Consider the following 114,695-nt stretch of genomic DNA (forward strand, 5'->3'; position numbering starts at 1 on the left):
GCTGCTGCAGCAGCTTCAGGCCGGCGCCGTCCTGCATGACCACCTTGCGGCCGAGCAGGTCGATGCCGTGGATGCCGTGCGTGCCTTCGTGAATGGCGTTCAGACGGTTGTCGCGGTACTGCTGCTCGACGTCGTATTCGGTCGTGTAGCCGTAGCCGCCGTGAATCTGGATGCCGAGGTTGTTGGCTTCCAGGCACCACTGCGACGGCCAGCTCTTGGCGATCGGGGTGAGGACCTCGAGCATCAGCTCGGCCTCGTCGCGCTCGGCGCCGGTGAGGATCTTGATCTGGTCGACCAGCCGTGCACAGTACAGGCCGAGCGCCAACGCGCCTTCCACGTAAGACTTCTGGGCCAGCAGCATGCGCTTGACGTCGGCGTGCTCGATGATCGGAACCTGCGCGCGCGACGGGTCCTTGTCGCCCACCGGACGGCCCTGGGTGCGCACCTTGGCGTACTCCAGCGACGTGAGGTAACCGGCGTAGCCGATGGCGGTGGCCATGGAGCCGACGGCGACACGGGCCTCGTTCATCATGTGGAACATGTAGGCCAGACCGCGGTGCTCCTCGCCCACGAGGTAGCCGACCGCACCGGCCTCAGCGGCGGGCTGGTGGCTGCCGTCACCGAAGTTCAGCAGGGCGTTGGTGGTGCCGTGGTTGCCCATCTTGTGGTTGAGGCTGACGAGCGCGACATCGTTGCGGGTGCCGTCGGTCAGGAACTTCGGCACGACGAACAGCGAGATGCCCTTCACCCCGGGGCCGCCGCCGGGCACCTTGGCCAAGACCAGGTGGACGATGTTCTCGGACAGTTCGTGGTCGCCACCGGTGATCCACATCTTGGTGCCGGTCACCCGGTAGGTGCCGTCGGCGGCCTTGACGGCCTTGGTGCTGATGTCGGCGAGCGAGGAGCCGGCATCCGGCTCCGAGAGGCACATGGTGCCGAAGTAGCGACCCTCGAGCATCGGGCGCACCCAGGTGTCGATCTGCTCTTCGGTGCCGTACTCGGTCAGCAGGTTGGCATTGCCGACGGTGAGGAACGCGTACGAGAAGGTGGCCGGGTTCGCGGCGCGGAAGAACGCGGCCGAGGACTGCGCAACCACGTTGGGCAGCTGCATGCCGCCGACGCGCTCGTCGAACGAGCTGGCCATCAGGCCCGCCCCGTTGAAGTCGTCCAGGGCCTGCTTGATCTCGTCGATCAGCACCACGCGGCCGTTCTCGTCGACGAACGGCGGGTTGTGGTCGGCCTTCTTGTTGTGCGGCGCGAAGCGCTTGGTCGCGATATCGGCGCTCAGATCGAGGACGGCGTCGAAGGTATCCCGCGAATGCTCGGCGAAGTGCTCATGCTTGGTGAGCTCGACGACATCGAGCCACTCGTACAGCAAGAAGTCCAGGTCGCGCCGAGACATGAATTCAGTCACTGAGTTCTACCTTCCAATGCAGCCAGACATTAGCAGTCGCTCATTTCCTAAGCGATTGCTAATATCGCCTATCGGCCAGGCCCATGTCAACTGTGTGTACGATCACGTGCACATGAAGACCGACCGGACGACCGATTCGGCCGCAGCCGAACGCATCCGGCGCGCGGCCATCGAGGCGTTCGCCGAGTCCGGTTACGGCGGCACCTCCACCCGCCAGATCGCCAAACGACTCAACATGAGCGCGACGGCCATGTACCCGCACTACCGGTCGAAAGAAGAGCTCCTCTACGCCATCGCACTGGAGGGCCACGGCAGCTTGCTGGCGACGCTGCGCGCCACCGACGACGCCACCGCGCCGAGTGCCGAGCGCTTCCACACGGTCGTCGCGGCATTCGCCACCTGGCACGCCGAGAACAGCAAACAGGCCAGGGTCGTGCAGTACGAACTGCACGGCCTCACGCCGGCCCACTACCGCACCATCGCCCCGCTGCGGCACCAAGTCACGGCCGTGCTCGCCAACATCATCGAAAGCGGTATGGCGACAGGCGAATTCCACGTCGACAACCTTGACGATGTCGTCATGGCGATCTCGTCGCTGTGTGTCGACGTCTGCCGGTGGTTCCCCTCGCGCATCCACCGCGATCCCCACAAATTGGGCGAAATCTACGCCCAGGTCGCGGCCCGCCTGGTGCGCTGACGACCGCCCCTCCCCGCCTGCCGAATGACCCTAGGGCACCCGGTTTTTCGGCCTCTACCTGCCGTAACCGGTCGGTGACCCGCTGCCGTCGTGATGTACTTGCTGCCGACGACAGGAGGCCCGATGGTCAACCCTCCGCTGGAGGACCGCAATGAGGTCGTGACGGCGGCCGACGATGGCCCGACCGGCCCGTCCACCACAGCCGCCGCGCCGGCGCCCGAGGTCCGGTTGCGGCGCGTGCGCGGCAGATTCAGCATCCAGTCGAAGCTCATCGCGATGCTGCTCGGGGCCAGCATCGTGTCGGCTGCCGTGGTGGGATTCATCGGCTACCAAACCGGGCAGGCTTCGTTGCGCAACGCGGCCTTCGATCGGCTCACGCAGGTACGCGAGACCCAGTCCCGGCAATTCGTTGTTCAGGTCTCCACGCTGAAGAAGGCTCTTCTCGTCTATACCAGCGGACCGGCGATGGGTGAAGCAGTGCAGGCGTTCGGCGCCGGCTTCAACGAATTGGCCAATGCCCCAATCGATCCCGCTCAACAGCAGAGCATCGTCAGCTACTACAACAACGAACTCATCAACCCGATCGAGCGGGCGACGGGCGCCAAACTCAATCTCGATGTGCTGTTGCCGTCGTCCAACGCGGCTCGGTATCTGCAGGCTCGCTACACCGTTCCCGCCGCGCGGCCCGACGGGCCGGTTCCCGGCCCTGACCCCAGCGCGTGGGCGGCCGCCGCCAACCGCTACGACCAGTTCTTCGAGAAGATCGTGAGCCTGTTCGGCTACGGCGACGCGCTGCTGATCGACCCGGCAGGCAACGTCGTCTACTCGGCGAAAAAGCGTGCCGACCTGGGCACCAACGTCTTGTCCGGGCCGTACGAGCAGGGCAATCTGCACGAGGCCTACGCGAAAGCCATGGGCGCCGATCGGGTCGACTACGTCTCGGTCACCGACTTTCAGACCTATCACCCAGCCGGCGACCATCCCGTCGCGTGGATGGGCGCGCCCGTGGTGGCAGGCGGCCGCACGGTCGGCGTGCTGGCACTGCAGCTGCCGATCACCGGCATCAACGCACTGATGACCTTCAACGGGAAGTGGCAGGAGAACGGCCTCGGCGCCACCGGCGAAACCTACCTCGCCGGTGCCGACGACCTGATGCGGTCGAATTCGCGCCTGTTCGTCGAGAACAAACAGAAATACCAGCGCGATGTCACCGCGGCCGGAACGCCGGCCGAATTGGCCGAGCGGGCGGTGCGCCTCGGCGGCACGACCCTGGTGCAGCCCGTCGGCGGGGACGCCACCCGAGCGGCGCAACGCGGCCAGACCGGCGCGCGGATCACCACCGATTACCTCGGCCAGGAAACCCTGCAGTCGTACGCGCCGGTGACCGTGGGTCCCGACGTGACATGGACGATCGTCGCCAAGATCGACACCGCCGAAGCGTTTGCGCCCGAACGGGTCTTCACCAGAACCATGGGTGTCGCGGTGGCGGCCATCGTCATCCTGGACTGCCTGGCGGCCATGGCCCTGGCGCAGTTGTTCGTACGACCCATCCGCCGACTCGAGGCCGGCGCACAGAAGGTCAGCCGGGGCGAGTACGACGACGTGATCCCGGCGCGCACCCGGGACGAATTCGGTGATCTCACAAAGACTTTCAACGACATGAGCCGGCTACTGGGCATCAAGGACGATCTACTGCGCCGCGAACGCCAGGAGAATGCGCAGTTGCTGCGGTCACTGATGCCCGAGGCGGTCGCCGAACGGTATCGCCAGGGCGAGGAGACCATCAGCGAGAGCCATCAGGACGTCGCCGTGGTGTTCGCCGATATCGACGGTCTGGACACCCTCGCCGGCGAGCTGCCGTCCGACGAATTCCTCAGTGTGGTCAACGAATTGGTCCGCCAGTTCGACGACGCCGCGGCACGCAACGGCGTGGAGCCCATGCGCATCCTGCGCAACGGCTACACCGCCAGTTGCGGCCTGAATGTGCCCCGACTGGACAACGTCGAGCGGACCGTGGCGTTCGCCATCGAGATGCAACGCATCGTGGCCCGCCTCAACGCCGAGGACGATCTGCAGCTCGGCTTCCGGGCCGGTATCGACACCGGCCAGGTCACCAGCGGCCTGGTCGGCAGCACCACGATGATCTACGACATGTGGGGCAGCGCGGTCGACCTCGCCTACCAGATCCAGGCCGGTGGCGGCGAACCCGGCATCTACATCACGTCGCGGGTGCGCGACGCCGTCCATGACACTCATCGGTTCACCCAGGCGGGGCAGTTCACCGTCGGTGACGCGGAGGAGCCGGTCTGGCGGCTGGTGGGACGGCGGTGACCATGTACACGTCGGGGCCATCGTGGTTCTTGTGGGTCGCCGTCATCGCCATCGGCCTGCCGGCCAGCCTGATCGTGCTCACCGAATGGCGCCGGTCCCTGTTGCGCCGGAACAGTCCGCTGGCGGCGCCCGTCGGACTCTTGCGCACCTACGTGCTGCCCGTCGTGGCAGTGCTGTTCCTGTTGCTGAAGGTGGCCGTCGTCCCCGCGCGCGACATGCCCATCCGGATCGTGGCCACCGTGTTGGTGTTCCTGACACTGCTGCTGGTGTTGTCCGGCCTGAGCAACACCATGTTCGCGAACGCCCCAGAGACGTCGTGGCGGAGCCGGATGCCGCGGATCTTCGTCGACGTGGCCCGCATGGTGCTGATCATCCTGGGGCTGGCGGTGATCTCCCGCTACATCTGGGGCGCCAACGTCAAGGGCGTGTTCACCGCGGTCGGCGTGAGCTCGGTGGTCATCGGTCTCATGCTCCAGCACTCCGTCGGCCAGATCGTGTCCGGTTTGTTCATGCTGTTCGAGCAGCCGTTTCGCATGGGCGACTGGCTGGACACCTCGGCGGCCCGCGGCCGCGTCGTCGAGGTGAACTGGCGGGCAGTCCATATCGAATCCAGCACCGGTGTGCAGATCACCCCCAACTCGGTGCTGGCCGGCACGTCCTTCACCAATCTGAGCCGGCTGGCCACCTCGCACACCACCGTCACCACCACGTTCGCCGCGACGGATTCACCCGACCAGGTTTGTGCGACCCTCACCCGGATCGCCACCAACCTGCCGCACCGCGGCGACGACGTCGAGCCGTCGACGGTGCCCATCGGCGATCACAAGTACCGCACCACCATCGGCCTGAAGTCCCCCGGTGACGACGACGCCGTGCAGGCGACGTTCCTGCGCTGGGCCTGGTACGCCGCCCGGCGCGACAAACTCCATCTCGACGGCGTCGCCGACGACTACTCCACACCGAAACGTCTCGAGGAGGCGCTCGACGAAGTCGCCGCACCGGCATTGCGGCTGAGCCAGAGCGACCAGCAGGCCCTGGTGCCCTACGCACGCCTGATCCGTTACGGCACAGGCGAACTCATTCATGCGCCCGGTGAGGTTCCGAAGACCGTCACGGTGCTGGTCGCCGGGCGGGTCCGGCTGACGGTGCCCGCGCCCGACGGGTCCGTCACCGCGGTTCGCAGCCTCGACAAGGGGGCGCTCCTCGGCGTTGCCGCGTTCACCCACCAGGCCAACCTGGCGTACGCACACGCCCTCGACGAAGTCGTGCTGCTGCAGATCGAACACGACGAGATTCAGCGGCTGCTGTCCGACCGCCCGCTGCTGTCCCGGGAATTCGGCCGCCTCATCGACGAACGTCGTACCGAGGTGCAGTCCGCGCGCACCGCGGCGAAGAAGGCGATCCGGGCTGCTGCCGGTCAAGACATCGTGCCCGCAGTCGTGGCCCCTGGCAGTCAGAGAGCGGCACCCCGTTAGCTTGCGGCCACGCCCAACTCCCCGGCCAGCTCGCGCCGCAGTACCTTGCCCGTCGGCGAGGTCGGCAATTCGTCGCGGAACACCACGCGGTCGGGCGTCCGGGAACCGCGCAGTGCCGCCCGCACGTACTCGCGTAGGGCCTCCGGGTCAGGTGAGGTATCTGCTTCCGGGACGACGACCGCGACGATGATCTGGCCCCACTCGGGGTCCGGCACACCGACCACCGCGACGTCGCACACCTCGGGATGTTCGACGAGGACGTCCTCCAGTTCCGCGGGCGCGATGTTCTCTCCCCCGCGGATGATGGTGTCGTCGGACCGGCCGTTGATGAACAGGAAACCCTCGGCATCCAGCCAGGCGAGGTCGCGCGTCGGGAACCAGCCGTTCTCATCGAGCACCGACCCGATGTCGGTGTACTTGCCCGATACCTGCTCGCCGCGGATGTAGAGCTCACCAATCTCGCCGCGGCCCAACGGCTTACCGTCTTCCGCCCGGATCTCCACCTCGATACCCGGCACCGGCCTGCCCACCGAGCCCAGGCGCCGCTTCACGTCGGGGTCCGGTGATTCGTGCGCGTCGCGGTGATCCTCGGGGGTCAGGACGGCGATGGTCGAACTCGTCTCCGTCAGCCCATAGGCGTTGACGAAGCCGACCTCGGGCAGCAGCTCGAGGGCTCGGCGGACCAGTGGCAACGGCACTTTCGATCCGCCGTACGCCAGATTGCGCAGGCTGCCCGGCGCGGCGGCGCCGCGCACGAGTTCGGCGACGATGCGGTCCAGCATGGTTGGCACCACCGTTCCCGACGTGACCTCTTCGGCTGCCGCCAGCCGCAGCCACTCGGCTGCGTCGAACTTGGGCAGGTACACCATCTTCCGGCCGGCGTACAGGTTCGACAGGGCCGCGCTCACACCCGCGATGTGATACGGCGGCACACAGATCAACGTGGCGTCCTGCGCACCGGCCGAGTCGAATTCGACGGTACCGGTCACGTAACTGGTCAGGTTGTGATGAGAGAGCTCGACGGCCTTCGGCTTGTTCGTCGTGCCCGAGGTGAACAGCACGATGGCGACGTCGTCGGGGTCGGCGAATTCGGCGGCCGCCTCGGCGGCCGCCGCCGCGGCCACGAAAGCCTTCGATTCCATTGCGCGGCCGCATGTCTCGGCGACGTCGGCGTATTCCTCGTCGTAGACCACCAAAGGATCCGGTAACCGCGCGATGAGCTCGCGCAGTCCGCCGGCACTGAGCCGGTAGTTCAGTGGCGTCAGCGGACGATTCGCCCGCCCCGAGGCGAAAATGAGCAGGGGCAGCATGGCGCCGCCAGTCCCGATGTAGGCGACGCTGCCGGCTCCGGATGCCGCGACGACGCCGCCGCCGCCATCGGCGAGGCGGTTCAATTCAGCTGTCGTCCAGCGGGTTTCGCCGGAGACGACGGCGGCACGGTCCGGGTTGGCCGATGCCGCCATATCGAGCAGAATCGCAAGGCTCAACGAGGACTCCGTTTAGATAGGATCGAACTTCGAAATCAGCCAATTGCTACCGCTTTTGGCCATGGTCACCCGAACGCTGCTGGCCGCCAGGCTCGGCTGCGGCCGTTCGGTACTGCGCGTTTCCTGGTCGATGAACAGCAGCACGACGGCCGAGTCGGGGCGCAGCTCGGAGACCGCCGATTGCACGACGGACGCGGTCGTCTTCACTCCCCGTTGCTTGGCGGCCGGTGCCACGATCTGCTGGCTGAATTGGCTGTAGTACGTGAGGAAGTCGCCGGTGAGATGCGACTTGGCGGCCGAGAAGTCCTTGTCCAACGTGTCGGGCGAGTAGGACAGCAGGGATACCGCCCCGGCCGACGCCGCGTCGATCACGGTGCGTTCGGCGGCGGCATCGGTCTGCTTGTCGGGCCGGTACTGGGTCCAGTACAGCGACCCGGCCAGCGCCCCCGATGCGACAACCAGCAGGGCCAGGACGATCGGCAGCCACCACTTCTTGATGGTCACGTTCTTGACACTCACGGTACGAACTCCACCTTCGCCATCTTGAGCACGCCACCGTCACGGTTCACCGTGACCTTCAGCCGCCACGCGCGCGGATCGTTCTTCGCGCCCGCGGAATTGGTGACCTCCGAGGTCGCGGCGACGAGAACCACCGCGGAATCCTCGGACATCGACTGCATCGCGGTGAGGTTCACGGTGCCTTTCGTCACGACCTTGGACTCTTGTACGACCTTGACGAAATCTGTTGCCCGCGAACTGAAATCGGCTTTGAATTCACCGGTGGAGCTGTCGAGGATGCGCTGCACACCCTCTTTGGCGTTGTTGAAGTCCAGCGACGTCATGTTGACCACGCCCAGCCGGGCCGCCGCGGTGAACTCGTCGGCCCGCTGCCGGTTGGCCTCGACGCCGCGGTGGTGCCAGATGATCGCGGCGCTGATCCCCAACAGCGCGAGGATCAACAGTGCGACAAATCCGGCCGCGAGCATTCGGCGGAGAGACCGCCGCCGGGGCAACTCGTCGCTCGGCTCGGCGTCTGCCACCAGCTCGGCGTCGCCGTCGGTCTCGGCATCACGCGTCTCGGCATCACGCGTCTCGGCGTCGCTCTCGTCGGCGTCGCTCTCTTCGGCGTCAGCAGTCTCGATCGCGCCGACCGGCACGTCGTCGGCAACCGCCGTCTCCTGCGCCTGCCTGCGCAGCCGGATGGCTCGCGCACGCGCACGCGCCGCTTCGGCAGCCGCCTCGGCGGCTTCAGCTTCCGCCTCGGCTTCCTCGGCCAGGATCGCCGGATCGTCGTTCAGTGCGTGGGCTAGCTCGTCGGCCATTGCGCTCTTCGGGGTCATGAGTCGGAGTCCAGTGCCGCCGACTCGACGGACTCCGTTATGCCTACCACTCGCCGTGGGCACGTCACAGCCGGACTCGCGGTGGAGTGCCACGCCGACATCCGTCGTCGCCGCGCCGTGACCACATGGCGACCTCCTCCTCCGAACAAAACATGCGAACGACGTTATCAGAAACGGTAATACTATTGCCACAACTGCGCATCATCAGCGTCGTTTAGGGCCACTCATCAGCGAGAATATCATTCTCGCCAGTTGTCGAATTGTGATCTGATCAGGTATGCGCGCGACGCTCCAACAGCGGGCCGGCCATCGCAACCAGGTCGTCTTTGGTGACCTTCCCGGTGGCGTTCTGCGGGAGCTTCTCTACGAACTCGATGAATCGCGGCGCCTTGTACCCCGCCATCCGGTCTCGACCCCATGCGATCAACTGCTGTTCGGCCACCGGCGATGCCGGGACGACAAAGGCCATGCACACCTGCCCCAGCCGGTCGTCGGGAACACCGATGACCGCAACCTGGTTCACCGCCGGGTGTTCCAGCAGATAGCCTTCGATCTCCGCCGGATACGCGTTGAAGCCGCCGACGATGAACATGTCCTTCTTCCGGCCGATGATGCGCAGCCGGCCGCCATCGTCGAACGATCCGAGGTCACCGGTGTGGAGCCAGCCGTCGGCATCGACGGCTTCCGCGGTGGCGACCGGATCGTCGAGGTATCCGGCCATCACGGTGTAGCCACGGACGAGCACTTCTCCATCGTCCGCGATGCGAACCTCGACGCCGTCCGAGGGCCGGCCCACCGTTGTGGCGATGTCCTCGAACGAATCCTCCGGCCGGGACATCGTGGCCGTGCCGCACTCGGTGAGCCCATAGCCTGTCGCGAGCGTCTGGAACGGCAGCTCGTGCAGGACGCGACGCACCAACTCCACCGGGATGTCAGCGGCGCCCGTGACGCCGGCCCGCAGCGTCGCGAGCCGGGCCTTGTCCGGTACCGCGAGCAGCGAGTGATACAGCGTCGGCGGCCCCGGAAGCATCGTGATGCGTTCCCGTTCAACGAGTTCCACGACACTGTCGGCATCGAAAACCGCCACCGGCAGGATCGTCGCGCCGCGGATCAGCGCGGCGATGATCCCTGCCTTGTAGCCGAAAGTGTGGAAGAACGGGTTGACGATCAGGTACCGGTCACCTTCGCGGAGGTCGACCCTGTCGCACCATTCGGCGTACTGGCGCAACGTCTGCCGGTGGTTCATCATGACGCCCTTGGGCCGGCCGGTGGTGCCTGACGTGTAGATGATGTCGGCAATGTCGTCGCCGTCGATGTCGTGGCACTCGAAAGGTTCTGCGCCGTCGAGGAATCCCGATTTCACGTCGATGGTCGGCACCCCGGCGGGGACCGCGAAATCCTGTCCGAGGAAGCCGTTCTCGATCAGCACCGCCTTGGCTCCGCTGCGGGTGATGATGTCGGCCGCCTCCTCGGCCTTGAACCGGGTGTTGACCGGGACCACGACTCCTCCGGCCGTCACCAACCCCAGCGCGGCGAACACCCAGTTGGCCGAGTTGGGCGCCCAAATGGCGACGCGGTCACCTTTCGTGACGCCGAGCGCGTGGAACGCCCCCGCCGCACGTCGGATGCGCTCCGCCAGTTCGAGGTACGACAAGCGCAGCGGCCCGTCGACCAGTGCCTCGGCGTCGCCGAACCTGTCCGCGGTGCTCAGCACCATCTCCGGAATCGTGCGCCAGGTCATGCCCGAAGTCCCTGTCGCACCAGGAATTTCTGCACCTTGCCACTGGCGGTCCTCGGATAGTCCGCCACCTCGTGCAATTCTTCGGGCCACTTCTGGCGCGCCACACCGGCATTCGAGAAGTGCTCGCGCACGTGCTGCAGTGTCGGCAGGACATGGCCGGGCCGGACCCGCACGACGGCAGCCACCCGCTCACCGAGCCGGTCATCGGGCGCGGCCACCACCACAGCGTCGGCGATGCTCTCCATACCCAGCAGTACCTCTTCCACTTCCACCGCGCTGACGTTCTCACCACCACGGATGATGACGTCGGATTTGCGGTCGGTGATGGTGAGATAGCCGTCGTCGTCGAGGAATCCGATGTCGCCGGTGCGGTACCAGCCGTCGTCGTCGAACGCCTTGGCGGTGAGTGCATCGTCGGTGTAGCCGAGGCACAGGTCCGGGCCGCGGCTGAAGATCTCGCCGTCCTCGTTCAGCCGAATCTCGACACCGGGCCGCGGGTCACCGTCAGTGAACAGACGCTTGGCCTCGGGCGCGCTCGGATGCGTCCCCGTGATCGACGGGTGTTCGGTGCTGCCGTACGCGCGGTAGACGAAGACGCCGAGATCCGCCAGCCTGCGTGTCACCGCCGCCGGGACCGAAGACCCGCCAAGGCCAACGGTTTTCAGGAGCGATCGGTGTTCGTCGGTGCAGTCGGGATGGTCGAGCAGGCTGGTGACGAAATACGGCGGTCCGCCGCCGACCGCCAGTCCGTCGCGTTTCATCAACGCCAGCACCTGACCGGCGTCCCAGCTGTCGCAGAGGTTGATGGGCCGCCCCTCCAATACCGGGATCAGGAACGCCCCGACCATGCCGATGAAGTGGCCGACGGGTGCGACGGTCAATTCCTTGCCGCGCTTGGTGGGGTACCCGGCGTTGAGTTGGCGCGTCTCGCAGACCAGCGACTGGTGGCTGTGCACAACACCTTTGGGGTTGCTGGTCGTGCCGGAGGTGTAGGCGATCAGCGCGGGCGCCGCTGGATCGACAGCAAGCGTGCCCGCCATCGGTTCTTCTGCGAGCAGGTCGTCGAAGTCGCGGCCCACCACCCCGACGATCGGCACGTCTGCGCACAGATCGGCGTGGTACGCCGGGCGTCCGTCGTTGTCGGCGGTGATGAAGACGCGCGGAGCGGCATCGGCGAGGATGTGCGCCAATTCGCGGCGGCCGTAGAAGTGCACGATCGGGACGACGACCGCGCCGAGGAACGCCGACGCCCAGAACACCGCGGCGGCTTCCATCCAGTTCGGCAGCTGGAAGGCCACGACGTCGCCGGGGCCGACGCCGCGTGCCCGCAGTCCCGCTGCGAGCCGGCGGGCGACGCGTTCAGCTTCGGCGTAGGTGCCCGACCATCCCCGGACGACGGAGTGGATTTTGAAGTCGGCGTCGGGCGCGGCCCGCAGCCCTGCGGCCAGCAGGTCACCGACGGTTTCGGTGGTCCACCACCCGTTGTCTCGGTAACTGGCGGCGAGACCGGCGGGGACGGTGCGGTTTACGGGGCTACGAAGACCAGTCATGACACTGGGGATCGTATTCTCCAAAATAGAGAATGCCAATATCAACGGTTGAGCGTTGACTCTGAAAAAACTTTGGTCACTTTGTTTGCGCTGGTCACAGTGGCTAACTAGGGCCACATTCGCCACAGCGAATTGTCGGTGATTCGAACTAGTGTTCGATATATGGGTAGTGATCAGGCCGTCATCGAGCAGGCGTACATCGCGTACGAAGCTGCAGCGGTGCGGATCGCGTCCCTGGACCACACCGGCCTGGACGTGCGCACCCTGTTGGAGCTGCAGTCGCGCCGCGAAACGGTGAAGTGCGCGGCCGAAGCGGTCGATCACCACATCCTGGCCGCGGCCCAAACCCAGGCCACCGCCAAAGACATCGGGGCCAAAGACTGGCCCGAGGTGTTGCACATCCGGCTCCGCATCAGCCGCGACGAGGCCCGCCGCCGGGTCCGCGATTGTGATCATCTGGGTCCACGGTCGGCGATTACCGGCGAGCCGTTGGGCCCGGTGTGGGAGCTGGTCGCCGCCGTCCAGGCCGAAGGCGCCATCAACATCGAGCACGTCGCGCAAATCACGGCGTTCTTCGCGAAGGTGCCGTTGTGGGTGGACCCGGTTACCCTCGCTCAGTGCGAACGTGACCTGGTCGCCGCCGCCCGGTACAAGACGCCCGAAGAACTTCGGCGCGCGGCCAATGATCTGCTGTACAGGTTGGATCAGGACGGTCCCGAACCCGATGACACTGAACGGGACCGCAAACGCGGCATCAGCCATGGCAAGCAACGATCCGATGGGACCTCGGACGTCGCCGGGACTTTGACTCCCGAAGCGCGGGCGTATTGGGATGCCATCTACGAGAAGTGCGCTGCGCCGGGCATGTGCAACCCGGCTGATGAGACACCCTGCTACTCAGGGACCCCGACGGCTGAGCAGATCGCGGGCGACACCCGCACCCTGGCTCAGCGTCAGCATGATGCGCAGATGTGGGTGGCCCGGATGGCCCTGACTTCCGGCATGCTCGGCGAGCACAACGGCCTGCCGGTCTCGGTCGTGGCCACCACCACCCTGCAAGAGTTGCAGCGCGGTGCCGGGGTCGCGGTCACCCATACCGGCAGCACGCTGCCCATTGCGGATTTGATTCGGATGGCGTCACGGTCGTACTGCTACCTGGCGGTGTTCGACCAACACACCAACATTCCGCTGTATCTGGGCCGCACCCGCCGCACCGCCACGCCCGGGCAGCGCATCATGCTGTTCGCCCGGGATCGGGGCTGCACCAAACCGGGCTGCACCGCCCCCGCCTCGCGCTGCCAAGCCCACCACGCGGTCTCCAACTGGCGCGACGACGGCCAGACCGACATCACCGACCTGACCCTGGCCTGCGGCTGCGACAACGTCCTGGCCGACACCGGCGGCTGGAGCACCACCATGAAAAACGGCCGCGCCCACTGGACCCCACCACCACTACTGGACGTCGGCCAACCCAGAACTAACCAATATCACCACCCGACGCTCTACCCACCCGAGGGCGAAGACGGTGAAAGCGACAGTCCGACAGGCTGATACGCGCCAGATGGCGCTTCGCGACACGGTGCCTCACCGCGGCGCCGACTAGCCGACTGGTTGGAACTCCAGATGCAGTTCGGTGAGCCCGCGCATCTGCCACGTCGGTTCGTAGCTGTAGCGCCGGCCACCTTCCGGCCCGTGGTGCTCCTCGCAGATGCGGATGTCGGCCATCCGGTCGAGAATCCGGTTGAGCGAGATGCGGCCCTCGGCCCGCGCCAGCGGGGCGCCCGGGCAGGAATGGCTCCCGCGGCCGAACGCGATGTGTTCGCGCGCATTGGGCCGGTCCAGGCGAAACTCATGGGGCCGCTCGAACTTTCGCTCGTCCCGGTTGCTTGCCCCAGGCAGGAGCATGACCATCGACCCCGCGGGCACCTTGGTATGGCCGACGGTGGTGGAAGTGCGTGCCATCCTGAAGTGACACTTGACCGGGCTCTCCATGCGCAACGCTTCCTCGACGAAAAGCGGTATCAGGTCCCGGTTTTCGCGGAGTAGCTTCTCGATATCCGGGTTTTCACCGATCACCTGCATCCCGAAGCTCAGCAGCTTCGTGGTGGTCTCCTGGCCGGCGGCGAACACGAACGTCGCCAGCCGCACGACATCGATGATCTCGGGCGTCGAACCGTCGGGGTATTTCGCCTGCGCCATCTCGGTCAGCACGTCCGCACGCGGCCGGCGGCGACGCTCGGTGATGTAGCTGGTGAATTTCTCGTCGAGCCACTCCAGTGGATTGTGGGAGCGGGTGACGGTGTCATCCGTGATGTCGCCGACCATCTGGGTCCCGTTCACCGCCCGGAACTCGTCGTGGTCGGAGCGGGGTATACCCAGCAGGTCGGCGATCACCAGCCCGGAGAACGGCCGCGCGTAGTCGGCGAGGAACTCGCAGGAGCCGCGAGCGACGAACCGGTCCAGCAGTTGGTCGGACAGCTCCCACATGAAGTCTTCGTTCTCCTTGAGCCGTTTGGGCGTCAGCAGCCGGCTCAACAGGCCGCGGGTCCGGGCGTGCAGCGCACCGTCCTGCGTGACGATGTGCTCGCTCATCGGAATCTGGTCGCGGTACGCCTCCAGCAGCTCGCTGATGTCGTCGCCTTCGGGCTGAAAAGGTAAGCCGGAGAACGGACCTGCCACCGAAACACACGAGGAGAACGCACTGTCCTTGTAAACGGCGAGGGCTTCGGAGTGGCCGGACACTGTCAGCACGCCCTGGTTGGGTTGGTCCAACACAGGGCATTTCGCGCGCAGCTCGTCGAAATACGGATACGGATCGTCGACCAGCTCTGGATCGGCGAAGAAATTGGTCGAGTCGAGATTGCTCATCAGAGGCTCCTGGTTGATTTCAGCCGAACAGCACGGGCAGAGCGGTCGGCGACCGGAAGACCTGCCCACGGATGTGTGGGTCCTCGGCCGCCGGGTCCAACCGCAGATCGGGCAGTCGGTCGAACAGCAGATTCAGCGCCACGCGCATTTCCAGCCGGGCGAGATGCATACCCAGGCAGACGTGCGCGCCGTGCCCCCAGGAGATGGGAGTGCGGGCCTGCCGGAAGATGTCGAAGCTATCGGGATCGGCATAGCGGTCGTCCTGCCGGTTGGCGGCCCCGAGCATCGGCATCACCGACGAGCCCGCCGGAATGTCCACTCCGCCAAGCACAGCGTCGCGGGCGGCGACCCGCGTGATGGTCAGCAGCGGCGCCTCCCAGCGCACCGCTTCCTCGATGGCCTGTGGGATCAACGCTCGGTCGGCCCGTACGGCGTCGAGCTGGTCCCGGTGTGTCAGCAGTCCGAGCAGCAGGTTGCCCAGCGACCGGTAGGTGGTCTCCACACCGGCGGGCAACAGCAGCCGCAGGAACGAGAAGATCTCGTCGTCGTCGAGTTTCTCGCCGTCGATCTCCGCCGCGGCCAAGCTGCTGATCAGGTCATCCTGTGGGTCGGCGCGACGGGCAGCCAGGATGGGCGCGAAGTACTCTTCGAGCGCCTTCGAGGCGGCCTTCCCGCGTTCGGGGTTGATGGTGAAGGACAACAGCGAGATGGACCATCGCTGGAACTGCGGATAGTCCTCCTCGGGCAGTCCGAGCAGGCCGGCGATGATGCGGGTCGGATAGGGAAAAGTGAAGTCCTTGACCAGGTCCACCCTGCGGTCGCCGGCGAAACCGTCGATCAGTTCGTTGCCGACCCGGCCGATCAGGTTCTCCTCCCACCGGGCAAGTGCCTTCTGCGAAAAGGCCTTTGACACCAGCGCCCGGTGCCTGCCGTGGTCGGGCTCGTCCATGCCCAGCATCACTCGCTGACCGAGCACCTCCCCGAACGCCTGGATCACGATGGCCGACGAGAAGGTCTCGTTGTCACGCAGCATCGTGGCGATGTCCTCGTGGCGGTACACGATGAAGAGCGGCTTGCCTTCTTCGCCTGGCATCACCGACATGTCGATGCGCTGGATGCCCTCCTCACGGCGCAGCCTCGCCATCTCGGTGTACGGATCGCGGACGTTGCCCGACACGACGTCGTCGAACGAGCCGAAATCCTCGAGGTCGTCGAAAAGCTGCATGGGTCAAGCTCCTTGGGCTGGATAGGAGACGGACTTGATCTCGGTGTATTGGTCGAATCCGGCGGTCCCGTTCTGCCGGCCGACGCCGCTGGCTTTGTAGCCGCCGAAGGGCGCCTCGGCCCCGTATGCCGACGTCCCGTTGAGGCCGACGAAACCGACCCGCAACCGCCGCGCGACGGCCACCGAATGCTCGACGGATCCGGACATCACGTTGCCGGCGAGGCCGTACACGCTGTCGTTGGCGATGCGGATCGCGTCCTCTTCGTCGTCGAACGGGATCACCGCGAGCACCGGCCCGAAGATCTCCTCCTGCGCGATTGTCATCGCGTTGTCGACGTCGACGAAAAGGGTTGGCCGGACCCAGAAACCCTTGTCGAATCCGGCGGGCGGCTCGGTCCCGCCGACCAGACAGGTGGCCCCCTCGTCGATGCCCTGCTGGATGTAGCCGAGCACCCGGTCGCGCTGCTTGGCCGAGATCACCGGGCCGCACAGGGTGGCGGAGTCCTGCGGATCACCAGGAGAGACATTCTCGTAGATCGCCTTGAGGATCGCGACCCCCTCGGCGTAGCGGCTGCGCGGGAGCAGCATTCGCGTCGGGTTGGCGCAGCCCTGTCCGGCGTGCATGCAGGGTGCGATGCCGATGGCGCAGGCGAGCCCGAAGTCGGCGTCCTCCAGCACGATGGTGGCCGACTTCCCGCCGAGCTCAAGGAACAGCCGCTTCATGGTGGCGGCGCCCTTCTCCATGATCCGCCTGCCCACCGGTGTCGAGCCGGTGAACGAGATCATGTCGACTTTCGGCGACAGCGTGAGCTCTTCACCCACCAGGTGATCGGAGGCGGTGACGACGTTGACGACGCCGGCGGGGATGTCGGTCGACTCGGCGATCAGCCGGCCGAGCCGGGTGGCATGGAACGGGGTGTCCGGTGCCGGTTTCAGGACGACGGTGTTGCCGGTGGCCAACGCCTGCGCCAGTTTGTGGATGCTGACCTCGAATGGGAAGTTCCACGGCGTGATGGCGCCGACGACGCCGACGGACTCCCGCCACACCTTGCGCGTGGTCAGCTGCCCGGTCAAGGCGACGAACGCGTCACCCAGGTTGGTCTCCCAGGGGTACTCGTCCATCAGCTCGATGGGGTATTTCAGGGCGTCGGCGAGCGGGGCGTCCAACTGCGGGCCGTACGTGATGGCGCGCGGAGCGCCGGCTTCGAGGATGAGTTCCTCACGCAGCGCTTCCTTTTCGCGTTCGAGCGCATCATTGAGTTGTTGCAGGCACCGCTTGCGCAACTCGAGATCGGCCGACCAATCGGTCTCGTCGAACGCCCGTCGGGCGGCGTCGATGGCGCGCACCATGTCGGCTGTCGACGCGTCGGAGACCTCCCCGATCACCTCTTCGGTGGCCGGGTTGATGTTGGCGAACGTACCCGCTTCACCGTCGACGAGCTTGCCGTCGATCAGCATGCGCGACTCAGACATGTTTCGGGATTCCCATCGCCAGTCGGATGATCCGATGCATCAGGCGGCTCGGCAGTATCTTGTTGGAGATCACCAGCATTCGGGCATCGAGACCGACGGGGTGTTTGACGAAGGGTGCCTTGTCCCCCAGTGCCACCGCGAGTCCGCGCGCGAACCGTTCGGGCGGCTGCGCCAGCCGCATCGCGGCCCGGCCACGCTTGTCGATGTTGCGGTGGTGCGGAGCGTATGGGCCCTCGAAGTCACGGTGATCGGTCGTTCCGGCGTCGGTGATGATGTCGGTGTCGAACGTGCCGGTGACCAGGACGGTGACGCCCAACCCGAACGGTGCGACCTCGCCGGCCAGTGACTCCGCCCAGCGCTCGAGGGCACCTTTGGCCGCGGAATACGCTGCGATGGCGGGCATCCCGCGGACCCCGCCCTGGCTGGAGATCACCACGATGCGGCCCTGGCCCGCCGCCCGCATCGACGGCAGCAAGGCCTTGGTGAGTACCACCGGACCGGTGACATGGGTGGCCAGCATCTGATCCCACGATTCGATCGGCGTCTCTTCGACCATCCCGGCAGCGGCGATTCCCGCGTTGTGCACCAGCGCATATGGCGCGCCGACGGCGTCCTCGATGAGTTTGGCCGCCGCGGCGATCGACGCCCGGTCCTGCAGATCGAGTGGCACACCGATCAGGCGCGGGTCGTCCTCGGGCGCACCGGTCGCCTCCCGCAGTCGTGGCATTCCACTGTCCGGGGTCCGCATCGCGGCGACCACCCGCCAGCCGTCTCGGTACAGCCGCACAGCGGAGGCGAAGCCCAGGCCCCGGGAGGCTCCGGTGATGACGACGGTCCGCTTCACATTTCCCGTCGCTTCGCTCGCCCCCGGCTCAGCCATGTTGTCCCTGCTCCGCGCACCGATTGCTCGTCGACCCCAGCTGGACGTCCGGGCGGCCGTCGGGCTGCCCCGTCATCCAGGTCGACATGATGCCGACCCCATACGGCCCCTGCTGCCCGTTCTCTTCGTAATAGCCTTGCGGGTCATAGACTTTGGCCTCGGGATACGGCCAAGGGCAGGCCACCGACGTGGCGAGACCCGACATGCGGATGGCCGTGAACCCGGCGCCATAGCAGAAGTAGGCGATGTTCACGATCACGAACATGACCGTGAACATCCCCAGTAGCGGGCGGCCGGCGAACAACCGCGCCCGCTGCGCCAGCTTCTCGGCCACGGTACGGCCGGTGTCGTCGCGGTAGACCAGGATCCCCGCGGGAATCATGACGAAGGTGACCATCGTCGACTCCCACAGCAGCGGAAACTGGAACGTCGTGCCGGTGAAGATGGAGCCGAACGGGATCACCTGCGAGTAGATGTACAGCCCGGTGCGGACCAAGGTGAGCTCGAGCATCATGTCGAACAGGAAGCCGACGACGAAGATGAACCCGGCCAGCGTCACCAGCGGGTGGCGCCAGACGAACGAGTCGACGGGCTTGCGGGCCTGAATCTTTCGCAGGATCCACACCGCCGGGAAGTACGGCCCGAACTGGAACATGACGTAGCCCAGGACGATGAACGGTTCGACGGTCGGCGACAGCGATACCCAGGGCCAGTCCTCGGGCCAGTGCCACAGTGCCGGGTTGTAGACCGCATACGGCGACCAGTTCATGTACGGGTCCTGCCACACGATGGCCGTGGTGATAAAGGCCATCAGCACGATCGGACTGCCCGGGTTACGCCGCCACGCCCAGACGCAGACGGCGATCAGCGCCGGCACCGAGAAGATGGTGAAGGCCTCCCACACGGTGATCCAGTGGCTGAAGCCGAACAGGAAATCGACGGGACGGGGCGCGCCCTCCACCTCGGGGTTGCGAATGCGCGGTGACACCGCGCCCCGGCGCGCGTAGTGGGCGATCACCGCGACGAGCACGACGATGACGGCCGACCACACCCAGGGCCACGGTGAACGGCTCTGCCGCGGAGCGGGTTTCGTTTCCAGTGCGGTCATGCGTCACTCCTCACCGAAGCGGTCGACAAGATGCGAATTGATGCCGTCGGCATCGAGTTGCCGCGCGACGAGGTAGCCGGCGCCCATCCAGGCTCGGCGGGTCCATTTGCCGAATGACACGCGGGTGCCGGGCGCGCCCGCGGCGGCGGGCATCATCTTGACGCGTTCCAGCGCCTCTTTGACGCCACGGGGGCTCAGCGGGTGGGCATCGGTGAAGGCGCGGAGCAAGGCGGTCGCGACGTCGCGGTTGACGACAGGAACGCAGTACTGGGGCCTACGACCGTAGGCCTTCTCGTAATCGTCGAGGAAGCGCTGACCGACGGGGTTGGCCTCGTCGTACTGATCGACGCCGGTCCATCCCATGAACGCCTGCCACATGATCGGGTTGATCCACGCGTTCTGGAAGGCGGTGCTGGTGTATCGCGGCGGGTCCCAGTCGAGGGCCTGCAGCGCCGCGTTGAGGAACACGATGCCGAATCCGAAACCACAATGCACCAGCGCATCCGGCTTCGCGTCGTGCATGGTCTTCACGACCTCGTGGATGTTCTGCGCCGTCTGGGCGATCTTCGCCTCGGCGATGATGCGAATACCCTTGCGCCGGCAGGCATCCCGGAAGTGCTTCAGATAGGTGTCACCGACCAGCGAGTGCTCGATGAGCACGCCGACCTCCCGGTGTCCGGCCTTGGCCAGCTGATCGGCCCAGAAGATCGGTTCGTCCGTCAGCGAGCCCTGCGGAAACGAGAACGTCCATTCGCCCAGCCAGTCGTCGCTGCCGCTGACGCTGATCGCGGGAATCCGGAACCGCTCCTCGATGGCTTCGCGGGTGGGTACCGCGTTGTCGGAGATGTGCGGCCCGAACACCGCGAGGCACCCCTCGTCGACGAGTTCACCGAAGGCGTCGACGACAGTCTTGACGGTGCCCTTGGGCAGGCCCTCGACTTCCTTGTAGATGATCTCGACCGGGCGGTCGATGACGCCTTCTGCCAATGCCGCCTTGAACACGAGCTCGAACGACTGGGAAAGGTCGTCCTTCATCTCTTTCGGATAGGCGTCGGGCAACCGAAAATCCATCAGGTAGCCCAATTTGATGGGCTGCGCGGTGCTCTCGTACGACATGAGACCTCCATTGGAACCAGCCAGGAGATATTGAACCTAATATTTGTTCTGAAACTAGCTGAGCACTTGCTCAGCGTCAATCACCCCACCTACGAATGGGTCAATCGCGCAGGTAGACGTCGATCATTTCGCCGAGACCCCGCCCCACTATCGGGTCATCGGTGAGCGGGCCGGCGATGGCCGCCCGCGCGGCCTCGTGCGCCGTCAGGCCCTCGGCGATCAATCGTCCCGCGGCGATGAGCACCCGGGTGGACGCCACCTCACGCAGCCCAGCAGTTTCCAGCCGGCGGATCGCGTGTGCGAACGCGACCAGCCTCCCCGCGGCATCACTGCCGACCCCAGCTTCGTGCGCCACGATCTTCTCCTCGACTTCGCCCGCGGGAAAACCGAATTCGATGGCGACCAGCCGTTGCCGAGTCGAATCCTTCAGGTCCTTCAGCACGCTCTGATAGCCCGGGTTGTAGGACACCACCAGGCCGAAACCCGGTGCGGCCTCGAGGGTCACGCCGAGTCGCTCGATGGGTAGCTGCCGTCGGTGGTCAGCCAAGGGGTGCAGCACCACGGTGGTGTCCTGCCGCGCCTCGACCACCTCGTCGAGGTAGCAGATGGCGCCCTCCCGCACGGCCCGGGTGAGCGGTCCGTCGACCCACTCGGTCTCGCCGCCCCGCAACAGGAATCGCCCGACCAGATCGGCGGTGGTCAGGTCGTCGTGACAGGACACCGTGATCAGCGGACGGCCCAGGTCGTAGGCCATCGCCTCGACGAAACGGGTCTTCCCACATCCGGTCGGACCCTTCAGCACGACCGAAAGACCTTGCCGGAAGGAGGCTTTGAAAACCTGTTCTTCGTTGCCGACTGCCACGTAGTAGGGCCGGGCTCCTGCCGTCATGCAGGCATTCCTTTCGGGTCGGGAACTTCGGGGATCCGCCGACGCACGTCAGCGGAATGCAGTGCCGAGCGCAACAGCGGGCCGATCGTGGCGCTGAGCTGATCGAGTCGCGGCAGCGTCGCGTGCGCTGCGCTGCCGAAAACCCTGCGCAGTTCCTCGGTGTCGGTGCCCGCGCCGACCGTCAGGCACAGGCAGCCGATCCCCTGGCGCCGCGCTTCGGAGAGCGCACGGCGGGCGTCGGCCGCCCCGTAGGCCCGCTCGTAGCCGTGGTCGTAAGCCAGCCCGTCGGACAGCACCACCAGCAGTCGTCGTGCGGTACCGCCATCGCGCTTCAGCACCGCGGACCCATGCCGGATCGCCGCACCGAGCCGCGAGTAGGCGCCGGGGCGCAGACCGTGCAACCGGCGCAGCACCACCGCGCTCACGTCGTCGCCGAAACGCTTCACCGGCATCATCCGCACCGCCGAACGCCCCTGCGACTGAAAGGCATACAGGGCCACGCGATCACCCAGGTCGTGCAGCGCGACCATCAGCGCGGCGGCCGCGGCCCGTTGGTGTTCGTGCACCGTCCGACCCGCGGTGCCGGGCTGCCCGACCGAGCCCGACGCGTCCAGCAGCAGCAGAACCGACAGGTCGCGGCGGCGGCGGAGGCTGTCGATGTACACCGCCTCGTCGGGTGCGGACCCCGCCAGGAACTCCGCCTGGGCCTCCACTGCCGCGTCGATGTCGATGTCGTCGCCCTGCGGCTGACGGCGACAGCGATCAAGTCCAACGCCGAGGCGCGCGAGCGGCCGGCGCAGGCCGTGGGTGTCGGGCACCGGAGGCATGCCGGTTTGGTCGGGCTCAGGTTCGGCTTCCTGGACGGTGCACCAGTCTGCCCGGTAGCCGCGGCGATGGATGTCCCACTCCGGATAGCTGAATCCACAAGCGCCCCCGGCACTCCCCTCCTCGGCCGCGGTGGCCATCGAGACCACGGCACGGCCGCCGCCGGCAGGCCCGGACCGGACCCGGTGTGTCGGCGTATCGGCGCCAGGCATCCCACCGTCGCCGAGCTTGCGCGCCATCGACAGCATCTTGGCCAGCAATTTGCCCAGTCCGCCACCACCACCGACAGGGCTGGTGAAGATGTCGATCACGTCATCCGCGTCTTCGTCGGCATCATCAGGTACATCGACGAGTTGGGGTTGCCGCCCGCCCCGCGGAGCGTGGTGTCCGTCCGCGTTCTTGCTCGCCGCCAGGACATTTCGCACCTTGACGGTGCCGAAGACCGCGGGTGGCTCGGCGAGCGGTTCACGGCCCAGAGCCAGGGCCAGCGACGCCTCGGGCGAGTCGCCACGTGCGGCGATGTCGGTGTCGATGAGGGCCCGCACCGTGGGTGGAAGCAGACCTTCGATCTGCGCCAGCGCCCGGTGCCCTTCGACGGCCAGATACCGGGTGGCCACCGTGGTGCGCCGACCGATGCGGCGCACGATATCGGGTTCCAGGCTGCCGGCCGCCAGCAGTGACGACTGCACCGCGAGCGCGCAGCGGAGGTCGTGCGCATTGGTGGACGCATCGACGAATACGGTGTCGCCGTCGGTCCAGGCACGCTGTCCAGGGGCGGCTGCCACCACGTCGACGGGGCGGCCTGCCAGAGCGGATGCGAACAGGCCGAAGCGGCGTAATCCATCACCGGTTGCGTCGTTGTCCGCGAAATCCGTCATGCCTCGCCAATACCTTGACCAAATATCTGTTCCACCATAGAGTCCGGTTCCGAGCACCGTCAATCGATTTGGCAGAGGCGCCGCGAATTCATCAGGAGCAGAACGTGATTGACTTTGCAGGACAGGCCGTCATCGTGACCGGCGCCGGCCGCGGATTGGGCCGGCTATATGCCCTCGAGCTGGCCCGCCGCGGCGCGGCAGTCGTGGTGAACGACCTGGGCGGCTCGATGCGCGGCGACGGCTGCGATCCCCGCGTGGCCGACGATGTCGTCGCAGAGATCAGGGACGCCGGCGGGCAGGCGGTGGCGTCGCACGATTCCGTCGACACGCCGGCAGGCGGTGCCGCGATCGTCGCGACAGCGGTTGAGAAATTCGGACGGCTGGACGCGGTGATCAGCAACGCGGGTATTTTCAACAGCATTGCATTCGAGGATCTGTCGGCCGACGACTGGCGCCGGATGCTGAGTGTGCACTTGGACGGCGCTTTTTACCTGAGCCAGCCTGCTTATCGCGTGATGAAGACCCAGGGCTATGGACGATTCGTCTTCGTTTCTTCATCCGGCGGCATGTTCGGCCAGCCGATGGAGGCGCATTACGCAGCGGCCAAGGCGGGCTTGGTGGGGCTCTCCAATGTCATCGCGATCGAGGGCGCCGCACATGGCATTCTCTCCAACACCGTGCTGCCGTTCGGCTTCTCGCGCATGGTGACCGAGACCGTCGGCGACCCGAAAGCGCTTGAGGAGACCGGCTTCCTGAAGCTGATCTCACCGGAGCTGGTGGTGCCGATCGCGGTCTTTCTGGCCAGCCGGGCTTGCGCGGTCACCCACCACAACTACTCGGCGTGTGCGGGACGCTACGCGCGGGTGTTCGTCGGACTGGGCGAGGGCTGGTTGGCCGGCACCGATGTGACACCCGTGGTCGAGGACATGGTGGCTCATCTCGACGAGATCAGCGCCACCGAACCGTTCGCCGTACCGGAATCGATCTTCGAGGAGGTGTTCGGGGTCTGCGACCGCTTGGGCGTCAAGGTGTTCTAGACCGTGATCAGAGCCGGACCCCGAACTTCCGTTCCACGCTAGATTGTGTGGAGCGCGGCAACCGATCGCGCACGTCCGGAGGGAGGGTTCTGCTGACTCACGCATATGACGACGGCAGCCGCCGGACCGAAATCCTCCAGACCGCCGCGGCGCTGATCGCGTCCACCGGACTGCGTACCTCGCTGCAGGAAATCTCCACCGCCGCAGGCATTCTGCCCGGCAGCCTGTACCACCATTTCGAGTCCAAAGAAGCGATCCTCGTCGAGCTGATCCGGCGCTTCCACGCCGATCTCGATCGGATCGGCGCTGACGCCCAGGAGCGGCTCGACGGACCCGACGCCGCACCGTTCCCGGAGAAGATCGTCGCGCTCGGGTCCGCCATCGCGCGGTGCGCCGTACAGCACGGTGCCGCACTCCAGATGTCGTTCTACGAATCCCCCAGCGACAACCGCGAACTCGTCAAACTGCTCGGCGAGCCACACACCGCCGTCCAACAGGCCATGCTGAACACCCTGCGCGCCGGAAAATGGGCAGGCTACCTCCGGCCGGAGATCTCCGACCTGCCCACGATTGCCGACCGTATCTGCCAATCGATGATGCACGTCGGCCTCGACGTGATCCGGAACAACGCGTCGCCCGACCAGGCCGCCACGGTGATGTGCCGGATCATGCTCGGCGGCCTGGCCGGCCGGCTGCCCACCGACGTCGAACTCGACCGCTCCCCTGCCCTTGCCGTCGCCGAGGCCGCGATCGAAACCTGGTCGGACGAAGGGGTTTCGGAAGACTCCAATGGCAGCGCCCGGGCCATTCACGTGCGCGCCGTGGCACGCGCCGAGTTCGGTCGTCGCGGTTACGAAGTCACCACGATCCGGGACATCGCGTCGGCGGCCGGCATGGGGATCGGGACCGTGTACCGCTTGATCGGGTCGAAGGAGGAACTGCTGGCTTCGATCATGGCGTCCTTCGGCACGAAGGTGGGCGACGGATTCGAGCGCGTCCTGCGTACGGAGGCGACGCCGGTGCAGAAGCTCGACGCATTGAGCTGGATCAACATCAACGCGCTGGACCGGTTTCCGGACGAGTGGAAGATTCAGCTGGCCTGGATGCGGCAGTCGCCCCCGGACACGCCCGCCATCGGCCTCGCGTTCACCACCCGCATGCGGCAACTGAAGAGCCTCTTGTCGGACGGGTTGCGCGCCGGGGACATCCGCATCGAGAGCCCGAATCGCGGGCTGCTGGCTCGCTGCGTCATGGACGCCCTGTGGATGCCGCAGAACATCGTCGCCGCCGGCGGCAAACGCGCGGCGCTCGTCACCGCGCGCGACACCATGGTGCGCGGCATCGCCGTCCGCGACTCCTGAGCTCCGCCATCTGCCCGCTACCGATGCTGCGGTGATGCTATTCTCTGAAATGGAGAATGCCACTATCAGTTAGGTAGCGAATGCAGGGCGAGCGCAGCGACGGGTCATGTTCGGTGAACGTGGAGTTCGACGGCGGGTTGGCAGTACTGACCATCGACCGCCCGCATGCCCGAAACGCCATTTCGCTGGACACCATGGATCAGCTGAACGCGGCGTTGGACACCGTGGCCGAGGCCCGGGTGCTCGTGGTCAAGGGCGCGGGCGACCGCGCCTTCGTCTCCGGCGGCGACCTCAAGGAGCTCGCGGCCATCACCACGCATGACGGTGCCGCCGAGATGGCATGGCGGATGCGCGCGATCTGCGATCGGTTGGTGCACTTCCCCGGGCCCGTCATCGCGGCGCTCAATGGCCACGCGCTCGGCGGCGGCGCGGAGTTCGCCACCGCAGCCGACATCAGGCTGGCGGCCGACGACATCAAGATCGGGTTCAACCAGGTAACCCTGCAGATCATGCCGGCGTGGGGCGGTGCCGAACGCCTCGCTGCCATGGTGGGTACCGGCAGGGCGCTGCTGCTCGCGGGTACCGGAGAAATCCTCTCCGCTGGCGACGCCGAACGAATCGGCTTGGTGGACAAGGTCTTCGAGCGGTCACATTTCGAGGACGGCTGGCGCCAGGTGGCCCAGGCCCTGACCGCCGCCCCGGTACGCGATATCAAGCGCGTCGTCCGGGGACTGCCGCCCGCCGACGCCGTCGACGCCTTCGCCCGACACTGGGTTTCGGACGAGCATTGGGCGGCTGTCGACAACCGCACCAAACCGGTGCAGAGTCTTGACGCAGGACGCTCAGCCTGAAGGGAGCCTTCGTGTTTCGTCTGCTGCTTGCCGCGACGACGGCCGGCGCCGCGGCGCTCGGCGTCGCTTCCTCGGCCGCTGCCGCGCCACCGCCCGCCCCCACCGGCTGCATCATCACGGGTTACATGCTCCCGATGGGCTGCGATCAGACGACGGCGGCAGCCAATGGGGTTCCACGCTGGGGCAACGCCTGCAATGACCGCAACAAACTAGCGTGGGACGACACCGATGTCGGCACGGTCATCGGCACCATCCTGTGCGACGGCAACGTTTGGACTCGTATGGGCCAACCGCCCCAGGGGGTACACGCGGCGGGCTCCCCTTGCGGAGTCGACGACGACGTGCAGCCGTTCGAATTCTCGGCCACGCCCGACAACCACCTGGTGGTGTGCAACTGGATGCAGCCGCCGGAAACGCGGACCTGGGTGCCGTACGAGAAGAAATGGTCGAGTTACTGAGCCGATTCGGCCAGCCGTGCGCGTAGTTCGCGTTTGAGGACCTTGCCGTAGCTGTTCTTGGGCATCTCGTCGACATACACGTACCGCTTGGGCCGCTTGAAGCGTGCGATGCGGTCGAGCAGGTACGCATCCAACTCGCCGGCTGATGCAGTACCGACGATGAACGCGACGACGACCTCGCCCCACTCGGCGTCGGGCGCCCCGACCACGGCAGCCTCTGCGACGTCGGGGTGTTCCAGCAGCATTTCCTCGACTTCGCGCGGATAGATATTGCTGCCGCCACTGATCACGACGTCCTTCGACCGATCGCGCAGCGTCAGGTAGCCGCGACCGTCGAAGGACCCCATGTCCCCCGTGTACAGCCAACCGCCCCGCAACGTGTCGGCGGTCGCAGCGGGGTTGTTCCAGTACCCGGCCATGACAACGTCTCCGCGACAGACGATTTCGCCGATCTCACCGGTGCCTGCGCGCGTGCCGTCCGGCCGCAGCACCGCCACCTCCACACCTGAACGGGCATGGCCGACGGAGCCGAGAATCGCGTCGTCACCGGATTCGTGGTCGGCGCGACGGAGGCCGGTGATCGTCATCGGCGCTTCCCCCTGGCCGTACAACTGGGCGAACACCGGGCCGAACGCGGCCATCGCCTTCTTCAGCCCGTCGAGGTACATCGGCCCGCCGCCGTAGATGACGGCACGCAGATTGCCGGGCCGCGCACGGCCGGTGCCGACGAGACGCGCCACCATGGTCGGCGCGAGAAACGCACTGCTACCGGGGTGGTGGTCGCTGAGGTCCAGGAACTCGTCCGGGTCGAACGCGCCGGACTCGGGTACGACCTGACGCGCGCCGCGCAGCACGTACGGCGGAATGTAGAGCCCGGAACCGTGCGACATCGGCGCCCCGTGCAGCAGGCTGCAGTTCTCGTCGGGATCGTCGAGATCGGCCAGGTGGGCGAGCGTCATCGCCATCAGGTTGCGATGGGACAGCATCGCACCTTTCGAGCGTCCCGTCGTGCCGCTGGTGTAGAACAACCAGGCCAGTGCCGCCGGGTCGGTGTCCGGTGGACTCACGGGCGGAGCGGACAACCTCCGCGAATAGTGTTCGGCGCCGATGACTTCGACCGGACGCTCGAGTCGGGCCGCGATGGCCGGTGATGCGAAGGCCAGTGACGCGCCGCTGTCGTCGAGGATCTGCGCCATCTCGCGGGCGTGCAGTTTGTAGTTGATCGGGACCGCCACACATTGCGCTGCCCAGATCGCGAACAACAGCTCGACGATCTCGGGGCGGTTCTCGCTGGCGATCGCGATCCGCGCGCCGGGTGGACCGAGGCCGGCGGCCAGGCGTAATGCGCGCTCCCGCAACTCCTTCCACGTGTGTAGCTGAGACAGCCCGCGATACACCGCGCCGCGGTCACCGAACCGGGCGGCCGCGGAGTCCAGCAGTGCGAACATGTTCACGGCGCGACCCACTCCGAGTCCAGCGCACGATCCGACAGGTACTTGGTGGAACTCCACCCGCCGTCGACGACGATGGTCTGACCGTTGATGAAACTGCCCGCGTCCGAACACAGGAACGCCACGGTGCCGGCGATGTCCTCGACCCGGCCGAGCCGTTGGTGCGGCGTCATCTCGACGTTGATCTTGCGGAACCGCTCGTCGTCCAACCGGTGCGCGACCATCGGCGTCACCGTGACGCCGGGCGCCACTGCGTTGCACCGGATTCCCTGCGCACCGTACTGGCACGCGATGTGCGTGGTCAACGCGGTGAGCCCGCCTTTGGCCGCCGAGTACGCGCCGCCGCGCAGCCCACCCACCACCGCGAAGGTCGACGTGACATTGATGATCGCCGACCCCGGCGCCAGCTGCGGGATCACCTCGCGGGCCAGGCGGAACGGCGCGCGCAGCATCAGATCAAGTGCCTGATCCAGCGCCTCGTCGTCGGTTTCGTGCAGCGGTTTCGGGCTGCCGACCCCGGCGTTGTTGACCAGGAAGTCGACGCGGCCCCACCGACTCAGCGCGGCCTCGACGATGCGGGCCGGCGCATCGTCGTCCGTGAGGTTCACCGCGACGGTGGCGATGCGGCCGGGGTTGCTCTGTCGGAGCTCCGCCAGACGGGTTTCGTCCCGGCCGGTGCCGAGGACGGCCATACCGGCCGCGGCCAGCGTTGTCGCGCAACCGAATCCGATCCCGCTACTGGCGCCTGTGACGATCGCTACCTGCATGTCAGCCTCGCTCTGATCTGGTGCTTGAGGACCTTGCCCGCGTCGTTTTTCGGCAACGCATCCCACGTCTCGACCTGCTCGGGAATCTTGAACCGGGCGATCCCCTTGTCCGCGAGGAAGGTTCGCACCTCGGCGAGCCCCGGCCGCGGACCGGAGGACGGCACGATGACCGCGCAGGCACGTTCCCCCGTCCGTTCGTCGGGCAACCCCACGATGGCGATCTCCGCGATTCCGGGGTGACCGATCAAGATGTCCTCGACTTCTTTCGGCGCGATGTTCTCGCCGTTACGGACGATGAGGTCTTTCGCCCGCCCCGTCACCACCAGGCAGTCGCCGTCCCAGCGGCCGAGGTCCCCGGTGCGGAAATAGCCGTCGCCGTCGTGGGATTCGTCCTCGCCGTGCCGATAGCCCAGAAGCATCTGGGGCCCTCGCACCCGGATCTCGCCGTCGATGAGCCTGATGTCCGCGATCCCCGGGCGACCGTCGGTGTCCGCGGCGGCGTCGGGATCGCCGAGCGCCCCGACAGTCGTAACCGGAACCTCGGTGGAACCGTACACGCGGCTGACTTTGGCGCGGTCGAAATAGGCCGTGGCCCTGCGGATCAGCGATGGCGGCACGGAGGCGCCGCCGCAGATGAAGACCTTCAGATCGGGCAGACGCGTGCCGGCGCGCTCCGCGGCGTCCAGAATCTGCTCGAGGAACGGCGTCGCGCCGGCCAGGTGGGTGCAGCGCTCGGCGACCATGAGGGCCACCGCGTCGTCCGCATTCCAGCGGTCCATCAGGACGGCGGTGGTGCCGAGCAGGAGCGGGCACTCGAAGGCGTAGATCGAGCCACCGATGTGGGCGATCGGCGAAGGGACGAGGAACGTGTCGCCCGGCTCGATCAACCAGTGGTCCCGAATCTGGCCGATCAGCGCACCGATCGAATCATGGCTGTGCAGCACACCTTTCGCCCGTCCGCTGGTACCCGAGGTGTAGAGCAGCAGAGCAGGGTCGGCGGGTGCGACGGCCGGGAGATCGCCCGGTACCGCGCCGGTCATCGGCGCATCGCCCCGCACCACCACGATCTCCGGCGGGGTGTCCATCGCCGCCGTCACCCGGGCCAGCATGGCGACATAGTCGTGGCCGCGAAACTCTTCGGGGATGAAGATCATCCGGCAATTCGCGTCGGCGAGGATGAATGCCAGCTCATGGTCGCGCAGCGACGGCAGGATCGGGTTCACCACCATCCCTGCGAGCAACGCGCCGAGGTAGACGACGGCGGCCTCAGACCAGTTCGGCAGCATGAACGAGACCACGCTGCCGCGCGGCAGACGTCCGGCAAGGTGAGTGGCGAGCCCACGGGCCTGGTCGTGCAACGTGGCACCGGCGACGCGGTGCGTGCCGTCGACCAGGACGGTTCGGTTGTCATCCGCGAGTTCGCGGAGCCCATCGATGACTGTGTGCATCACCGTCTCAGCTCTTGACCCGCCGCATCGTCATCGAATGCCGGTACCGTGCTGCCGGATGGGTGTTGACGGTGACCTGAGCGACGTCGCCATCCGAGGTCCGGTAGGTACGCCGCATCCGCAAGGCGGCGGTCCCGGCCTCCACCTTGAGGTCCGCTGCCAGCTCCGGAGTGACGACCACCGCCGAAATCTCCTGGTGCACTTCGGCAATACTCACCCCGAACAGATCCTCGATCAACGGGAAGATCGGCCCCGAGTGCCGGTGCAGCAACCGGCCCACCGCGGCGAACTCCCGGTTGACGTAGTACTCGGTGCGGCAGATCGGCGCGTCGTGTCCGCTGCGGAAACCAGCCACGGCCAGCCACTGCGAACCGGCCACCAGACCGGTCCTGTTCTCGAGGTCAGCGTCGATGGTGACCATGGCGGTGGACGTGATCTCGAACTGCGCACCCTCGGCGAAGGCCAGCAGATCGTCGATCGACATCACGTCCTGCGCATAGGCGCTCGCCGTCGACCTGGGCACCACCAAGGTTCCGGCGCGCGGCTTCGACTCGACCAGATTGTCATCGCGGAGTCGTCGCAGTGCCTCCCGAACGGTGTAGCGGGACACCGCGAATCGTTCACAGAGCTCGTGTTCGGTGGGCAGTTGAGAGCCGACGGGGTACACCCCGTCGACGATTTCCTTACGCAGGGCGCGGGCCACCTGCAGATAGCGGTGTTCGGTGGCCGGGGCGGTCATGGGCGCTCCGGACGCAGCGCCAGCACGCTGCCGTCGCCGTCTGCCGAGACGTAGAGCGTGCCGTCGGGCCCGACGGCGATGCCCGCGAACGGGCCCTGTGGCCCGGAGAACGGCGGCAACCCTTTGAGTGGTTTCGGTTCGACGCCGGGTGGCGCACCGATGGGCAGATCTGCGGCAATGATGTTGCGGGCCTTGCTGGTCAGATCGAACATCACGACTTCCTTGGCGCCGGCATCGACGAGGTAAAGCTGCCCGTCGGCGACGTCGATGCCCTGCGGACACCCCAGCCCGTCGACCACGATGTCAACAGCTGCACCCTTCACTTTCACGACCCGGCCGGCTGCCGACTCCGCGACCAGCACTCCGCCGTCGGGCGCGAGCGCCACCCCCACCGGGTCGAGCAGTCCGGAGGCGAGGACCTCGACCGCCCCGGCCGCCACAGCCAGCACGCGACCGGTACCGAGTTCGGCGACGATGACGGCGTCGCCGTCGACCGCGACACCGTACAGCTGATCGAATCCGTCAGCCAGCACCTCGGTTTCGGCGCGGGCGGGCGCGTACCGGCTGATCTGACCGCCGGAGGTGGTCACCACGAACTCCCCCGCACCGCACAGCGCCAGTCCCCGCAGGAAACCGGGGTAGCCCGGCGAGAACAGCATCCCGACCGTCTGCAGCGCGCCATCGGCGCCGACGCCGTACAGGTACGTGCCGTCCGCGACATACAGTGTGCCGTCAGGCCCGACCGCGAGGTCCAAGGGCCAGTTCAAACCGCCCGGCAGCAGTGCGTGGGTGCCGCCGCCGGGGAGAATCTCGGTGATCTCACCGGTGAAATTTGAGGCGAACAAACGATTTCCGACGAAGGTCAGGTTGTCCAGTCCTGGTGTCAGCTGCGCCAGCACCTGTTTCTCACTGCTACGAGGATCGATCCGCAGCACCTGTCCGCTGGCCACCTGGGTCGAGACGAGGAAGCCGTCGGCATCGAACTTAACGGCGTCGGGCACCCCGAGACCGGCCGCAACCCGCTCGGGTTCACCGCCATTCGGATCGACCCGCCAGATCTCGTTGGCGGTGAGCACCGGGAAGTACAGCATCCCGTCCGGCCCGACCTCCATCGCGTTCGGTGACGGCAGGTTCTCCAGCACGACCCGTACCACGGCACCGCCCCGATCGAGTTCCAGCAGCCGCCCGCCGTCCCGGCATTCGTTGACGAACAACCGGTCCTGATGCACGGTGATGCCGTTCGCGCTGGGCAGGTCGTCCCGGAGCACCCGGGTCCGGCCTGCGGTGTCGAGCACGCTGACCCGGCCGTCCATCACCTCGGTGGCATACAGATTCCCGGCTTCGTCGAACGCGACGTCGTCGGGCGCGATGATGTCGCCGCCCTTCGCGGCCACGGTCCGCAGCTCGCCGGTGACCGGATCCAGCGCACTGATCTGACTGCCGGTCACCTGCGCGACGTAGATGCGCCCATCGGGGCCGGTGCGCAGGCCATTGGCACCGAAAAGCCGACTCGGCGCGGTCACGCGGTCCAGACGCCAGCCCTGCGCAACGCTCGGCTCCGTCGCGATGTAGCGGCTCATGAGCGGCGACGCTATCAACTCGCAGTAGTCCAGACAATAGGGCGACATCTTCGCGCCGAACCTCTTGACGAGCCGATTCTCCCTGCGGAATAGTGTTCTCCAATATGCAGAACACGCTATGTTGTCCGGACAATTAGTATGTCGGCCACAGAACTCCTGAGGTTGGACGGCCGCGTCGTCGTCGTCTCCGGCGCCGGCGGCGGTGGCATCGGCACCACGGTGACCCGGATGACTGCCGAAGCAGGAGCGACGGTGATCGCCGTCAGCCGTTCGCAGGCGAACCTCGACGAGCACGTCGCGCCATTGGCGGCCAACGGCCTCGCGGTCATCCCCGTCGCCGCAGATGTGTCGACCGACGCCGGTATCGCCGCGGTCATCGACCAGGCGCGTCGGACCGACGGCGACCTGCACGGCCTGGTGAACGTCGCGGGCGGCGCCGACCCGCACACCTGGATGCCCTCGACACGGGTAACCCGGGCAGATTGGCGAGAGTTGTTCACCCGCAATCTCGAGACGGCGTTCTTCATGAGCCAGGCCGTGGCCAACGAGCTACGGACCGCAGGGCGTCCGGGGTCCATCGTTTCGATCTCATCGGTCAGCGGCATGAACACCGCGCCCTTTCACATCGCGTACGGCACGGCCAAAGCGGCGGTCGTGGCGATGACCAGAACCATGGCGGTCGAGCTCGCGGCACACGACATCAGAGTCAACGCCGTCGCCCCCGGCGTCACCCAGACCGCCGCCTCGGCGACCTATGTCGACGACGACCCTGGCCGCGATCGCGCGGCCATCGCGATGGGCCGCCGCGGAAACGCCGAAGAACAGGCCGGCGCAATCCTTTTCCTGCTGTCGGACCTGTCGAGCTACATCACCGGCCAAACCCTGCTGGTCGACGGCGGCCTCAATCTCAAGTGGAGCCACCTCGGCCCCGACCACACCTCGCTGTTCCTCAAGGACGAGACCTTCCGCACGACGATCAAGGAGATGTGATGGAGGAACTGTCACAGCCGACAACGATCGGCGTAGCCGCCTATGTCAGCCCCGAGTATGCCCGCGCGGAGCGGGATCGGTTGTGGCGCAAGGTCTGGCAGCAGGTCGGACGGGTCGAGGAACTGCCGGAGATCGGCAGTTACCTGACGTACGACATCCTCGACGACTCGATCATCGTGGTCCGCACAGAAACCGGGAATTCATCCTCGTCATTCACTGCGCACCACAACGTCTGCATGCATCGCGGCCGCCGGCTGATCGACACCCCCGAGGGCGCGAAGAACACGAGCGGACGCACCCCCAAGAGCTTCGTGTGCGGATTCCACGGCTGGACCTACGGGCTCGACGGCGCGTGCACGCACATCCGCGAACAGGATGACTGGCAGGGTGCGCTGACCCCACAGAACACGCACCTGGCGCCGGTGCGTGTGGACACCTGGGGCGGCTGGGTGTTCATCAACATGGACGCCGACTGTGAACCGTTGGCGGACTACCTCTTTCCGGCAGCCAAGATTCTCGACCCGTTCCGGCTGGACAACATGCGCTACAAGTGGCGCAAGTGGCTGAACTTCGACTGCAACTGGAAAGTCGCGATGGAGGCCTTCAACGAGACCTACCACGTTTTCACCACCCATCCGGAATTCAACCGGTTCGGTGAGTTCAAGGGGTGGGCCAAAGCGCAGGGCCGGCACAGCAACATCGGCTACGACGCACCGAAGGGTCTCGACGAAACCAAGTCCAAGATCCGGCTCGGCATCGGCGACCCGCGCATCTCGACCGCCGAAATGCAGGTCTACACAATGGAAGAGACCAACGCGACGACCACGCAGACGCTCGTGGACGCCGCCAAGCGCCTGGTCGACGAACTGCCGGAGGACACCCCGGCCGACAAGGTTCTCGAGCACTGGCTGTCTTCAGCGCGCCGCGATGACGAGGCGCGTGGGGTCGTCTGGCCGACGATCCCCGCCGACGTGCTGGGCCAGAGCGGCACGGCGTGGCAACTGTTCCCGAACTTCCAGATCGGCCAGGGGCTGACCAGTGCGTTGTGCTACACGGCCCGACCGGATCCGACCTATGACCCGAACAAGTGCATCTTCGAAGTCGCGGTGTTCGAGCTGTACCCGAAAGGCGAAGAGCCGCAGACGCAATGGGAGTACACACCGAAGGACAGCCCGAACTGGCTGTCGGTGCTGCCCCAGGACTTCTCGAACATGGCCGCGGTACAGCAGGGCATGAAATCGGCGGGTTTCCCCGGCACCAAGCCCAACCCCTACCGCGAACGCAGCACCGTGAATCTGCACCACCAGCTCTCGAAGTACATGGGCACCGGAGAACCACAGGAGTTGCGATGAACCAGCCGTGCGGTCCCACCCAGACGCCCGACGTCGACATCGACGCGATGCGCGAGAAGTACGCACAGGAACGCGCGAAGCGAGTTCGTCCCGAGGGTTCAGCCCAATACCTCGAAGCCGCTGGGGATTACGCCGACTTCTCGGACACCGATCCGCACACCCCCGTGACCCCGCGCGCGCCGATCGACGCGGAGCTCGAGGTGGTGATCCTGGGCGGCGGGATCGCCGGACTCTTGGCAGGGGCCTACCTGACGAAGGCCGGCGTCGATGACGTGCACGTCATCGAGGCAGGCGGCGACTTCGGCGGAGTGTGGTATTGGAACCGCTTCCCCGGAATCCAATGCGACAACGACGCCTACTGCTACATCCCGCTGCTGGAGGAACTGGACTTCATGCCGTCGAAGAAGTTCGCCGACGGCGCCGAAATCCTCGCGCACTGCCAGCACATCGGGAAACACTTCGGGCTGTACGACGGTGCCCTCTTCTCGACGCAGGTACGCACCGTGTGCTGGGACGAGGACATCAAGCGGTGGCGGCTGACCACCAACCGCGGCGACGACATCCGGGCCCGCTTCGTCGTCATGACCCAGGGCTCCTACAACCGGCCGAAACTGCCGGGCATCCCCGGCATCAAGGACTTTCAGGGGCACGTCTTTCACTCCGCCCGTTGGGATTACGACTACACCGGCGGTGACGCGAGCGGTGGGCTCCACAAGCTCGCCGACAAGCGCGTCGCCCTGGTCGGCACCGGTGCGACGGGCGTGCAGCTGGTCCCGCACCTCAGTCGGGATGCCCGGCACCTCTACGTCTTTCAACGCACGCCGTCGTCGGTCGACTTCCGCGGCAACGAACCCACCGATCCGGCGTGGGCCGAGTCGCTGCAGCCGGGCTGGCAGGCCGAGCGCAAACGCAACTTCCACCGGTGGTCACCCTTCGAGGGCGTGGTGTTCGACGCGGCCGACCAGGTGTGCGATTTCTGGACCGAACTCGGCCGCAATCTGACGGCTCGCATCGCCGCAAGCCCTGACCCCACCGCCCTCGGCATCGAACAGATCATGGCGATGCGGGAAGAGGAGGACTACAAGATCATGGAACGGCTGCGCCGCCGCATCGCCGACCTGGTCGACGATCCCGGCACCGCAGAGGCGCTGAAGCCGTACTACCGCTTCATGTGCAAGCGGCCCACGTCCAGCGACGAGTACCTCCCGAGTTTCAACCGGCCCAACGTCACGCTGGTCGACGTTGCCGAATCACAGGGTGTGGAACGGCTGACCCGGACCAGCATCGTCGCGAACGGTGCTGAGTACGAGGTGGATTGCGTCATCTTCGCCAGTGGCTTCGAGATCTCGACCGAGATCAGCCGCCGCTACGCGATGGATGCGGTCGAGGGCCGCGATGGGGTATCGCTGTTCGACCACTGGCGCGACAGCTACCAGACGCTCCATGGAATGACGAGCCGCGGCTTCCCGAACCAGTTCCACACGGGTTTCATCCAGGGTGGCGTGTCGGCGAACACCACCGCGATGTTCGAGCAGCAGGCCGAGCACATCGCCTACATCATCGCCGAGGCCATCGACCGCGGCGCCGCCACCGTCGAACCCAGCCAGCAGGGCCAGGACGCGTGGGTGGCCACCATCCGGGAGCTCGCCTTCGACAACACAGCCTTCGACAACAGTTGCACGCCAGGCTATTACAACAATGAGGGCCGCGGCTTCGGCGACGCCACGCGCTCATTCCTCGGCGAGGTCTACACGCCCGGCTTCTACGCGTTCGACGATCTGCTGAAGGCGTGGCGGGACGCCGGCGACCTCGACGGCCTGGTGCTGGGAAATTAGATGTCCGACTTGAGATTCGACGGTCGCGTCGCCGTCGTCACCGGTGCGGGACGAGGGCTGGGGCGCGCGTACGCCCTGCTGCTCGCCTCGCGCGGAGCCAGCGTCGTCGTCAACGACTCCGGCGGCACCATATCGGGTCACGGGGTCGACGAGGGTCCGGCCCACGACGTGGTGCGGGAGATCACCGCCGCCGGCGGCATGGCTGTCGCGTGCACCCACTCGGTGGACAACCCGACCGGTGGCCGGGCCATCATCGATGCCGCGCTGGCACGCTACGGACGCCTCGACATCCTGATCCACAACGCCGGTAACGTCCGGCGGGCGCGGCTACGGGACATGACGTCCGACGACTTCGACGCGGTGCTCGACGTCCACCTGCGCGGTGCGTTTCATGTTGTGCGGCCGGCCTTTCCGGTGATGTGCGATGCGGGCTACGGCCGCATCGTCCTGACTTCGTCGATCGGCGGACTGTACGGAAACCACGAGGTGGCGAATTACGCTGCCGCCAAAGCCGGTGTGATCGGCCTGTCGAATGTCGTTGCGCTGGAGGGGGCTGCCGACGGGGTCAACTGCAACGTCGTCGTGCCCGCCGCGGTCACGAGGATGGCCGATGGCATCGACACGTCGGCCTATCCCCCGATGTCACCCGAACTCGTGGCCCCGGTCGTCGGCTGGCTGTCCCACGAATCCTGCCCGGTCACCGGAGAAATCTTCGTCGCACTGGCCGGCCGCGTGGCGCGGGCCGTGGTCTCCGAAACCCCCGGGGTGTACCGGCCGTCGTGGTCCATCGAGGACGTGGCGGCGCAGTCGGCCACCATCCGGCACGCCGGTGATCCGGTGAGCTTCCCCGTCGTCCCCGACGGACACGGCGATCACATCCGCTACAGCTTCGCGATGGCCGCTCATGGCTAGCGGGCCGGCCCGTGGACCGGCCCGTGGACCGGCCAGTGGACCGTTGCACGGCCTACGCGTCGTCGACCTCACCGCCATGGTGATGGGGCCCTACTGCACGCAGATCATGGCCGACATGGGCGCCGACGTCATCAAAGTCGAACCGCCGCAAGGTGATGACACGCGTTTCATCTCGGTGGGTCCGGCACCGGGCATGAGCGGGGTGTTCGTCAACGTCAACCGCGGCAAGCGCAGCGTGGTACTCGACCTGCGCACCGACGCCGGCAGGTCGGCGCTGCGAGCACTGTGCTATACGGCCGATGTCTTCATCCATTCGATGCGCGCCAAGGCGATCGCCCGGCTGGGCTTCGGATATGACGACGTGGCCGCGCTCAATCCGCGCATCGTGTACACGAATTGCTACGGATACGGGCGCCGCGGACCGGACCGCGACCGGCCCGCCTACGACGACACCATTCAAGCCGAATGTGGGCTGCCCGCCGTCCAGGCGCAGCTCACCGGACAGGCCGATTACGTCGGCACCATCATGGCGGACAAGATCGCCGGGCTCACCGCGCTCTACGCCACCACCATGGCGCTGTTCCACCGCGAACGTACCGGCGAGGGGCAGGAGGTCGAAGTGGCGATGTTCGAGACCATGGCCTCCTTCATGCTCGTCGAGCACGCGAACGGCGCCATGTTCGACCCACCCCTCGGCCCCGCCGTCTACCCGCGCACCGTGGCACCCAACCGCCGTCCCTACCGCACCAGCGACGGCGAGATCGCCGCGCTGATCTACAACGACCGGCACTGGACGGCATTCATCGATGCCGTGCAACCGCCGTGGGCCAGCGACCGGTACGCCACGCTGGAACAACGCGCCCGAAACATCGACACGGTGTACGGGCTGGTGGCCGAGACCATGAAGGAACGCACGACCGAAGAATGGCTGAGTCTGTTCCGCGCCCTGGAAATCCCGGCCGCACCGCTGAACTCCCCCGACGCATTGTTCGACGACCCCCATCTCAACGCGGTGGGCCTGTTTGAAACGGTGGACACCCCACACGGCCCGGTGCGCTTTCCCGGTGTCCCCACCTGGTTTTCCCGCACCCCCGGCCGCGTCGCAGGTCCCGCACCAATGTTGGGTGCCGATACCGACGAGGTGTTGAGCGAACTGTGAGCAGCCACCGATGACCATGGATTTCGAGATGGGCGCCGACGCAGACGGATTGCGCCGGAAACTCCGCGACCTGGTGAAAGAGCATGTGCCGGACGACTTCCTGGGCGCCTTCACCGATGATCCGACGGACCTCGCGGTGGCACAACGGTTCTGCCGTGTGCTTGCCGACCACGAGCTGCTGTGCCTGGCCTGGCCGGAGGAGTTCGGCGGTCGTGGCGGTTCGGTGTGGGAACAGACCGTGGTGCGCGAGGAGATGTGGGCGCACCACGAGCCGCGGGGTGCCCAGTACATGGGCGTCAACTGGGTCGGCCCGATCATCATGCGCCACGGCACCCAACAGCAACGGCAGCAGCACCTTCCGCCGATCGCCCGCGGCGAGGTGATCTGGTGCCAGGGTTTCTCTGAACCGGAGGCAGGCTCGGACCTCGCGTCGCTACGCACCACCGCACGGCCCGACGGCGACGGCTGGCGGATCACCGGGCAGAAGATCTGGACGTCCTACGCCACCATGGCGCAGTGGTGTTTCCTGCTGGCGCGGACCTCCCGTCAGGAGAAGAAGCAACAGGGACTCACGATTTTCCTTGTCCCCATGGATGATCCGGCGATCCAGGTGCGACCCATCCGCACCATGCTCGGGCCCCACCACCTCAACGAGGTGTTCATCGACGAGCTTCGGGTCACCCCCGCCGACGTGCTCGGCACGGTCGATCACGGCTGGTCGATCGTGCAGGACGTGATGTCCTTCGAACGGGTCGGCATCGCCCGTTACGCACGGTGTGAGCGGCTCCTGGCGGCGGCGCCGACGGCCCTGGGTGACCGGTGGCAGTCGCTGCCGGATGAGTTGCGCAGCAGGTGGGTCCGCATGATGACGCACTGCCGACGGGCCCGCCTGATGGCGTACCGGGTGGTCGCTCTTCAGGCCACCGGACAGGTGCAACCGCGCGATGCGGCGGCATACCGCATCGCCGTCACCCGTCTGGACCAGGACAGCGCCGAGGTGCTGACCGATCTGGCCGCCGAGGTGACCGATGACAGCACGTACACCCGGTGGTTCAAGGCCGAGGTGGCCGACCACTGGCGCTACTCGCAGGCGTCGACGGTGTCGTCCGGAAGTATCGAGATGCAGCGCATTCTGCTGTCCCGCGCCTTGTTGGCGGCAGGATGATCCTCGATGTCGACGAACAGGCCGCAGAGTTCGGCCGACAGGCGCTTCGGGCGTTCGAAGCGGCCGGCGGCGACGCCCTCGTGCAGCAGGCCGAGGCCAAGCCGGACACGCGGGCCGAGCTCGTCGACAGCGTGCTGCGAGAGCTGGGCGCCTGGGACCTGAACGCGCGCGACGACACCGACGAGCTGGAGGCGGCGGCAACGCTGTGCCGCAGCGCCGGGTACTGGGCGCTGCCCTACCCGGTGGCGGAAATACTGTCCCGGCCGGTCGATCTCGATGTCTCGGGCTTGTCGGTCGTCGCCGACGTCAACCCAGCCGCGCCCGTCGCCGGAATCCAGGGACCCTGGGCAACCGTCACCATCGCCGGCATCCGTAGCGCAGTTATCGGACATGGGCCGGCCGCCCCGGGGTTCGTGGCCCCACTCGAGCTGTCGGCCGTCGATGACCGCGGCGCCGCCGATGTCGCGCTGGCTCTGGTACTGCCGTGCTGGACGCTCCTGGGCATGCTGGACCGCGCGATGGAACTCACCGTCGCGCACGTCACGATGCGCAAGCAGTTCGGCGTCCCCCTCTCGTCGTTCCAGGGGGTGCAGTTCCAGCTGACAGATGCCGAGGTGGAACGTAGCGGGCTGGACATCCTGGCCAAACATGCGTTGTGGAGTGTCGGCGCCGGCCGGCCCGATGCCGCCAATGATGCCTTGGCACTCCGGATGTCGGCCATCGAAGCTGCTGATGTCGTCTTCCGGGTGTGCCACCAGCTGCACGGCGCCGTCGGCTTCTGTGACGAGACCACCCTCTCGTGGCTGTCGCGGTACAGCCAGCCGCTGCGCCGACTGCCGCTGGGGCTCTCCGCGACGAAAGCCGAACTGACACGGAGGATGTCGTGACCGCCGGCTTCCGCGAACACGTGCGCTCCTGGTGCGACGAGCATGTCCCCCGCGACTGGCGACGCGCTCAGACCGGCGTCCCGGAAACGGAATTCGTGCGCTTCCAGAAAGCCTGGTTCGCGGAGCTGCACGCTGCGGGGTTCGCCGTTCCCCACTGGCCCCGCGAGTGGGGCGGCGGCATGAGCGTGGCCGACCAGATCGTGCTGTACCAGGAGTTGGCGGCGCACGATGCGCCCCGGCTGGTCCTGGCATTCGTCGGCATCCACCACGCGGCAGCGACTCTGCTGGCCGCGGGCACCGAAGAACAACGGCAGCAACATCTTCCGGCGATCCTCGACGGCGAAATCTGGGTGCAGGGCTTCTCCGAGCCCGAAGCCGGCTCGGACCTGGCGAGTCTGCGCACTTCCGCACGCCGGTCCGGTGATGCGTACATCGTCAACGGCCAGAAGCTGTGGGCCAGCGGCGGCGCGCACGCGGACTGGTGCCTGCTGCTCGCGCGCACCGATCCCGATGCGCCCAAACGTCAAGGTATTTCATATTTTCTGCTCGACATGCGCAGTCCCGGCATCGAGGTGCGGCCGATCCGCAATGCGATGGGCGACTCGCACTTCTGTGAAATCTTCCTGACCGATGTGGTCATCCCTGCGGCGAACCTCGTCGGTGCGGAAAACACCGGATGGCAGGTGGCGCAGGAGACGTTGGGGGCGGAGCGTGGCCTGACCATGCTGGAACTGTCGGAGCGCCTGGCCCACACCGGTTTCCGCCGGCTCGTCGCGATGTGCCCCACCGACGATCCGGTGGTTGCCGACCGGCTGGCCCAGCTGGAGATCGAGATCACCGGTCTGCGCGGTTTGTGCCGCCGGTTGGTCGAGAACGCGCATGATGAAGGAGCGGGCGCGAGCAATCCCGCCGACGCGTCGATCGTCAAACTGTTCTACAGCGAGTTGCTGCAACGACTCACCGATTTCGGCGTCGAAGCCGGTGGTCTGGATGTCCACACCGATCTGGCGAAGCCGATGTCCAGTGGCTGGGAGTCGGGTTCGTGGCTGCTCGACTTCATCGGGTCGTGGGAGTGGACCATTCCCGGTGGGGCCAGCGAGATTCAGCGCACCATCATCGGCGAGCGTGGTCTGGGCCTGCCGCGAGAAGCGAGTACGCCATGACCGATTTCACCGAGTTCCATGCCGAGCTGCGTTCGGTGGCCGGTGATCTGCTGGCCAAGAGCCGCGACGTCGAGTGGTCGTCCCTCGTCGAGGCGGGCTGGGTCGGTCTCGAGGTGCCCGAGGAACTCGGCGGCGCCGGGGCGACGTTCGCCGAGGTGGCCGTCATCTGCGAGGAAATGGGTCGCGCCGCCGGCGGCACCAGCTACCTGGGCAGCGCGGTGCTGACGGTCGGAGTACTGAAGGCCCTGGCGCCCAGCGATATTCGTGACAACCTGCTCACCCGCGTGGCGTCCGGCAGCATCCGGCCGGCCGTCGCGATGGATTCGCACGACTTCATCCCGGACGCCGAGGGCGCCGACCACGTCCTGCTCGTCACCACTGACGGCGTCTCCGTCGTGCAGGCGCATGCCACGCGCCGGCCCGTGCTCGACGAGACGCGGCGCCTGGCCACCGTGGTCCCCGACGGCCCGGCCGAAACCCTGCGATTCGCTGCCGGCGCCACCAACCCGATCGGCCTCCTGCGTGATCGGGCCGCGGTGGCGGTCGCCGCCGACAGCCTCGGCATCGCGGAAGCGATGCTCACCGCGACAGTGGAGTACGCAAAGGTGCGCCGGCAGTTCGGCCGACCGATCGGCTCGTTCCAGGCAGTCAAACATGCCTGCGCCGACATGCTGGTCCAGGTAGCGGTGGCCCGTGAACTCGTCGGTGCCGCAGTCGAATCCGTGGTGCGGGGCAGGGCGGACGCCTCCGCGTCGATGGCCAAGGCGTATGTCACCGGCATGGCCGTCGACGTCGCGGGCAAGGCCGTGCAACTACACGGCGGCATCGGCTACACGTGGGAAAGCGGGCTCCACGTCTACCTCAAACGCGCCGCACTCAACCGTTCGTTGTTCGGCTCTCCTGCGGCACATCGCAGACAACTGGCCAAGCGCTACCGATAGAAGGAGCTTCACATGGGTGTACCGGTCTACAAACGCATTCTCGACCTGTTCGAGGCCGAGGGCGTCAACACGCTGTTCGGCATTCCGGACCCGAACTTCGTGCACATGTTCACCGAGGCCGAAGCCCGCGGCTGGTCCGTCGTGGCGCCGCACCACGAACTGAGCGCCGGCTTCATGGCCGAGGCCGCCTCGCGGATGACGGGGAAGCCGGGTCTGTGCATCGGCACGCTCGGGCCGGGCGTCGCGAACATCGCCGGCGCGATGATGTGTGCGCTGGTGGAGAACTCGCCGGTCATCTTCCTGGGCGGACAGCGCGCCCGCATCACCGAACGCCGCGTGCGCCGCGGACGAATCCAATTCGTCCAGCAGGAAGCTCTTTTCGCACCCTCGGTGAAATACAGCAGCTCCATCGAGTACGCGGATCAGACCGACGAGATCATCCACGAGGCGATCCGCCGGGCGATGTCGGGCACCCCGGGCCCGGCCTACGTCGAGTTCCCATCGCACGTGATCCTCGACGAACTCGACGTCGCCGAGGCACCGAGCCCTGCGACCTACCGGCTGGTCAATCAGGGCGCGGGCGCGCATGAGGTCGCCGAGGCCGCGAAGCTGATCCGGGAGGCCGAGAGCCCGATCCTGCTGGTCGGTCACGGCGTGCACACATCACGCACCCAGCAGGAGGTCAAAGAACTCGCCGAGCTGATGAACTGCCCCGTCATCCAGACCTCCGGTGGCACGTCCTTCATCCCCGGCCTGCAGGACCGGACGTTCCCGTACCTGTTCTCACCGGCCGCGAACCAGGCCGTCGAGGAATCCGACCTGTGCGTCGCGCTGGGCACCGAACTCGGCGAACCCATGCACTACGGCCGGACCCAGCACTGGGCGGCAGGCAACGCGAACCGCAAGTGGGTGTACGTGGAACAGGATCCGACCGCCATCGGCGTCAATCGTTCGTTCGACGTGGCGTTGGTCGGCGACCTGCGCGGCGTTGTCCCACAACTCGTCGAGCAGTTGCGCGACACCCCGCGCACGCCATCGGCGAACCTCGACACGCTGATCACGGCCGACTCCACTGAACTCGCCCAACTCGCGGCGAATGCCCCCTCCGGGCGGGCACCGATCCATTCGGCGCGCTACGTCGTCGAGGCCACCAAAGCGTTCAACGAACTCGAGGACGGCATCATGGTGCGCGACGGTGGCGCCACCGTCATCTTCCAGTGGACCTACTCCCAGTCCAAACCGCGCGATGTCATCTGGAATCAGAACTTCGGCCACCTGGGCACCGGTCTCCCCTACGCCGTCGGCGCCTCGATCGCCGAAGGCCGCAAACGCCCGGTCATGTTACTGACCAGCGACTCGGCTTTCCTGTTCCACATCGCTGAGCTGGAAACCGCCGCGCGCGAGGGGGTTCCGCTGGTATGTGTAGTGGGGGTCGACCATCAGTGGGGCCTGGAGGTCGGCGTCTACAAGCGGACCTTCGAACAGCCGTCGCCGCAGCCCGGCGTGCACTGGAGTAAGGACGTCCGGATGGACAAGATCGCCGAGGGCTTCGGCTGCCACGGCGAGTACGTCGAGAAGGAAGACGAGATCGGCCCGGCTATCGCGCGGGCCTACGCCAGCGGCAAGGTCGGAGTCGTGCACGTGTGCATCGATCCGAAGGCAAACTCCGAAGAGATGCCCAAGTACGACCGATTCCGTACCTGGTACGCCGAGGGCACCCAGTGAAGACTTCGAGGGCACATAGTGAAGGAGAGGCAATGCGCGAGTATCTGCAGTTCTACATCGACGGGCAGTGGGTCGACCCGGTCGAGCTGAACCCGCTGGATGTCGAGAACCCCAGCACCGAAGAGGTCGCCGGCCGCATCGCCCTAGGCTCGGCGGCCGACGTGGACAAAGCGGTCGAGGCCGCGCGACGCGCGTTCGGCTCGTGGTCGCAGACCAGCCGCGCCGAACGCCTCGATGTGCTGCAGGCGATCAGCGCCGAGTACCTCAGGCGCCAGGGCGATCTCGCCGAAGCGGTCGGTGCGGAGATCGGCGCGCCGCCGGCACTTGCCGCCGGCGCGCAGGTGCAGCTCGGTATCGGTCATCTGATGACCGCCATCGAGGTGCTGAAGAATTTCGAGTTCTCGCGCCAGCTCGGCAACACGTTGGTGGCCAGCGAGCCGATCGGGGTCTGTGGGCTCATCACGCCGTGGAACTGGCCGCTCAACCAGATCGCGGTCAAGGTGTTTCCGGCGCTGGCGACCGGCTGCACCGTCGTGCTCAAGCCCTCGGAGGTCGCCCCGTTCTCGGCACAGATCTTCACCGAGGTCATCGAGGCCGCGGGCGTCCCCGCCGGGGTCTACAACCTGGTGTTCGGTGACGGAGCCGGTGTGGGAGCGGCCATTTCGAGCCATCCCGGCATCGACATGGTGTCCTTCACGGGCTCGACGCGGGCCGGTATCGAAGTCGCGAAGTCCGCGGCGTCGAGCGTCAAGAGGGTAAGCCAGGAGCTGGGCGGCAAGAGCCCGAACATCGTGCTGGATGACGAGGCCTTCGCCACCAGCGTGGCCGCCGGAGTCTCGGCGATGATGCCCAATTCGGGCCAGAGCTGCAACGCCCCGTCACGCATGCTGGTGCCGAACGCCCGGATGGCGGAAGCCGCTTCGATCGCCGCGGAGACCATCGCGGGCGTGCGGGTCGGGGACGTCGACGACCCGAAGGCCATCGGACCGGTCGCCTCGCGCGCCCAGTTCGAGCGTATCCAGGGCCTGATCGCCAAGGGGGTCGCCGACGGCGCCGCCCTGGTAGCCGGGGGCGAGGGACGGCCGGACGGTCTGGATCGTGGATTCTATGTCCGCCCAACGGTGTTCGCCGACGTCACCAACGACATGACCATCGCCCGCGAGGAGATCTTCGGGCCGGTGCTGTGCATGCTGGGATACGACGACATCGACGACGCTGTCGACATCGCCAACGACACCGAATACGGCCTGGCCGGTTATGTTTCGGGTGCCGACGTCGACGCCGCCCGCGCGGTGGCCCGGCGAATCCGCGCCGGCTGGATTTCGATCAACCACGCCTTCGACATGAACGCACCGTTCGGCGGCTACAAGCACAGCGGCAACGGCCGCGAGTGGGGCGAGGCAGGTTTCCACGAGTACTTGGAGACCAAGAGCGTGCTCGGGCACGGGTAGCCCGGGATGTGTCACGGGTGACCGCGAGCGAAATGCCCGCGGTCACCCGTTTTTCATGACGTCAGCATGGCCTGCCAGGTCTTGGGCGCCGCCCCGGTGGCCAGATCGGCCTGGCGGTACAGCTGACCGTCGGGTGCCATGTACTCGCCTGTGCGCGGGTCGTACTGCGCGTACCCGAGGCCTCCGTTGAATGCGCTCGGCGCGGCACCGGGTTCGACGGGCGGGACCTCGGCCGGCCGAGGCTCGACGGGGTCACCGCCGGGGATCGGCGGGACGCTACCGGCATTGCCTGACGCACCCGGAGTGGTGATCGGATTCTGCGGCGGCAGCACCGGGTTGTTCGGCGGCGGTCCAGCAGGCGGGACACCGGCGGCGGGCCCTTCGCCGACCGGGGCATACAGCCCCTGGTCGGGGAACCACCGCGAATCCGGCGGCACCCCTTGCCTTTCCAAGCTGGGGTCGCGCGGATACGGGCCGACGACCGGCATCCGCTGCGACAGCGGCTCGTACTCCCGGTCGCTGTTACAGATCTCGGCGGTCGGTGCGTACTTGCCCGGCTTCCCCATGCACGGAGTGTTGCGAATGCCGCGGACCCCGACGGGGGCGTCCTGCGGCAGTTTGCAGTAGACGTCGTCGGGCAGATCGATTGTGGTGGTGTCATAGGCCGGCCGCCACGACGACGGTGGGAGGAATCCCGTCGTGCATGGCGGAGGGTCCTCCGCCCCGATCCGGAAGCTGCCGATGCCGAGGCCGCCGGCATTGCGGATCGTGCCGTAGGAGATCACCGTCGACACCACCGGCGGCAGCAGCACCAGCGCCTGCTCCAGCCCGGGGCGGTACGTCACGCCGAGCTGCCCCAACGAGGTCAGATTGGCCAGCAGTACGGGGACAGTGATCTTCAGCTTGTCGAAGAGCTTGGTCGCATCGTCGGCCACCGCGGGCCCATGGTCCAGCAGGCTGCGGATCTGGGGATCGTTGGTGACCAACTGACCGGTGACGCCCGTCAGGCTGCGCGACCACACCCGCAGCGAATCCGCGCTCTGCGCCTGGGAATCCAGCAGCGGCGAACTGTTCTCGATGAGGTCCCGGACTTTGTCCCGCTGTTCGTTCAGGCCCCCGACGAGTTTCCCGGATGAGTCCGCCAACGACTGCAGGTCGTAATCGGCACCGTTGAACGCCTTGTATGTCTCGTCGAGCAGCTGGTGCAATTTGTCCTTCGGCAGGGACGCGACCAGCTCACTGGCACGGTCCATCATCGGCCCGATCGGTGGCGGCACGGCCTCGGCGCCACCCCGCACCACCGAACCGTCATGCAGATAGGGCGCGACATCGGTACGCGGCAACAGATCGACGTACTGCTCGCCGACGGCGGACACACTGCGCACCACAGCGGAGAGATCTGCTGGGATCTCCATGGACGAGTCGAGCGACATCTTTGCGCGCACACCGGTTTTCGTCAGCTCGACGTCGGTCACCCGACCGACCTGCACACCCCGGTAGGTGACATTGCTGAAGCGGTACAACCCGCCGGTGTCCGGTAGTTCGAGCGTGACGTCGTAGCGTCCGATTCCCGCCAGCGACTGCAACTGCATGTAGCTGAAGGCCATCACGAAGACACCGACGACAGAGGCGATCGAGAAGATCACCAGCTGGATGCGGACAAAGCGCGACAACATCAGTGTCCCCCTTGATCCGGTGCCGGGGCCGGGGCCGGGGCCGGGGCTGGTCCCGGCAATGGCGGCGGGGCCACGTCCGGTGGACGGGGTGCGATCACCGCAGGCGGCGGCGCGACCCCGATGCCGAGCGGGTCCTTTGTCTGTTCGGCGTATCCCGGATCACCGATCGCAGCCTGAATCCCTTGCGTCGGGTCACCGAACCGCGTACCCATCCACAGTTCGCGCCGGATGCGGGGCAGCGTCAGATCGAGCGTCGCCGACAAGTTCAGATAATCGCCCTTGATGTAGCGGTCGATGGCCGCCTGCCCGTACGGGAATGTCGTGGCCATCGCGATCGACTTGTCGATGACGATGCCCACGTCGGCCAGTGAGCGGGTGATCGGCTCCATGTGACGGAGATTCTCGACAAGGTCGGCCTGGGTGTCGTTGATCAACGACGTCGCGGTGTCGCTGAAGGTCCGCAATTTCGTCAGTGCCGCAGTGATGTTCGGCCGCTGTGCCACCATGACTTCCAGCGCCTCCGGCATGACCCGCAGCGCCTCGGTGATGGCGTCGCGCTGACCGGCGAAGGTACCGGCCAGGCCGTTGAGACCCTTGATCGTGGCGACGATGTCGTCGCGTTGATCGTCGATGGTGCCGACAAACCGGTCCAGGCGGCCGATGAGGTCGCGGATCGATTCCTGGCGGCCGTCGAAGGCGTTGTTGAAGCTGTGGATGATGCCACCGATCTGGCCGACGCCACCGCCGTCGACGACGGTCGCCAGCGCGGCAAGAGTGCGCTCGGTCGACGGGTAGGTCGACGACTTGTTCAGCGGGATCGTCGTTCCCGGTGCCAGTCGGCCGGCCGGCGCCGTCCCGGCAACGGGGTCGAGTGCGACGTGTGTCGAACCGAGCAAGCTGGTCTGCCCGATCTTTGCCACGACGTTGCCGGGCACCACCACACCGGGCTTGATCAAGATGTCGACCTCGGCGTGCCCGCGGACCACCTTCATGGGTCCGACGCTGCCGACCTCGACGTCGTTCATCAACACCGGCGAATTCGATTCCAGTGTCCCGACATTGGCGAACTCGGCGTGATAGACCGTCGCCCCCGCGACGCGCCCCGGTGCGCCCGGGAGGGGCAGCGAGTTCACGCCCTGCCACGCACACCCGCTCAGCGGCGCCATCGCGCACACCGCCAGAGCGAGCGGCCGCCAAACCCGGCGTGTGGTTGCGCGCGTCATGAGGCGGGCCCTTCGGCTGGCAGGAGCATCCCCGGCAGGGTGGCCGGCGGCGGCGGCTCCGGGCCGGTGTAGCCGGGCATGAGTTTGGCTTCGCTGTAGATCAGCTGATCAGGACGCGGCGTGGGGCCCAGGAACGGGTTGACCGGGATCGGCAGGTAGTTGAAGTTCAACAGCCGCAGCGCCGGGCCGAGGTACTCGGCGCACTTCTTCGCGCCTTCTGCCGGATCGCCGCCCTGAATGCCCGCGATGGCGCCGCAGACGAACTGGGCCGGGTTGGAGAAGCCGTTGACGGCAAACATGCCGTTGGCGGTACCGGACACCGGATCGTAGATGTTGTAGAAGTTCGACATCACCGTGGGGAACACGTGCAGGAGCTCTTCGAGCTCCTTCTTGTTCCCGACCAGGGTCTGCGTGACGTCGGTGAGGCGGGCCACCGACTCGACGGTGCGATTGTTGACGCTCGACATGAAACGCTGAATATCCACGACCGCGACGGACAGGTCCGTCAGCGCTGCGTCGAGGTCCGAGCGGCTCGAATCGAGGACACTCGACAGCGTCGCCAGCCTGTCCTCGAACTGCACGATCTGAGTATTGCTGTTGCGCAACGCCGTAACGAAGACCTGCAGATTCTTGATGGTGTCGACGATGTTCCCGCTGCCGTCGGCCAGCACCCGGCTCACCCCCGACAATTGCGCGAGGGTGTCCCGGAGTCGATCACCGTTGCCGGCCATGGCATTTGCCGCGCTGTCGACGAACCGCCCGGCCACGGACGTGTCCCCCGGCTTGGCCGGTCCGAGCTCGCTGACCAGCCTGGTCAGTTGCGCTTCGACTTCGTCCCACTCGACGGGGACCGCGGTGCGCGACACGGGGATGACCGAGCCTTCTGCCAGCGTCGGTCCGGTGGAGCGGTAGGCCGGGGTGAGCTGAACGTAGCGGGCGGCCACCAGGTTCTGCTGCACGATCAGCGCTTTGGCGTCGGCCGGAATCGGCACGTCCCGATCCACCTTCAGCGTCAGCTTCACCGTCGTGCCCTGCGGCTGCACGTCCGACACGGTGCCGACCTTGACGCCGGACACCCGCACCTCATCGCCGGTGTAGAGACCCGTCACGCGGGTGAAGATGGCCCCGAAGGTCCTCGGACCGAACAGGTTCCGGTAACCGACATAGATTCCGGCGGCGAGCGCGGCGCCCACCAGCGCCACCGCCAGGATTCGAATCAACATCCGTCGTGTCATCAGTGCGGCACCTGCCCGACCGCCGGTCCCTCGGTCTCTTCGCGGTTGTAGCAATGGTCGAAGCTATAGGGCGGCTTGAATCCGTTGCGCTCGCCACCGCAGTTCGGCCACGGGAACAGCGTGCGGGGCTGCACACCGAGCGCGGCGTCGATGAAGGGCTGCATCTCGTGTCCGTCGATCAGATTGGCGACGAACGCGTTGTAGTACCCGCCGTTGTTGACAGCCTCGCCCTGGGTCATCACGACCTTCTTCAGACCCGGGATCGCTTTCGCGATGTTGTCCTTGTTCTTTTCCAGCACGGCCACCACCGAGTTGAGCCGGTCGAGCGCCGGTGCCAGCTGTGCTTCGTTGTCGTGCACCAGGCCCGACAGCTGCTTGGCCACCACCGAGGTGTTGGCCAGCAGTGTCACGATGGCCTGACGGCGCTCCACCAGCATGCCGAGCAGCGAATTCGCGTTGAGGATAAGGGTATTGAGTTGGTCGCTGCGCTGCGACAGGATGCTTGTCACGTCGGCGGCACTCTTCAGCAGTTCCGACAGCGACTGGTTGCGATCGTTGAGGGTCCGCGACAGTCTGGACACGCCGTCGAACGTCGGTCCCAGCTGGGGCGCTATCTGATCGAGGGTCTGCGACAACAGATCCAGCGATTGGCCCAACTGTGTGGTGTCGGTCCCGGCGGTGTTCTTCGTCAACTCGTCGACGGCATCGGTCAGCGAATACGGTGACGACGTCCGCGAGATCGGGATCACCGTTCGCGGCTTGAGCGGCTTGTCCCCCGCCGATACCAGGGCCAGGGTGCGCGCTCCCAACAACGTGCCCGTCCTGATGTGGGCCGACGTGTCCGAGCCCAGCGGAACCCGGCCGTCGACCGTGAAATCCACCACAGCATCACCGTTTTTCAGCGACACCTTCGATACCGTCCCGACCTTCATACCCGACACCACGACGTTGTTGCCGACCTCCAGGCCGCCCGCTTCGGAGAAGACCGCCGAGTACCGCACCGAACTGGCCCAGTCCCGGAACTTGTCCGGCGACAGGCCGACGAGGATGACCAGGATGACGGTCACGACACCGATGATGCCCACCCGGATGAGGCGCGCGTTGCCGTACTTCAGCATCTACTGGCACCTCCCCGCGTTGGACCTGATCCACGGCATGACGACCACCCGGCCTTCGCGGTCGTTGACGCGGATGGTCAGGTCGCAGATGTAGTACTGGATCCAGCTGCCGTACGCGCCGGTACGCGCTTCCTTGCGGTAGTTCTCCGGTGCCCGCTGCAGTGCGGTGTCCAGGGTCTGCTTGTCCTGGTCCAGGTTGTTCCCGAGCCTCAGCAGCTGGTTCACCGTGCCGGTCAACGGCTTCCGGGTCTGGCTCAACAGATCTGAGATCGTGGCGGTGCCCTTGTCGAGCGAGTCGATGGCGGCACCGATCGGATCACGGTCTTCCGACAGCCCGGTCACCAGTCGCTGGAGCCGGTCGACGGAGGTCGAGAACTTGTCACCGTCGCGCGCCATGGTTCCGATCAGCAGCTTCAGATTGTCGATCAGCTGCTTGATCACCTCGTTGTTGTCCGCCAGCGAGCCGCTGAACGAAGACGTATGTGCCATCAGCGAATTGATCCCGTCGGCCTGTCCCTGGAATACCTGCAACAGCGACGACGTCAGAGCGTTGACGTCCTGCGGGTTGAGGCCCTGCACGACGGGCTTGAGGCCGCCCAGCAGCAGATCGAGGTCCAGCGCGGGCGCCGTCCGATCCAGTGGGATGGTGGATCCGGCCGGGAGGACCTGTGTGGGGCCGGGCCCGTCGACAAGGTCGAGGTAGCGGTCGCCGACGAGGTTCAGGTAGCGCACCTCGGCGCGGGTGCCGGCCGTGACCGGTATGGCGTTGTCGGCGTCGAACGTGACGGTGACCTTGCGGTCGTCCCCCAGCTCGAGTCCGGTCACGGTGCCGACGCGGATGCCGGCGACTCGGACCGAGTTGCCGGCCCGCAAGCTCGACGCATCGGCGAACAATGCCTTGTATTCCTTGGTGGTTCCGGTTCGGGTCTCGCCGAGGACCATGAACAGGAATCCCGACGCGATCATCATGACCACGGCGAAGATGGCGAACTTGAGCGCCGCCCCACGTGCGTTCATCGTCCGGGCTGTCCGATCTGTGCGGTGTTGCGCGGCGGGCCGTCGATGGGTCCGTAGAGCAGCTGCTTGAGCCCGTCGCTGTTGAGAATGATGTTCTGGTTGCCGTATTTGAACGGGTTGGTGCCGGTGTCGGTCACCACGAAGTTCGGATGCTGCTCGAACGCCACCGGCAGGACCTCGCAGCGCGGGCCGCCCTTGGCCGCCACCTTGGGCAGATCGCCCGGATAGCGGTACCGCTCATGGCCCCACAGGAAGCTCGCCGACAGCGGCAAGCCGCCGGGGGCAGGGTCCTGAGGCTGAGACCCGAAGTCCGCCAAGCCCTTGAATGCACATGTGAGGGCGGGGTTGTACTGATCGAACAGCCCGGTCGTCGGCAAAAAGAGGCGCATCACATTGGCCAGCGCCTGGTGGTTCGCGCCGAAGAACGCGTTGCCTGTGTCGGCAAACGTGCTCATGCTCTTCAGCGTGGCGTCGAGGTCCTTCTGCTTGTCGACGATGGACTTGCTGATCCGGGTTGCGTTGCGCGTGATCTGCACGAGGTCGCCCGCGGTCGCGTTGTAGGCGTCGAGCACCGTTGGCGCGGTGGACATCTCGTGCTGCATGGTGGGCAGGGCCGGTTCGATCGTCGCGAGCAGGTTGTCCGCGTTCACGAGCGTCTCTCCGAAAGCGTTGCCGCGCCCGGACATTCCACGCGAGAGCGCACCGAGGGTCTCGTTCAGCTTGGTGGGCTCGACTTCGGCCAGTACCGAGGTCAGTTGTTCGAACACGGTGTTGATCTCCACGGTGACGTGGTCGGCCGACACCACGGCCCCGGCCGCCAGGCTCTTCGGCGACGGGGTTTCGGGAGCCTTGAATTCGACGAATTTCGCGCCGAACGCGGTGGACGACGCGATGTCGACCGTGGCGTTCGCCGGGATGAGCCCGAGTTGGTCAGGGTTCAACTCGAGGTGCAGCTCGGCCTTGCCATCGGGCCGTTCGTCGATCGAGTCGACACGGCCGACCTCCACACCGCGCATCTTCACCTTCGCATCCGGGTTCATCACTAGGCCGGCGCGCTCAGCGAGCACCGTCACCGGCACCGAGCCGGTGAACTCTCCACTGAACCGCGCCAGCGCGAAGGCGACCAGGGCCGCGATCACCGAGACGACCCCCGCCCCGGCAAGTACCCGCGCAGTGTTTTTCGTCATCCCACCTCCACCGTCTGTTCTTCGCACATGCGCTCATCACCCCGACAAGTTGAAGTTGCCGTTGGTGCCGTAGATCGCCAGCGAGACCAGCAGAGTCACCGAGACGGTCGCGATCAGTGAAGTACGCACGGCATTGCCGACCGCCACCCCCACGCCGGACGGTCCGCCCGAGGCGAAGAATCCGTAGTAGGTGTGGATCAGCAGGATGACCAGCGCCATCAGAATTGCTTGCAAGAACGACCAGAGCAGGTCCACGGGGTTGAGGAACGTGGCGAAGTAATGGTCATAAAGGCCGGCGGACTGGCGGAACAGGTACACCGTCACAAACCGGCTGGCCAGGAACGACAGGATCACCGCGATGGCGTACAGCGGCACGATCGCGGCCATGCCGGCAACGATGCGCGTCCCGACCAGGTACGCCACCGATGGAATCGCCATGGATTCCAGAGCGTCGATCTCCTCGTTGATCCGCATCGCGCCGAGTTGCGCCGTCGCACCCGCGCCGAAAGTCGCCGCCAAACCGATGCCGGCGATCACCGGCGCGGAGATGCGGACATTGATGAACGCCGCCAGGAATCCGGTCAACGCCTCGATGCCGATGTTGCCCAGTGAGCTGTACCCCTGCACGGCCAGCGTGCCACCGGCTGCCAGGGTCAGGAAGCCCACGATCACCACGGTTCCGCCGATGAGCGCCAACGTGCCTGCGCCCATGCTGATCTCGGCAACCAGGCGGATGGTCTCGCGCCGGTAGCGCAGTGCGGCGAACGGCGCACCCACCAGCGCCATCCAATAGAACATGCCGTGGTCGCCGATGCCGCCCAGGATGTCGGCCGGCTTGCGCAACAGCCGCACGAACCTCGGGAACCGGTGGCGCAGAATCACCTCTGTCGACATGACAGCCTCACTTCACCGTCATCCGGATACCGATGGCGGTCACCACGACGTTGACGACGAAGAGCGCCATGAAGGCGTAGACGACCGTCTCGTTGACCGCATTGCCCACCGCCTTGGCGCCACCTCCGGAGATCGTCAGGCCGCGGTAGCACGCGATGAGCCCGGCGATGAGGCCGAACAGCGCCGCCTTGATACACGAGATGATCAGCTCGGGCACTCCCGTCAGCAGCGTGATACCGGCCCCGAACGCACCCGGGTTCACATCTTGGACGAACACCGAAAACACGTAGCCGCCAAGGATTCCGATGATGCAGACCAGACTGTTCAGCAGCAGTGCCACGATGCCGGAGGCCAGCATCCGCGGCGTCACCAGCCGCTGGACCGGGTTGATACCGAGGACCTCCATCGCCTGAATCTCTTCGCGGATGGTGCGGGAACCCAGATCCGCGCAGATCGCGGTGGCGCCCGCCCCCGCGACGATGAGCACCGTCACCATCGGCCCGACCTGGGTGACCGCACCGAACGCCGCACCGGCTCCCGACAGGTCGGCGGCGCCGAGCTCACGCAGCAGGATGTTGAGGGTGAAACTCACCAGCACGGTGAACGGGACGGCCACCAACAGCGTCGGGACCAGGGAAACCCTTGCGATGAACCAGGATTGGTTCAGGAACTCCTGGAGATGAAACGGGCGCTGGAAGATGAAGCCGAAGGCGTCGGCACCCATGGAGAACAGGCCACCGACGGCCTGCATCGGCTTGCCGAAGCCACGGCCGAGCGCCGGCAACCCGGACGACCAGTGGTCCTGTCCATGCTTATTCGTGGCCATCGGCGGGCCCTTCCGGAACGGTCACCGCGGACATTGCTGCCGGCCCACCGAAGTTGCGGGCCAACCCGATTCGTGCGCCGGCGGTGGCGACGTTTCTCACGCGTCCCCCTCACCTGTCGGTAACGTCGGGACCCCCGATGTGGAGCGAGTATTCCTCACGCAGCCACCCGTTCGGGCCCAAATGCACATCCGTGATCGGCGGCGCCGGACCGGACGTCAGGCATCAGCGCAGCGCATCATGAGACCACCGTGGCGAACGTCTTCGACTCGAGGAACTCCTCGAGTCCGGCGGTGCCCATCTCCCGGCCGATGCCCGACTGTTTATAGCCACCAAACGGACTGTCGGGGCTGAAGTAGTTGCCGCCGTTGATGGAGAACGTTCCGGTCCGGATGCGGCGGGCCACACCCAGCGCCCGGTCCTCGCTGCCGAACACCGCACCGGACAGGCCGTAGATGGAGTTGTTGGCGATCCGTACGGCATCGTCGTCATCGTCGTACGCGATCACGGCGAGCACCGGACCGAAGACCTCGTCCTGCGCGATCTCGCTGTCCGGGTCGACGTTGGTCAGCAGTGTCGGGGTGTAGAAGTAGCCAGGGTCGACCTTCTCGCCACCGGTCACCAGCGTCGCACCGGCCTCGACTGCGCGCTTGACCATGCCGTCGACCTTGTCCCGCTGCTTCTCACTGATGAGCGGGCCCATGTACGTCGTGGGGTCGGCCGGGTCGCCGTACCGCACCATGGCGAAGTTGTTCTTGACCAGCTCGACGATCTCGTCTTGGCGGGCCCGCGGCACCAGGAGCCGCGACGTCAGGGCGCAGCCCTGGCCGGCGTGCGTGACCATGCTGAACGCGGTGAACAGTGCCGCCGTGTTGAAGTCGGCGTCGTCGAGCACGATCGCGGCGGACTTGCCGCCGAGCTCCAGGAACACGCGCTTGAGGGTGTCACTGGCGGCCGCCATGATTCGCCGGCCCGTGGGCGTGGAACCTGTGAAGGTCACCATGTCGACGTCCGGGCTGCTGGTCAGCGCCGCACCGACTTCGGGGGCGGTGCCGCTGAGCACGTTGACCACGCCGGCCGGAATATCGGTGTGCTCGGCAATCAACTCTCCCAGCGCCAGCGTGACCAGCGGGGTGTCCGGCGCGCCCTTCAGGATGACGGTGCAGCCGGCGGCCAGCGCGGGCGCCAACTTGGCCAGCGCCAACTGGTTCGGGTAGTTGTACGCGATGATCGCCGCCACCACCCCGCCGGCTTCCTTCTCCACCCAGCGGTGGTGCTGCATACCGCGGACCTCGACGTTGCCGAGGTCTTCGGTCATGGCATACGTCTTCAAAAGTTCGGCGTAGTAGCGCACGATGTCGATCGGCTGGTCGAGCTGCGCTCCCGCACACAGCGCTGCGGTCGCGCCGACCTCCGCGGTCGTGAGCGCGGCGAACTCGTCGCGGTGCTCCAACAGAGCGCGATGGAGCTGTTCCAGACAGTGGACCCGGAATTCGGCGTTGGTCGACCAGTCGGTGGTGTCGAATGCCCGGCGCGCGGCAGCCACCGCCGCCTCGGCGTCGGCCACGGTGGCGTCAGGGGCATGGCCGAGCACTGCCCCGGTCGCGGGGTTCCGGGAGGCGAACGTGCGCTCAGCGTTCAGTAGCCGGCCGTCGATCAGGAGTCGTCGATCGGCGGCACCAGGTGCCGGGTCGCCTTGCCTCGTGCCGACCGCCTCAGCGATGTCCTGCGGCATCCGTCCTCCTCGCTCGCGGGAATGCCATTCTCATTTCGTGGAAACATTACATTCCAGAAGCGAGAATGTGAACGAGATTGTGCGTACGGATTTGCCTTCGAGGCTCTACCGTATGCCTATGACGACGCGAGCCTGGACCGTCTCGAAGAAGTTCGCAACATTTGCCGCCGCCACCGTCGTGGCCGGCTTCGGACAGATCGCCACCGCGGCGAATGCCACTGCCGACGAAAAGCCGTTGGGCGACAACAGCCAGCGCCTGAAGTTCTACGGCACAGAGTTGGGTGGCGCCCTGTTCGACGGCCGCACCTTGATCGGGAAACCGACAGTGATCTGGTTCTGGTCGCCGCCGTCGTTGTGCGGGATCTGCCTGGCCGAAGCCTCGGTCGTCGGCCGGGTGGCGGCAGCCAATCCGCAGGTCAGCTTCCTCGGGGTCGCCGGTCGCGGAGCGGTGGGCGACATGCGCGGCGTGGTCGCCGACAATCATCTGAACTTCCCGAACCTCACGGACGCCAATGGCCAGTTGTGGCAGGCCTTCTTCGTCCCGTGGCCACCGGCGTGGGCGTTCATCCGCCCCGACGGCGACGGCTACCTCATCAACGACATCACCGCACCGATGACGGAGGATGCGCTGAACGCGCGGGTCGCGGCACTCACCACCCCCTGATGCGCCGCGTTCGACTCTCCGACTAGAGCGAGAATGTTATTCTCATGAATTGAGAACCTGCCCAGCGGCAGGTCGGCCTACCACCTGACGGAGCTGCCGGTGATCGCCCTCCACCTCCGCGGACTCACGTTCGCCGTTTGCCTCACCGCCGGCCTGGCCACGGCCGCGCTGACCGCCCCGTCCGCGAGCGCCGACCAGGGCGAGGACTACCTCCTGCAAGAGCTGCGCAAGACGAACCTGAAGTGGATGGCACCGGGCGGAGAGCCGGAAATCCTGGGCATCGGCTACGACATCTGCGGCGACTGGGCCGCCGGCGTGCCCTACGCCGACGAGGTCGCCGGACGCATCGGGCCGCCCGGCTGGTGGTCACAGCGCAACGCCCGGTTCTTCGTCGCGCTGTCGACCAGGTCGTTGTGCCCCGGGTTCTTCATGGACAAGGTGCCGCCGGCGGATCAGGAACTGATCGTGCAGCCGGCGCGCGCCTGGCCGCCGAACCCGTTACCGCGGAACTGACGCGCGACACTCAGCAGCACGACCAGAAAACCGCATAAGACGACGATGGCGCCGCCGGCATTGCCGGCGGCGCCATCTCGTGGTGTCAGACCGTCACGAGCCGGGCGAGGTTGCCGCCCATGATCTTCGCCTGGTCGTCGACCGGCAGGTGCTGCAGCGCGGTCACGTAGTGCGTCGGCTCGGCCAGGCCCTCGGGGTGCGGCCAGTCCGATCCATAGAGCACCTGGTCCACGCCCACCAGGTTGATCAGGTCGTCGATGCCCTCCTCGTAGAACGGGCTGACGTGGATGCGGTTCTTGATCTCCTCCATGGGGTTACCGAGGAAGGCCTCGGGCGCCTTCTTGTAGACCTCGGACATCTGATCGAGCAACGGGAACATCCACTTCGACCCCGCCTCGACGATGCCGACCTTCAGCTTGGGGTGGCGGAACAGCGCGCCGTGGATAACCCACGAGGCAACCGCATCCTGAATCGGCCGCCATTCGTTGAGGATCGACATCGCATTGGTCTGGAAGGGCAGCATCTCCTGTGCCGCGCCGTCCCACTCGGAGGTGTAGCGGGAGTAGCCACTGTCCGACGAGTGCATCCCGATGAAGACGTCGTACTCGACGCACTTCTGCCAGAACGGATCGAACTCGGGCAGCGCGAAAGACCGCGGGCCGCGGAAGCCGGGCACGGGCGCCGGGCGGACCAGGATGGCGCGCGCGCCGCGCTTGACGCACCACTCGAGTTCCTCGATGGCCTTCTCCACGATGGGGAGGGTGATCACCGGGGTGGTGAAGATGCGGTTCTTGTAGTTGAAACCCCACACCTCGTCCAGCCACTGGTTGAGCGAGTGGATGAGGACGTGGATCGCGACCGGATCGTCGCGCAGCCGCTCTTCGATCAGGCTGGCCAGCGTCGGGAACATCAGCGTGCGATCGAGGCCCAGCTGATCCATGAGCTCGAGCCGCGGCGCGGGCTCGAAGAAAGCCGGGATGGCCTTCATCGGTTCGCCGAAGAGTTCGCGCCGGGTCTTGCCCTCGGGGTTGCCGTACTTGAAGTACTCCTCCCACGCACCCGGCCGGGCCACCACCGAGAACGTGGGGTTCGGGATGTAGTTGCTGATCTGGCCTCGGATCGCGATCTTGGTGCGGCCGTTGACCTCGACGTACTGGACGACGTCCTTGTACTCCTTCGGCAGGTACTTGGTCAGCGCCTCCGGCGGCTCGTAGAGGTGGTTGTCCGCGTCGAACAGCGGAAACGGAATGTCAACCCGATGCGACAGTTGTCCCATGAAATTCTCCTTCGCGATTCGTGAGAATCTTATTCTCATATGGCGCGAACACGCAATCGCTTCCGTGTGGTTCGCGGCCGGAGGGCTGGTTGCCGACGGCCGAGCCCTAGTTGTCGGGCGCCGGATCGAGCTTGCGGAGGTGGCGGTCGAAGTACGCGAGGATCTCGTCATGACCGACGGAAACCCCGAGAGCGGCCTCCATGGTCAGCAGCTGCGACATGCCGACGATCAGTGAGATCGCGACGATCGGAGGCAGCTCTTCGGCATCGATGCCGTATTTCGCCAGCACCGTGCCGACCAGCTCGGCCTGCCCTTCCAGGAACTGCTGTGCCGCACCCGCGATCTCGGACCCGAGTTCCTTGCGATGGTTGGCCAGCGCGGCGTATTCCATGATCAGCGCGGTGTCGCGGTTCTCGATGAGGAAGGTCCACAGCGCCCGCAGCGGGTTCGGCGCCAGCAGGATCAACGACTGCGCCGCCAATCCCTGGTCGGTCCGGCGCCGGAATGCGGCCAGGAACAGATCGTCCATGGTGCGGAAGTAGTAGTGCACCAGCTGCGGTTTGAGGCCGGCCCGTTCGGCGACCTTTCGGGACGTCACCGCCGCGTAGCCCTCGTCGAGCATCAACGCTTCCGCAGCGTCGAGTAGAGCCCCGCGGTTCTTCGCCTCGGGTCCGCCGATCCTTCGCTCCGATGCCATGCCGTCACAGTCCGTTCTCGATCGCTGCCGCGCCGATCGTAATTGTCCGCATCCCGCCGTGTGACCTTGACCACGCCACAATCCAGATGCTAAGCAAGTGCCCAGCACTTTGGTTGCAAATCGACGCCTGGAGGCCAGCCCACACATGACGAACTTCGACGAGGTCGACTACTACACCGACCAGTCACTGGTGCCGGACCCGCACCCGTACTTTGACCATCTGCGCAACAAGTGCCCGGTGACCAGGGAGAACCATTACGGCGTCGTGGCGGTCACCGGCTGGGAAGAGGCCAACGCGGTCTACAAGGATGCCGACTCATTCTCCGCTTGTGTCGCAGTCACGGGTCCGTTCACCCCGCTTCCGTTCACCCCCGAGGGCGATGACATCTGCGCCCAGCTCGCCGAAAACCGCACCGCCATCCCGATGTTCGAGCACATGATCACCATGGATCCGCCCGAGCACACCCGCGCCCGCTCGCTCCTGTCCCGGCTCCTGACACCCAAGCGCCTCAAGGAGAACGAGGACTTCATGTGGCGGCTCGCCGACCGCCACATCGATGAGTTCATCGCCGACGGCAAATGCGAGTTCCTGGCGTCCTACGCACGGCCCTTCTCCCTGCTCGTCGTGGCCGACCTGCTGGGCGTGCCCGAGGAGGACCACGAGGACTTCCGTCAGGCATTCGGTGCCGAGCGCCCCGGCAGCCGCGTGGGCGCGCTCGACCACGAGCCGCTGGCGTCCAATCCGCTGGAATGGGCCGACGAGAAGGTCGGCCAGTACCTCGAAGAACGCCGCAGCCACCCCCGCGACGACGTACTGACGTCACTGGCCACGGCCAAGTACGAGGACGGATCGACGCCCGAGATCAGCGACGTCGTCAAGACCGCGACGTTCCTCTTCGGCGCCGGCCAGGAGACGACGGCCAAGCTGCTCACCGCCGCGATGCGCTTCCTCGGCGAGCAACCAGAGCTGCAGAAGCGGCTGCGCGATGACCGCAGCCGTATCCCGAACTTCGTCGAGGAATGCCTGCGCATGGAAAGTCCGGTCAAGACGCTGCACCGGTTGGTACGCAAGTCGACGAAGGTCGGCGACATGGACGCCCCGGCCGGCACCGTCGTCATGATCAGCCCCGGCGCGGTCAACCGGGATCCGCGCCGGTTCGACCAGCCCCACGAATTCCAGTTGGATCGCAAGAACGTTCGCGAGCACCTGGCCTTCAGCCGGGGTGTGCACTCCTGCCCGGGGGCACCACTGGCCCGCGTCGAAGGACGAGTGTCGCTCGAGCGGATTCTGGACCGCCTGGGCGACATCCAGCTCGACGAGGCCGCCCACGGTCCGGATGGCAACCGGCACTACAACTACGAGCCGACGTTCGTCCTGCGCGGCGTCACCGATCTCAGCATCAACTTCACCCCGCTGGCCGCCAAGGCCTGAGCCTGCGAGAAAAGCAGATGTCCCCCAAAACCGTTGTTTTGGGGGACATCTGCGCTTGGCGAGTGCCTCTACGTGACCGCGCCGGCCGACTTGAGTTCGATGATGCGGTCCCAGTCCATCCCGAGTTCCAACAGGATCTCTTCGGTCTGCTCGGCGAAGCCGGGCGCCGGGCCCGTCTCCGGCGGCGCGACATCGAACTGCACCGGGTTGGCGACCAATTCGAGTTCGCCTGCCTGCACCAGGTAGTCGTTGGCCCGAATCTGGGCATCCTTGGCGGCCTGCAGTGTGTCCTGTACCGGCGCCCACGGACCGGAGAGGGTGGCGAACCGTTCACTCCACTCCGCCAGTGTCTTGGTCGCCATCGCCTTGCCCAGAATCTCCACGGCCGCCGCGGTATTGGCCGCGATGTCCTGCGCCGTCACGAATCGCGGATCGTCGATGTATTCGTCCAGTTCCATGTGCCGGCACACGTCGGCCCAGAACTTGGTGGGCTGCATCATGACCAGCGAGATGATGCGTCCGTCGGACGTTTCATAAAGGCCCACAAGCGGATTGATGGGCGAACCGTGGACCCCCGGGGCCGGCGCCTCCATCAACTGGCCGAGGTGAGAGGTCAGCGCGACGGTATGGCCCATCGACCACAGCCCGCTGCCCAGCAGCGACACGTCGACGATCGAGGGCTCGCCGGTGCGCTCACGCTTGAACAGCGCAGCCGCGATGCCACCGGCCAGGTTCGTCCCGGAAATGGTGTCGCCGTAGGCCGGTCCCGGCGGCGCGATCATGCCGGGCATGCCGGGCGGCGTGATGGTGGCGGCGGTGCCTGCGCGGCACCAGAACGCCGTCATGTCGTACCCGCCCTTTTCGGACTCGGCACCGCGCGGACCCAGCGCGCTGCCGCGCGCATAGATGATCGCCGGGTTGACGGCCCGAATGTCGTCGACATCGATCGCGAACTTCTTGCGGTGGCCGGGCAGGAAGCTGGTCAGGAAGACATCGGCCCGACGTGCCAGTTCCAGCAGGACCTCGCGCCCCTCGGGGACCGCCATGTCGAGCCCGATGCTCCGCTTGCCGCGGTTGGCGTGCTCGATGTTGGGATTGGGGTCGCCCTCGACCCGCAGCGTGCCGGTCTGCCGCAGGCCCCGCTGCGGGTCACCGGTCACCGCGTGCTCGACCTTGATCACGTCGGCACCCCACTCGCCGAGCACCGCGCCGCCCGACGGCACGAATCCGTACATCGCGACCTCCAGGACTCGGACACCATCCAAGGGCCCCATCCGACCTCCTCTGTTTGGGAAACACCATTCTTCAATTTCGGTAATGCTACTCGCATACCGCGCCTTTTCCGATATGCAATCGGCCATCAAACCGTCGACCGGCGGACTGTCCGCGGCAACCATCTGGACCGTAGAGGCAGGTGGACCCTGTTATTGGCGGTTCTGTTGCGGGACATCGAAGATGGAGAGTATCGTTCTCAAAATCGGAAGGGAGATTTCTCTCAGTGATCTACATCGGTAGCCAATCGTGAAGAATGCCGTCGTTACCGGAGGTGGGTCCGGCATCGGCCGCGCCATCGTCGCGCGCCTGCGGGCCGACGGCCTCAACGTCGCGACCCTTGATCTCAACCCATCGGACGACGAATTCGGCTTCACCGCCGACGTCACCGACCGCGCGCAGGTCGATGCCGCGCTCGACGGCATCCGCGCGAAGCTCGGGCCGGTGACAGTCCTCGTGAATTCCGCCGGACTGGAGAAGTTCAAGCGGTTCACCGATTTGGAATTCGAGGACTGGCAGCGGGTGATCGACGTCAATCTCAACGGCGTCTTCCACTGCATCCAGGCGGTACTGCCCGACATGCTCGAAGCGGGCTGGGGCCGGATCGTCAACATCTCGTCGTCGAGCACCCACTCGGGGCAGCCCTACATGTCGCCCTATGTGGCCGCCAAATCGGCCGTAAACGGACTGACGAAGTCGCTGGCGTTGGAGTACGGGCCGGCGGGCATCACGGTGAACGCCGTGCCGCCCGGCTTCATCGACACCCCGATGCTGCGGAAGTCCGAAGAGCGCGGATACCTGAAGGTGCCGCAGAGCATCGAAGCGACACCGGTGCGGCGCATCGGCCGCCCCGAAGACATCGCCGCGGCCTGCGCGTTCCTGATCTCCGAAGAGGCCGGCTACATCACCGGGCAGATTCTCGGCGTCAACGGCGGACGAAACACATAGTGGAGGAAGGCTTTTCAATGACTTCAGTGGGACGAGTAGCGGGCAAGGTCGCCTTCATCACCGGCGCGGCACGCGGCCAGGGCCGCAGTCACGCGGTCCGGCTGGCCGAAGAGGGCGCTGACATCATCGCCGTCGACCTGTGCGAGGACATCGAGTCCATCGGCTACCCGATGGCCACACCCGAGGACCTCGAAGAAACCAAGAACCTCGTCGAGAAGACCGGCCAGCGCTGTGTCACCGCGCAGGCCGACGTCCGCGAGGTGACGCAGTTGCGAACCGCCCTCGACGCCGGGCTGTCCGAATTCGGCAAGGTCGACATCGTCCTCGCGCAGGCAGGTGTCGCCGGCATGAAAAGCGATGTCCCACTGCAGGCTTGGATCGACACCATCAACACCAACCTGATCGGCACGATCAACGCCATCCAGGTTTGCCTCCCCCACCTGCAGGAGGGCGCCGCGATCGTCGCCACCGGCTCCACTGCCGCGCTGATGGACGCCCATCTCAAGATGAATCCGGGCAACGATATCGGCGGCTTCGCCTACATGACGTCGAAACGCCTTCTCTCCCAATATGCCCACGACCTCGCCACCGAGCTCTCGCCGCGCGGCATCCGGCTCAACGTGGTGCACCCGACCAACGTCAACACCGCGATGCTGCAGAGCCCGCCGATGTACAAATCGTTCCGGCCGGACCTGCCGAACCCGACGCGCGAAGACGCCGAGCCCGCCTTCGGCATCCAGCAGGCCATGAAGATCAACTTCGTGGAACCGGAGGACATCAGCAACGCCATCCTGTGGCTGGTCTCCGACGAGGCCCGCTACATCACCGGCACCCAGTTGCGGGTCGACGCCGGCGGTTACCTCAAGTGGTACGACTACCACGTCTGATCGGGAGAGACAGTGAAGGTTTGGGTTGACGGGCAGCGCTGCCAGGGCCACACGCTGTGCGCGATGATCGCGCCGGATGCGTTCGTGCTCAACGACATCGACGGCACGTCGTCACCGGTTGACGAGGTCGTCGCGCCGGGGCTCGAAGACGCGGTCCGTGAGGCCGCGCACTCCTGCCCCGAACAGGCCATCACGATCGAAGGCTAGCGGGAAGCGACAGCGGATCCCACATGAGACCAGCAGGGAGACAGGAACTTTGAGCGTCCAGGACGAGCGCAAGAAGGACACCTACCACTTCGACCGGCATACCCCGGAGTACCGCCTGCAGTTCGAGCAGATCGCCGAGGAGATGCAGGCCAAGTGCCCGGTCGCGTGGACGGACACCTACAGCGGCCACTGGGTGGCCGCTGACAGCAAGCATGTCTTCGAGCTGGCGCGCTGCCCCGCGGTATCCAACCACCACGACGTCAGCGGCGAAACGCCGTTCCAGGGCATCACGATTCCAAAAGCCAGCCGCGCCACCGCCGTTCGGGGCGGCATCCTCGAGATGGACGAGCCCGAGCACAGCACCTACCGCGGCGCGCTGAACCCTTACCTGTCCCCCGCCGCGATCAAGCGCTGGGAACCGTTCGTCGACGAGATCACCCGCGCCGCACTGGACGAGCACATCGAGTCGGGCCGTATCGACTTCGTCGAGCATCTCGCCAACGTGGTGCCGGCAGTGTTCACCCTGGCGATGATGGGTATCGAGCTCAAGAAGTGGAACGTCTACAGCGAGCCCACACATGCCTCGGTGTACACCCCCGAACACGCGCCCGAACGCGAGAAGATCAACGAGCAGCACCGTGAGATGGGCATCGACATCATCAACAACATGATGGAGATCCGCCAGAACCCGCGGCCCGGATTGGTCAACGCGATGCTGCAGCTGCGGATCGACGGCGAACCGGCGCCCGATCTGGAAATCCTGGGCAACTTGGGACTCATCATCGGCGGCGGGTTCGACACCACGACAGCACTGACCGCCCACGCCCTGGAGTGGCTCGGCGAACACCCCGACGAGCGCGAGCGGCTCAGCCGCGACCGCGCCACGCTCCTCAACCCCGCCACCGAGGAGTTCCTCCGGTTCTTCACCCCCGCGCCGGGCGACGGCCGCACCTTCGCCGACGACGTCGAGGTAGAAGGCCGGCAATTCAAGCGGTACGAGCGGCTGTGGTTGTCATGGGCGATGGCGAACCGCGACCCGGCGGTGTTCGATCAGCCCAATGAGCTGATCATGGACCGGAAGGGCAACCGGCACTTCAGCTTCGGCATCGGCGTGCACCGCTGCGTCGGATCCAATGTGGCACGCACGGTGTTCAAGTCCATGCTGACCGCCGTGCTGGACCGGATGCCCGACTACGCGTGCGAGCCCGAGGGCACCGTGCATTACGACAGCATCGGCGTCATCCAGGGCATGCGGAATCTGCCGGCGAACTTCACCCCGGGCAAGCGCCTGGGCCCGGGCCTCGACGAGACACTGGAGAGGCTGCAGCGCATCTGCAACGAGCAGGAGCTGGCCCGCCCCATCACCGAGCGCAAGGAAGCGGCCGTCATCTAGATCCGTCGTCTAGGTTGGGACTTGACCCTCACGCGACGTGAGGCGCCAGCCTTATCGATGTGACGCAGGAGATGCCGGTGGACGTACTCACCGTGGGCGAGGTCGCTGAGCGATTCGGCATCACGGTCCGGACGCTCCACCACTATGACGACATCGGGTTGTTGACCCCCAGTCGGCGTGCCGCCTCGGGCTACCGGGTGTACACGTCGGCGGACCTGACGCGTTTGTCCCACATCATCGTGTACCGCCGGCTCGAGTTTCCTCTCGAGGAAATCGCGAGCCTGCTCGATGAGGGCGACGAGGTCAGCCACCTGATTCGCCAGCGCGAACGCGTCATGTCCCGGCTCGACGAGATGAAGTCGCTCGTCGAGGCCATCGATCAGGCATTGGAGAAGGCGATGACGAACACCCCCATGACCGACGACGACATGCGCGAGCTCTTCGGCGAAAGCTTCGACGACTATCAGGCCGAAGCCGAGCAGAAGTGGGGCGAGACTGCCGAGTGGAAGGAATCGCAGCGCCGGGCGAAGGCCTACTCCAAGGCGGATTGGGTACAGATCAAGAGCGAGGGCGAGGCTGTCGAGAAGGCGTTGTCAGACGCCTTCCGCGCCGGGCTCCCGGCCGACTCCGACGAGGCGATGGACGCGGCGGAGCAGCACCGGCTACACGTGAACCGGTGGTTCTACGACTGCCCGCCGGACTTCCACCGGAATCTGGGAGATATGTACGTCAGTGATCCGAGGTACGTCGCCACCTACGACGAAACATTCGGTCTCCCAGGGCTTGCGGCCTACTGCCGCGACGCCATCCACGCGAACGCGGCCCGAACCGGCCACTGACCGGTTCGGGCGCGCGCCGGCGTCAGCGTGGTCGCGGCAGGCCCAGTACGTGTTGCGCGATGATGTTGCGCTGAATCTCGGAGGTACCGCCGGCGATGGTGCCGCCGAAGCTGCGGGCATAACGCTCGAACCAGCTGACGAAGTAGTGGTCGAGGTTCATGTGCTCATACCGCCCCGAGGTCGACGGGTGGTTGAGACCCTCGATTCCCGCTGCCGACAACGCATTTTCGAGCGCAGTCCGCTCGGCCTCGGACCCGAGAAGCTTGAGCACCGACACCGACTGGGTGTCCATCTCGCCGCGCGAGGCGCGGGCCAGCGCCGCCGAGCCCATGGCCCGTAACGCGTGATAGTCCATGATGGTCGTGGCGTACTGGTCGCGCTCCAGTGCCGTGCGCGGCCGGAAGTCGGCGATCATGTTGGCGATCCGATCGGCGAACCCCAGCCACATCATGGTGCGCTCGTGGCCGAGCGAACCGTTGGCCACACCCCAGCCGCCGTTCAGCGGGCCGACCAGGTTTTCCGCCGGAACCCTTGCGTCCGTGAAGAAGACCTCGTTGAAGTCCAGGTTTTCCTGGCTGCACAGGTCCGCGAACGGCCGGCACACCACACCGGGGGTATCGGTCGGGACGATCAACACGCTGATGCCCTTGTGCTTCGGGGCATCGGGGTCGGTACGGACGAACGTCAGCAGGAAGTCCGCATCGTGTGCGCCCGACGTCCACACCTTCTGGCCGTTGACGACGAAGTGGTCACCGTCCCGCGCGGCGCGGGTGCGCAACGAGGCCAGGTCCGATCCCGCACTCGGCTCGCTCATGCCCAGCGACGCGGTCTTCTCGCCCCGCAGCACCGGCACCGCCCACCGCTGCTTCTGCTCGTCGGTGCCGAACGTAAGCAGCGACGCCGCAATGATATTCACGCCCTGCGGGTTGAAACTGTGGTAAATCCGGCGGCGGCACAGCTCGTCTAGATGAACGAACTGCTGCACCACCGAGGCGTTACGGCCGCCGAACTCGGGCGGCTGAGCCGGCAGCAGCCAGCCGTTGTCGAACAGCAGCCGCTGCCAGTCCCGCGCCCACTGTGGCATATGCGACACCGACCGGGGCCGCTCCAAAGTCTCTGTCTCCGTTGGCAGGTGCTCATCGAGGAACGCCGCGAACTCGGCGCGGAAGGCCTCGACGTCGGCGTCATACGAGAGTTGCACGGTACTCCTCTGCGATCATTGCGCGGTGTTCTGCGGCGCCGCCGAGCATCAGCTCGCCGGCCTTGGCGCGCTTGAGCGCGAACTGCAGGTCGTTCTCCCAGGTGAATCCCATGGCGCCGAAGGACTGCAGACCGTGCCGGAACACCAGGGCCTGGCACTCCCCCGCCGACGCCTTGGCCATCGCCGACGCCAGCCGTCGGCGCGGATCATCGACACTTATCGTCAGCGCGGCGAAGTACGACAGCGCGCGAGCCCGTTCGATGGCGACGTGCATATCCGCGGCCTTGTGCTGGAGCGCCTGGAACGAGCCGATCGGGACGCCGAACTGATGGCGTTCCTTGATGTGCTCCAGCACCAGGTCGAGGATGCGCTGGCAGGCGCCGACCATGGTGATCGCCATGCCGGTCAGCGCGACGTGCCGGCCGCGCTCGACATCGGTCCCGAGGCGCTCGGAGTCGGTCACGTGCACACCGTCGAACGACAGGTCGGCGACGTGCAGCACCGGGTCGAACACGAGATCCCGGCGCACACCTACCGCCGAGGCGTCGACGAGAAAGACGCCGGCCGCCGTCACCACGACCAGTCGTTCGGCGCGGTCGCCGTCGAGCACGTAGCGCGCGGTGCCGTCCAGCGCCCAGCCGCTGCCGTCCCGACGCGCCGAAACCCCTTGATAGACAGCAGCACCGGCTTGCTGCGGATCAAACCGTTCCCCAGCCAGCGGGGCGAACTGGGTCATCGTGGCCAGGAAAGGCGTCGGGTCCGTGGCCCGTCCCAACTCCTCGAGCACGATCGCCAACTCCACGGCGTTCTCGGGGTCGGCCATCTCCGTCCAGCCGGCATCCACCCAGGTTCCCCAGAGCGGAGCCGGGTCGGCGTCGTACTCGGCGACGGCCCGGATCAATGTCGGCGGGCACTGCTTGGTTACGGCATCCCGGACGGTCTCCTGCCATAACCGCTGATCAGCGTCGAACTCCAATAGCATGCGGCGCCTCCTACGGCTTAAATCGGTCGCGAAAGTGAGAATAGCATTCTCTTTTGAGGTAATTAAGATTTACACTGAGTCGAGAGCTCGGGAGGGCAGCCTTGTGATCGACCACGACGACGGGACGCGTACGCCCGTCATCGACGCCAGCGTGCACATTTTCTTCGGATCGAACCGCGACCTTCGCGATGTGCTGCGCGAACCGTTCAAGAGCCGGGGCTTCCCCGACTACGAAATGGACTGGTACGGCGCGCCCGGCGGCGAGTACGCCGCGGGTACCGCCGGGCCCGACGGCCAGTACCCCGGTTCTGATCCCGAGACCGTCGCCGCCCACCTCTTCGAGAACCGCGGTGTCGATGTCGCTGTGCTGCACCCGATGTCGCGCGGCATCATGCCCGACCGGCACCTCGGTAGCGCACTGGCCGCCGCGCACAACGAGATGCTGGTGTCACGCTGGCTGGAACATCCCGAATACGGGGACCGCTTCCGCGGCACCATCCGGATCAACCCCGACGATATCCCCGGTGCGCTGCGCGAGATCGCGAAGTACAAGGACCACCCCCGCGTGGTGCAGCTGGGCATCCCGCTGCAGTCGCGCGAACTCTTCGGCAAGCCGCAGTTCTGGCCGCTGTGGGAGGCAGCGGTCAACGCGAACCTGCCGGTGGCCGCGCACATCGAGGTAGGAGCGGGAATCGCGTCCGCGCCAACGCCGTCGGGCGTACCGAACACCTACGAGCAGTACGCCGGCTTCATGGCGCTGAACTTCCTGTACCACCTCATGAACATGATCGCCGAGGGCGTCTTCGAGCGGATGCCCGAGCTGAAGTTCGTCTGGGCCGACGGTGCCGCCGATCTGCTGACCCCGTTCATGTGGCGCATGGACTGTTTCGGGAGGCCGCATCTCGAGCAGACGCCGTGGGCGCCGAAGATGCCCAGCGACTATCTACCCGGGCACGTGTATTTCATCCAGGGCGCGCTGGACGGACCCGGCGACGCCGAATTCGCCGGCGAGTGGCTGGGTTTCACCGGCAAGGACGACATGGTCATGTACGGGTCCAGCTACCCGCACTGGCAGCTGAACGACCTCACGGTGCCCGACTCCTACAGCGCGCAACAGCGCGACAAGCTGTGCTGGCAAAACGCCGCCGAACTGTACGGCATCGCGGTGCCGGTCGGCGTGTGAGGCAGGAAGGATCGCAATGACTGTGACTGTTACCGAGCGCAAGCCGGCCGCCGAACGCATCGCTGTTCGGTGTGTCGACTCCGACGTACACCCGGCCCCGCGCCGGGGTGAGTTGATCCAGTACATTCCGGAGCCCTGGCGCAGCAAGTACTTCCTGAGCCGTAACGTCGGCGAACAGATCTACTACGACGCCCCCGACTACGCGCACACGTTCGCGATGCGCGTCGATGCCTTCCCACCGGACGGCGAATTCGCCTGCAGCGACCCTGATCTGGCTTTCCAGCAACTGATCATGCAGGCCGGCGCCGACATCGCGATTCTGGAGCCCGCCGCGTACCCCGCGCGCATCGGTGGCGCCAATCATGCCCTCAATGTGGCGCTGAACGAGTGGCAGCTGCATCACTGGCTCGACAGCCACAACAACTGGCACGAACGCTGGCGCGGCTCGATCTGCGTGGCGATCGAAGAACCGCACGCGGCCGCCGCGGAGATCGACCGGCTGGCCGGCCACCCCTTCCTGGGCCAGATCCTGATCAAGGCCGAACCGCGTCCCGCCTGGGGCGACCCGAAATACGATCCCATCTGGGCCGCCGCAACCAAGGCCGACATGCCGGTGAGCTGTCACCTGTCGCGCAGCCACCACGAAGAACTGCCCATGCCACCCGTCGGCATGCCCAGCTACAACCACGACTTCATGGTCACCTATTCGCTGCTTGCCGCGAACCAGGTGATGAGCATGATCTTCGACGGGCTGTTCGACCGGTTCCCCACGCTGCGAGTCGTTTTCGTCGAGCACGCGTTCACCTGGATCCTGCCGCTCATGTGGCGCATGGACAAGCTCTACGAGGCCCGCAAGCCGTGGCTCGACATCAAGCGCAAGCCGAGCGAATACGTCAAGGACCACATCAAGTTCACCACGCAGCCGCTGGACTACCCCGAGGACAAAACCGAACTCACGCGGGCCTTCGAGTGGATGGAGTGCGAGAAGATCCTGTTGTTCAGTTCGGACTATCCGCATTGGACTTTCGACGATCCCCGCTGGCTGGTCAAGCATCTGCCCGAGCACGCACGCGAAGCGGTGATGTTCCGCAATGGCATCGAGACGTACAGGCTCCCGACGACGGTGCCGGCGCTCGAGGGCCAGGTCCGGGTGTTCTGAGTTGACGGAACCGAAAGAGCCCCGTCTCGCACAGGGACGCGAGCACGTCGTCGCCACCGTCGACGAAATCCCGCCGGGCACACACAAGTTGGTACCCATCGGACGGCACGGCGTCGGCGTGTACAACGTCAACGGCACGTTCTACGCCATCGCGAACTACTGCCCGCACGAAGGCGGACCGCTGTGCTCGGGCCGCCCGCGCGGCCGGACAGTCGTCGACGACAGTGTGCCGGGTGACGCCGTGATGGTGCGCGACCTGGAGTTCATCTACTGCCCGTGGCACCAGTGGGGCTTCGAATTGGCCACCGGGACAACAGCTGTGAAGCCCGAATGGAGCATCCGGACCTACCCGGTACGGGTCATCGGCGACGAGGTATGGGTGCAGGCATGACAAACCCCTTTTCCGCGAGCGCGCGTGTTTGCACACGACACGCCGCCTCTTATTGGCATTTTGCGCACGCTCGTAGAGGTGAATCGTGAGCGCGCCCGCGAAGCCGGGCCCCACGCTCAAGCGCGGCGAGAAGGTCATCGAGATCAACGGCGGCAACGTCGTGTACGAGATCCTCGGCAAAATAGGCGATTTCATCGCGTTGACGCCCGGAGGCCGGTTCAGTAAGGACATTCCGGGCCTGCGGCCACTCGCACAGGCGCTTGCCAGGGGCGGCTACCGGGTGCTGCTGTGGGACCGGCCCAACTGCGGCAAGTCCGATGTGCAGTTCTACGGCCAGAGCGAATCCCACATGCGCGCCGAAACTCTGTACACGCTGATCTCGAAGCTCGGGATCGGACCCTGCATCCTCGCCGGCGGCTCGGGCGGCGCCCGGGATTCGATGCTCACCGCGATGCTCTATCCCGAGATCGTCACCAAGCTGGTGGTCTGGAACATCGTCGGCGGCGTCTACGGCTCCTTCGTCCTGGGCTCGTACTACATCGTGCCGAGCATCCTGGCCGTCCGGGGCGCCGGAATGAAAGGCGTTGCTCAAGTGGATGAATGGCGCGACCGCATCGCGGACAACCCGGCGAATGCCGGTCGCCTCCAGTCCTACGACGACGACGAGTTCCTCAAACTCATGCTCCGGTGGCTCAATGCATTCGTGCCCAAACCCGGCCAGACGATCCCGGGAGTCGAGGACGAGATGTTCGACAACATCACGGTGCCGACCTTGATCATCCGCGGCGGCGAGAATGACCTCGACCATCCGAAGCGGACGTCACTCGAAGTCAGCTGTCTCATCGAAGGTTCGCAACTGATCGACCCGCCGTGGCCCGAAGACGCCTGGGAGCGCGCCAACGAGGCCCGTGCCTCCGGAAAGGTCAAGCACTTCAACATGTTCGACACCTGGGTACAGGCAGCGCCGCCGATCCTGGAGTTCCTCCGCCGATGAGTTCACACCGTGCGGATGTGCACCTCACAGTTCAGCGACGCTTCCAGCGCCGTGTGGATGCGGCTCTCCGGTATCCGTTCCAGGTCGACTTTCGACAAGGTCACGGTGACGATGTCGAAGCCTTCGGAGCCGGGGTCACGTGCGACGTCACCGGCGATCCCGAACCGCGCCAGCACGCCGTGCGCGTCATCATCGGTGCCGCGACTGACGTAGGTGACGACGCCGAGCTGCGGCACGGTTCCGAAAGCCCTGGCGCACAGCGAAAGAACGGATTCCGGCTCACCTCCCGCGACGAGCAGCTGCACCTGGCGACGCCGAGGCGGCATCGCGGCCAGATCCACATCGAGCACGTCCATGTCCGCCGCGGCGGCGAACTCCTTCAGGACTGCCATGCCGTCCGCTAGTTGGTCAGGGGTGAGGACACCCGCAGGGTCGACATCGACCCGCACCACCGCCGTGCGCATGCCGCACAGCCTAACGGTGGCCGCCTGGCCGGGGCTCACCCCGCGACTGCTGTGCGCGTCCCGCGAGGATTACGCCGAATACGTAGCGTCCGGAGGCTATCGCGATCTCACGGACCCGGAGCACCTACTCGACGAGGTCGAACACGCCGGACTGCGCGGCCGCGGTGGCGCCGCGTTCCCGATGGCGGTCAAGCTGCGTTCAGTCCGGACGGGCGGCCGGGACCGGGGCGGAGCAGTCGTCGTCGCCAATGGCGAAGAGGGTGAACCGGCATCCAGCAAAGACCGCTGGCTGCTGCGCAACCGGCCCCACCTCGTGCTGGACGGCTTGCGGCTCGCTGCGACCATCGTCGGCGCCCAGCGGACGTACGTCTATGTCTCGGATCCCGCTGCGGCCGCGAGCGTGGCAGCCGCTGTCGCACAAGGGAACCCGGGACCGCCCGTCGAGGTGGTGACGGTCGCGCCCGGCTATGTCGCCGGCGAGGAGACCGCCGCTGTCCGTGCCATCAACGGTGGACCGGCCAAGCCCACCGACAAACCACCGCGCCCGTTCGAGCAGGGTGTCGCCACGCTGCCCACTCTCGTCAGCAATGTCGAGACCCTGGCGAATCTCCCCTACATTCACGCGCACGGCGGCCGGGACTTCCGATCGGTCGGCACTGCGGACTCCCCGGGCACGTTCCTCGCGACCATCACCGGCGCGGGCCGAGCGCCCGCCCTCTACGAGCTGCCGCACGGCGTCAGATTCGCCGATGTGCTCGAACTCCACGGCGTGCCTGGCGAAATGGCCACGGGCGCTCTGATGGGGGGCTACTTCGCCGGTCTCCTGGGCCCCGGTGTGCTGGACGCGACACTGGACCACGAAACCCTGCGGGGCTTGGGCAGCGGCCTGGGCTGCGGCGCCATCTCGATCCTGAACGGCGACTGCCCGGTGGCGGTCGCCGCGTCGGTACTGGCGTATTTCGACCGCGAGAACGCCGGACAGTGCGGGTCGTGCTTCAACGGCACCGCCGCGATGGCCGCCGCCGCAGCGGGCCTGCGCGACGGTGTCGCAACGGATGACGACATCGGACGACTACGGCGGTGGTCCCGGGAGCTGCGTGGGCGCGGTGCGTGCGCGACGTTGGACGGCGCCGCCAACATCGCGGCCAGCCTCTTGGACCACTTCCCCGCCGAAGTGGCGCGGCATCTGGAGAACGGCTGCCCGGCATGCCAATCCGGTGAATTCATCACGCTGCGGCCCTACGAAGTGGAGGCGGTGATGATGGCATGAAGATCCGCCTGGACCGGACGATGTGCGACGGGTTCGGAGTCTGCGCCAAGCACGCGCCGTCGTACTTCTCCCTCGACGACTGGGGCTACGCGACACTCGTCGGCAACGGCGAAATCGCCGAAGCAGACCAGCCCGCCGTCACACGGGCATTGTTGGACTGCCCGGTGCACGCCATCATCGAAATGACCGGCGGTCCACTCGCGGTGCCCATACCCGCTGCGATTCTCGGGGAGGCGCCCGAGCCACATCCAGAGACCGACGCCAACGAAGCAGAATGGGGATTTGTCCATTGACCCGCACACCGCTGCCACAGGTAACACCGGAGAACGAATTCTTCTGGACCGCAGGAGCAGACGGCAAACTGCGCGTGACCGAGTGCGAGAACTGCCACGCGTTGATCCACCCGCCGGCGCCGGCCTGCCGACACTGCCGCGAGCGAAAGACGGCCATCCGCACGGTATCTGGACTCGCGACGCTGATCGGATTCACGATCAACGAGCGATTCAGTATTCCGGGGCTGCCGGCACCCTACGTGGTCGCCCAGGTCGCGCTCGTCGAAGACCCGCGAGTTCGCCTGACCACCAACATCATCGACTGCGACCCGGCGCAGCTGGAGCTCGGCCAGCAGATGGAGGTCGTCTTCGAGCAGCACGAAGACGTCTGGCTGCCGCTGTTCCGTCCGGTCGCCGACCAACCGGCACTGGCCCCCCTGCCCACCGACGAGATCGAGCCGCAGGATTACGCCAAACACGTGCGGCCGATGATCACCACCGAGAAGTTCGAAGACAAGGCTGCGATCACCGGTGTCGGCGCCTCACAGATGGGCCGCCGGCTGATGCTGGACCCACTGGCGCTGACCATCGAAGCGTGCGAGAACGCCATCGCTGACGCCGGACTCACCATCGATGACATCGACGGGCTGTCGACGTGGCCCGGCGCGGGCCTGCCCGGACCGTTCGGTGAAGGCGGGGTGACCGCGCTGGAAACCGCCCTCGGCCTCAAACCGACCTGGTACAACGGCGGCCCGGAGACGTTCGGGCCCGGCGGCTCGGTCATCGCCGCCATGCTGGCGGTCGCCGGCGGCCTGGCCCGCCACGTGCTGTGCTTCCGCACCCTGTGGCAGGCCACCTATGACGAACTCATGAAGCAGGGCAGGGCCGCACCGATGGGCGGCACCCGGACCACCAGCTGGCAGCTGCCGTTCGGTGCGACGTCGGCCGCGCACACCTTGGCGCAGAACGCGCAACGTCACATGCACCGCTACGGCACCACGAGGGAGACGCTCGGCTGGATTGCGTTGAACCAGCGCGCGAATGCTGCCCTGAATCCGACCGCGATCTATCGCGATCCGATGACCATGGACGACTATCTGAACGCCCGGCCCATCACCACTCCGTTCGGACTCTACGACTGCGACGTGCCGTGCGATGCTTCCATCGCCGTCATCGTGTCGGCCGTCGACGTGGCCCGTGACCTCGCCAAGCCGCCGATCCGGGTGGAAGCGGTCGGCACACAGATCCTCGAACCGATCGAGTGGGACCAGAGCACGCTCACCCACGAACCGCAGGTCCTCGGCCAGGCCGCCCACCTGTGGACCCGAACGAACTTGACGCCCAACGACGTTGACGTCGCCGAGCTCTACGACGGATTCACGTTCAACTGTCTGTCCTGGATCGAGGCGCTCGGGTTCTGCGGTATCGGCGAAGCCAAGGACTTCCTGGACGGCGGCACCAACATCGCCCGCGACGGCGTGCTGCCCCTCAACACCCACGGTGGTCAGTTGTCTCATGGCCGTACCCATGGCATGGGCCTGGTGCACGAGGCCATCTCGCAGCTGCGCGGCGAAGCCGGTGACCGTCAGGTCCCGGATGCCCGCGTGGCAGTGGTCAGTAGCGGCGGCCTCACCCCGAGCGGGGTACTTCTCCTGCGGACCGACTCATGAGCGCGGCGATTAGCACATCCGGATCACCCATCAGCCCGGTGCCGCGGATGGTTCGGGTCGGCGACGTCATGATGTCAGGGCTGATCGCCGAAGCCGACACGCCGCGCGCCGTCATCGTCGCGGTACACGGCGGTGGCAGCAGCGCAGCGTATTTCGATTGTCCGGGACACCCACGACTGTCGCTCATGCGCACCGCCGCCGCACTCGGCTACACCGTCGTCGCACTCGACCGGCCCGGGTACGGGGCGTCGGACGCCTACCCCGATGCGATCGCGCGCCCGGAGCAGCGGATCGCCCTGGCCTACGGCGCGGTCGAGGCAATCCTCGGGTCCCGGGATCGCGGGGCCGGCGTCTTCGTGCTCGGCCACTCCAATGGGTGCGAACTGGCGTTGCGCATGGCTGTCGACGAACGAGCCCGCGAGACAGAGGTTTTCGGTATCGCGCTGGCAGGCACGGGCCTGCGCTACGAGGCCGCTGCCATGGAGATGCTCAAGTCGGCTTCGGTCACCCACCGCCCGCCCGGGCTGCGCCAGCTGCTGTGGCAACCGGCGGAACTCTATCCGCCACTGACGAACACCCCCAATGCGCGCAGTGGCGCACGGTACGAGGCCGCGATGGTCCAAGACTGGCCCCGCACCGATTTCCCGGCACTGGCCGCCGAAGTCCGGGTGCCCGTGCACTTCACCGTCGCCGAGCACGAACGGGTCTGGCAGTCGGACCCGGACGCCGTCTCGGCCATCAGCGGTTTGTTCACCGCCGCACCACGGATGACGGTTCACCGCCAGGTCGGGGCGGGCCACAACATCAGCGTTTCGGTGGGGGCCGCGGCCTACCACCTCACGGTCCTGGCGTTCATCGAGGAATGTCTGGCCGCCCAGCACAGCAACACGGTCACATTGGAGGTCGGTTAGTGCGCGTCGGGTTCATCGGTCTCGGCAGCCAGGGCGCGCCGATGGCGCGTCGGATCGTGGAAGGCGGCTATCCGCTGACGTTGTGGGCCAGGCGGGCCGCCTCTGTCGAGCCGTTCGCCGACACCGCGGCCAAGGTCGTCGAGACCCCCGCCGAGCTGGCTGCCGTCAGCGACCTCGTCTGCGTGTGCGTGGTCGGAGACGACGACGTGCGTCAGGTGCTGACCGGCGAGAACGGCATCTTCGCCGGACTGGCACCGGGCGGCACCGTCGCGATCCACAGCACCGTGCACCCCGACACGTGCCGTGAACTCGCCGAAACCGCTGCCGTCAAGGGCATTTCAGTGGTCGACGCGCCGGTCAGTGGCGGTGGGCCGGCCGCCGCGGCCGGCCGCCTCCTCGTGATGGTCGGCGGCGACGTTGACGTCGTCGAGCGCTGTCGGCCGGTGTTCGCCACCTACGCCGAGCCGGTCGTCCACCTCGGAGATGTCGGCTCCGGTCAGGTGACCAAACTACTGAACAACCTACTGTTCACGGCCAACATCGCGACGGCGAAGTCGACGCTGGACCTCGGTGAGGCACTGGGCGTTTCGGTGGACCGCCTCGCCGAGGTGATCACCCAGGGGTCGGCGAACAGCTTCGCGCTCGGCCGCATCGCCCAATTCGGCGGCAGCCTCGATGTGCTCAAATCCGTCGCGGCGGACCTGCTGCGCAAAGACGTCGGCCTGATCGCCGACCTGGCCGAGACCGCCGGCGCCGAGCCGGGCGCCGTACTCGAATCCGCGGATGCCGCACTGGGTTTGATGGGCCGTACCCGGTGAGCACGGTCGGCTTCGTCGGTGCGGGACGCATGGGTGGTGCCATGGCCGGCCGCCTCGTCGCGGCCGGTCACGAGGTGAACGCCCTGGCGCGGTCACCGCAGAAGAGTGCTGCCATCACCGAACTCGGCGCGACACCGGTCACCGATCTGGCCGCCGTCTGCGCAGGTGCCGACCTGGTCGCCATCTGCGTCTTCACCGATGAGCAGGTGCGGGAGGTCGCCGATGCCCTGGTAGCCGACCTGAGTCCTGGCACCGTCCTGGTCATTCACACCACCGGCAGCCCGCACACCGCAGAGGCCATCGCCGCCCGCGGGGTCGACGTCATCGACGCGGCGGTCAGCGGCGGCCCGCACGACATCTCCGCGGGACGGTTGACGTTGTTCGTCGGCGGGTCCGACACCGCGGTCGAGCGGGCCAGACCGGTGCTGTCGTGTTATGCGGATCCGATCATTCACGCCGGGCCACCCGGTGCCGGCCAGCGGGTCAAGCTGGTCAACAATGCGGTGTTCGCCGCCCAGATCGGGTTGATCAGCGCCGCAGTCGAACTCGGCGAAAGGCTCCACATTCCGGAGTCAACACTGCTGGCCGCCCTGCCCCACGCCAGTGCCGGCAGTCGCGCGCTGGACAGCATCGCGCGAGCGGGTTCGGCCGCTTCGTTCCGCGCGGTCGTCGGTGAGTTCCTGCACAAGGACGTCGCGGCGATCCGAGCCATCGCAGCTGAGTTGAGCACCGGCCTGGGTGTGCTCGACACCATCATCGACACCGGCATGGCGCCGACGGGAGGGAGTAATCCAGCATGACCGCAACGAAACTCGTGTTCGATCCGTTCTCCGAGGACTTCTTCAACGGGCCATGGGAGACGTACCGGCGAATGCGCGCGGAGGCTCCGGTGTATTACAGCGACCAGCACGATTTCTATGCGCTGTCACGTCATCACGACGTGGCCCCGGCGTACCGCGACTTCGACACCTACAGCTCGGCGTACGGAGCTGACCTGTCCATGGTGCGTGCCGACCAGCCGCCGGCGGGCGACCTCCGCATGATCATCTTCATGGACCCACCCGAACACCGGCACATCCGCAGCCTGCTCAACAAGGTGTTCACGCCACGCGCGATCCAAGCGCAACGCGAGACTGTCGAAGCGAAGGTCAACAAATTCCTGAATAACCTCGACCCCAACGGGTTCGACGCGGTGCAGGACTTCACCGGACCGTTCCCTGTCGAGGTGATCACCGAGATGATGGGCGTACCCGAAGAACACGCGCAACAAATCCGGCATTGGATCGACGAAGGCCTGCACCGCGAGGTCGGTCAGGTCGACCCCTCCGAGAAGGCCCTGCAGGCCAACATCACAAGTGCCATGTTCTATCTCGACGTCGTACAACAACGCCGGGCCACCCCGGGCGATGATCTATTGAGCAAGCTCATCGCCGCAGAGGTCGACCGTGAGGACGGGTCGCCAACCCAGTTGGCGGATATCGAAATCGCGGGCTACGCATCGCTGTTGGGTAGTGCGGGCGCGGAGACAGTCACCAAGCTTCTCGGCAACGCCGTGTATCTTTTCGCCCGGTTTCCCGACCAGTGGCAGAAACTGCGCGATGACCGCAGCAAGATTCCGGCCGCCGTCGAGGAACTCCTGCGGTACGAGGCGCCATCGCAGTACAACGTGCGTCGCGCGATGAAGGATGTCCGGCTGTACGACACCACAATCCCAGAAGGCAGCCCGGTCTTCCTGCTCGGCGGATCCGCCAACCGCGACCCCGAGGCGTGGACCGACGCCGACACGTTCGACATCGACCGCAACCACACCGAGGCCCAGAACCTCGGATTCGGGTACGGCATCCACAGCTGCCTGGGAGCAGCGCTGGCGCGGATGGAGAGCGCCATCGCACTGGAGGCGCTGCTCGACTTCATGCCGCGTTACGAAATCGATTGGGACGGTTGTCAACGCGTCCACATGCAGAACGTGATGGGTTGGCAGAACATCCCGGTACGGGTGCTGCGATGAGCAAGGTCAGCGTCGACTTCGGCCTGTGCGAGAGCAACGGCGTCTGTGACGGCATCATCCCCGAGGTGTTCCATCTCGACGACCAGGACTACCTGCACATCCTGGCGGACGAGGTGACGCCGGCCAACCGGGACCGAATCCTCGAAGCCGTCCGCCAATGTCCCCGCCAGGCCATCTCGATCATGGAGGATCCCGCATGAAGCCCTACCGCGTCGCCCAATGGACGACCGGAAACGTCGGGGCGAGTTCGGCCAAAGCCGTTGCCGCACAATAGATCAGCTCTCGGATTGAAGCCGCCGCCCTCTTCGGGCAGGGCATCGCTTCAGCCGACAACCCGGGGTACTCGCGGCTCCGCCGCCTCAGCCTGGCTCGTCCTCGGAGCCCGGCCGCTGGTCTTACACCCTCATCGCGCTAGATCCTGGAGCACTGAATGACTTCTCCCCCAATCCGTCTGGTGCAGTGGACGACCGGCAACGTCTCGCGTGAAGCGGTCAAGGGCATCCTCGAACGCCCTGGCCTTGAACTCGTCGGTGTCTTCGCCTACAGCGCTGACAAAGTCGGGAGGGACCTCGGCGAGCTGTGCGGGCTCGACTGCACACTCGGCGTCGCGGCGACCAATCGCATCGAGGACATCGTTGCGCTGCAGCCGGACTGCGTCGTCTACATGCCGCTGCACCCTGAAATCGAACATCTGGAGACGCTGCTTCGAGCGGGCATCAACGTCGCGACGACTGCGCACTTCATGACCGGCCGTGCCTATGGCGAGGAGGCGCGAGCGCGGCTCGAGGCCGCCGCCGTGGAAGGTGGTGCCAGCATGTTCGGCAGCGGCATCAATCCCGGATACGTGCAGCATCTGGCGTCGGTCGCGACCAACGTGTGTCGTACCGCCAGCTACGTCAGAATCCTTGAGTCGTTCGACATCGGGCCCTGGGCCGGGGACGCGAACCAGGACGAGCTGGGCTGGGGGCGTCCTGCGGGTGACCCGAACCACGCGGCGGACATCAAGCACGCCACCATCCCGTTTGGCGACGCCTGCGAGGCCCTGGCCGAGTTGCTAGACGTCTCCGTCGACGGAATTCGGTGCGATGTGGAGTTCACCTACGCAAGCAAAGATCTCGATATCCCCGGACGTGACGTTCGCGCAGGCACCGTCGCAGGGATCTACGCACGCTGGATCGGCTCAGCGGGCGGTCTCGATGTCGTGGAGACCGCGGTGAAGTGGACTATCACCGCGGACCTCGTCCCAGCATGGGACATCACGATGGACTACGAAATCGAGATCCGCGGCCACCCCAACGTCACCCTCCGCGCCGGAGTGTTACCCGAGTTCGGCTCGATGACGATGGACGAGATGGTCGGCATCGGTTCAGTGATTACGGCGATGCCCGTTGTTAACGCCATCCCGGCCGTCGTCGCGGCGCGGCCCGGCATCGTCGGTTACTCCGACCTCCCAGCCATCGGGACCCGTCTGATACCGGCCTCGCCGCCTGCACAGAGTGCTGCGGTCCCGCCACCCTCGCGTCCACATTTCACGCGCCAATCGACCCTGCACGAACTCACCGCCTCGCCGGTCGGGCGGCTGCTGAACCGAATCGTCGCCAGGCAGGCCAAGAAGACTGCCACCACCGACCGTGACGCCGCGATGTTCGTCGGTATGGCCGCATACCAGAGCATTGAGCAGTTGGTGTTGATGAGCGACGGCAAGATGTCCTGGCCGGTCGCGGACTCGATCATCGATCTGGCGAACGGTCAACCCCATCGTATCGCTTGGCGCGCCGTCGCCGGGGCCCGGAAACGATGGCGAGCACCCTCGTAAACGACCCTGGGGAGTTTCGATGTCGCGTCGCCACCGACGCCTCGGCTCGGCCAGATCATGACCGCTGTACCCGCAGTCGACGCGATTCCGGCGTTGTCGCGGCCGCGCCTGGTATCGCCACCTACAATGACCTGCCACTGACCTTGCCAAGCATGAAAGGCCGTGCATGAAAGAAGGATTCGAGGACCGGGTCGCGCTGATCACGGGCGCGGGCTCGGGTATCGGACGCGCCACCGCCCTGGCGTTCGCCAAGGCCGGTGCCCGCGTCGTCGCCACCGACATCAACGGTGACGCGGCCGGAGAAACCGCCGACCTGATCGGCGACGCCGCCATCGCCATCACCGCCGATATCGCCGACGAAGAATCCGTGGTGCGCGTGGTGACCACGACCCTCGACGCCTACGGCCATATCGACGTGCTGTCCAACAACGCCGGCGTCATCGACACGATGGCGCTACCGGCCGATACCACGCTCGCCGAATGGGACCGGGTCATCCGGATCAACCTGACCGGCACATTCATCGTGACGCACGCGGTGCTCCCTCACATGCTGGACCAACAGCGCGGCGTCATCGTCAACACCGGCTCGGCCGCCGGAGTTCGCGGCGGCTCTGCCGGCGCCGCGTACACCGCTTCCAAGCACGGCGTGATCGGTCTGACCCGCAACATCGCCTGGTCCTACGCCAAGGACGGGATCCGGTGCAACGCAATCCTGCCCGGCCCCACCCTGACCGGAATCACCGGCAGTATCAGCGGATTCGACGAGACCGGTCAGGCCCGCCTGACGCCCATCATCTCGGCGGCCCCGAACATCGCGCTCCCCGAGCAGATGGCCGACGTGATCGTCTTCCTGGCCTCCGACGCCGCCGCGTTCGTCAATGGCGCGATCGTGGCGGCCGACGGCGGGTGGTCAGCGGGCTGAGGCCCGCCGGCAGCCCGGACCTGTCAGGCCCCGAAGCCCGACAGGATCACGGCGTTGCAGTCCGCGGCCGACTGACGGACCTTCGCCGCCGCCTGGTACGCGTCGGATTCGTACCAGGCCCGCGCGGCATCCACCGACTCGAACTCCAGCACCACGGTCTGGTTGCCGTGCCAGCTGCCCTCCAGCACCTGGGGATTCTGGTCCACCGACACGATCGTGGCGGACGACATCGCCTTGCCCGCCAGCTTGGCGTACTCCGCCATGCCGGCCGGGTCCTTGACGTCTTCGGTGAGGATCACGTATCCCTTTGCCACTCGAATCTCCTTGACTAGTCGTTGGTTTCGACGATTGCTTGTTCAGGACAGTTCGTCATGGCATCGCGAACCGCGTCCTCGAGGCCGGGGCCGATCTCCGAGGGATCGGCGACCGCATAACCGTCGTCGGTCATGCTGAAGACATCGGGACACAACGTCAGGCACATGCCGTGGCCACGGCACCGGTCTTCGTCGACGACAACCTTCATGACGCACTCCCGGCGGGATCGAATTCGAGATGGAGATCGATGATGCCGCGCAGGATATAGGTCGGGATGTACTGGTACCGACGGTTTCCCGCGGGGCCGTGATGCGCCTCGGAGATCCGGATGTCCGAGGTCCGGTCCAGGAGCCGCTCCAGCGCCACGCGCGTCTCGGCCCGCGCCAGCGGCGCACCGGGGCAGCTGTGGATGCCGCGTCCGAATGCCAGGTGCTGGCGGGCGTTCTTGCGCTCAGCGTCGAAGGTGTCGGGATCCTCGAACCGCCGCGGGTCGCGGTTGGCCGCACCGTTGATCACCATCAGCGTGCAGCCGGCGCCGATCGGCTCGTCACCGATGGTGGTCGGCACGCGGGACAGCCGGAAGTCACCCTTCACCGGGCTCTCGATGCGCAGGCACTCCTCGATGAAGTTCGGGAGCAGACTGCGATCGCCGCGGAGCTTGGCCTGGATGTCAGGCTGCTCGCCGAGCACCTTCAGTGCCGTGCTGAGGAGCCGGACGGTGGTCTCCTGCCCGGCCGAGAACACGTTCGTCGCCACGCGCACCACATCGTCCACCGTCGGCATGGTCCCGTCCGGGAACGTCGCGTTGGCAAGGCCCGAGAGCACATCGTCGCGAGGCTCGCGGCGGCGATCTTCCACGTACACGGCGAAGGCCTCGTAGAGATACTCGAAAGGCGTTTTGGAGAGCGTCTTGTCGTCGGTGCTGCCGAGGCCGCCACCATGCGTGCCCTTCGCGAGGCGCTCGAGCAGTTCGGGGCAGTCCTCGTCGGGAACACCGAGCAGGTCGGCGATGACGCGCAGCGTGAACGGCCCGGCGAAGCCCTTGATGAACTCGCCCGCGCCGGGAGCCAGGAACTCCTCCAGCATGTCGTCGGCGATCCGCCACATCGCGTCCTCGTTCTCCTTGAGGCGCTTCGGGGTGATCAACCGCATCAACAGCGCACGGTGATTGGTGTGCGTCGGCGGGTCCAGCGTCGGCAACTGGTCGCTGTACGGAATCTCGTCACGGTGCTTCACGATGAGCTCGGTGACAGCTTCCCCTTCCAGGCCCTCGAGCGGCACCGGAAAGCCCGGGAACGGACCGGTCACCGAGATGCATGACGAGAACGTGTCGGCGTCGTTGTAGACGTCGACCGCCTCCTGCCAGCCGGTGACCATCGTGACGCCGTAGTGCTCTTCGCGGGCCACCGGGCACTTGTTGCGCAGTGCCTCGTAAAACGGGTACGGGTCGTCGGTCAACCGATCATCCCGGAAGAAATCGACCGCGGTGAGGTCTTCCGACACGCGTCCTCCATTCCAAGCAGACTCCGATGAGAATAGCATTCTCATTCTTGATGATTAGATTTCCACAGGTGCTCGCCGGCGTCAATGCAGCTCCCCTGTTACTGGATCGGTTCCTCACCGAGCACAGTGGTTCGCAGCATTTCGCGCGGCGATTCCGGGTCGTAAGGCGCCGCACGATGCAGCACGCCACTGTTGTCCCAGATGACGGTGTCCCCGACAGACCACGTGTGGCTGTAGATCTTGTCGGGAACCGTTGCGCGCTCGAGGAGTTCGGCGAGCAGGGCGCGCCCCTCGTCCAGATCCATCCCCACGATGTAGTCCGCGGACGCACCGAGAACCAGCGACTTGCGGCCGCTGAGATGCGTCCAGATCAGCGGGTGCTCGTGCGTCGGCCGGGCTCGCCACGCCGCCAGCATCTCGGACGACGGGTCCGGAGTGACGCGGCGTTGGGACGCCTCCAGTGAATGCACCACGCGCAACTGCCCGAAGCGGGCTTGTTCGTCGTCGCTCAACGCGTCATATGCACCATAGGAATTGGCGAACTCCGTCTCGCCGCCGCTGGCCGCCACCGCGACGGCCGAGAGCACCGTCGCCTTCTGCGGGCAGGTGTCCCCGACGGGCGTGCAGCCGTCAATGTGCCAGTCGAAGGTCGCGCGCAGGTACGCCGCCGAGGCGTTCTTGGACGTGTCGAGGGTGATCGGATAGATGCCCGCGATCGGATGGTGGCCGTCCGACGAATGATCGACGGCACCGAGCCGGCGACAGAACGCGACCTGGTCTTCGGGATCGAGTTGCAGATCCCGGAAGACCAGAACACCGTTGTCCTCCAAGGCATCCAGCACGGCTGCGGCCAGTGTGTCATCGGCCGCCAATCGCCCCGCATCGACGCCGGTCACCTCGGCCCCGACTGCCGAAGTGAGCTTGCCCAGCGTCAGCAGACTCATGGCACCGGCGCCCCGACACGATTCATGACGGCATCGGCGGAGTCGGCGGGCTTCTGCGTGCCGAAGATCTCGACCGCCATCGAGACCATGACCATCGAATAGATGAGGTGCAGCAGGTTGAGGGCGTCCTCCGGCAGGTCGTCGAGCCCGAACTTGTCGCAGTAATCGATCGCCTCTTCGAAGCGGGGGGTGAACGCGTCGTAGAACTCCCGGATCTCGACCATCGGGGTGTTCAGGCGCATTTCCCAGCGTTCGGGTTCGGTTGCCAGGCACCACTTCTCGGCAAACGACTCGAACTCGGCGAACGCGCTGGGCAGTTTCGCTCTCGCCATGATCACACCCCCACCGGGGCGCGCTGAGCCTGGTATTCCTCGACCCAGTCGACCGACACCTTGTGCAGATGACGCACCAGGATCTCCTGATCGGACAGCGGGTAGTCATCGACGATGTCGTACTCCAGCGCCGCCTGGGTCCCGCCGAGCATGCCCGCGTCCTGGAGTGCGAACTCTTTGAGCACCACCGAGGCGACCTCGTGCTCGATGCGCTCGCGCACTGAACGCGCCGGGTGAAATGCGTTGTACGCCTCGAACTTATGGGTGTTGTGCGACGTCGGCCAGTAGCGGTACAGCAGATACCAACCGTGGTAGATCAGGATCTCCAGGTTGGGGAAGATCTGGAAGTTGGTGATGCCCCATGGTTCGATACCGCCCGGGTTGAGGCCGGCCGAGAAATGGGTTTCCGGGGTGCGCCAGGGCCCGACCAGTCCGCTGCGGGTGACCCGTTCCACGGGATACATGTAGTCGGGGTCGAGCTTCCAGCGGCGGGTCCCCGCGGTCGACACCAGCCGGTGCGGGCCGTCGATCTGGAAGTGCCCACATTCGAAGGAGGCGTTGGGTTGACGCACCGCGCTCGGCACCTGCTGGGAGTGCAGCGACGGTACGTGGTAGTACTCCTGGAACGCGTCGGCGAAGATCTTCCAGTTGCTGTTGTTCTCCGCCGCGAAGTCGTACCGCTCGGTCATCAACCCGAACGGGTAGTCGTCGAGCGCCGTGATCATCGGGCCGAGGAACTCGCGCAGGCTCCACTGCGGCTCCGGATCGAAGTTGATGAAGATGAAGCCGTTCCACACGTCGCAGTGCACGGGCTTGAGCCCGTACCGGGAACTGTCCAGCCCGAAGAACTCCCCCTCCTGCTGGACGAACGTCAGCTCGCCCTTGAGGTCGTAGCGCCAGCCGTGGTACTTGCAGGTGAACTGCCGGCAGCCGCCCTTGGTTTCTTCGTTCGGGAAATCGTTCCACACCAGCTTGTTTCCGCGGTGGCGGCAGATGTTGTAGAAGGCGCGGATCTGTTCGTCCTTGCCCTTCACCACGATCACCGATGTCCTCGCCGCGTCGATCTCTTTGGTGAAGTAGCTGCCGACCCGCGGCACCTCCTCGATGCGCCCGACGTTGAGCCACGCGCGTTTGAAGACCGCCTCACGTTCGAGTTCGTAGAACTCCGGCGAGATCGAGTCACGGAAGGAAATCGGCCCGGTGCCGAGCTCGGGATAGTGTTCGGTCCAGCTGCCTTCTGCCGGCTTGGGCCACTTAGCCATGATTTCCTCCTCGAAGTGGTTGCGTCACATCGTCTTCCGTCACATCACTGACCCGCCGTTGACACCGAGGGTCTGCCCGGTGATGAAGCCGGCCTCTGGCGAACACAGGAAGCCGACCGCCGCGGCGATGTCGTCGCCGGTACCGAGGTGGCCCACCGGGATGCTGGCCGCCATCTGCTCGTTGGGCGGCAGATTTCCGGCCGCCTGCGATTGGTGCTGCATGGGTGTCTCGATGCCCGACGGCGGCACGTTGTTGACGGTGATGCCCACCGGGCCATATTCGCGGGCAAGCGATTTCGTCAGTGACAGCAGAGCGCCCTTGGATGCGGCGTAGTGTGCCATCCCCGGCGACCCACGCTGCGCACTGGACGACGAGATCATCACGATGCGTCCCCAGCCCGCCTCCAGCATGTCGGGTACCGCGACCTGACAACAGTGGAACGTGCCGGTGAGGTTCACGTCGATCAGCCGCTGCCAGGACTGGACGGTGATATCGGTGAACGCCGCGAAGTCCACCACGCCGGCGCTGGTGACCAGGATGTGCACAGGCCCGAATTCACTGCGCACCTTGGCGAAGGCGTCTTCCACCGACGCACGGTCGCCGACGTCCACGGCGATCCCGAGCGCCTCCACCCCGTCGGCGCGCAGGTTTTCGGCAACCCGCTCCGCCGCGGCACTGTTCAGGTCCAGGACGGCGACCTTGTGTCCCCGCCGACCCAACTCGTGACAGGTCGCCTCCCCCATGCCCGACGCCCCACCGGTCACCACAGCCACGCGTGTCATGTGCACTCCTACTCGTAAACCACTCGAACGGTCTTGCTGGTGGGCAGAGACTGGCAGGTCAGCACCCAGCCGTCGGCGACCTCGTCGTCGTCGAGCGCATCGTTGTTGAGCATGCGCGCGCTGCCTTCGACGATGCGGGCCATACACGTTCCGCAGGAACCGGTTTCGCACGATGACGGCGCACGCAGCCCGGCGATGCGGGCCGTCTGCAACAGCGTGTTGCCCGCCCGGTAGGCCACGGTCGTCGTGCGGCGGTCGAGTTCGATGGTGATGTCCTCGGTCACCGACTCGGCCGCATCGGCAGCGGTGACCGCGGCGACCTGGAAGCGCTCCAGGTGAATTCGGCTGCGCGGCGTTCCGGTCTGCATGACGGCGGATTCCACCGCGTCCATGAACGGTGCCGGCCCGCAGATGTAGTACTCCGCATCGCCGGCATCGGCGATGAAGGATGCGATGGCCTCCGGCTGCACGACGCCGTCGACGTCGTCGAGGTGGTGACGCACCGTCAGCCGGTCGGGATGCGATTCCGCCAGCGCGCCAAGGGAATCCGCGAAGATCACCGAGTCGCGACTGCGATTGGCGTAGAACAGCCGGATGCGGCGCGAGGTCCCCGCCAACGCGGCGCCGATCAGTGAATAGATCGGCGTGATGCCACTGCCACCGGCGAAGGCGATGATGTCGCACTCCCCCTCACCCAGGACGAATCGCCCTTCCGGCGGGGCGGCATCGATGCGGTCACCGGCCGCGGCGGTGTCGTTCAGCCAGTTCGAGACGAGCCCGCCGCCGTCCCGCTTGACGGTGATCTGTAGGTCGTCCCCGTTGTGCGGGGACGACGACATCGAGTAGCACCGCCGGTGTTGGTCCCCGGCCACCTGCACCCGCAAGGTCAGGAATTGCCCTGCCTGGTAACGGAATCGGGGCGCGCAGTCCGCCGGGATGTCGAGAACCAGCGACACCGCGTCACCGGTTTCCCGCACCACCCGCTTGATACGCAGTGACGCGAAGTCGTCCACAAGATCAGCCATCCCCTCGACAGTATCAAGTACTTGTTATTGATATCAAGTGGTTGATACTCATTCCGTTGATCCCGCGGCCAGGGTGCAAAAAGACGAGTGAGGGGCGCCGTGAGCGCAGGCTCAATGAGAAATGAGCTCAGTCCCCGACGTGATCGTCGATGAGCTTGTGCCCGGTGCCCTGCTCGACGACGCGTGTCAGCAGGCGCTTGAGCGTTTCCTGCTCATCGGAGGTGAGGACACCGAACACCGCTTCGTGCGCTTCGACAGCATCACTGACGACCGCGGACGCGGTCTCTCGCCCCTGCTCGGTCAGAAATGCCTGCAGGATCCGGGCATGTTGCGGATCCGGCTTGCGCTCCACCAGCCCGCGGTCCTCGAGCGACTTCAACGCCAACTGCACGCCCTGCGGGGTGATGAGCAAGCGGCGCGCCAGATCGGCACCGGACAGGCCGGGCTCGTTGGAAAGTTGGCGCAGCACACCGATCTGCGCCGTGCTGACGCCGTGGCTACTGACGGCCTCGTTCACCGAAGTCAGGGAGAAGTAGAACGCCTGCTTGAGGTGCCAGAGGAGGTTCTGGTCCAGGTCCACTACGCACCTCCATCGACCTGCTTGTAGATCTGCCCTTCTTTCATCACGAAGCGCACGTCCAGCGTACTGGCGATATCGCGCGACACGTCGCCGGGCACGGCGATGATGTCCGCACGGTAGCCCGGGGCCAGGCGCCCGAGATCGTCGTCGGCGTCGATGAGTTCGGCGCTGGTGACGGTGGCGGCGCGGATGGCCTGCATGGGCGTCATGCCGCGGGCGACAAGTGCGCACAACTCCTTCGCGTTCTGCCCGTGCGGCACGGCCGGCGCGTCGGTGCCACAGGCGATGCGGACGCCGGCCGCGATCGCCTTCGGCAACATCGCTTGCGCCTGCGGGAACACCACCTCGGCCTTCTTGCGCAGCTCCGGTGCGATCCGATCGATGGCCATGGCCTCGGTCAGATAGGTGGTCGAAACCAAGAATGTGCCGGTGTCGGCCATCAACTGGATCGTGTCGTCGGTCGCGAGGAAGCCGTGCTCGATGCAGTCGATCCCGGCGCGGATGCAGGCCCGAATCGCACTGTCCCCCACCGCGTGTGCGGCCACCCGCACTCCCGCACGGTGCGCTTCGTCGGCGATCGCGGCGAACTCGTCGTCGGAGTACTGCTGCGCACCCGGAGCAGTACTGTGCGACATCACCCCACCCGAAGCCGACACCTTGATCAACTTGGCGCCGTGGCGGACCTGGTAACGCACGCAGGCCCGGACCTCGTCGACGCCGTTGGCGATGCCCTCTCCGACGGACAACGGCATGATGCCCGGCGCCAGGCGCTGGAACACCGTCGGGTCGAGATGGCCGCCGTACGGCGTCACCGCATGCCCGGCCGGGTAGATCCGGGGACCGATGTGCCAGCCCTGCTCGATGGCCCGCATGAGCGCGACGTCCAGGAGATACCCACCCGTCTTGACCATGAGGCCGAGGTTGCGCACGGTGGTGAACCCGGCCTCCAGGGTGGTCCGGGCGTTCACGGCGCCGCGCAGCGTGCGATACGCCGGATCGTCCTGCACGCCGTGCATCGGACTCGGCAGTCCCTCCGGCCCACCGGGGCCGCCGATGAGCAGGTTGAGCTCCATGTCCATCAGTCCCGGCAGCAACGTGACGTCACCGAGGTCGAGAACTTCCGCCGAATCCGGCACTGGTTCATCAGGATTGACGGCCTTGATGCGGTTGTCCTCGACCACGATGACGGCCGGTGACCGCACTTCGCCGGTGTCGACGTCGGCCCAGCGGGCGGCCCGCAGAACAGTAAGTACCGTCATGGGACCGGTTCGTAGACGCAGTCGAGCTTGGTGGCCCCCGAGTCGGGAACTCGAGGCTGTTTCCAGCACTCGACGGGGAACGACACCATGATCATGGAATAGAGCAGGTGCATGAGGTTCAGGACGTCCTCGGGCATGTCATCGAGGCTGAACTTGTCACAGAACGCGATGGCATCTTCGGCCCGCGGCGTGATCGCGTCGTAGAACGCCTGCATCTCTGGCATGGAGCTGCCCAGGCGCTTGGCGTAGCGCTGGGCTTCGGTCGGTAGGCACCATTCGGAAAACGTTTCCAGGTCGGCGAATTCGGCCGGCAGTCGCACAGTCACGGTCACACCCCCGCGGTCTTGCGCTGGTAGTCCTCGATCCAGGCGGCAGTTTCGTGGTGTAGGTGCCGGATCAGTACTTCCTGGTCGCACAACAGGAACTCGTTGACGGTGCGGGATTCGATCATGGATTGCGTTGCCTCGAGCGTGTTGGCGTCCTGCAGGCCGTACTCCTTGAACGTCACCGCCGCGAGTTCCTGCCCGATGCGTTCGCGTGGAGTGCGGGGCTGCGGGAAGTACAGGGTGCATTCGAAGAGATGGGTGTTGTACGACGTCGGCCAGTAATGATAAGTCAGATACCAGCCCTGGCCCCAGAACAGCACGACGAAGTTCGGGAACAACTGGAACGAATCCAGGCCCCACGGATCGCATTTCGCCGGATTGAGGCCGACTGGCATCTCCCCCAGATCGGGCGAATCCCACGGCCCGAACAGGCCGCTCTGGCAGATGTCCTCCATGGGCTTGCGCATCTCGGCGCCCATCTCCCAGACCCGCACCCCGGAGGTGCTGACCAGCCGGTGTGGTCCGTCGATGCGGTAGTGCGGCGCTTCGAACCCGGCCTGGGCCGCAGCCTTCGAATAGTTGGTCGGCGACTGGTTCGCGTGTAGTACCGGTGCGTGGTAGAACTCCTGGAACGCATCCATGTAGAGCTTCCAATTCGCTTTGACCTCAGAGCGATAGGTGAATTTCGAGGTCAGTTTCTCGAATGGATACCCTTCCAAGCCCAAGATCATGGGGCCGAGAAAATCGCGCAGCGACTGCTCCGGTTCGGGTGCGAAGTTGACGAAGATGAAGCCTTCCCAGACATCGCAGTGCACGGGCACCAACCCGTACCGGTCCTTGTCCAGGTCGAAGAACTCGCCCTCCTGCTGGACGAACGTCAGGTTGCCATCGAGGTCGTAACGCCACGCGTGGTACTTGCAGGTGAATTGCTTGCAGAAGCCCTTGGTCTCCTCCAGCGGCATGTCGTTCCACACCAACTTGTTGCCACGGTGCCGGCAGATGTTGTGAAAGGCCTTCACCTCGCCTGCGTTGTTGCGCACCACGATGATCGAGGTGTTCACCACCTTGAGTTCTTTGGTGAAGTAACTACCCTTGCGCGGGAGTTGTTCAACGCGACCGACATTCAGCCACGCTCGCTTGAACACCGCCTTGCGTTCGATCTCGAACTGCTCGGGACTGATCGAGTCCCCGTACGAGACCGGATCGGTTCCCAACCGCGGATAGTGTTCGGTCCAACTGCCCTCGGGTGGCTTGGGGAACCGGGCCATGGCGCACTCCTCATCGACGTCACTACACAGCCGACGGTATCTGCCCGATGCCTCAATGACAAGTAGTTGATACTCGTGTCGCCGGGCGGCGGCGTCAGGGGAACTTGATCGCAGACACGTACATGTCCACCACCGGCCGGAACAGGTCGATACCGTCGAGCTCGTTGCTCAAGACAATTGCATCGCTGGTGGCGAGGAGAATCTGGGCGAACGTGGATGCGGGGATCAGCAGTGTCCCACCCAAGCGGTCGACACCCTCGACGATGAAGCCGGCCAACGCGTCGACCACCTCACATCGCCTGGCCGCCAACCGTTCCCGCACCTCGGGGTTGCGCAGCAGGTACAAGGTGAACTCGTATCCCAAGGCGGCATGCTCGGCGCCACGGCCACGACTGAGTTCGAGCCAGCGCTCGGCGATCTCGTCGCGCTCGTGCGCTCCGACGCGCTCCGACCTCGACATCACTTCCGCAAATTTGTCGAAGTACTGGCGCCAGTAGCGGTCGTTGACCGCCAGGAACAGATCCTCTTTGGTGGCGAAGTGCTTGTAGATCGCCCCCTTGGTGTAGCCGGCCACCGACGCGATCTCATCGAGAGTCGCAGGCGCAAAACCTTTTTCAGCGAACACGTCCTCAGCCGCATCCAGCAGCAGCGAACGCGTGTGTTCCAGTCGTCGCTCCCGCGTCCAACGCTCCACCATGAAAAAATTCTGCCACAGATTCCAAGATTCCTATTGGAAACTGAGATACCGGTGGGTATCTTCAAGACGACACGAACTCGAGGAGGCCTCGTGAGTGAAATGCTGAGCAAGAAATCCACTGTCACCGAGTCGCTGGGCGGAACCGCGAATCTCGGTGGCAACCAAGCCCCGTCGAAGCCCGTCAAGATCTGGGCGTTCTTCGGCGGTGCCCTGCTGCTGCTCCAGATTTACGTCTGGACCCGCTGGGTCACCGGGCCCTATTTCGTCCGCATACCCGGTGGACCGACGGACCCGCCCACGTTCATGAAGGTCATGCTGATGGTGAACTGCGCCTTCATGGTGGTGGGCTTCCCCGCCGCCGTGTGGTGGTTCCTCATCAGGCCGTGGCTTCGCGAGCGGCGCATCACGCTCGACGGCATGCTCTTCGTGTCATGCGCCCTGTTCTTCTTCCAGGATCCGCTGCTCAACTACACAAATACGTGGTGCACGTACAACATGTGGCTCTGGAACCAAGGCTCGTGGACGTCACACATCCCGGGTTGGGTCTCTCCTGAATCGCCGGGACACCAAGTGGGCGAACCACTTCCGATCAACCTCCCGGGTTACGGACTGGTCCTGGTCACCCTTATGGTCGGCTGCTGGGCGATGCGCAAGATCAAGTCGCGCTGGCCGAACATCAGCAACTTCCGGCTGATCGTGGCGACATACGCGTTCTGCTTCTTCTTCGACTTCGTCATGGAGGGACTGATCCTGCTGCCGATCGGGTTGTTCGTCTACCCCGGCGCGATTCGAGCAGTGTCGTTCAACGCCGGCACCTACTACCAATGGCCCGTCTACGAAGGGCTCATGTGGGGCGCCGTCATGACCGCGCTGTGTTGTCTGCGGTTCTTCACCGACGACCGCGGCCGCACCGTCGTCGAACGCGGACTCGACAACGTCCGCGGCGGCGTCTTCCGGCAGCAGGGGGTCAGGTTCCTGGCGATCTTCGCCGCCTGCAGCGCCGCGTTCTTCTTCCTCTACAACGTGCCCGCCCAGTGGTTCGGCCTGCACGCCGATCCGTGGCCCGAGGACGTCCAGAAGCGTTCGTATTTCAGCCAGAGTGTCTGCGACGAGCACACGCCCTGCCCGAACCCGGTGCTGCCCATACCGACCAAGCGCTCCGGCTACATCGACGTCGACGGCAAGCTCGTCCTCCCACCGGGTAAAGACATGCCCAAGGACGCTCTCGTACAAATCGGGAAGTGACACCACATGAGTGATCTGTCGCAGAAGAAGGCGGTCGTCACCGAACCGCTCAGTGGGGCAGCCCTCGGGTCGCCCAGCAAGGTCACGCCCGTACGCATCTGGGCCGCGGTCGGCGGCTTGATCCTGGCGTTCCAGCTCTATGTCTGGACCCGGTGGGTGACCGGACCGAACTTCGAGCGCGTACCGGCGGGCCCGAGCGACCCGCCGACGTACATGAAGGCCATCCTGTTCACCTGGACGGGCGTGATCATCGTCGGCCTGCCGGTCGCGGTGTGGTGGTTCATCATCCGGCCCTGGCGGCGCGAGCGGCGCATCACGCTCGACGGCATGCTGTTGATCGCCTGCGGCCTGCTGTTCTTCCAGGACCCGTTGCTGAACTACGTCAACACATGGAGCACCTACAACACCTGGATGTGGAACCGGGGTTCGTGGGTGCAGGACATTCCCGGCTGGATGTCATTCGGCGAGCCCGGCCGCATGATGGCCGAGCCGTTCCTGATGAACGCGCCGGGCTATTGCTTCGTGCTGCTGTGCACCATGCTCGGCTGTTGGGTGATGCGCAAGGCAAAGGCGAAGTGGCCCAACATCAATACCCTGGGCCTCATCGGCGTCGTCATCGTGTGGACGTTCTTCTTCGACTTCGTCATCGAGGGACTGTTCCTCATGCCGATGGGGTTGTTCACCTATCCCGGTGCCATCCGCGCCTTGTCGGTCAATCCGGGCACCTACTACCAGTGGCCCGTGTACGAGGGCCTGATGTGGGGCGGCGTGCAGGCGGGCCTGTGCTGCCTGCGGTACTTCACCGACGACCGCGGCCGCACCTTCGTCGAACGCGGGCTGGACAGCGTCCGCGGCGGCTTTGTGAGGCAACAGATCACGCGCTTCCTGGCGATCTTCGCCGCCTGCAGCGCGTTCTTCTTCGTCATGTACAACCTGCCCGCCCAGTGGTTCGCCATGCACCAGGACCCCTGGCCGGAAGATCTGTTGAAGCGCTCGTACTTCCTCATGGGCGTCTGCGGCGACGGCACCGACCGGGCCTGTCCTGATCCCTCGATCCCGATTCCGCTGCAGAACTCCAGTTACGTCGACATCCATGGCCACTTGGTGATCCCGGACGGCGTCACGATTCCGAAACTCGTTCCTGTCGAGAAGGGCAAATGACTTGTTGAACAACACTTCCGCAGTTGTCAGACCGGTGCCGAACGCGCCGTTCTACCGCGCTGTCGGTGACGAGGTGGAGGTCTTCCACGCGGCTGCTCGGCGAGGTCTGCCGGTGCTGCTGAAAGGTCCGACGGGATGCGGTAAGACGCGCTTCGTCGAAGCGATGGCGCACGAGCTCGGACGGGACCTCATCACCGTCGCCGGGCATGAAGACATGACATCGGCGGACCTGGTCGGCCGGTTCCTGTTGAAGGGTGGCGAAACCGTCTGGGTGGACGGACCTTTGACGCGGGCGGTGCGTGAAGGTGCGATCTGCTATCTGGACGAGATCGTGGAGGCGCGCCAGGACACCACTGTCGTCATCCATCCGCTGGCCGACCACCGCCGTGAACTGCCGGTGGACCGGCTCGGCGTCACGTTGCCCGCGGCACCGGGTTTCCAGCTGGTCATCTCCTACAACCCCGGTTATCAGAGCGTCTTGAAGAACATCAAGGAATCGACGCGGCAACGGTTCGTCGCCATCGAACTCGACTTCCCGCCGGCTGCTGCCGAGACGGAAATCGTGATGCACGAAGCCGGTATCGACGCCGAAACAGCGCGCAGTTTGGTCAAATTCGGTAGCGCCATCCGGAACCTGGACGGCTCACCCCTTCGGGAAGTCGCTTCCACCCGCATGTTGATCCTGGCCGGCGAACTCGTCGCCGAGGGGCTCAGCATGCGTAGCGCTGTCCAGTCGGCAGTCGTCAAGGTGCTCTCCGACGACCACGACATCGTTCGCGCCCTCGGCGAGCTCGCGGACGCCGTCCTCCCCCGGTCGTGACCGATCCCACCGGCCCCGCGCAGTTTCGGCTCCTCGCCACACATGTCGCGGGCCGACCGGTCGACACCGCCGAGGCGCGAGCGGGTGACGCCGCGTACACCGACGGCCAGGTCATCTACGTCTCCGCGGCGCCGCCGGCACAGCAGCGCAACGAGGTGCTGGTGCAGAGCGCGCTGCTCGGCGCGGGCAGCCTCGATGCACCGCTGCTGAAGGCCATCCGCGGCCGCCCCGCCGTCGCACGCCGCTACCTGGCGTTGGAAGGTCGCCGAGTCCTGGCCGAGCTGGCCACCGAGCTCCCACTCGCTGCCGAACTCGACCCCGGCGAAGCCAGCACGGCCAACGCCGACGAGTCCCTGCGAATCGCGAAGGGCCGCAAGACCGTCGACGATGCACCAGACTGGTTTGGCGTCATCAAACCTGCTCGGCTGCTGGCCTCGCCGGTGGGTCCAGGCGCGCGACCCACCGACAACGACCTCCAGCTGACGTTCGAAGTTCCGGATCTCCGAGAGGAACCGGACGACGAAGACCAAGACGAAGAAGGCGAATCCGAGGACAGCAAGATTCTCAAGCTGTTCGAGGCACCGGTGGTCGGCTCCCGTTTGGTGTCCGATTTCCTGTCCAAACTGTTCGGAAGTTCGAAGTCGAAGGGCGACGACGCTGCCGGCGCCGAGATGCAGATCGGCAGCGTGCGGCGCGTCGGTACGGCCGGCCCGAACGCACGCCCGCTGCCCACGCAAATCCGGTTCACCGACGACCGTCGCCCCGGTGCCACCGTGGGAGTCGGGGGCGCCTTGCACCCCGAGTGGGACGTCTTCGCGGGTCGGTACAAAGAGGACTGGTGCCGGGTCATCGATTTTCCGTTGACCGCCGCCGCCGACGTGTCGGCGGCCGGAGTGCCGCACGACGACGTGCTGCGGCGGCGCTTGTCGCGAATCGGCCTCGGACCCAAAGTTCTTCGAGCTCGGGCCGACGGCGACGAGCTGGACATCGAAGCGCTGATCGACCTGTTCGTCGACCTGCGCTCCGGTTTCTCCCCGCCTGAGCACGTGTATCTGGAGCAGCGCAAGCTCTCCCGTAATCTGGGCGTGCTCATCCTGGTCGACGCCTCGGGTTCGGCGACCGAAACCGACGCCGACGGCCTGGCCGTTCATGAACACCAACGCCGTGCGGCTGCCACCATGGCCGCCGTGCTCGAAGAACTCGGTGACCGCGTGGCGGTCTACGGTTTCCGGTCCCAGGGTCGGCATGCGGTTCACCTACCCGCGATCAAACCGTTCGAGCAACGGTTCGGCGCCGTGGGTCGGGCGCGACTGAATCAGCTTGAACCGTCCGGCTATACGCGGCTCGGCGCCGCCATCCGGGGTGCGGGCGAGATCCTCAAGGACCAAGCGGGTACGCCCAACCGGCTGCTCCTCGTCCTGTCCGACGGATTTCCCTACGATGACGGCTACGAAGGCCGTTACGCCGAATCCGACGCACACAAGGCTCTCGAAGAGCTGCGCATGGACGGCGTTGCCTGCCTGTGCCTTTCGATCGGCGGCGCGAGCGAGACCGAGTCGCTCGAACGGGTCTTCGGCTCCGCCAGCTTCGCCAGCGCCGGCACGCTGGCAGACCTGAGCCCGCGGATGGATGAGTTGTTCCTGTCGTCCCTGCGGGAGCTGGCCGCACCGAAGCCGGCCGGCAGTTAAGCATATCAAGTACTTAACATTTGTCTCGTGGTGCGATATGACTAGATGGACGACTATCGCGTCATGAGGGCAAATGAGTGGGGTATTTGTGATCGACGTTGCGCGCCTGGCCGATTGGATGGACCGGGCGGAGCTTCCCGGCGCGCATGAACCGCTCGAGGCCACGTACCTGTCCGGCGGTACTCAGAACGTCATCTATCGGATCGACCGTGGCGACCACACCTGCGTGCTCCGCATGCCTCCACCGGAGGCGCCGGCCGACCGGGACAAGGGCATCTTGCGGGAATGGCGGATCATCGAAGCCCTCGACGGTACCGATGTGCCGCACACGGCGGCCGTCGGAGTGTGTGCGGACGCCACCGTGCTCGGCCGGCCGTTCTATTTGATGGGTCACGTCGACGGGTGGTCGCCGATGGACCAACACGGCACATGGCCAGAGCCCTTCGACAGCGACGTGGCAGCACGTGCCGAACTGTCCTACCAATTGGCCGAAGGCATTGCGCTGCTGTCCAAGGTCGACTGGAAAGCCAAGGGGCTGGCCGATCTCGGCCGCCCCGACGGCTTCCACGAGCGTCAGGTCGATCGCTGGACCGCCTTTTTCGAGCGCATCAAAGGCCGTGAGATCGACGGTCTCGACATCACCACCGAGTGGCTGCGCGGTCACCGGCCTCTCGACTTCATCCCCGGCTTGATGCACGGTGACTACCAGTTCGCCAACGTGATGTACCGGCACGGCGCACCGGCGGCGATGGCCGCGATTGTCGATTGGGAGATGGGTACGGTCGGCGACCCCAAGCTCGATCTCGGGTGGATGGTGCAGAGCTGGCCGGAGAACGCCGAGATGCCATCGGCGATGAACTACGTCGACATGCGTGGAATGCCCTCGCGGACAGCGGTCGTCGACCACTACGCCGAGGTTTCCGGGCGCCAGGTCGACGATCTGGACTACTACGTGGTGCTCGCCAAATGGAAGCTGGCGATCGTGTTGGAGCAGGGTTTCCAGCGGGCGGGTGACAACCAGAAACTCCTCGCCTACGGGCCCGTCATCATCGACCTGATGCGGGAAGCGGCCGAGCTCGCCGAGTCCAGCGACTACCGGTGAAGGCCGCCGTCTGCCCCGGCTACGGGCCACCGGAGGTGATCCGGGTCGAGGACGTCCCGGCGCCCACCCTGTCCGCCGGACAGGTCCGGGTCCGGGTTCACGTGGCCGCGGTGAATTTCCCCGACGTGCTGTTCATCGCGAACCAATACCAGGTCAGCGTGCCGATACCTTTCATTCCCGGCAGCGAATTCGCCGGCGTTGTCACCGAAGTAGCCGATCCCGCAGGCGGTTTCGTGGTCGGCGACCGCGTTTGCGGCGCAGCGTTGCACGGTGCGTTCGCCGAGGAAGTGACCGCACCCACGCACGGACTGACCCGAATCCCGGACGACATCGACGACCGCACGGCCTCGGCTTTCGGCGTTGCCCACGGCACCGCCTACCACGCGCTGCGATCGGCGGCCCAGGTTGGCCCAGGCATGGACCTGGTGGTCCTCGGTGCCGGCGGCGGCGTCGGGCTGGCCACTGTGCAACTCGGAGTTCTCCTCGGCGCGACGGTCACGGCGGTGGCATCGTCGGACGAAAAGCTCTCGGTAGCAGCGTCATACGGCGCCACTCACGTGGTGAATCACCGTACTTCCGACCTGCGCGGCGCCTTGCGTGACGCCGTCCCGGACGGCGCGCACGCGGTCATCGACCCGGTGGGAGGCGACTTGGCCGAAGCGGCGCTGCGCTCGCTGCGGCCCGGCGGCCGCTTCGTCACCGTCGGGTTCGCGTCGGGAGTCATCCCCCGCATCCCGCTCAACCTGGTGCTCATCAAAGGCGCACACGTCATCGGATTCCAGCTCCGCGACATCCCACCCGACGAATTCGACCGCAACCGAACGGAACTCGCCGATCTCCTGGCCGGTGGGCGGATCGTCCCTCACATCGGCGCCGTCTACCCCCTCGACGACGCCGCCCAGGCTCTCCGCCTGGTCGCCGACGGCATGGCCGTCGGCAAAGTGCTCATCCAGGTGGTCGACTAACTCGCCGGGACCAGGTCGGCGGCGACCGAGGCCATCATGCCGATGCGGAACGTCTCGACAGAGTTCACCGCCCGCCGGATGCCACAGGCGGCGAGTGCCTGCGACTTGAATGCTCTTGCCGCAGCGCTCAACTCATGATGGACGGTGTCGATGCCGTGCAACTCGTCTGGGCACGCCTCGCCCCACAGCGTCACCTCGGTCTGGCCGGCCGCCAGGGCCGCCAGGACTCCCCCGCGCACCCGGGCGTCGGTGTCGAACAGGTGGGCCGCGACGGCCACCGTCTGCGGGTGCGGGCGGGTCACGCCCTCGATGAACGCAGACTCGAGATCCGCGGCCCGGACGCCCAGGATCTGCAGTGGGCGGTCATCCTCGTCGCAATCAGCGATCAAGACAGTGACGTCCCAGCCCGCGGTCACCCGGTCGAACAACCAGCCGCCGGCATTCTCGACGGCCTCCGCGACCGTAGCGGCCACGACGTCGAGGCGGTACCTCATCAGGGGACCGTCGGAGCGAGCTCCCGGCGCAACGACTGCACGTAGTCCTTGAACACGTCGGTCACGGGCATCGAAGGATCGAGTAACCATAATGTCTCCATTCCGTTGACAAAGGCCAAAATCTGCACCGCCTTGACGGCGGGGTCCATGTCGCTGCGATACCGGCCTGCCTCTTGGGCTTCCCGGATGCCATCGCTGAGGATTCCGAGCGCGGCCTGGTAGCGCCGAAGCATGCGATCGTGCAACGGGGCGTCGGGCAGGATGTTCTCGATCAACAGCACTGCGAAGGTGCCGACGAGTTCCGGCGAGCGCTCGAACCGCTCCGGCACATGCATCAGTTCTTCGATCAGGTCCCCGCTGCGATCGGCGTGGGCGTCATCGTCGGCGTCGCGGGCGTCGAGCACTGCGTGCAGCAGCTGCTCCTTCGATTCGAAATGGTGCAGCAGGCCGGCAGGCGTCACCCCCGCCTCGCGGGCGATCTGCGCCAACGATGTACTGCGCCAACCATTTCGAGCAAGCAGGCGCTGCGCGACCTCGAGGATGCGCGCCTTACGGTCGTCACCTTTGGCGAAGAGCGCGGCATAGGGGCGAGGCTCCGTCACGCCCGCTCCCTTCGACCAAACCAACCTAGTGAACACACAGTAGGTTGGTTTTAGCGGTGTGACAAGGGTCTCAGCGAAATTGATTCCGGCGAGCGGTCACAGCCCGAGCGATTTGGCGATGATCAGTTTCATCACCTCGCTCGTACCTGCGTAGATACGTGCGACGCGGGCGTTCATGTACAGGCGCGTGATCGGGTACTCGAGCATGTATCCGTAGCCACCGAACAACTGGACGCAGCGATCGACCACACGGGCCTGAACCTCGGTACAGAACAACTTCACCCGGGCGGCGTCGGCACCGGACAGCTCCCCCGCATTCAGCTCGGAGACGGCCTTGTCCACCATGGTCTGGGCCGCCTCGATCTCGGCCGACATCGCGGCGAGCTCGAACTTGGTGTTCTGGAACGAGGCCACCGGGGTACCGAATGCCTTGCGCTCCTTGACGTAATCGATGGTCGTCGCCACCGCGGCGCGCGCCTGGCACACGGATCCGACGGCGACCGTCATCCGCTCCTGCGGCAAGTTGTGGCCGAGGTAGCCGAACGCCTCGCCTTCCTCTCCCAGCAGATTGGTGACGGGCACCCGCACATCGGTGAAGGCGAGTTCGACGGTGTCCTGCTCCTTGCAGCCCATCTTGTCGAGTACACGGCCCTTTTCGAATCCCGGCATGCCGTCCTCGACGACGATCAGCGACAGTCCCCTCCGCCGGTTCTCCGGGTCGGTCGACGTACGGGCAACCACGATCACCAGATCGGCCAGCAGCCCGCCCGTGATGAAAGTCTTGGCGCCGTTGAGCACGTAGCTGTCGCCGTCCCGGACCGCGGTGGTGCGCACCCCGGCGAGGTCGGAGCCCGTGCCGGGCTCGGTCATCGCAACGGCCGTCAGCAGCGTGCCGGCCGCCAGGCCCGGAAACCACCGGGCGCGCTGTTCGTCGTTGGCGTAGTGCAGGAAGTACGGCAGGATCACGTCGAGCTGCGTACGCACCGTCGACAGTGTCACCAGGGCGCGTGCGGCCTCCTCCTGCAGGACCACGTTGTAGCGGTAGTCGGGCAGGCCCGAGCCGCCGTACTCCTCGGGGATGGCCATCCCGAGCATGCCCAGCGCGCCCATCTGCTCGAAGATCGAACGGGGCATCTGGCCGGCCTTCTCCCAATCGGCGAAGCAGGGCGCCACCTCCTTGGTGACGAAGTCACGGACCAACTTGCGGAAAGCCTCGTGGTCCTCGGTGAACAGGTCGCGGCGCATCAAGACTCCAATCTGGGCACGGCCCATCGGCCGGTGAACGTCGGTTCGCGTTTGGCGGCAAAGGCCGCATACGCCTCCGCGGAGTCCGCGGTGGCGAAGTTGACCGCTTGAGCGCGGGATTCGTTGGCCAGTGCTTCGCGCATCGTGGCGTCGGCGCCCTGGTTGAGCAAGGCCTTGGCCTGGCCGAGTGCGACCGGCGGACCCGCTACCAAACGTGCCGCGAGATCATCGACGAAGCCGTCGATCTCCGCACCGGAGACCACCCAGGTCACCAGGTTCAGCGCCTGCGCCTCATCGGCGTCGATCGTATCGGCCAGGAGCACAAGTCTCTTGGCCTGCTGCAGACCGACGATCTTCGGTAGCAGCCACGAGCCGCCGAGGTCCAGCGACAGCCCGCGCTTCGAAAAAATCTGGGAGAACCGCGATTCCGGGGTGGCGACCACGAAGTCGCAACCGAGCGCCAGGTTCCAGCCCGCGCCGACGGCGACGCCGGTCACCTTGGCGATGGTGGGCAGCGACAGCTCATGCAGCGCCACGGCGACATCGGTGAGCTTCTGCAGTTTGCGCAGCGGGTGGATGTCCTCGGGCTCCGAGATGTCCGCCCCCGAGCAGAACGCGCCCCCGGCGCCGGTGAGTACCACCGCCCGCAGCCCGGGGTCACGGTCCGCGGCACGCAGTTCCTCGGCCAGGCGCACCCACAGCTCGGGGTTGATGGCGTTCTTGCGTTCTGGACGGTTCAGCGTCAAAGTGCGCACGCCATCCCGGTTCTCGCACAGCAGCACACTCATCCGATCGCACCGCACCCGCGCAGCCCGGCGATCTCCTCACCGGTGTACCCGAGTTCGGCCAGGATGGTGTCGGTGTGCTGACCCAGACCGGGCACCGCACCCATCGGGAACTCGAAGCCTTCGATGATGGGCGGCGGCAGGATGGCGTCGATGGGCCCGGCGGGGGTATCGACCCGACGCCAGCGGTCGCGCTCGGAAAGTTGCGGGTGTTCCAGCACCTCGCTGGGCCGGTTGTAGCGGGAGTTGCCGATGCCGGCGTCGTCGGCGATTTTCTGGATGTCCGCCAGATCGTTGGTGGCGCACCATGATCCGATCGCTTCGTTGAGCACCTCGCGGTGTTCGCACCGCCCGGAGTTGGTGGCGAATCTGGCGTCGTCGGCGAGGTCGGGGCGCACAATGATGTCACGCGCCAGGCGCTGCCATTCTCGGTCGTTGGTGGTGCCCAGCACCACGGTCTGGCCGTCGGCCGTGGCGAACGCCCCGTAGGGCGACACCGCGGGCGAGCTCATGCCCAGCGGCTGCTGGTCGATGCCGGAATGCTGGGTATAGGTGAGCGGATACCCCATCAGTTCGGCCATGGTGTCGAACAGGCTGACGTTCACCGCCGCGCCGCGGCGCGACCGGCCGTCACGCGAAAACAGCAGCGCCAGAATCGATAGCGCCGAATACAGCCCCGATGAGATGTCTGCCACGGGCGGGCCGGGCTTGGCCGGCGCGCCGGGTTGTCCGGTGATCGCACATGTCCCCGACTCGGCTTGCACCAGCAGGTCATAGGCCCGCTTATGGGACAGCGGTCCGCCGGCCCCGTAACCGTCGATCTCGACGGCGATCACGTCGGGATGCGACTGCGCGAGGTCGGCGGGTGAAATACCCAGTCGCGCAGTGGCACCCGGGGCCAGGTTGGACACCAGGACGTCGGCGCGGTCCAGGAGCCGGTCCAAGACGGCCAGGCCGCCATCCGTCTTCAGATCGAGTGTCACCGATTCCTTGCCGCGATTGGCCCAGACGAAATGCGCCGCTTGGCCGTTCACGACATCGTCGTAGTGGCGGGCGAAGTCCCCGCCGTTGGGGTTCTCCACCTTGATGACGCGCGCGCCGAAGTCTGCGAGGGTCCGGGTACACATCGGCGCCGACACGGCCTGTTCGAGGGCGATCACCGTCACGCCCGAAAGTGGTGCTGGGTTTGACCTCCCGGTCGGTTCGCTTCTGCCCCCGGGGGTCACATCACCATCCCGCCGTCCACCGGCAGCACCTGGCCGGTGATGTACGACGCGGCATCAGAGGCCATGAAGACGAACGCACCGGCGACCTCGTCGGGGTCGGCCCAGCGCTTCATCGGGATACGGTTCATCATGTTCGCCGCGAACTTCTCGTTGGTGCGGATGGTCTCGGTCATCGGCGTGGCCGCGAGCGGGGCCAGCGCGTTGACCGTGATGCTCTTGATCGCCAGTTCGCGCGCAAGCGATTTCGTGAAGCCGATGATGCCGGCCTTGGCTGCCGAATAGTTCACCTGGCCGAGGGTTCCGGTCAGCCCGGCCGCTGACGTGACATTGACGATGCGTCCGGTGCCGTCCGTCGGAAGGTAGGACAATGCCGCCTGCGTGACGTTGAACGCCCCCATCACGTGAATGTCGAAGAGCAGCCGGAAGGCGTCCTGCGTCGTCTTCTCGAACATCGCCGGCTTGGTGACGCCGGCGTTGTTGATCAGGATGTGCAGCTTTCCGTCGCCCAGCGCCGCCGCCTGCGCAACGGCGGCGTCCGCCGAGTCACGGTCGGACACATCGAGCGCGGCAGACTCGGCGCGGCCACCGGACTCCGAAATACGTTCGGCCACAGCCGCTGCCGCATCTTTGTCGAGATCGGTGACCAGCACGGCGGCTCCCGCGGCCGCCAGGGCGCCCGCCACCGCCGACCCGATGCCACCGGCTGCGCCGGTGACCAGTGCCGCGCGGCCGGTCAGGTCGAAATACGTCCTCATCAGTAGCACTCCATCTCAATAACTACGGGGCAGGCCGAGCACGTGTTCGCCGAGGAAGTTCAGGATCATCTCCTGGCTCACCGGTGCGATCTTCATCAGGCGGGATTCCCGGAAGTACCGCGATACGTGGTACTCCTCGGAATATCCCATGCCGCCGTGCAATTGCAGGGCCCGGTCGGCGGCGGCGAATCCCGCGTCAGCACACAGGTATTTCGCGGTATTCGCCTCGCGCCCACAAGGTTTCCCGTTGTCGTAGAGCCACGTCGCCTTGCGCAGGATCAGCTCGGCCGCATCGAGCCGGGCCAGCGAGTCGGCCAGCGGGAACTGCAGCCCCTGGTTCATACCGATGGGGCGGTTGAACACGGTGCGCTCGTTGCCGTACTTGACGGCCTTCTCCAGCGCGACGCGTCCGATACCGAGTGCTTCGGCGGCGATGAGCATCCGTTCCGGGTTGAGCCCGTCGAGGATGTACTTGAACCCCTGACCTTCCTCGCCGACCCGGTGCGCCTCCGGCACGATGAGGTCGTCGATGAAGACCTCGTTGGAGCTGACGGCGTTGCGGCCCATCTTGCGAATCGGCCGGATGTCCACGTGGTTGCGGTCGAGATCGGTCAGGAACAGCGTCATGCCGTCGGTCTTCTTGGTGACCTCGTCATACGGGGTGGTGCGGGTCAGCAGCAGGATTTTCTCGGACTCGATGGCCTTGGAAATCCAGACCTTTCGGCCGTTGATGCGATACTTGTCACCTTCACGCTTCGCGAACGTCGTGATCCGCGAGGTGTCCAGCCCGGCACCGGGTTCGGTGACGCCGAAGCACACGTGCAGATCGCCGTTGACGATCCGCGGCAGCGTCTCCTTCTTCATCTCCTCGGAACCGTGCTTGACGACCGGCTGCATACCGAAGATCGACAGGTGAATGGCGCTGGCGCCGTTCATCGCCGCGCCGGACCGGGCGACCTCCTCGAGGAGCAGCGTCGCCTCCGTGATGCCCAGGCCATGCCCGCCGTACTCCTCCGGAATGGTCATACCCAGCCAACCGCCCTTGGCGATGGCGTCGTAGAACTCCTGCGGGAATTCGTGTGCCTGGTCCTTCTCCATCCAGTAGTGGTCGTCGAACTTGGCCGCCAACTGCGCCACCGATGACCTGATGAGCTCCTGATCCTCGGACAGCGCGAAGTTCATGCCGGATGACATCAACTGTTGGCCTCCGCAGCCGCGTGCAGCGCTTCGCCGCGAGCGCCCTGGGCGTGATGACTGAGCGCCTGGATGGAGACGTCGTGCCCCTCGGCCGCCTTGCGTAGCGCGCCCACGGTGGCCTGCTCCCGCGAAATGTGCTGGAACGGATCGAAGTTGTACCAGCGCATCGCGTTCTCGTGGGTGATCTTGTTGATCTCGTCGTCGGGAACACTGTTGGCGGACAGCACTTCCCACAGTTCTTCGGGCGCTCCCGGCCACATCGAATCGCTGTGTGGGTAGTCGGCTTCCCAGCAGATGTTGTCGATGCCGATGTCGTTGCGCAGCGCGACACCCACCGGGTCGCTGATGAAGCACGTCAGGAAGTGCTCACGGAATACTTCGCTGGGCACCTTTCCCTTGAAGTCCTGCTTGGTCCAGGTCGAGTGCATCTCGTAGGTGCGGTCGGCACGCTCGAGGAAGTACGGAATCCACCCGGTGCCGCCCTCGGACAGCGCGATCTTGAGGTCGGGGTATTCCTTGATGGGCCGCGACCACAGCAGGTCGGCGGCAGCCTGCACGATATTCATGGGCTGCAGGGTGATCATGACGTCCAGCGGGGCGTCGGGCGCGGTGATGACCAGCTTGCCCGAGGAGCCGATGTGGATGTTCATCACCATTCCGGTGTCCGACAACGCTTCCCACAGCGGATTCCAATAGGAATCGTGGAAGCTGGGGTATCCCATGGCCGCCGGGTTCTCGGTGAACGTCAGGGCGTGCACGCCCTTCTTCGCGACGCGCCGCACCTCCTGCGCGCACTTCTCGGCATTCCAGATCACCGGGATGGCCATCGGGATGAAGCGGGCCGGGTAGGCGCCGCACCACTCGTCGATGTGCCAGTCGTTGTAGGCCTGCACGAGCGCCAGCGAGAAGTCCTCATCCTCGGTGGCGAACAGTCGGCCCGCGAAACCGGGGAACGATGGGAAACAGATCGAGCCCAGGATGCCGCCGGCATTCATGTCCTTGACGCGCTCGTCGACGTTGTAGCAGCCGGGCCGGATTTCATCGAGGCCCTGCGGTTCCAGCCCGTACTCCTCCTTGGGCCGGCCGGCGACCGCGTTGAGCGCGACGTTGGGAATGACGACGTCGCGGAACTTCCACATGTCACTGCCGTCGGGGTTGTGCACCAGGCGGGGCGCGTCCTCGAGGTACTTCGCGGGGAGGTGGTTCTGGAACATGTCCGGCGGCTCGACCAGGTGGTCGTCCACGCTGATGAGGATCATGTCTTCCTTCTTCATTACAGCCCTTCCTCCCGCTCAGTTCTCTATGAATGAAAACTAGCTTCTCTCTTTGCGAGAATCAACGTTCACAACGATAAATGCCAGCCCACCAGGCAACACAACAGTCGAAATGCGGTCCGGCGTTGACCCCGGCGGCGAAACGTGCAAATCTATTAGTCAGAAATGAGAATCACATTCTCATCGACGAGAGGAACAGGCCAGATGCGGCTTCCCCCGCTTCCCGCGGACCGCTGGGACGACGAGGTCGACAAAGCGTTGGCCGGCCTCGTATCCGACGAGCAGCGCGATCCAGAACGCGTGAGCAATCTGATCGGCACGCTGGCCCGCCACCCCAAGCTCGCCCGGCCGTACCTTCGGTACACCTTCTATCTGCTGTACTCCTCGACGCTGCCGGAGCGGATTCGGGAGCTCGCCATTCTGCGCGTCGCGCACCAGACGGGCAGCGAGTACGAGTGGTTCCAGCACGTCAAGATCGGCCGGCAGGCCGGGCTGACCGACGACGAGATCGACGCGGTCACCCGCGGAGAGGCCGGCGACGACTTCGAGCGAGCCGTGCTGATCGCGGCCGACGAGCTGCTCGAGAAATACAACCTTTCCGATGCCACTTGGTCAGCGCTGAGCGAGCGGCTCGAAGAGCGTCAGCTGATGGACCTGATGTTCACCATCGGTACCTATGCGGCGCTGGCAATGGCTTTCAACACATTTGGCTTAGAGCTCGACAAGGAGACGTAAACATATGGCCCACTTCCCCAAACCCGCTGCAGGCAGCTGGACCGAGAACTGGCCCGAACTGGGCACAGCGCCGGTCGACTACACCGACTCCATCGACCCGGAGCAGTGGAAGCTGGAGCAGCAAGCCATCTTCCGCAAGACCTGGCTGCATGTCGGCCGCGTCGAGCGGCTGCCCAAGGTGGGTAGCTACTTCACCCGGGAGATGCCCTCGGTCGGCGCCGGAACCTCGATCATCATCGTCAAAGACAAGGATGAGACCGTCCGCGCGTTCTACAACATGTGCCGGCACCGCGGAAACAAGCTGGTGTGGAACGACTATCCGGGCGAGGAGGTGTCAGGGTCCTGCCGGCAGTTCACCTGCAAGTACCACGCGTGGCGTTACGCGCTCAACGGCGACCTGACGTTCATCCAGCAGGAGCAGGAGTTCTTCGACGTCGACAAAGCCGACTACCCGCTCAAGCCGGTGCGCTGCGAGGTGTGGGAGGGGTTCGTCTTCGTCAACTTCGACGACGACGCGGCACCGCTGAACGAATACCTCGGCGATTTCGCAAAAGGCTTGGAGGGCTACCCCTTCCATGAGATGACCGAGGTCTACAGCTACCGCTCCGATATCAAGGCGAACTGGAAGCTGTTCATCGACGCGTTCGTCGAGTTCTACCACGCGCCGATCCTGCACATGAAGCAGGCGACGAAGGAGGAGGCCGACAAGCTCGCCAAGGTCGGCTTCGAGGCGCTGCACTACGACATCAAGGGCGACCACTCGATGATCTCGTCGTGGGGCGGCATGAGCCCGCCCAAGGACCTCAATATGGTCAAGCCGATCGAACGGATTCTGCACAGCGGTTTGTTCGGTCCGTGGGACCGGCCCGACATCAAGGGCATCCTGCCCGACGAGCTGCCACCGGCCGTCAACCCGGCGCGGCAGAAGACCTGGGGCCAGGACTCTTTCGAGTTCTTCCCCAACTTCACCCTGTTGCTGTGGGTGCCGGGCTGGTACCTCACCTACAACTACTGGCCGACGGGCGTCGACAGCCACATCTTCGAGGCGAACCTCTACTTCGTCCCTCCGAAGAACACCCGGCAGCGGCTGTCGCAAGAGCTGGCAGCAGTGACGTTCAAGGAGTACGCGCTGCAGGACGCCAACACCCTGGAGGCCACCCAGACCCAGATCGGCACGCGGGCCGTCACCGAATTCCCGTTGTGCGATCAGGAGATTCTGCTGCGCCACCTGCACCACACCGCGCACAAGTACGTCGACCAGTTCAAGTCTGAACAGTCCGCCAAGACCAACGGGAGAGTTGCACATGTCTGAGACCCCCTTGCTCCCAGCCGAATTCGCCGACCTCGAGCGATTCTCCGACTGGATTCTGGCGACCGAGCCGGAGCGTTACGCCAAGCGGCTGGCGTCCAGCATGGCCGAGATGCAGGACCTCTATGACGTGGGCATGGCGCGGCTCGAAGAAGTCATGGTCTACCTCGATGCCCGATTCCCATTGCACGACATGCCCGATGATGCCAAGCGGCTGATGCATCTGATGCAGTCGGTCGTCATGGTGTCCTTCCCCGTCGAGGTGTGGAAGCAACCGCGTGTCCTCGACAGCGGGGCGGCGTGGGTCGAACTGGTGCGGGAGCCGGTGGTCTGAGTTGTCGGCTCTTCGCGCGAGCGACTCATCGCATACCGTGCTCACTCTCAAAGCCGCAGGGCTGCTTGACGTCGACGCCGGGGAGATCGTTCGCCCCGGCATCGTCCGCGTCGACGGCGACCGCATTGTCGGCGTCGGCGGTCCGGTCGAAGGTGAGGTGATCGATCTCGGCGATGCGATCCTGCTGCCCGGCCTGATGGACATGGAGGTCAACCTCCTGATGGGCGGCCGGGGCGAAAACCCTGGCCTGTCCCAGGTTCAAGATGATCCGCCGACCCGGGTACTGCGTGCGGTCGGCAACGCCCGCCGGACCCTGCGGGCGGGGTTCACCACGGTGCGCAACCTCGGCCTGTTCGTCAAGACCGGCGGTTACCTGCTCGACGTGGCACTGGGCAAGGCGATAGATGCCGGCTGGATCGACGGGCCTCGGATCGTGCCCGCCGGCCATGCCATCACCCCGACAGGCGGCCACCTGGACCCGACGATGTTCGCCGCGTTCGCCCCCAACACGCTGGAATTGACCATCGAGGAAGGCATCGCCAACGGCGTCGACGAGATCCGCAAGGCGGTCCGCTACCAGATCAAGCACGGTGCCCAGCTGATCAAGGTCTGTTGTTCGGGCGGTGTCATGTCGATGACCGGACCACCTGGCGCGCAGCATTATTCGGATGAGGAACTCCGCGCGATCGTCGACGAGGCGCATCGGCGTGGCCTGCGCGTCGCTGCGCACACACACGGCGCAGAAGCGGTGATGCACGCCGTCGATGCCGGTATCGACTGCATCGAGCACGGCTTCCTGATCGACGACGAGGCCATCGCCTCGATGGTCGAGCACGGCACCTTCCTGGTCAGCACCCGCCGGCTGGCCGATGCCATGGACGTCTCACACGCCCCACCTGAACTGCAGGCCAAGGCAGCCGAGATGTTCCCCATTGCCCGCAAGTCGATCCTCGCCGCGTACGAGGCCGGCGTGAAGGTCGCCGTCGGTACCGACGCGCCGGCCATCCCGCACGGCAAGAACGCCGACGAGCTCGTCACCCTGGTCGAGCTGGGCCTGCCGCCGCTGGCGGTGCTGCGAGGCGCCACCTCCACCGCGGCCGACCTGCTCAACGTCACCGACCGCGGCCGGATCGCCGAGGGCCTCCTGGCGGACATCGTCGCCGTACCGTCGGATCCGTTGTCCGACATCAGCGTTACGCAACACGTCAGCTTCGTGATGAAAGGGGGAAAGGTCTATGTCAACAACTGACGAGATCGTCGCGATCCAACAGCTCCTCGCCAAGTACGCGGTCACCATCACCCAGGGCGACATCGACGGCCTCGTCTCGGTGTTCACCCCCGACGGCACCTACAGTGCGTTCGGTGACACCTACCCGCTGGACCGGTTTCCCGAACTGGTCGACGCGGCGCCCAAGGGCCTGTTCATGACCGGCACCGCGCTCGTCGACCTCGACGGCGATACCGCGACCGGAACCCAGCCCCTGTGCTTCGTCGAACACTCCAGCCACGACATGCGCATCGGCTACTACCGAGACACCTACGTCCGCACCGACGACGGCTGGCGATTGCGCACCCGGGCAATGACATTCATCCGGCGCAGTGGCGAACACGACTCCGGCAAGCCGCACGCGGTAGGTCGCCCACGCCCGTGACCGAGATAGCTGAGTTCCGCGCCGATCTGTCTGCCTGGCTCGACGAACACGACCTCACTCCGGGCCCAGATCACTCCTTGTACGGCCACCTTCGCCAGTTCGCCCGGGTGCAGAAGGCCCTCTACGACGCCGGGTGGAGCCGTCATGGCTGGCCCGAACACGCGGGCGGCCTCGGTGGACCGGCCATGCTGCGGGCCATCGTCGGCGAAGAGGTCGTCGGCCGGCGACTGGCAGAGCCGGGCCCGTACTCGATGCTCGAAGTTCTGGCGCCGACGATGATCGACTACGCGTCTGCCGAATTGGCGGCCGAGATGGTGCCCAAGCTGCTCAGCGGTGAAGAACAATGGTGCCAAGGGTTTTCCGAACCGGGCTCGGGCAGCGACCTTGCTTCACTGACGACCCGAGCCGTGCAGCACGGTGACAAATGGGTCATCAATGGCCAGAAGGTGTGGACGAGCTTCGCGCAGCACTCGCAGCGCTGCATCTTGCTGACCCGCACCGGCGACGCGGACACCCCGAACCATCAAGCCATCACCGCGTTCTTCATCGACATGGATGCCCCGGGGATCACGGTGCGCCCGCTGCGCACCATGCACGACGTCGACGAGTTCTGCGAGGTGTACTTCGACGACGTCGAGGTAGACGCGAGCCGGCTGCTCGGCAAGCCCGGCGACGGCTGGCAGCTCGCGATGGACCTGCTGCCCTACGAACGCTCGACCTGCTTCTGGCAACGCATCGCTTACCTCTACTCGCGGTTCGACGCTCTGATCCACGAGGTCAAGAATCAGGGACAATCCGTCGAATCCGATCTGGGCGAGGTGTTTCTCGCCCTGCACACGTTGCGCTGCCGGTCCCGCGCCACCCAGCATCGCCTGGCCGACGGGCACAAGCTGGGGCCCGACACCTCGATCGACAAGGTCCTCCTGGCGAGCACTGAACAGCGTCTCTTCGATGCGGTCCGCGATCTACTGCCCGGGACCGTCGAACTCGACGAAACCCCGTGGCGCACCGAATATCTGTACTCGCGAGCCGCCACCATCTACGGCGGCACCGCCGAGGTGCAGCGCAACATCATCGCTCGCCGTCTGCTCGACCTCGGGAAGGAATGAGATGTCCGTGCACCTCGATGCCGAGTCGCTCGCGCTGCTGGAAGACACGCTGCGCAAGACGATGCTGTCGTGCTCCGGTCCCGAGTTGGACGCGGCGCTCACCGAACTCGGCTGGGCCGAGATGCTGTCTGACACGGGTGAGGTGGCGGTACCGCTGGTATTCCGGCTGCTCGGCGAAACCGGTTCACACGCTTCAGTTCTCATGGACGTGGTACTGCATGCCACCGGCAACACCATCGGTGACACCGTCGAACTGCCGCTCCCCTATGCGGGCAACACGTGGGTGGTGTGGGACCGGTCCGCTGCGAGAGTGGATACGACACTCGGTGGGTTGCCATTGCGGCGCGAGGACGAGGGCTACCCCATCCGCGTCGCCGAAGCCCGCATCGCCGTGGGGTGGTGGCTGGTCGGTGCGGCCCGGGCCATGCTGTCGCTCGCCCGTCAACATGCGCTGGACCGGGTGCAGTTCGGCCGGCCCGTCGCATCGTTCCAAGCGATCCGGCACCGGCTGGCCGAGACCCTTGTCGCCATCGAAGGCGCCGAAGCGACCCTGGCCCTGCCGATCACGGAGAGCGCGGACCTGGTCGCGCTCCTCGCCAAGGCTGCGGCCGGCAAGGCGGCACTGACCGCGGCGAAGAACTGTCAGCAGGTGCTCGCCGGCATCGGTTTCACCGCGGAACACGATCTGCATCACCACGTGAAACGCGTACTCGTGCTCGACGGATTATTGGGCAGCTCAAGAGAACTCACCAAGAAAGCCGGCGGCGGACTCCGGGCTCGAGGTTCAGCGCCGCGGCTGGCTCAGCTGTAGTGAGTTGATCCTGCACCCTGGGCCTCCCCTACTCGGCATTTCGCACCACCGCCGCAGAGTCAACGCAGTCGCTCACCTTGGCAGGCCGAGCACCCGCTGGGCGATGATGTTGCGCTGGATTTCCGAGGTGCCGCCGGCGATGGTGCCGGCGAAGCTGCGGACGTAGCGGTCGAACCAGCTCCCGGCATGCGGGTCGAGGTTCAGCGGCACGTGCGGCGAGGTCAT

The 114,695-nt window shown here is 66.0% G+C and carries 110 protein-coding genes and 1 pseudogene (2 of these 111 only partly in view); 55 read left to right on the forward strand and 56 right to left on the reverse strand.

Features of this window, described 5'->3' with window-relative positions:
- A protein-coding gene (locus ACWW1C_RS17710) for an acyl-CoA dehydrogenase (protein WP_455984338.1) crosses the window boundary here: on the reverse strand, positions 1–1,402 show its 5' portion. 362 nt of this gene lie to the left of the window's left edge; only the first 1,402 of its 1,764 coding nucleotides appear in the window; it begins with the start codon at positions 1,400–1,402; its stop codon lies beyond the left edge, outside the window.
- 124 nt (positions 1,403–1,526) lie between these two features.
- Between ACWW1C_RS17710 and ACWW1C_RS17715 the strand changes: the two genes are divergently transcribed.
- From ACWW1C_RS17715 to ACWW1C_RS17725, 3 genes are all read left to right on the forward strand, one after another.
- Positions 1,527–2,111, forward strand: coding sequence for a TetR/AcrR family transcriptional regulator (locus tag ACWW1C_RS17715; protein ID WP_455979598.1), 585 nt, complete (start codon positions 1,527–1,529; stop codon positions 2,109–2,111).
- 123 nt (positions 2,112–2,234) lie between these two features.
- Positions 2,235–4,442: an adenylate/guanylate cyclase domain-containing protein gene (locus ACWW1C_RS17720; protein WP_455979599.1), complete on the forward strand. Its 2,208-nt coding sequence runs from the start codon at positions 2,235–2,237 to the stop codon at positions 4,440–4,442.
- 2 nt (positions 4,443–4,444) lie between these two features.
- Entirely contained in the window at positions 4,445–5,917 is a 1,473-nt protein-coding gene (locus tag ACWW1C_RS17725) for a mechanosensitive ion channel domain-containing protein (protein ID WP_455984339.1), read from the forward strand.
- Here the strand turns inward: ACWW1C_RS17725 and ACWW1C_RS17730 are convergent.
- From ACWW1C_RS17730 to ACWW1C_RS17750, 5 genes are all read right to left on the reverse strand, one after another.
- Positions 5,914–7,404 (reverse strand): class I adenylate-forming enzyme family protein, encoded by a 1,491-nt coding sequence (locus ACWW1C_RS17730; protein WP_455979600.1) that lies wholly within the window; start codon positions 7,402–7,404, stop codon positions 5,914–5,916. The genes ACWW1C_RS17725 and ACWW1C_RS17730 overlap by 4 nt on opposite strands.
- A 12-nt stretch (positions 7,405–7,416) precedes the next feature.
- Positions 7,417–7,923, reverse strand: coding sequence for a twin-arginine translocation pathway signal (locus tag ACWW1C_RS17735; RefSeq protein WP_455979601.1), 507 nt, complete (start codon positions 7,921–7,923; stop codon positions 7,417–7,419).
- Entirely contained in the window at positions 7,920–8,744 is an 825-nt protein-coding gene (locus ACWW1C_RS17740; protein ID WP_455979602.1) for a hypothetical protein, read from the reverse strand. Before ACWW1C_RS17740 ends, ACWW1C_RS17735 begins: the two co-directional genes overlap by 4 nt.
- Before the next feature lie 271 nt (positions 8,745–9,015).
- Positions 9,016–10,485, reverse strand: a complete 1,470-nt coding sequence (locus tag ACWW1C_RS17745; protein WP_455979603.1) for a FadD3 family acyl-CoA ligase — start codon at positions 10,483–10,485, stop codon at positions 9,016–9,018.
- Positions 10,482–12,035, reverse strand: a complete 1,554-nt coding sequence (locus tag ACWW1C_RS17750; RefSeq protein ID WP_455979604.1) for an AMP-binding protein — start codon at positions 12,033–12,035, stop codon at positions 10,482–10,484. The genes ACWW1C_RS17745 and ACWW1C_RS17750 overlap by 4 nt, the downstream gene beginning before the upstream one ends.
- A 162-nt stretch (positions 12,036–12,197) precedes the next feature.
- Between ACWW1C_RS17750 and ACWW1C_RS17755 the strand changes: the two genes are divergently transcribed.
- Positions 12,198–13,586 carry a DUF222 domain-containing protein gene (locus tag ACWW1C_RS17755; RefSeq protein ID WP_455979605.1) on the forward strand — a complete coding sequence of 463 codons (1,389 nt, stop codon included), beginning with the start codon at positions 12,198–12,200 and terminating at the stop codon, positions 13,584–13,586.
- Positions 13,587–13,634: 48 nt separating this feature from the next.
- Here the strand turns inward: ACWW1C_RS17755 and ACWW1C_RS17760 are convergent, their stop codons facing one another.
- The 8 genes from ACWW1C_RS17760 to ACWW1C_RS17795 form a co-directional block, all read right to left on the reverse strand.
- Complete coding sequence (locus tag ACWW1C_RS17760; RefSeq protein ID WP_455979606.1) at positions 13,635–14,903, reverse strand: cytochrome P450; 1,269 nt, start codon at positions 14,901–14,903, stop codon at positions 13,635–13,637.
- Positions 14,904–14,922: 19 nt separating this feature from the next.
- On the reverse strand, positions 14,923–16,128 hold the full coding sequence (locus tag ACWW1C_RS17765) for a cytochrome P450 (protein ID WP_455979607.1): 1,206 nt from the start codon (positions 16,126–16,128) through the stop codon (positions 14,923–14,925).
- Between the two features lie 3 nt (positions 16,129–16,131).
- Positions 16,132–17,601, reverse strand: coding sequence for an aldehyde dehydrogenase family protein (locus tag ACWW1C_RS17770; RefSeq protein ID WP_455979608.1), 1,470 nt, complete (start codon positions 17,599–17,601; stop codon positions 16,132–16,134).
- Positions 17,594–18,481, reverse strand: coding sequence for an SDR family oxidoreductase (locus tag ACWW1C_RS17775; RefSeq protein ID WP_455979610.1), 888 nt, complete (start codon positions 18,479–18,481; stop codon positions 17,594–17,596). The genes ACWW1C_RS17770 and ACWW1C_RS17775 overlap by 8 nt, the downstream gene beginning before the upstream one ends.
- Entirely contained in the window at positions 18,474–19,589 is a 1,116-nt protein-coding gene (locus ACWW1C_RS17780; protein ID WP_455979611.1) for a spirocyclase AveC family protein, read from the reverse strand. Before ACWW1C_RS17780 ends, ACWW1C_RS17775 begins: the two co-directional genes overlap by 8 nt.
- Positions 19,590–19,592: 3 nt before the next feature.
- On the reverse strand, positions 19,593–20,705 hold the full coding sequence (locus ACWW1C_RS17785; RefSeq protein ID WP_455979612.1) for an ABC transporter substrate-binding protein: 1,113 nt from the start codon (positions 20,703–20,705) through the stop codon (positions 19,593–19,595).
- Between the two features lie 100 nt (positions 20,706–20,805).
- A complete protein-coding gene (locus ACWW1C_RS17790) occupies positions 20,806–21,594 on the reverse strand; it encodes an AAA family ATPase (protein ID WP_455979613.1) in 789 nt (262 codons plus the stop codon).
- A complete protein-coding gene (locus ACWW1C_RS17795; protein WP_455979614.1) occupies positions 21,591–23,297 on the reverse strand; it encodes a VWA domain-containing protein in 1,707 nt (568 codons plus the stop codon). Before ACWW1C_RS17795 ends, ACWW1C_RS17790 begins: the two co-directional genes overlap by 4 nt.
- A gap of 104 nt (positions 23,298–23,401) precedes the next feature.
- On the opposite strand from ACWW1C_RS17795, the gene ACWW1C_RS17800 reads away from it, so the two are divergent.
- The 4 genes from ACWW1C_RS17800 (at position 23,402) to ACWW1C_RS17815 (ending at position 27,004) form a co-directional block, all read left to right on the forward strand.
- The gene (locus tag ACWW1C_RS17800) at positions 23,402–24,334 is read left to right on the forward strand and encodes an SDR family NAD(P)-dependent oxidoreductase (RefSeq protein ID WP_455984340.1); all 933 of its coding nucleotides are present in this window, start codon (positions 23,402–23,404) and stop codon (positions 24,332–24,334) included.
- 47 nt (positions 24,335–24,381) lie between these two features.
- The gene (locus tag ACWW1C_RS17805) at positions 24,382–25,695 is read left to right on the forward strand and encodes a TetR/AcrR family transcriptional regulator (RefSeq protein ID WP_455979615.1); all 1,314 of its coding nucleotides are present in this window, start codon (positions 24,382–24,384) and stop codon (positions 25,693–25,695) included.
- A gap of 80 nt (positions 25,696–25,775) precedes the next feature.
- Positions 25,776–26,546: an enoyl-CoA hydratase/isomerase family protein gene (locus ACWW1C_RS17810; RefSeq protein ID WP_455979616.1), complete on the forward strand. Its 771-nt coding sequence runs from the start codon at positions 25,776–25,778 to the stop codon at positions 26,544–26,546.
- Between the two features lie 11 nt (positions 26,547–26,557).
- A complete protein-coding gene (locus ACWW1C_RS17815) occupies positions 26,558–27,004 on the forward strand; it encodes a hypothetical protein (RefSeq protein ID WP_455979617.1) in 447 nt (148 codons plus the stop codon).
- On the opposite strand, the gene ACWW1C_RS17820 is transcribed toward ACWW1C_RS17815, so the two are convergent.
- From ACWW1C_RS17820 to ACWW1C_RS17840, 5 genes are read right to left on the reverse strand one after another with little or no spacing between them, the layout of a single operon-like run.
- Positions 26,998–28,458 carry an AMP-binding protein gene (locus ACWW1C_RS17820; protein WP_455979618.1) on the reverse strand — a complete coding sequence of 487 codons (1,461 nt, stop codon included), beginning with the start codon at positions 28,456–28,458 and terminating at the stop codon, positions 26,998–27,000. The two genes, ACWW1C_RS17815 and ACWW1C_RS17820, sit on opposite strands and share 7 nt — an antisense overlap.
- A complete protein-coding gene (locus ACWW1C_RS17825) occupies positions 28,455–29,222 on the reverse strand; it encodes an SDR family NAD(P)-dependent oxidoreductase (RefSeq protein WP_455979619.1) in 768 nt (255 codons plus the stop codon). Before ACWW1C_RS17825 ends, ACWW1C_RS17820 begins: the two co-directional genes overlap by 4 nt.
- Positions 29,213–30,670 (reverse strand): AMP-binding protein, encoded by a 1,458-nt coding sequence (locus ACWW1C_RS17830; RefSeq protein WP_455984341.1) that lies wholly within the window; start codon positions 30,668–30,670, stop codon positions 29,213–29,215. The genes ACWW1C_RS17825 and ACWW1C_RS17830 overlap by 10 nt, the downstream gene beginning before the upstream one ends.
- A gap of 7 nt (positions 30,671–30,677) precedes the next feature.
- Positions 30,678–31,409 carry a GntR family transcriptional regulator gene (locus ACWW1C_RS17835; protein ID WP_455979620.1) on the reverse strand — a complete coding sequence of 244 codons (732 nt, stop codon included), beginning with the start codon at positions 31,407–31,409 and terminating at the stop codon, positions 30,678–30,680.
- Positions 31,406–32,989, reverse strand: coding sequence for a Vgb family protein (locus tag ACWW1C_RS17840; protein WP_455979621.1), 1,584 nt, complete (start codon positions 32,987–32,989; stop codon positions 31,406–31,408). The genes ACWW1C_RS17835 and ACWW1C_RS17840 overlap by 4 nt, the downstream gene beginning before the upstream one ends.
- A gap of 138 nt (positions 32,990–33,127) precedes the next feature.
- Here ACWW1C_RS17840 and ACWW1C_RS17845 point away from each other — a divergent pair, with 138 nt between their 5' ends.
- Genes ACWW1C_RS17845 through ACWW1C_RS17895 form a run of 11 tightly spaced genes read left to right on the forward strand, consistent with a single transcriptional unit; the run spans position 33,128 to position 46,569 of the window.
- On the forward strand, positions 33,128–33,979 hold the full coding sequence (locus tag ACWW1C_RS17845) for an SDR family NAD(P)-dependent oxidoreductase (protein WP_455979622.1): 852 nt from the start codon (positions 33,128–33,130) through the stop codon (positions 33,977–33,979).
- A complete protein-coding gene (locus ACWW1C_RS17850; protein WP_455979623.1) occupies positions 33,979–35,331 on the forward strand; it encodes an aromatic ring-hydroxylating oxygenase subunit alpha in 1,353 nt (450 codons plus the stop codon). Before ACWW1C_RS17845 ends, ACWW1C_RS17850 begins: the two co-directional genes overlap by 1 nt.
- Entirely contained in the window at positions 35,328–37,166 is a 1,839-nt protein-coding gene (locus tag ACWW1C_RS17855; RefSeq protein WP_455979624.1) for a flavin-containing monooxygenase, read from the forward strand. Before ACWW1C_RS17850 ends, ACWW1C_RS17855 begins: the two co-directional genes overlap by 4 nt.
- Positions 37,167–38,078, forward strand: a complete 912-nt coding sequence (locus ACWW1C_RS17860) for an SDR family NAD(P)-dependent oxidoreductase (protein ID WP_455979625.1) — start codon at positions 37,167–37,169, stop codon at positions 38,076–38,078.
- Positions 38,071–39,237, forward strand: a complete 1,167-nt coding sequence (locus ACWW1C_RS17865) for a CaiB/BaiF CoA transferase family protein (protein ID WP_455979626.1) — start codon at positions 38,071–38,073, stop codon at positions 39,235–39,237. Before ACWW1C_RS17860 ends, ACWW1C_RS17865 begins: the two co-directional genes overlap by 8 nt.
- Before the next feature lie 16 nt (positions 39,238–39,253).
- Positions 39,254–40,402 (forward strand): acyl-CoA dehydrogenase family protein, encoded by a 1,149-nt coding sequence (locus tag ACWW1C_RS17870; protein WP_455984342.1) that lies wholly within the window; start codon positions 39,254–39,256, stop codon positions 40,400–40,402.
- On the forward strand, positions 40,399–41,289 hold the full coding sequence (locus tag ACWW1C_RS17875; protein ID WP_455979627.1) for an acyl-CoA dehydrogenase family protein: 891 nt from the start codon (positions 40,399–40,401) through the stop codon (positions 41,287–41,289). The genes ACWW1C_RS17870 and ACWW1C_RS17875 overlap by 4 nt, the downstream gene beginning before the upstream one ends.
- On the forward strand, positions 41,286–42,452 hold the full coding sequence (locus tag ACWW1C_RS17880; RefSeq protein ID WP_455979628.1) for an acyl-CoA dehydrogenase family protein: 1,167 nt from the start codon (positions 41,286–41,288) through the stop codon (positions 42,450–42,452). Before ACWW1C_RS17875 ends, ACWW1C_RS17880 begins: the two co-directional genes overlap by 4 nt.
- A complete protein-coding gene (locus ACWW1C_RS17885; protein WP_455979629.1) occupies positions 42,449–43,393 on the forward strand; it encodes an acyl-CoA dehydrogenase family protein in 945 nt (314 codons plus the stop codon). The genes ACWW1C_RS17880 and ACWW1C_RS17885 overlap by 4 nt, the downstream gene beginning before the upstream one ends.
- A gap of 12 nt (positions 43,394–43,405) precedes the next feature.
- Positions 43,406–45,118: a thiamine pyrophosphate-binding protein gene (locus ACWW1C_RS17890; RefSeq protein ID WP_455979630.1), complete on the forward strand. Its 1,713-nt coding sequence runs from the start codon at positions 43,406–43,408 to the stop codon at positions 45,116–45,118.
- 32 nt (positions 45,119–45,150) lie between these two features.
- Positions 45,151–46,569, forward strand: a complete 1,419-nt coding sequence (locus ACWW1C_RS17895) for an aldehyde dehydrogenase family protein (RefSeq protein ID WP_455979631.1) — start codon at positions 45,151–45,153, stop codon at positions 46,567–46,569.
- 53 nt (positions 46,570–46,622) lie between these two features.
- On the opposite strand, the gene ACWW1C_RS17900 is transcribed toward ACWW1C_RS17895, so the two are convergent.
- The 9 genes from ACWW1C_RS17900 to ACWW1C_RS17940 all read right to left on the reverse strand — a co-directional run bounded on the left by ACWW1C_RS17900 (position 46,623) and on the right by ACWW1C_RS17940 (position 57,478).
- The gene (locus ACWW1C_RS17900) at positions 46,623–48,245 is read right to left on the reverse strand and encodes an MCE family protein (RefSeq protein ID WP_455979632.1); all 1,623 of its coding nucleotides are present in this window, start codon (positions 48,243–48,245) and stop codon (positions 46,623–46,625) included.
- Positions 48,245–49,468 carry an MCE family protein gene (locus tag ACWW1C_RS17905; protein WP_455979633.1) on the reverse strand — a complete coding sequence of 408 codons (1,224 nt, stop codon included), beginning with the start codon at positions 49,466–49,468 and terminating at the stop codon, positions 48,245–48,247. Before ACWW1C_RS17905 ends, ACWW1C_RS17900 begins: the two co-directional genes overlap by 1 nt.
- The gene (locus tag ACWW1C_RS17910) at positions 49,465–50,703 is read right to left on the reverse strand and encodes an MCE family protein (protein ID WP_455979634.1); all 1,239 of its coding nucleotides are present in this window, start codon (positions 50,701–50,703) and stop codon (positions 49,465–49,467) included. Before ACWW1C_RS17910 ends, ACWW1C_RS17905 begins: the two co-directional genes overlap by 4 nt.
- Entirely contained in the window at positions 50,703–51,821 is a 1,119-nt protein-coding gene (locus ACWW1C_RS17915) for an MCE family protein (RefSeq protein ID WP_455979635.1), read from the reverse strand. The genes ACWW1C_RS17910 and ACWW1C_RS17915 overlap by 1 nt, the downstream gene beginning before the upstream one ends.
- Positions 51,822–52,838: an MCE family protein gene (locus ACWW1C_RS17920; RefSeq protein ID WP_455979636.1), complete on the reverse strand. Its 1,017-nt coding sequence runs from the start codon at positions 52,836–52,838 to the stop codon at positions 51,822–51,824.
- On the reverse strand, positions 52,835–54,025 hold the full coding sequence (locus ACWW1C_RS17925) for an MCE family protein (RefSeq protein ID WP_455979637.1): 1,191 nt from the start codon (positions 54,023–54,025) through the stop codon (positions 52,835–52,837). Before ACWW1C_RS17925 ends, ACWW1C_RS17920 begins: the two co-directional genes overlap by 4 nt.
- 36 nt (positions 54,026–54,061) lie before the next feature.
- Positions 54,062–54,919: an ABC transporter permease gene (locus ACWW1C_RS17930; protein ID WP_455979638.1), complete on the reverse strand. Its 858-nt coding sequence runs from the start codon at positions 54,917–54,919 to the stop codon at positions 54,062–54,064.
- 7 nt (positions 54,920–54,926) lie between these two features.
- Positions 54,927–55,745, reverse strand: coding sequence for an MlaE family ABC transporter permease (locus tag ACWW1C_RS17935; RefSeq protein WP_455979639.1), 819 nt, complete (start codon positions 55,743–55,745; stop codon positions 54,927–54,929).
- Positions 55,746–55,981: 236 nt separating this feature from the next.
- The gene (locus ACWW1C_RS17940) at positions 55,982–57,478 is read right to left on the reverse strand and encodes an aldehyde dehydrogenase family protein (RefSeq protein WP_455979640.1); all 1,497 of its coding nucleotides are present in this window, start codon (positions 57,476–57,478) and stop codon (positions 55,982–55,984) included.
- Positions 57,479–57,596: 118 nt separating this feature from the next.
- On the opposite strand from ACWW1C_RS17940, the gene ACWW1C_RS17945 reads away from it, so the two are divergent.
- Together ACWW1C_RS17945 and ACWW1C_RS17950 are read left to right on the forward strand one after the other, a co-directional pair.
- Positions 57,597–58,142 (forward strand): protein disulfide oxidoreductase, encoded by a 546-nt coding sequence (locus ACWW1C_RS17945; RefSeq protein WP_455979641.1) that lies wholly within the window; start codon positions 57,597–57,599, stop codon positions 58,140–58,142.
- Between the two features lie 99 nt (positions 58,143–58,241).
- The gene (locus ACWW1C_RS17950) at positions 58,242–58,655 is read left to right on the forward strand and encodes a DUF732 domain-containing protein (protein ID WP_455979642.1); all 414 of its coding nucleotides are present in this window, start codon (positions 58,242–58,244) and stop codon (positions 58,653–58,655) included.
- A gap of 85 nt (positions 58,656–58,740) precedes the next feature.
- Here the strand turns inward: ACWW1C_RS17950 and ACWW1C_RS17955 are convergent, their stop codons facing one another.
- Together ACWW1C_RS17955 and ACWW1C_RS17960 are read right to left on the reverse strand one after the other, a co-directional pair.
- Positions 58,741–59,931: an amidohydrolase family protein gene (locus ACWW1C_RS17955; protein WP_455979643.1), complete on the reverse strand. Its 1,191-nt coding sequence runs from the start codon at positions 59,929–59,931 to the stop codon at positions 58,741–58,743.
- A gap of 106 nt (positions 59,932–60,037) precedes the next feature.
- Positions 60,038–60,628: a TetR/AcrR family transcriptional regulator gene (locus tag ACWW1C_RS17960; protein ID WP_455979644.1), complete on the reverse strand. Its 591-nt coding sequence runs from the start codon at positions 60,626–60,628 to the stop codon at positions 60,038–60,040.
- A gap of 145 nt (positions 60,629–60,773) precedes the next feature.
- On the opposite strand from ACWW1C_RS17960, the gene ACWW1C_RS17965 reads away from it, so the two are divergent.
- Positions 60,774–62,060 carry a cytochrome P450 gene (locus tag ACWW1C_RS17965; RefSeq protein ID WP_455979646.1) on the forward strand — a complete coding sequence of 429 codons (1,287 nt, stop codon included), beginning with the start codon at positions 60,774–60,776 and terminating at the stop codon, positions 62,058–62,060.
- Between the two features lie 68 nt (positions 62,061–62,128).
- Here ACWW1C_RS17965 and ACWW1C_RS17970 read toward each other — a convergent pair whose 3' ends face one another.
- The gene (locus ACWW1C_RS17970; RefSeq protein WP_455979647.1) at positions 62,129–63,334 is read right to left on the reverse strand and encodes a CaiB/BaiF CoA transferase family protein; all 1,206 of its coding nucleotides are present in this window, start codon (positions 63,332–63,334) and stop codon (positions 62,129–62,131) included.
- 247 nt (positions 63,335–63,581) lie between these two features.
- On the opposite strand from ACWW1C_RS17970, the gene ACWW1C_RS17975 reads away from it, so the two are divergent.
- The 5 genes from ACWW1C_RS17975 (at position 63,582) to ACWW1C_RS17995 (ending at position 67,606) form a co-directional block, all read left to right on the forward strand.
- On the forward strand, positions 63,582–64,280 hold the full coding sequence (locus ACWW1C_RS17975; RefSeq protein WP_455979648.1) for an SDR family NAD(P)-dependent oxidoreductase: 699 nt from the start codon (positions 63,582–63,584) through the stop codon (positions 64,278–64,280).
- Between the two features lie 26 nt (positions 64,281–64,306).
- Complete coding sequence (locus ACWW1C_RS17980) at positions 64,307–65,167, forward strand: mycofactocin-coupled SDR family oxidoreductase (RefSeq protein WP_455984343.1); 861 nt, start codon at positions 64,307–64,309, stop codon at positions 65,165–65,167.
- 12 nt (positions 65,168–65,179) lie between these two features.
- Positions 65,180–65,374 (forward strand): ferredoxin, encoded by a 195-nt coding sequence (locus ACWW1C_RS17985; RefSeq protein WP_455979649.1) that lies wholly within the window; start codon positions 65,180–65,182, stop codon positions 65,372–65,374.
- Positions 65,375–65,423: 49 nt separating this feature from the next.
- Positions 65,424–66,767, forward strand: a complete 1,344-nt coding sequence (locus ACWW1C_RS17990; RefSeq protein ID WP_455979650.1) for a cytochrome P450 — start codon at positions 65,424–65,426, stop codon at positions 66,765–66,767.
- Between the two features lie 77 nt (positions 66,768–66,844).
- Positions 66,845–67,606, forward strand: coding sequence for a MerR family transcriptional regulator (locus tag ACWW1C_RS17995; RefSeq protein WP_455984344.1), 762 nt, complete (start codon positions 66,845–66,847; stop codon positions 67,604–67,606).
- Positions 67,607–67,628: 22 nt separating this feature from the next.
- Here the strand turns inward: ACWW1C_RS17995 and ACWW1C_RS18000 are convergent, their stop codons facing one another.
- Both ACWW1C_RS18000 and ACWW1C_RS18005 read right to left on the reverse strand, forming a co-directional pair.
- The gene (locus ACWW1C_RS18000) at positions 67,629–68,807 is read right to left on the reverse strand and encodes an acyl-CoA dehydrogenase family protein (protein WP_455979651.1); all 1,179 of its coding nucleotides are present in this window, start codon (positions 68,805–68,807) and stop codon (positions 67,629–67,631) included.
- A complete protein-coding gene (locus ACWW1C_RS18005; RefSeq protein WP_455979652.1) occupies positions 68,791–69,789 on the reverse strand; it encodes an acyl-CoA dehydrogenase family protein in 999 nt (332 codons plus the stop codon). Before ACWW1C_RS18005 ends, ACWW1C_RS18000 begins: the two co-directional genes overlap by 17 nt.
- A gap of 103 nt (positions 69,790–69,892) precedes the next feature.
- On the opposite strand from ACWW1C_RS18005, the gene ACWW1C_RS18010 reads away from it, so the two are divergent.
- From ACWW1C_RS18010 to ACWW1C_RS18025, 4 genes are all read left to right on the forward strand, one after another.
- The gene (locus ACWW1C_RS18010; RefSeq protein WP_455979653.1) at positions 69,893–70,972 is read left to right on the forward strand and encodes an amidohydrolase family protein; all 1,080 of its coding nucleotides are present in this window, start codon (positions 69,893–69,895) and stop codon (positions 70,970–70,972) included.
- A gap of 16 nt (positions 70,973–70,988) precedes the next feature.
- A complete protein-coding gene (locus tag ACWW1C_RS18015) occupies positions 70,989–72,131 on the forward strand; it encodes an amidohydrolase family protein (RefSeq protein ID WP_455979654.1) in 1,143 nt (380 codons plus the stop codon).
- Position 72,132: 1 nt separating this feature from the next.
- Entirely contained in the window at positions 72,133–72,522 is a 390-nt protein-coding gene (locus ACWW1C_RS18020) for a Rieske (2Fe-2S) protein (RefSeq protein ID WP_455979655.1), read from the forward strand.
- Positions 72,523–72,607: 85 nt separating this feature from the next.
- Entirely contained in the window at positions 72,608–73,516 is a 909-nt protein-coding gene (locus tag ACWW1C_RS18025) for an alpha/beta fold hydrolase (protein ID WP_455979656.1), read from the forward strand.
- Between the two features lie 2 nt (positions 73,517–73,518).
- Here the strand turns inward: ACWW1C_RS18025 and ACWW1C_RS18030 are convergent, their stop codons facing one another.
- Positions 73,519–73,980: a hypothetical protein gene (locus ACWW1C_RS18030; protein WP_455979657.1), complete on the reverse strand. Its 462-nt coding sequence runs from the start codon at positions 73,978–73,980 to the stop codon at positions 73,519–73,521.
- Between ACWW1C_RS18030 and ACWW1C_RS18035 the strand changes: the two genes are divergently transcribed.
- The 11 genes and pseudogenes from ACWW1C_RS18035 (at position 73,973) to ACWW1C_RS18085 (ending at position 83,667) form a co-directional block, all read left to right on the forward strand.
- Entirely contained in the window at positions 73,973–75,250 is a 1,278-nt protein-coding gene (locus ACWW1C_RS18035; protein WP_455979658.1) for an NADH-ubiquinone oxidoreductase-F iron-sulfur binding region domain-containing protein, read from the forward strand. The two genes, ACWW1C_RS18030 and ACWW1C_RS18035, sit on opposite strands and share 8 nt — an antisense overlap.
- Positions 75,247–75,543 (forward strand): ferredoxin, encoded by a 297-nt coding sequence (locus tag ACWW1C_RS18040; RefSeq protein ID WP_455979659.1) that lies wholly within the window; start codon positions 75,247–75,249, stop codon positions 75,541–75,543. The genes ACWW1C_RS18035 and ACWW1C_RS18040 overlap by 4 nt, the downstream gene beginning before the upstream one ends.
- Entirely contained in the window at positions 75,525–77,192 is a 1,668-nt protein-coding gene (locus ACWW1C_RS18045) for a thiolase C-terminal domain-containing protein (protein ID WP_455979660.1), read from the forward strand. Before ACWW1C_RS18040 ends, ACWW1C_RS18045 begins: the two co-directional genes overlap by 19 nt.
- Entirely contained in the window at positions 77,189–78,103 is a 915-nt protein-coding gene (locus ACWW1C_RS18050; protein WP_455979661.1) for an alpha/beta hydrolase, read from the forward strand. The genes ACWW1C_RS18045 and ACWW1C_RS18050 overlap by 4 nt, the downstream gene beginning before the upstream one ends.
- Positions 78,103–78,921: an NAD(P)-dependent oxidoreductase gene (locus tag ACWW1C_RS18055; protein WP_455979662.1), complete on the forward strand. Its 819-nt coding sequence runs from the start codon at positions 78,103–78,105 to the stop codon at positions 78,919–78,921. The genes ACWW1C_RS18050 and ACWW1C_RS18055 overlap by 1 nt, the downstream gene beginning before the upstream one ends.
- Entirely contained in the window at positions 78,918–79,721 is an 804-nt protein-coding gene (locus tag ACWW1C_RS18060; protein WP_455979663.1) for an NAD(P)-dependent oxidoreductase, read from the forward strand. The genes ACWW1C_RS18055 and ACWW1C_RS18060 overlap by 4 nt, the downstream gene beginning before the upstream one ends.
- Positions 79,718–80,929, forward strand: a complete 1,212-nt coding sequence (locus ACWW1C_RS18065) for a cytochrome P450 (protein WP_455979664.1) — start codon at positions 79,718–79,720, stop codon at positions 80,927–80,929. The genes ACWW1C_RS18060 and ACWW1C_RS18065 overlap by 4 nt, the downstream gene beginning before the upstream one ends.
- Positions 80,926–81,129 carry a ferredoxin gene (locus ACWW1C_RS18070; RefSeq protein ID WP_455979665.1) on the forward strand — a complete coding sequence of 68 codons (204 nt, stop codon included), beginning with the start codon at positions 80,926–80,928 and terminating at the stop codon, positions 81,127–81,129. Before ACWW1C_RS18065 ends, ACWW1C_RS18070 begins: the two co-directional genes overlap by 4 nt.
- 230 nt (positions 81,130–81,359) lie before the next feature.
- Positions 81,360–82,745, forward strand: a complete 1,386-nt coding sequence (locus tag ACWW1C_RS18075) for an NAD(P)H-dependent amine dehydrogenase family protein (protein ID WP_455979666.1) — start codon at positions 81,360–81,362, stop codon at positions 82,743–82,745.
- A 45-nt stretch (positions 82,746–82,790) separates the two neighbouring features.
- A pseudogene (locus ACWW1C_RS18080) lies at positions 82,791–82,915 on the forward strand (dihydrodipicolinate reductase); the annotation flags it as partial.
- Positions 82,912–83,667, forward strand: a complete 756-nt coding sequence (locus ACWW1C_RS18085; RefSeq protein WP_455979667.1) for an SDR family NAD(P)-dependent oxidoreductase — start codon at positions 82,912–82,914, stop codon at positions 83,665–83,667. The pseudogene ACWW1C_RS18080 and the gene ACWW1C_RS18085, both read left to right, overlap by 4 nt.
- Positions 83,668–83,690: 23 nt before the next feature.
- Here the strand turns inward: ACWW1C_RS18085 and ACWW1C_RS18090 are convergent, their stop codons facing one another.
- From ACWW1C_RS18090 to ACWW1C_RS18150, 13 genes are all read right to left on the reverse strand, one after another.
- Positions 83,691–83,981 (reverse strand): DUF1330 domain-containing protein, encoded by a 291-nt coding sequence (locus ACWW1C_RS18090; protein WP_020102581.1) that lies wholly within the window; start codon positions 83,979–83,981, stop codon positions 83,691–83,693.
- A gap of 14 nt (positions 83,982–83,995) precedes the next feature.
- The gene (locus ACWW1C_RS18095; protein WP_020102582.1) at positions 83,996–84,190 is read right to left on the reverse strand and encodes a ferredoxin; all 195 of its coding nucleotides are present in this window, start codon (positions 84,188–84,190) and stop codon (positions 83,996–83,998) included.
- The gene (locus tag ACWW1C_RS18100) at positions 84,187–85,485 is read right to left on the reverse strand and encodes a cytochrome P450 (protein ID WP_455979668.1); all 1,299 of its coding nucleotides are present in this window, start codon (positions 85,483–85,485) and stop codon (positions 84,187–84,189) included. Before ACWW1C_RS18100 ends, ACWW1C_RS18095 begins: the two co-directional genes overlap by 4 nt.
- A gap of 98 nt (positions 85,486–85,583) precedes the next feature.
- On the reverse strand, positions 85,584–86,429 hold the full coding sequence (locus ACWW1C_RS18105; RefSeq protein WP_455979669.1) for a TauD/TfdA dioxygenase family protein: 846 nt from the start codon (positions 86,427–86,429) through the stop codon (positions 85,584–85,586).
- Positions 86,426–86,761, reverse strand: a complete 336-nt coding sequence (locus ACWW1C_RS18110) for a hypothetical protein (RefSeq protein WP_455979670.1) — start codon at positions 86,759–86,761, stop codon at positions 86,426–86,428. Before ACWW1C_RS18110 ends, ACWW1C_RS18105 begins: the two co-directional genes overlap by 4 nt.
- Before the next feature lie 2 nt (positions 86,762–86,763).
- Positions 86,764–88,023 (reverse strand): aromatic ring-hydroxylating oxygenase subunit alpha, encoded by a 1,260-nt coding sequence (locus ACWW1C_RS18115; RefSeq protein WP_455979671.1) that lies wholly within the window; start codon positions 88,021–88,023, stop codon positions 86,764–86,766.
- A gap of 39 nt (positions 88,024–88,062) precedes the next feature.
- Entirely contained in the window at positions 88,063–88,806 is a 744-nt protein-coding gene (locus ACWW1C_RS18120; protein WP_455979672.1) for an SDR family NAD(P)-dependent oxidoreductase, read from the reverse strand.
- An 8-nt stretch (positions 88,807–88,814) separates the two neighbouring features.
- On the reverse strand, positions 88,815–89,831 hold the full coding sequence (locus ACWW1C_RS18125) for a 2Fe-2S iron-sulfur cluster-binding protein (RefSeq protein ID WP_455979673.1): 1,017 nt from the start codon (positions 89,829–89,831) through the stop codon (positions 88,815–88,817).
- 127 nt (positions 89,832–89,958) lie between these two features.
- Positions 89,959–90,411 carry a MarR family winged helix-turn-helix transcriptional regulator gene (locus ACWW1C_RS18130; protein ID WP_455979674.1) on the reverse strand — a complete coding sequence of 151 codons (453 nt, stop codon included), beginning with the start codon at positions 90,409–90,411 and terminating at the stop codon, positions 89,959–89,961.
- The gene (locus ACWW1C_RS18135) at positions 90,411–91,670 is read right to left on the reverse strand and encodes an amidohydrolase family protein (RefSeq protein ID WP_455979675.1); all 1,260 of its coding nucleotides are present in this window, start codon (positions 91,668–91,670) and stop codon (positions 90,411–90,413) included. Before ACWW1C_RS18135 ends, ACWW1C_RS18130 begins: the two co-directional genes overlap by 1 nt.
- Complete coding sequence (locus ACWW1C_RS18140; protein WP_455979676.1) at positions 91,667–91,996, reverse strand: hypothetical protein; 330 nt, start codon at positions 91,994–91,996, stop codon at positions 91,667–91,669. Before ACWW1C_RS18140 ends, ACWW1C_RS18135 begins: the two co-directional genes overlap by 4 nt.
- Before the next feature lie 2 nt (positions 91,997–91,998).
- Complete coding sequence (locus tag ACWW1C_RS18145) at positions 91,999–93,264, reverse strand: aromatic ring-hydroxylating oxygenase subunit alpha (protein WP_455979677.1); 1,266 nt, start codon at positions 93,262–93,264, stop codon at positions 91,999–92,001.
- Positions 93,265–93,358: 94 nt separating this feature from the next.
- Entirely contained in the window at positions 93,359–93,961 is a 603-nt protein-coding gene (locus tag ACWW1C_RS18150) for a TetR/AcrR family transcriptional regulator (RefSeq protein ID WP_455979678.1), read from the reverse strand.
- 90 nt (positions 93,962–94,051) lie between these two features.
- On the opposite strand from ACWW1C_RS18150, the gene ACWW1C_RS18155 reads away from it, so the two are divergent.
- The 6 genes from ACWW1C_RS18155 (at position 94,052) to ACWW1C_RS18180 (ending at position 100,942) form a co-directional block, all read left to right on the forward strand.
- Positions 94,052–95,206 (forward strand): spirocyclase AveC family protein, encoded by a 1,155-nt coding sequence (locus ACWW1C_RS18155; protein WP_455979679.1) that lies wholly within the window; start codon positions 94,052–94,054, stop codon positions 95,204–95,206.
- 6 nt (positions 95,207–95,212) lie between these two features.
- On the forward strand, positions 95,213–96,367 hold the full coding sequence (locus ACWW1C_RS18160; protein WP_455979680.1) for a spirocyclase AveC family protein: 1,155 nt from the start codon (positions 95,213–95,215) through the stop codon (positions 96,365–96,367).
- Position 96,368: 1 nt separating this feature from the next.
- Positions 96,369–97,187 (forward strand): AAA family ATPase, encoded by an 819-nt coding sequence (locus tag ACWW1C_RS18165; RefSeq protein WP_455979681.1) that lies wholly within the window; start codon positions 96,369–96,371, stop codon positions 97,185–97,187.
- On the forward strand, positions 97,184–98,875 hold the full coding sequence (locus ACWW1C_RS18170; RefSeq protein WP_455979682.1) for a VWA domain-containing protein: 1,692 nt from the start codon (positions 97,184–97,186) through the stop codon (positions 98,873–98,875). Before ACWW1C_RS18165 ends, ACWW1C_RS18170 begins: the two co-directional genes overlap by 4 nt.
- Positions 98,876–98,948: 73 nt before the next feature.
- On the forward strand, positions 98,949–99,977 hold the full coding sequence (locus ACWW1C_RS18175) for a phosphotransferase (protein WP_455979683.1): 1,029 nt from the start codon (positions 98,949–98,951) through the stop codon (positions 99,975–99,977).
- A complete protein-coding gene (locus tag ACWW1C_RS18180; protein ID WP_455979684.1) occupies positions 99,974–100,942 on the forward strand; it encodes an NADPH:quinone oxidoreductase family protein in 969 nt (322 codons plus the stop codon). The genes ACWW1C_RS18175 and ACWW1C_RS18180 overlap by 4 nt, the downstream gene beginning before the upstream one ends.
- On the opposite strand, the gene ACWW1C_RS18185 is transcribed toward ACWW1C_RS18180, so the two are convergent.
- The 8 genes from ACWW1C_RS18185 to ACWW1C_RS18220 all read right to left on the reverse strand — a co-directional run bounded on the left by ACWW1C_RS18185 (position 100,939) and on the right by ACWW1C_RS18220 (position 108,520).
- Complete coding sequence (locus ACWW1C_RS18185; protein ID WP_455979685.1) at positions 100,939–101,436, reverse strand: hypothetical protein; 498 nt, start codon at positions 101,434–101,436, stop codon at positions 100,939–100,941. The two genes, ACWW1C_RS18180 and ACWW1C_RS18185, sit on opposite strands and share 4 nt — an antisense overlap.
- Entirely contained in the window at positions 101,436–102,038 is a 603-nt protein-coding gene (locus tag ACWW1C_RS18190) for a TetR/AcrR family transcriptional regulator (protein ID WP_455979686.1), read from the reverse strand. Before ACWW1C_RS18190 ends, ACWW1C_RS18185 begins: the two co-directional genes overlap by 1 nt.
- Before the next feature lie 96 nt (positions 102,039–102,134).
- Entirely contained in the window at positions 102,135–103,283 is a 1,149-nt protein-coding gene (locus tag ACWW1C_RS18195; protein WP_455979687.1) for an acyl-CoA dehydrogenase family protein, read from the reverse strand.
- On the reverse strand, positions 103,283–104,071 hold the full coding sequence (locus tag ACWW1C_RS18200; RefSeq protein WP_455979688.1) for an enoyl-CoA hydratase/isomerase family protein: 789 nt from the start codon (positions 104,069–104,071) through the stop codon (positions 103,283–103,285). Before ACWW1C_RS18200 ends, ACWW1C_RS18195 begins: the two co-directional genes overlap by 1 nt.
- Complete coding sequence (locus ACWW1C_RS18205; RefSeq protein ID WP_455984345.1) at positions 104,068–105,195, reverse strand: CaiB/BaiF CoA transferase family protein; 1,128 nt, start codon at positions 105,193–105,195, stop codon at positions 104,068–104,070. The genes ACWW1C_RS18200 and ACWW1C_RS18205 overlap by 4 nt, the downstream gene beginning before the upstream one ends.
- A gap of 95 nt (positions 105,196–105,290) precedes the next feature.
- Complete coding sequence (locus tag ACWW1C_RS18210; RefSeq protein WP_455979689.1) at positions 105,291–106,049, reverse strand: SDR family NAD(P)-dependent oxidoreductase; 759 nt, start codon at positions 106,047–106,049, stop codon at positions 105,291–105,293.
- Positions 106,050–106,064: 15 nt separating this feature from the next.
- Entirely contained in the window at positions 106,065–107,243 is a 1,179-nt protein-coding gene (locus ACWW1C_RS18215; RefSeq protein ID WP_455979690.1) for an acyl-CoA dehydrogenase family protein, read from the reverse strand.
- Positions 107,243–108,520 (reverse strand): amidohydrolase family protein, encoded by a 1,278-nt coding sequence (locus ACWW1C_RS18220; RefSeq protein WP_455979691.1) that lies wholly within the window; start codon positions 108,518–108,520, stop codon positions 107,243–107,245. Before ACWW1C_RS18220 ends, ACWW1C_RS18215 begins: the two co-directional genes overlap by 1 nt.
- Before the next feature lie 204 nt (positions 108,521–108,724).
- Here ACWW1C_RS18220 and ACWW1C_RS18225 point away from each other — a divergent pair, with 204 nt between their 5' ends.
- Genes ACWW1C_RS18225 through ACWW1C_RS18255 form a run of 7 tightly spaced genes read left to right on the forward strand, consistent with a single transcriptional unit; the run spans position 108,725 to position 114,470 of the window.
- Positions 108,725–109,255: a carboxymuconolactone decarboxylase family protein gene (locus ACWW1C_RS18225; protein WP_455979692.1), complete on the forward strand. Its 531-nt coding sequence runs from the start codon at positions 108,725–108,727 to the stop codon at positions 109,253–109,255.
- 4 nt (positions 109,256–109,259) lie between these two features.
- A complete protein-coding gene (locus ACWW1C_RS18230) occupies positions 109,260–110,567 on the forward strand; it encodes an aromatic ring-hydroxylating oxygenase subunit alpha (RefSeq protein WP_455979693.1) in 1,308 nt (435 codons plus the stop codon).
- Entirely contained in the window at positions 110,560–110,898 is a 339-nt protein-coding gene (locus tag ACWW1C_RS18235) for a hypothetical protein (RefSeq protein ID WP_020102610.1), read from the forward strand. The genes ACWW1C_RS18230 and ACWW1C_RS18235 overlap by 8 nt, the downstream gene beginning before the upstream one ends.
- Before the next feature lie 37 nt (positions 110,899–110,935).
- Positions 110,936–112,147, forward strand: a complete 1,212-nt coding sequence (locus ACWW1C_RS18240; protein WP_455979694.1) for an amidohydrolase family protein — start codon at positions 110,936–110,938, stop codon at positions 112,145–112,147.
- The gene (locus ACWW1C_RS18245; RefSeq protein WP_043394871.1) at positions 112,134–112,550 is read left to right on the forward strand and encodes a nuclear transport factor 2 family protein; all 417 of its coding nucleotides are present in this window, start codon (positions 112,134–112,136) and stop codon (positions 112,548–112,550) included. Before ACWW1C_RS18240 ends, ACWW1C_RS18245 begins: the two co-directional genes overlap by 14 nt.
- Positions 112,547–113,659, forward strand: a complete 1,113-nt coding sequence (locus ACWW1C_RS18250; protein ID WP_455979695.1) for an acyl-CoA dehydrogenase family protein — start codon at positions 112,547–112,549, stop codon at positions 113,657–113,659. The genes ACWW1C_RS18245 and ACWW1C_RS18250 overlap by 4 nt, the downstream gene beginning before the upstream one ends.
- A gap of 1 nt (position 113,660) precedes the next feature.
- On the forward strand, positions 113,661–114,470 hold the full coding sequence (locus tag ACWW1C_RS18255; protein ID WP_455979696.1) for an acyl-CoA dehydrogenase family protein: 810 nt from the start codon (positions 113,661–113,663) through the stop codon (positions 114,468–114,470).
- 72 nt (positions 114,471–114,542) lie between these two features.
- On the opposite strand, the gene ACWW1C_RS18260 is transcribed toward ACWW1C_RS18255, so the two are convergent.
- Positions 114,543–114,695 carry the end of an acyl-CoA dehydrogenase family protein gene (locus ACWW1C_RS18260; protein ID WP_455979698.1) on the reverse strand. 1,020 nt of this gene lie beyond the right edge of the window, so only the last 153 of its 1,173 coding nucleotides appear in the window; the start codon falls outside the window, past its right edge; its stop codon occupies positions 114,543–114,545.

The sequence above is a fragment of the Mycobacterium sp. HM-7 genome, from assembly GCF_053852335.1.

Coding starts and splice junctions, on each gene's coding strand:
- ACWW1C_RS17960 (WP_455979644.1), bottom strand. CDS start 60,628: ATGGCATCGGAGCGAAGGATCGGCGGACCCGAGGCGAAGAACCGCGGG.
- ACWW1C_RS17810 (WP_455979616.1), top strand. CDS start 25,776: ATGCAGGGCGAGCGCAGCGACGGGTCATGTTCGGTGAACGTGGAGTTC.
- ACWW1C_RS17830 (WP_455984341.1), bottom strand. CDS start 30,670: ATGCACACAGTCATCGATGGGCTCCGCGAACTCGCGGATGACAACCGA.
- ACWW1C_RS17875 (WP_455979627.1), top strand. CDS start 40,399: ATGATCCTCGATGTCGACGAACAGGCCGCAGAGTTCGGCCGACAGGCG.
- ACWW1C_RS18135 (WP_455979675.1), bottom strand. CDS start 91,670: ATGACGGTACTTACTGTTCTGCGGGCCGCCCGCTGGGCCGACGTCGAC.
- ACWW1C_RS17725 (WP_455984339.1), top strand. CDS start 4,445: ATGTACACGTCGGGGCCATCGTGGTTCTTGTGGGTCGCCGTCATCGCC.
- ACWW1C_RS17780 (WP_455979611.1), bottom strand. CDS start 19,589: ATGACCGCACTGGAAACGAAACCCGCTCCGCGGCAGAGCCGTTCACCG.
- ACWW1C_RS18045 (WP_455979660.1), top strand. CDS start 75,525: ATGGGGATTTGTCCATTGACCCGCACACCGCTGCCACAGGTAACACCG.
- ACWW1C_RS18125 (WP_455979673.1), bottom strand. CDS start 89,831: ATGGCTGATCTTGTGGACGACTTCGCGTCACTGCGTATCAAGCGGGTG.
- ACWW1C_RS17865 (WP_455979626.1), top strand. CDS start 38,071: ATGGCTAGCGGGCCGGCCCGTGGACCGGCCCGTGGACCGGCCAGTGGA.
- ACWW1C_RS17825 (WP_455979619.1), bottom strand. CDS start 29,222: ATGCAGGTAGCGATCGTCACAGGCGCCAGTAGCGGGATCGGATTCGGT.
- ACWW1C_RS18205 (WP_455984345.1), bottom strand. CDS start 105,195: ATGTGTACCCGGACCCTCGCAGACTTCGGCGCGCGCGTCATCAAGGTG.
- ACWW1C_RS17850 (WP_455979623.1), top strand. CDS start 33,979: ATGGAGGAACTGTCACAGCCGACAACGATCGGCGTAGCCGCCTATGTC.
- ACWW1C_RS18160 (WP_455979680.1), top strand. CDS start 95,213: ATGAGTGATCTGTCGCAGAAGAAGGCGGTCGTCACCGAACCGCTCAGT.
- ACWW1C_RS17775 (WP_455979610.1), bottom strand. CDS start 18,481: ATGGCTGAGCCGGGGGCGAGCGAAGCGACGGGAAATGTGAAGCGGACC.
- ACWW1C_RS17935 (WP_455979639.1), bottom strand. CDS start 55,745: ATGGCCACGAATAAGCATGGACAGGACCACTGGTCGTCCGGGTTGCCG.
- ACWW1C_RS17765 (WP_455979607.1), bottom strand. CDS start 16,128: ATGCAGCTTTTCGACGACCTCGAGGATTTCGGCTCGTTCGACGACGTC.
- ACWW1C_RS18145 (WP_455979677.1), bottom strand. CDS start 93,264: ATGGCCCGGTTCCCCAAGCCACCCGAGGGCAGTTGGACCGAACACTAT.
- ACWW1C_RS18115 (WP_455979671.1), bottom strand. CDS start 88,023: ATGGCTAAGTGGCCCAAGCCGGCAGAAGGCAGCTGGACCGAACACTAT.
- ACWW1C_RS18040 (WP_455979659.1), top strand. CDS start 75,247: ATGAAGATCCGCCTGGACCGGACGATGTGCGACGGGTTCGGAGTCTGC.
- ACWW1C_RS18215 (WP_455979690.1), bottom strand. CDS start 107,243: ATGTCATCCGGCATGAACTTCGCGCTGTCCGAGGATCAGGAGCTCATC.
- ACWW1C_RS18245 (WP_043394871.1), top strand. CDS start 112,134: ATGTCAACAACTGACGAGATCGTCGCGATCCAACAGCTCCTCGCCAAG.
- ACWW1C_RS17900 (WP_455979632.1), bottom strand. CDS start 48,245: ATGTTGTCGCGCTTTGTCCGCATCCAGCTGGTGATCTTCTCGATCGCC.
- ACWW1C_RS18050 (WP_455979661.1), top strand. CDS start 77,189: ATGAGCGCGGCGATTAGCACATCCGGATCACCCATCAGCCCGGTGCCG.
- ACWW1C_RS17740 (WP_455979602.1), bottom strand. CDS start 8,744: ATGACCCCGAAGAGCGCAATGGCCGACGAGCTAGCCCACGCACTGAAC.
- ACWW1C_RS18220 (WP_455979691.1), bottom strand. CDS start 108,520: ATGAAGAAGGAAGACATGATCCTCATCAGCGTGGACGACCACCTGGTC.
- ACWW1C_RS18095 (WP_020102582.1), bottom strand. CDS start 84,190: ATGAAGGTTGTCGTCGACGAAGACCGGTGCCGTGGCCACGGCATGTGC.
- ACWW1C_RS18005 (WP_455979652.1), bottom strand. CDS start 69,789: ATGCTATTGGAGTTCGACGCTGATCAGCGGTTATGGCAGGAGACCGTC.
- ACWW1C_RS17965 (WP_455979646.1), top strand. CDS start 60,774: ATGACGAACTTCGACGAGGTCGACTACTACACCGACCAGTCACTGGTG.
- ACWW1C_RS17945 (WP_455979641.1), top strand. CDS start 57,597: ATGACGACGCGAGCCTGGACCGTCTCGAAGAAGTTCGCAACATTTGCC.
- ACWW1C_RS18085 (WP_455979667.1), top strand. CDS start 82,912: ATGAAAGAAGGATTCGAGGACCGGGTCGCGCTGATCACGGGCGCGGGC.
- ACWW1C_RS17905 (WP_455979633.1), bottom strand. CDS start 49,468: ATGACGCGCGCAACCACACGCCGGGTTTGGCGGCCGCTCGCTCTGGCG.
- ACWW1C_RS18175 (WP_455979683.1), top strand. CDS start 98,949: ATGAGTGGGGTATTTGTGATCGACGTTGCGCGCCTGGCCGATTGGATG.
- ACWW1C_RS17885 (WP_455979629.1), top strand. CDS start 42,449: ATGACCGATTTCACCGAGTTCCATGCCGAGCTGCGTTCGGTGGCCGGT.
- ACWW1C_RS17915 (WP_455979635.1), bottom strand. CDS start 51,821: ATGCTGAAGTACGGCAACGCGCGCCTCATCCGGGTGGGCATCATCGGT.
- ACWW1C_RS18015 (WP_455979654.1), top strand. CDS start 70,989: ATGACTGTGACTGTTACCGAGCGCAAGCCGGCCGCCGAACGCATCGCT.
- ACWW1C_RS17855 (WP_455979624.1), top strand. CDS start 35,328: ATGAACCAGCCGTGCGGTCCCACCCAGACGCCCGACGTCGACATCGAC.
- ACWW1C_RS18150 (WP_455979678.1), bottom strand. CDS start 93,961: ATGGTGGAGCGTTGGACGCGGGAGCGACGACTGGAACACACGCGTTCG.
- ACWW1C_RS17895 (WP_455979631.1), top strand. CDS start 45,151: ATGCGCGAGTATCTGCAGTTCTACATCGACGGGCAGTGGGTCGACCCG.
- ACWW1C_RS17755 (WP_455979605.1), top strand. CDS start 12,198: ATGGGTAGTGATCAGGCCGTCATCGAGCAGGCGTACATCGCGTACGAA.
- ACWW1C_RS17720 (WP_455979599.1), top strand. CDS start 2,235: ATGGTCAACCCTCCGCTGGAGGACCGCAATGAGGTCGTGACGGCGGCC.
- ACWW1C_RS17785 (WP_455979612.1), bottom strand. CDS start 20,705: ATGTCGTACGAGAGCACCGCGCAGCCCATCAAATTGGGCTACCTGATG.
- ACWW1C_RS17955 (WP_455979643.1), bottom strand. CDS start 59,931: ATGGGACAACTGTCGCATCGGGTTGACATTCCGTTTCCGCTGTTCGAC.
- ACWW1C_RS17860 (WP_455979625.1), top strand. CDS start 37,167: ATGTCCGACTTGAGATTCGACGGTCGCGTCGCCGTCGTCACCGGTGCG.
- ACWW1C_RS17940 (WP_455979640.1), bottom strand. CDS start 57,478: ATGCCGCAGGACATCGCTGAGGCGGTCGGCACGAGGCAAGGCGACCCG.
- ACWW1C_RS18070 (WP_455979665.1), top strand. CDS start 80,926: ATGAGCAAGGTCAGCGTCGACTTCGGCCTGTGCGAGAGCAACGGCGTC.
- ACWW1C_RS17930 (WP_455979638.1), bottom strand. CDS start 54,919: ATGTCGACAGAGGTGATTCTGCGCCACCGGTTCCCGAGGTTCGTGCGG.
- ACWW1C_RS17790 (WP_455979613.1), bottom strand. CDS start 21,594: ATGACGGCAGGAGCCCGGCCCTACTACGTGGCAGTCGGCAACGAAGAA.
- ACWW1C_RS17715 (WP_455979598.1), top strand. CDS start 1,527: ATGAAGACCGACCGGACGACCGATTCGGCCGCAGCCGAACGCATCCGG.
- ACWW1C_RS18235 (WP_020102610.1), top strand. CDS start 110,560: ATGTCTGAGACCCCCTTGCTCCCAGCCGAATTCGCCGACCTCGAGCGA.
- ACWW1C_RS18225 (WP_455979692.1), top strand. CDS start 108,725: ATGCGGCTTCCCCCGCTTCCCGCGGACCGCTGGGACGACGAGGTCGAC.
- ACWW1C_RS18075 (WP_455979666.1), top strand. CDS start 81,360: ATGACTTCTCCCCCAATCCGTCTGGTGCAGTGGACGACCGGCAACGTC.
- ACWW1C_RS18210 (WP_455979689.1), bottom strand. CDS start 106,049: ATGAGGACGTATTTCGACCTGACCGGCCGCGCGGCACTGGTCACCGGC.
- ACWW1C_RS17845 (WP_455979622.1), top strand. CDS start 33,128: ATGTCGGCCACAGAACTCCTGAGGTTGGACGGCCGCGTCGTCGTCGTC.
- ACWW1C_RS18230 (WP_455979693.1), top strand. CDS start 109,260: ATGGCCCACTTCCCCAAACCCGCTGCAGGCAGCTGGACCGAGAACTGG.
- ACWW1C_RS18195 (WP_455979687.1), bottom strand. CDS start 103,283: ATGCGCCGCGACCTGTTCACCGAGGACCACGAGGCTTTCCGCAAGTTG.
- ACWW1C_RS17920 (WP_455979636.1), bottom strand. CDS start 52,838: ATGAACGCACGTGGGGCGGCGCTCAAGTTCGCCATCTTCGCCGTGGTC.
- ACWW1C_RS18255 (WP_455979696.1), top strand. CDS start 113,661: ATGTCCGTGCACCTCGATGCCGAGTCGCTCGCGCTGCTGGAAGACACG.
- ACWW1C_RS17870 (WP_455984342.1), top strand. CDS start 39,254: ATGGATTTCGAGATGGGCGCCGACGCAGACGGATTGCGCCGGAAACTC.
- ACWW1C_RS17970 (WP_455979647.1), bottom strand. CDS start 63,334: ATGGGGCCCTTGGATGGTGTCCGAGTCCTGGAGGTCGCGATGTACGGA.
- ACWW1C_RS18200 (WP_455979688.1), bottom strand. CDS start 104,071: ATGAGTGTGCTGCTGTGCGAGAACCGGGATGGCGTGCGCACTTTGACG.
- ACWW1C_RS17795 (WP_455979614.1), bottom strand. CDS start 23,297: ATGACGGATTTCGCGGACAACGACGCAACCGGTGATGGATTACGCCGC.
- ACWW1C_RS17835 (WP_455979620.1), bottom strand. CDS start 31,409: ATGACCGCCCCGGCCACCGAACACCGCTATCTGCAGGTGGCCCGCGCC.
- ACWW1C_RS18105 (WP_455979669.1), bottom strand. CDS start 86,429: ATGAGTCTGCTGACGCTGGGCAAGCTCACTTCGGCAGTCGGGGCCGAG.
- ACWW1C_RS17770 (WP_455979608.1), bottom strand. CDS start 17,601: ATGTCTGAGTCGCGCATGCTGATCGACGGCAAGCTCGTCGACGGTGAA.
- ACWW1C_RS18030 (WP_455979657.1), bottom strand. CDS start 73,980: ATGCGCACGGCGGTGGTGCGGGTCGATGTCGACCCTGCGGGTGTCCTC.
- ACWW1C_RS17890 (WP_455979630.1), top strand. CDS start 43,406: ATGGGTGTACCGGTCTACAAACGCATTCTCGACCTGTTCGAGGCCGAG.
- ACWW1C_RS18110 (WP_455979670.1), bottom strand. CDS start 86,761: ATGGCGAGAGCGAAACTGCCCAGCGCGTTCGCCGAGTTCGAGTCGTTT.
- ACWW1C_RS18120 (WP_455979672.1), bottom strand. CDS start 88,806: ATGACACGCGTGGCTGTGGTGACCGGTGGGGCGTCGGGCATGGGGGAG.
- ACWW1C_RS17910 (WP_455979634.1), bottom strand. CDS start 50,703: ATGACACGACGGATGTTGATTCGAATCCTGGCGGTGGCGCTGGTGGGC.
- ACWW1C_RS18185 (WP_455979685.1), bottom strand. CDS start 101,436: ATGAGGTACCGCCTCGACGTCGTGGCCGCTACGGTCGCGGAGGCCGTC.
- ACWW1C_RS18065 (WP_455979664.1), top strand. CDS start 79,718: ATGACCGCAACGAAACTCGTGTTCGATCCGTTCTCCGAGGACTTCTTC.
- ACWW1C_RS17745 (WP_455979603.1), bottom strand. CDS start 10,485: ATGACCTGGCGCACGATTCCGGAGATGGTGCTGAGCACCGCGGACAGG.
- ACWW1C_RS17760 (WP_455979606.1), bottom strand. CDS start 14,903: ATGAGCAATCTCGACTCGACCAATTTCTTCGCCGATCCAGAGCTGGTC.
- ACWW1C_RS17840 (WP_455979621.1), bottom strand. CDS start 32,989: ATGAGCCGCTACATCGCGACGGAGCCGAGCGTTGCGCAGGGCTGGCGT.
- ACWW1C_RS17750 (WP_455979604.1), bottom strand. CDS start 12,035: ATGACTGGTCTTCGTAGCCCCGTAAACCGCACCGTCCCCGCCGGTCTC.
- ACWW1C_RS17925 (WP_455979637.1), bottom strand. CDS start 54,025: ATGACGAAAAACACTGCGCGGGTACTTGCCGGGGCGGGGGTCGTCTCG.